Raw genomic sequence first — 114,662 nt, 5'->3', positions numbered from 1 at the left:
CCAGGGCGAAGTAGCTGTCGGGGGTGAGGCGCTGGGCGACGTCGTACATGACCTCGCGCCAGGTCCAGAAGGTGCCGGAGCCGACCTGGACGGTGCCGCGCAGGGCGCGGTGGAAGGCGTGCGAGTGGGTGTTCGCGAGGCCGGGGAGCGTGAGGCCGCGGAGGACGACGGCGCCCCGCGGGGGCGCCTCGACCCCCGTGCGTACGGCCGAGATCCGGCCGTCGGAGTCCACGTCCAGGGCCACGCCCGGCTCGACATGGGTGTCGAGCCAGGCGTGTTCCAGCCAGTACGTCGTCAGCGGCACGCCAGCTCCTCCAGTACGTCGGCGAGTGCGAGGACCCCGGCGACGCAGTCGTCCTCGGCCGCGAACTCGGCCGGGGAGTGCGAGACGCCGGTGGGGTTCCGTACGAACAGCATGGCGGTCGGGATCGATTCGGACAGGATGCCCGCGTCGTGTCCCGCGCCGGTGCCGAGGACCGGCACCTTCCCCGAGGTGCCCAGGATCCGGGAGAGCTCGTCGCGCAGGGCGTGCGAGAAGTCCACGACCGGGGTGAAGGACTCCTGGACGACCGTGAGGTCGACGCCGTGGCGGTCGGCGTAGCCGCGGGCCTCCGCCTCGATGCCGGTGACGACCTGGTCCAGGGCGCCCTGGTCGGCGGCGCGCGCGTCGAGCCAGCCGCGGACGAGGGACGGGATGGCGTTGACGCCGTTCGGTTCGACGGCGATCTTGCCGAAGGTGGCGACGGCGCCCGCGAGCTCGGCCTCACGGCGGGCGGCGAGGACCGTCTCCGCGTAGGTGAGCATCGGGTCGCGGCGGTCGACGAGCCGGGTGGTGCCGGCGTGGTTGGCCTCGCCGGCGAAGTCGTACCGCCAGCGGCCGTGCGGCCAGATGGCGGAGGCGATGCCGACGGGGTCGCCGGACAGGTCGAGGGCGCGGCCCTGCTCGACGTGGAGTTCGACGAAGGCGCCGACGCGGGCGAGCCGTTCGGGGTCGGGCCCGATCCCCGAAGGGTCGTACCCGGCGGCCTCCATGGCCTGCGGCAGGCTGATGCCGTTCGCGTCGCGGAGCTCGTACGCCCGCTCCTTCGTCAGCCGGCCCCCGGCTAGGCGGGAGCCGACGCAGGCGAGGCCGAAGCGGGCACCTTCCTCGTCGCCGAAGTTGACGATGGCGAGGGGACGCTTGAACGAGACGCCGCGGGAGCGGAGTTCGTCGAGCGCGGCGAAGGAGGAGACGACGCCGAGGGGGCCGTCGAAGGCTCCGCCGTCGGGGACGGAGTCCAGGTGGGAGCCGGTGACGACGGCGTCGCCGGCCGTCGGGTCGCCGAGCCAGGCCCACTGGTTGCCGTTGCGGTCGGTCTCGACGTCCAGGCGGCGGGCCTCGGCCTGCATCCGGAACCAGAGGCGGCAGTCGGCGTCGGCCTCGGTCCAGGCGTAGCGCCGGTAGCCGCCGGAGGCGGCACTGCGGCCGAGGGGCCGCAGCGACCGCCACATGGCGTGGAAGCTGTCGCTCACGCGGACGCCTCGTCCTGGGAGCCCTCGCGCATCGGGACGCGGACGCCCTTCTCGTCGGCGACGCGCTCGGCGATGTCGTAGCCCGCGTCGACGTGGCGGATGACGCCCATGCCGGGGTCGTTGGTGAGCACGCGGCGGATCTTCTCGCCCGCGAGGGCGGTGCCGTCCGCCACCGAGACCTGGCCGGCGTGGATGGAGCGGCCCATGCCGACGCCGCCGCCGTGGTGGATGGAGACCCAGGAGGCGCCGGAGGCGACGTTCACCATGGCGTTGAGGAGGGGCCAGTCGGCGATGGCGTCGGAGCCGTCGAGCATGGCCTCGGTCTCGCGGTACGGGGAGGCGACCGAGCCGCAGTCGAGGTGGTCGCGGCCGATGGCGAGGGGCGCGGCGAGGGTGCCGTCGCCGACCATGTCGTTGAACATGTCGCCGGCCTTGTCGCGCTCGCCCTGGCCGAGCCAGCAGATGCGGGCGGGCAGGCCCTGGAAGTGGACGCGCTCGCCGGCCATCTTGATCCAGCGGTGGAGGGACTCGTTCTCCGGGAAGAGCTCCAGGAGCGCCTTGTCCGTCTTGTGGATGTCGGAGGCCTCGCCGGAGAGGGCGGCCCAGCGGAACGGGCCCTTGCCCTCGCAGAACAGGGGGCGGATGTACGCCGGGACGAAGCCGGGGAAGGCGAACGCGCGGTCGTAGCCGGCGAGCTGGGCCTCGCCGCGGATCGAGTTGCCGTAGTCGAAGACCTCGGCGCCCGCGTCCATGAAGCCGACCATGGCCTCGACGTGCTTGGCCATCGACTCGCGGGCGCGGGTCGTGAACCCGGCCGGGTCCTTCGCCGCCGCGTCGGCCATGTCGTCGAAGGCGACGCCGATCGGGAGGTAGGCGAGCGGGTCGTGGGCGGAGGTCTGGTCCGTCACGATGTCGATCGGGGCACCCTCGGCGAGCATCCGCGGGAGCAGTTCGGCGGCGTTGCCGAGGAGGCCGATGGAGAGCGGGCGGCGGGCGTCGCGGGCCTCGGTGGCGAGCCGGAGGGCGTGGGCGAGGTCGTCGGCCCGCACGTCCAGGTAGCGGTGCTCGATGCGGCGCTCGATGGCGCGCGGGTCGACGTCGACACAGATGGCGACGCCGTCGTTCATCGTCACGGCGAGGGGCTGGGCACCGCCCATGCCGCCGAGGCCGGCGGTGAGGGTGATCGTGCCGGCGAGGGTGCCGCCGAACCTCTTGGCGGCGACGGCGGCGAAGGTCTCGTAGGTGCCCTGGAGGATGCCCTGGGTGCCGATGTAGATCCAGGACCCGGCGGTCATCTGGCCGTACATGGTGAGACCGAGGTGCTCCAGGCGCCGGAACTCCTCCCAGTTGGCCCAGTCGCCGACCAGGTTGGAGTTGGCGAGGAGGACGCGCGGGGCCCACTCGTGGGTCTGCATGACGCCGACGGGGCGGCCCGACTGGACGAGCATCGTCTCGTCCTGCTTGAGGGTGCGCAGGGTGCGGACCATGGCGTCGAAGGAGCGCCAGTCGCGGGCGGCCTTGCCGGTGCCGCCGTAGACGACGAGCTTGTCGGGGTGCTCGGCGACCTCGGGGTCGAGGTTGTTCTGGAGCATCCGGAGGGCGGCCTCCTGCTGCCATCCCAGGGCGCTCAGTTCCGTACCGCGGGCCGCACGTACGGGGCGGGGTCCTGACATGGGGGTGCCTCCTCGAATGTCGTTCGGATATTCACATCCTGGCGGCATGAATAGTTGTAGTCAACCGCTGCGGCACCACCCGTCCCGGTGATGGGATGGACCGCATGGCCTCCTCCCGTCGCGATCTCGCCGTCCGAGCCTCCGTCGATCAGGGGCTCCTCTCCCCCGCCGAACCCGTCGTCGCCCTCCTCGACACCGCCGGCATCCGCGCCTCCGCCGCCGCCCTGACCAGCGCGTTCGCCGCCGTCACCGACGCCCCCGTGCTCCACGCCTTCGCCGTCAAGGCCACCCCGCTCGTCCCCGTCCTGCGGCTGCTCCACGAGGCCGGACTCGGCGTCGAGGTCGCCAGCCCCGGCGAGCTGGCCCTCGCCCGCGCCGCCGGGATCCCACCCGCCCGGACCGTGCTCGACTCCCCCGCCAAGACCCCGGCCGAGCTGCGCCAGGCCCTCGCGCTCGGCGTCGCCGTCAACGCCGACAACCTCCAGGAGCTGGCCAGGCTCGACGCGCTCGTCGCCTCCGCGCCCACCGCCTCACCTCTCGGACTCCGGGTGAACCCGCAGGTCGGAGCGGGTTCCATCGGCGCCCTCTCGACCGCGACCGCCACCTCCAAGTTCGGCGTGGCGCTGCGCGACGAGGGCGCCCGCAAGGCCGTCGTCCAGGCCTTCCTGGAGCGCCCCTGGCTGACCCGGCTGCACACCCACACCGGCTCCCAGGGCGTACCGCTCGCCCTGATGGCCGAAGGCGTCGGGGAGGCGTACGCGCTCGCCGAGGAGATCAACAGAACGGCCGGGCGGCAGCAGGTCGACACCCTCGACATCGGCGGCGGGCTCCCGGTGAACTTCGCCTCCGACGAGGAGACGCCGACGTACGCCGAGTACGCCCGGCTGCTCGCCGACACCGTCCCCGGCCTCTTCGACGGCCGCTACGGCCTGGTGACCGAGTTCGGCCGTTCGCTCCTCGCCAAGCACGGCACGGTCCTCGCCCGGGTGGAGTACACGAAGACCTCCGGGGGCCGCCCGATCGCCGTCACCCACGCGGGCGTGCAGCTGGCCACCCGTACGGTCTACGCCCCCGAGTCCTGGCCGCTGCGGATCCTCGCGTACGACTCCGCGGGCCGCCCCCGCACCGGGGAGACCACCGTCCAGGACGTGGCGGGGCCCGCCTGCTTCGCCGGGGACCTGCTCGCCACGGGCCGCGCGCTGCCGCCGCTGCGCCAGGGCGACGTGGTGGCCGTGCCGGACACCGGCGCGTACTACTTCGCCCACCACTACGCGTACAACAGCCTGCCCCGGCCGGGCGTCCACGGCTTCACGGTGTCCGAGGACGGGGCGGTGGCCTTCACGACCGTACGGAAGCCCCAGACGGTCGCGGAGATCGTGGCGGAGTCGGGCGGGGCGCAGGCGGACGCGCTCGTCCGGCGGGGATGAGGCGGAGTGGCCATGGAGCCCCCGCGGCACGGGGCGGGACGGAGGCGTCCGGGTGGTCCGTCCGGTCGCGCGGGTCCCGGCGTCCCGCTTCGATGAAGCCATGACTGGAACCGGTACGGACACCACATCCGTCGTCGTCGAGCGCCGGGTCGACGCCTCCCCCGGGCGGGTCTGGGAGTCGATCACCGACCTGCGGGACATGCCCCGCGTCCTCTCGGGCGTCGAGAAGGTCGAGGTGCTCACCGAGGGCGGCTTCGGCGTCGGCACCCGCTGGCGCGAGACCCGGCGGATGCTCGGCAAGGAGGCCACCGAGGAGATGACGGTGACGGAGTGCGAGCCGCCCGACCGGTACGTCACGGTCGCCGACTCGCACGGCATGCACTACGTCTCCGAGCTCACCCTGGTGCCCGACGGAACGGGGGCGACCACCCTGCGGATGACGTTCTCCGCGCGGCCCGCCCACGGCCGGAAGCCGGGACTCCTCGGCCGGCTGATGACCCGCTTCGGCGCGAAGGCCGTCGCCAAGGCCCTCACGAAGGACCTGAACGACATCGCGAAGGCCGTGGAGTCCAGGGCCTGAGGCCCGGCCGCACGGACGGACCGACGGGCGGCAGCACGGACGGGCCCACGGACCGTCTCCCGCACGGGCCGGCGGGCGGCAGCACGGACGGGCCGCCGAGCGGCCTCGCGCACGGGCCCGCGGACGGCCTCGCGCACGGCGTCACGGACGGCCCGGTGGCCGACCTGACAGAGGACCACGGCGTCCGACAGGCCAAATCCCGTCAGACGCTGGCATGTTCCGATGGAAAATGCCAGAACGGCTCCCGAGGAGCGCTGCGTTCAGTAACGTCGCCGTCACTGCCGCACGTTCGCACGCCGCATCGGGAGGGGAATCCACGTGCCCGGAATCGACGAGTGCCTTCTGGAGGCCATGGCCCTGCCGGGCGCTCGCGGGGCCTCCCTGGTCGACTGGACCAGCGGGCTCGCCCTCGGGACGGCGGGTGACTCACCGGTCGGCGACCACGAGACGACGGCCGCCGAGACCGCCGAACTCGCCCGCTCGGCAGCCGAGTTCGACACCTTCGTCGCGGCCGGCGACACCCCAGGGGAGCCCGGGGCCCCACCCGTCGAGGACCTCATCGTCACCACCCGTGCCGGCTACCACGTCATCCGCTTCGTCGAGACCTCCTTCGACAGCAGCGTCTTCCTCCATCTCTGGCTCGACCGCGCTACCGGCAACCTCGCCCTGGCCCGCATACGGCTCCGCGACCTCGCCGAGAGGCTGGTCCTCGGATGAGCGCCGTCGCCGCCCCCGTCTCCCCCATGCTGGTCCGGCTCGCCGCCGAGAAGGCCACCGGAGCCCTGCTGCGCGACCACGGCACCCTCTACCTCGTCGACGGCCGGGTCGTGCACGCCGAGAGCCCCGCCTCCCCCGGCGTCGACGTCCTCCTGACCACCGGCGGACGCCTCCCCCGCGAGGGCTGGGACGAGGCCGTCGACCGGGCCGGGGCCCACCGCGCCGTCGGCCGCTTCCTCGTCGACAGCGGCCGGCTCCACGACGGCGAACTGGAGATCTGCCACCTCGGCGCCGTCTTCGACGCGGCCTTCTTCGCCCTCTCCCCCACCAGCGGACCGACCCGCTTCCGGTACGGGGTGGGGCACTGGTTCGGGACGGTGCGGCCGGTCTCCGCCGAGGCCGTCGAGCGCGAGACGGTACGCCGCCGCGAACTCCTCGACGCCGTCTGGCCGTACGCCTCCGTGGACACCGCCCCGGTCGTGCCGCGCCCCGCCGCCCCCGGTCAGACCGTGGGAGTGCGCCAGCGCGCGTTGCTCGCCGCCGCGGACGGCGAGCGGACCCCGGCGGAGCTGGCCCGGCTGCTCGGCAGGCCCGCCTTCCACACCCTCCTCGACGTCCGGCGGCTCGCCGCCGCCGGACTCGTCGAGACGCCGCTCGATCCCGCCCCCACGCCACCGCCACCCCCCTTACCGGCCCTGCCGGTGGCCGATCCCGACATCGCCCTGCTGCGCCGGCTCCGTGACGCCCTGGAGGCACACCTGTGATGAGGCGTGCCCTGCGCCTGCGCGCCGAAAGGAAACAGCTCATGACGGCAGAAGCCGAGGTCCTCGGCGAGCTCAGACGGCTACGGGCCCGGCTCCCCCAGCTCACCGGAGCCCTGGCGGCCAGCGCCGACGGGCTCGTCCTCGCCCACGACACCGTGGACGGCGAGGCGGAGAGCGTGGCCGCGCTGACGGCGGCGGCGCTCGGCGTCGGCCAGCGGCTGACGGAGTCCACCGGCCAGGGGCGCTTCCGCGAACTGCTGGTGCGGGGCGAGAGCGGCTACGTGGCGACGTACGCGGCGGGCGGCTCGGCCGTCCTCACGCTGCTCGCGGAACCCCGGATCAACGTCGGGCGACTCCACCTGGAGGCCCGCAGGTCCAGCGTCCGGATAGGCGAACTCGTCGACGGAGCGCTGGAACGCAGAGACCTGAACTGAACCCGTCCGAACAGCTCACCCGAAAAGGAAGTACGACACCATGGCGAACACCGAGACCGCCCTCAAGGAAGCCACCACGATCGACGGCGCCATCGGCGCGGCCCTCGTCGACTACACCAGCGGCATGGCGCTCGGCACGATCGGCGGCGGCAAGGAGCTCGACCTCAACGTGGCCGCGGCCGGCAACACCGACGTCGTCCGGGCCAAGGTCCGGGCGATGGAGATGCTGGGGCTCGACGACGAGATCGAGGACATCCTGATCACCCTCGGCAAGCACTACCACCTGATCCGGCTGCTCAAGGGACGCGGCACCAACGGCCTCTTCCTCTACCTGGCCCTGGACAAGAGCCGGGCGAACCTGGCGATGGCCCGCCACCAGCTGAAGAAGATCGAGACCGAGCTGGACGTCTGACCTCCCGCTCCCCCGCGCGTCGGAGGGGCCGCCGGAGCCCCGCTCGACGGGCGGGCTCCGCGCCTACTCGACGAAGAGGCCCCGCTACTCGACGAAGAGGCCCCGCGCCGCCGCCTTCGCGTCGAACTCCTCCAGCCGCGCCTGCGCGTCCGGGAGTTCGTCCGCCATGGCCTCCAGGAGGACCCGGCCGAGCATCATCGGCGCGCAGGCGGTGTCGAAAGCGAGCCCGGTGCCGACGGCGGCCGGGATGAGCAGGTCGCTGTGGGCGGCGACGGGCGCGAACGCCGACTCGGCGACGGTCACGACCGTGAGCCCGGCCGCCCGCGCGTACTCCAGGGCCTCGACGACCTCCCGCGGGTGCCGGGGCAGCGCGAAGCACAGCAGGGCCGAGGCCCCGGCCCGCACGACCGCGTCGACGCGGTCCGTGAGCATCGAGCCGGCCTCGTCGAGGAGCCGGACGTCGGGGTGCACCTTGGCGGCGAAGTAGGCGAAGCCGCGCGCCTGTGACGAGGCGGCCCGCAGTCCCAGCACGGGCAGCGGGCGGGAGCGGGCGAGCAGCCGGCCGGCCCGCTCGACGGGCGCGGGGTCGGCGAGCACTCCGGCGAGGTGCCGGAGGTTCTCGATCTCGGCGAGCACGGCCTGCTGGTACTCGTTGAGCGCCTCGCCCCCGCCCCCGCCCGCGTCGGGCTCGGAGGGCGTGACCTCGCGCAGGTGGCGGCGGAGCGCCGGGTAGCCGTCGAAACCGAGGGCGACGGCGAAGCGGGTGACGGAGGGCTGACTGACCCCGGCGAGGTCGGCGAGTTCGACGCTGGACAGGAACGGCACGTCCGCGGCGCGCCGCACCATGGAGTGCGCGATGCGCCGCTGGGTCGGGGTCAGCCGGTGCCCCTCGAAGAGCGCCTGCAGCCGGCCGGCCGCGCTGTCGCTCATGCCGCCCGCCCCCTCTCGCCTATTCATCCACACACGGGTGTGCATAAGGATATGCAGGCGGGGGCGGGGAGGACCAGTCCCGGACACGGCTCCACGACGACATCGGGCCCCCCGCCGAAGCGGGGGGCCCGATGTCGTCGTGGCGTGTGACACGCCACGAGGTGGTCTGCGCGGGGACCGCCGCACCCCCGTTTCACCGGGGGGCGGGACGACGGCGGTCCCCGCGAGGACACGGGCCCGGGTCAGGGCCGGTCGCCGCGTCCGTGGCGTCGTCAGGAGGTCCGGGAGCCGCTCCGGAGGTCCGTGACGCCGACAACCACCAATGTGCCGGACGTGTGTTAAGCCGGTGCTGCGCGAACGTGTCGCGCTCGTACCGATTGCGCGAACGCGCCCGCGCGACCCGGCCCGCCGCCGCCCGCGCGGGCGGGTGCGCGGGCTGGTGCCCGGTGCTACCTCGTGCCGCCGTTGGCCAGGAAGGCCAGCAGGTCCTGGCGGCTCACGACACCGGTCGGCTTGCCCTCGACCAGGACGATCGCCGCGTCGGCGGACTCGCCGAGGACGGACATCAGGTCGGCGACCGGCTCGCCGGAGCCGACCTGCGGCAGCGGCGCGCTCATGTGGCGCTCCAGCGGGTCCTCCAGGGAGGCCCGCTGGGTGAAGAGCGCGTCGAGGAGCTCGCGCTCGACGACCGAGCCGACGACCTCGGCGGCCATCACGTCGGGGTGGCCGGCGCCGGGCTTCACGATGGGCATCTGGGAGACGCCGTACTCGCGGAGCACCTCGATCGCCTGGCCGACGGTCTCGTCCGGGTGCATGTGGACGAGGGAGGGCATGACGCCCTCCTTGTGGCGCAGGACGTCCGCGACGGTGGCGGTGGAGGTGTCCTCCAGGAAGCCGTAGTCGGCCATCCACTCGTCGTTGAAGATCTTGGACATGTAGCCGCGGCCGGAGTCCGGCAGCAGGACGACGACGACGTCGTCGGGACCGAGCTCCTTGGCGACCTCCAGGGCCGCGACGACGGCCATGCCGCAGGAGCCGCCGACGAGGAGGCCCTCCTCCTTGGCGAGGCGGCGGGTCATCTGGAACGAGTCCTTGTCGGACACGGCGACGATCCGGTCCGTGACGTTCCGGTCGTAGGCGGTCGGCCAGAAGTCCTCACCGACGCCCTCGACGAGGTACGGGCGCCCGGAGCCGCCGGAGTAGACCGAGCCCTCCGGGTCGGCGCCGACGACCTTCACGGAGCCGTCGCTGACCTCCTTGAGGTAGTTGCCCGTGCCGGAGATGGTGCCGCCGGTGCCGACGCCCGCCACGAAGTGGGTGATCCTCCCCTCCGTCTGCTCCCAGAGCTCGGGACCGGTGGTCTCGTAGTGGGAGCGCGGGTTGTTCGGGTTGGAGTACTGGTCGGGCTTCCAGGCACCGGGCGTCTCACGGACGAGGCGGTCCGAGACGTTGTAGTACGAGTCCGGGTGCTCCGGGTCGACCGCGGTGGGGCAGACGACGACCTCGGCGCCGTACGCCCGCAGTACGTTGATCTTGTCGAGGGACACCTTGTCGGGGCAGACGAAGATGCACTTGTAGCCCTTCCGCTGGGCCACGATCGCCAGGCCGACGCCGGTGTTGCCGGACGTGGGCTCGACGATGGTGCCACCGGGCTTGAGCTCACCGCTCTGCTCGGCCGCCTCGATCATCCGCAGGGCGATCCGGTCCTTGACCGAGCCTCCGGGGTTGAAGTACTCGACCTTGGCCAGGACGGTCGCCTGAATACCCGCTGTGACGTTGTTGAGCTTCACCAGCGGGGTGTTGCCGACGAGGCTGATCATCGAGTCGTGGAATTGCACCGTAATCTCCGGGGTCTCCGTAATGGTGTGGCCAGCGTATGCGTAGTCGGAGCGGGTTACGGGGCAGTTAGACCCTGAACGGCTTGAAGGAGGTGACGGCCCCCATGTCGAGGGCGAGGGTGGCACGGCGGATCGCCGCGGGTGCGGCGTACGGCGGCGGGAGCATCGGACTGCTCGGAGTGGCGGCGGTGGGTGTCCTGCTGGCCGAGATGCAGATCGCGAAGCGGACGGTGGGCGGCGGGGCGGCTCCGCTGCCGCCGGGGGCGGACGGTCTGTACGGCCGCGCGTTCGGCGCGGACGACCCGCTGCGGCTGGCCCTTCTGGGTGATTCCACGGCGGCGGGTCAGGGGGTGCGCCGCTCCGGCCAGACTCCGGGCGCGCTGCTCGCCTCCGGGCTCGCGGCGGTGGCGGAGCGGCCGGTGGTCCTGCGGAACGTGGCCCTGTCGGGGGCGCGCTCGGACGACCTGGAGCGCCAGGTGTCGCTGCTGCTCGCCCAGCCCCTGGGGCCGCCGGACGTCTGCGTGATCATGATCGGCGCGAACGACGTGACGCACCGCCTGCCGCCCACGGAGTCGGTACGGCTCCTGGCGTCGGCGGTGCGGCGGCTGCGGACGGCCGGGGCGGAGGTGGTGGTCGGGACCTGCCCGGACCTGGGGACCATCGAGCCGGTCTACCAGCCGCTGCGCTGGCTGGCCCGGCGGGCCTCCCGGCAGCTCGCGGCGGCGCAGACGATCGTGGTGGTGGAGCAGGGCGGCCGGACGGTGTCGGTCGGCGACCTCCTCGGCCCCGAGTTCGCTGAGAACCCGCGCGAGATGTTCGGGGTGGACAACTTCCACCCGTCGGCGGAGGGGTACGCGACGGCGGCGATGGCCATGCTCCCGACGCTGTGCGCGGCGCTCGGCGTGTGGCCGGAGACCGACCGCCTGGAGCCGACGCGGCGGGAGAACATGCTGCCGGTGGCCCAGGCGGCGGCGGAGGCGGTGAAGGAGGCGGGCACCGAGGTGACGGGCGCACGGGCGCCCTGGGCCCTGCTCAAGCACCGTCGCAGGCGGCGCCTGCCGGTGCCCGCGGAAGTCGGCTCGGAGGGGGTGACCGAGGGGCCGGCGGCGTCCACGGCCCCGGCCGACCCCGCCACCAACTGAGCGTCCGCTTAGAAAAGAGGCCACCGTCACACCGTCAGGGCGGTGACCCCTGCGGTACGTACGGGTAACTTCCCTTTCAGTCCGCCCACTCCGCACCCTCATGGAGCCGTGATGCCCGAAGCCGTGATCGTCTCGACCGCCCGCTCGCCCATCGGCCGGGCCTTCAAGGGCTCCCTCAAGGACCTGCGGCCGGACGACCTCACCGCCACCATCGTCCAGGCCGCCCTGGCCAAGGTGCCGGAGCTCGACCCGCGCGACATCGACGACCTGATGCTGGGCTGCGGCCTGCCGGGCGGCGAGCAGGGCAACAACCTGGGCCGCATCGTCGCCGTGCAGATGGGCATGGACCACCTGCCGGGCTGCACGGTCACCCGCTACTGCTCCTCCTCGCTGCAGACCTCCCGCATGGCGCTGCACGCGATCAAGGCGGGCGAGGGCGACGTCTTCGTCTCGGCCGGTGTCGAGATGGTGTCCCGCTTCGTGAAGGGCAACTCGGACTCGCTGCCCGACACGCACAACCCGTTCTTCGCCGAGGCCGAGGCCCGCACCGCCGAGGTCGCCGCCTCCGAGGGCTCCACCTGGCACGACCCGCGCGAGGACGGCGTCGTCCCGGACGCGTACATCGCCATGGGCCAGACCGCCGAGAACCTGGCCCGCCTCAAGGGCATCAGCCGTCAGGAGATGGACGAGTTCGGCGTACGGTCGCAGAACCTCGCCGAGCAGGCCATCAAGAACGGCTTCTGGGAGCGCGAGATCACCCCGGTGACGCTGCCGGACGGCACCGTCGTCTCCGCGGACGACGGCCCGCGCGCCGGCGTCACCCTGGAGGGCGTGCAGGGCCTCAAGCCGGTCTTCCGCCCCGACGGCCTGGTCACGGCCGCCAACTGCTGCCCGCTCAACGACGGCGCCGCCGCGCTCGTGATCATGTCGGACACGAAGGCCCGCGAGCTCGGCCTGACCCCGCTCGCCCGCATCGTCTCCACCGGCGTCTCCGGCCTCTCCCCCGAGATCATGGGCCTCGGCCCGGTCGAGGCGTCGAAGCAGGCCCTCAAGCGCGCCGGCCTCACCATCGGCGACATCGACCTGGCCGAGATCAACGAGGCCTTCGCCGCCCAGGTCATCCCGTCCTACCAGGACCTGGGCCTGGACCTGGACAAGGTGAACGTCAACGGTGGCGCCATCGCCGTCGGCCACCCCTTCGGCATGACCGGCGCCCGGATCACCGGCACGCTGATCAACAGCCTGCAGTTCCACGACAAGCAGTTCGGCCTGGAGACGATGTGCGTCGGCGGCGGCCAGGGCATGGCCATGGTCGTCGAGCGGCTGAGCTGAGCCGCAGCGGAGGGTAGGGGTCGCCCGAGGGACGAGGGCGGCACCTGCCCGCAGCGGAGGCGAAGCGAAGCGTGAGCGAGAAGGCGAGCGCCTGAGCTGACGTAGCGGAGGGTGTCCGCGTGAACACCCGTTCTCCCCACGACCCGGGCGTCAACCGCCCCGCGTCCGAGCCGTGACCGAATCTCCCCCAGGATGTGACCTTTATCCCGGGGGAGTTCGTTTTCCCAGGTCAGAGCCGTTTCGGGACTAAACACCTGGCAGAAATACCTGTCCAATTCGTGACGTAATGCACTGACAGCGGGCCCCGGCCCAGGACAAGCTGATGTAGGAAGTCGGGGGATCGACTCGGAATCGGGAGTACGTCAGTGAGCGCCATGCCTCTTGCCCTGCTGCTGACCACGGCCGCTGCCACGGCCGTGGGCGCTGCCGCCCTGCACGCCGTCCACGGTCTCCGCAAGCAGGTCACCGCCCTGCGGAGCGAACTGGCGGCCGGGCACGGCGTCACGGTCCCCGCGGCCCGCACCGCCACGCCCGCCGCCGAGATACGGGCCGCGGTCACGGAGGCGCTGGCCGAGGAGCGCGAGCGCGAGCTCGCCGAGGCGCGGGCCTTCTGGGCCGCGCAGGAGGCCCGGGACGCGGCCGACGCCCCGTCCCTGCTCGGCGGTCTCGGCGGCCCGGCCGACGACGGCTCCTTCTTCGTCCCGCGCCAGGCCGACTTCGTGGGCCTTGAGGCGATGGCCCTGGAGGCCATGGAGGCGGAGGCGGCCGCGCTCGACGGTGCCGACGCGTTCGACGCGCTCGACCCGGTCGACGCCTTCGACGAGTACCCCGAGTACCCCGAGGACTCCGTGGAGCTGGCCGCGGCCCGCCGCCGCCACCCCTCGCACCCGGACTTCGTGCCGGTGCAGACGCCCGTCGTCACCGACCACGAGCGGACGGTGGCCCGCCTGGAGGAGCTGGCGGACACCCGCACGGCGCTGACCGACGTGCGCCCGGGCCCGCTCGGCACGCTCGACGTGTACGTCTTCGCGGACGGCACGACGCTCTGTATGACCCCGGGGCACCGCGAGACCGCGGAACGCCTCGCGGAGGCCCTGCGCGGCGGCCGCACGCCGGTACTGCTCGGCGGCTCGGGCGTCTCGGGAGCCTTCGCCCTGACCTTCTCGTACGGCGAGTCCGACGAGGAGAACGTCTACATCCTGGCGGACCGCGTCATCGCGTCCCTCTGAGCCCTTCCCGCACGGGCTAGAGACCCGAGCGCGCCGCCGCGTCACGTACCAGCCTCACGGCCTCTGCCAGTTCCCCCTCGCGGGAGTCGGCCGGGGCCGTTCGAAGGATTTCGGCCAAATCCGTGCCGGCGACGAGCAGCTGATCGGCCACGGTGAAGACGCCCGCGTCCGGCATCGTCCTCGGCTCCCGTTCCGGGTCCTCGGCGCGCTGGGCGCGCAGGGCGAGCTCGCGGGCGAGGGCGAGCCCCTCGGCCGCCGCACCGCGCTGGAGACGGCTCTGCGGGGCGGCCCGCAGCCGGTCGGCGAGGCGTTCGACGGCGGCGGTCAGTTCACTCGTATCGCGCACCCGGTGACCCTATGCGCCGCCCCGGCCCCCTGGCCAACGGGCACCGCCCCCGGCACGGCGGGCACACGGAAGGGCCCGCCCGGCGCGGAGCCGGACGGGCCCTTCCCCCGAGTCACTCGGTACGTCAGTCGTCGCCCTGCAGGATCGACAGCAGACGCAGCATCTCCAGGTAGATCCACACCAGGGTCATGGTGAGACCGAAGGCGGCCAGCCAGGCCTCCTCGCGCGGCGCGCCGTAGTTCACGCCGTCCTCGACCTGCTTGAAGTCGAGGGCGAGGAAGCAGGCGCCCAGGATGACGCCGATGACACCGAAGAGGATGCCGAGGCCGCCGCTGCGGAAGCCGAGGCCGTCACCGCCGGCGAAGACGGCGAAGAGCAGGTTCACCACCATGAGCAGCATGAAGCCCATGGCGGCGGCCATCACGAAGCCGTAGAAACGGCGGTTGACGCGGATCCAGCCCATCTTGTAGGCGATCAGGACACCGGCGAAGACCGCCATGGTGCCCAGGACCGCCTGCATGACCACGCCGTCGGCGATGTACGTCGAGACGGCGGCCGAGATCACGCCGAGGAAGACGCCCTCGAAGGCCGCGTAGCTCAGGATCAGCGCGGGGGACGGCTTGCGCTTGAAGGACTGCACCATCGCCAGGACGAAGGCGACCAGGGCGGCGCCGATGGCGATGCCGTAGGACTTGCCCAGGTTGGCCGAGTCGACCGGCAGCAGGAACCAGGACAGGACGGCGGTGAGGACGACCGTGCCGAGCGTCATGGCCGTACGGCTCACGACGTCGTCGATGGTCATCACATTGCCGCGGGCCTGCTGCGGGGCGCCGAGCTGCGTGTCCTGCGGGGCGTACGGGTTCGTCGCGTACGGGTTCGTCGTGCCCTCGGCGTACGGGGTGCCGGTGGCGTACGGGTTCGCTCCGACGGCGGGGCCCCCGGCCTGCGACTGCTGGCCGTTGAAGCCCGCGGTGCCGTTGTCGCGGCTGAACCCCCGACGCGAGAAGACCGGGTTGCTGCTCCTCATCTCACTCCTCCATGGCGTGCCGCACGTGCGCGGCCTCGCGTCAAGAGTAATGCGTAGGCAAAAGAAACTCTCTAGTGCTCGGGGAGGATCTTTTCCCGCGACTTCTCGATCGTCTTCGCCCGTCGGCGGGGGTCACCCGAGGAGTGCGGCCCGTGGCCGCGGAAGCGGCTGCCGCACCGGCGAAACCGTGGTGCCCGGAACCGGACTCGAACCGGTACGGCCCGAAGGCCAGCGAGGTTTAAGCTCGCCGTGTCTGCATTCCACCATCCGGGCGTCGCGAAGCTCCGCGTTGGCACATGAGCCTATCGGGACGCTTCCCCCGTTCAGCGGAACATCGGCCAGATGTTGTCTTATTTTATTGACGTCTGAGGGTGCGTCAGTGCAGGTGGGGGCCTTTTCGCCGAACTGTGACAGGGGTCGCAGGCGCAAAGCCGTACCCCCTGGAATGACGAAAAGTCGTCGCACGTCTGTCACGTCGGCGCGAAGCCGTCCCTCAGGGACGCCGTCATACCAAAGGAGGAGAGTCCGGGCCCCCGGTCCGACTCGAGACTGCCCCGGGAACGGGCACGTGGGCGGACGTCCCGGGCGAGAACGCTCGACACGATGGAGGGGTTCCCGCAGAAGCCCCGCAGTGACAGGAGTCCCTCGTGACCACCACCCCCACCGTGTCCCGCGCCACCGCGGTGGCCGCCCGCGCCTCGGACCTCTCGAAGGTCTACGGCCACGGCGAGACCCAGGTGGTCGCGCTCGACCACGTCACCGTGGACTTCCGCCAGGGCGAGTTCACCGCGATCATGGGCCCCTCCGGCTCCGGCAAGTCGACGCTCATGCACTGCGTCGCCGGCCTGGACTCCTTCTCCTCCGGCTCGGTCCGGATCGGCGAGACGGAGCTCTCCACCCTGAAGGACAAGCAGCTCACCCAGCTCCGCCGGGACAAGATCGGCTTCATCTTCCAGGCCTTCAACCTGCTGCCGACCCTGACGGCCCTGGAGAACATCACGCTGCCGATGGACATCGCCGGCCGCAAGCCCGACAAGCAGTGGGTCCAGCAGGTCATCGACATGCTCGGCCTCTCCGCCCGGCTCAGCCACCGTCCCACCGAGCTCTCCGGCGGCCAGCAGCAGCGCGTGGCCGTGGCCCGCGCCCTCGCCTCCCGCCCCGAGATCATCTTCGGTGACGAGCCGACCGGAAACCTGGACTCCCGCTCCGGCGCCGAGGTCCTCGGCTTCCTCCGCAACTCGGTCCGCGAGCTGGGCCAGACCGTCGTCATGGTCACCCACGACCCGGTGGCCGCCTCCTACGCGGACCGCGTGATCTTCCTCGCCGACGGCCGGATCGTCGACGAGATGCCGCACCCGACGGCGGACGGCGTGCTCGACCGCATGAAGGCCTTCGACGCCAAGGGCCGTACGAGCTGACGCGACGGCGCCGGAACCGGACCCGAACCGGTACGGCCCGCCCCGCCTGCCCCGACCTCCGTCCGCCCCCCCTTTCCTCAGGACACACCCATGCTCCGTACCGCCCTGCGCAACGTCCTCGCGCACAAGGCGAGACTGCTGATGACCGTCCTCGCCGTGATGCTCGGCGTGGCCTTCGTCTCCGGCACCCTCGTCTTCACCGACACCCTCGGCCAGGCCTTCCGCAACCAGTCGGCCAAGAGCTACGACGACGTCGCCGTCGCCGTCGAGATGTACCCGAACCCCGAGGAGGCCCGGAAGACCCCCGGCCTCTCCCAGAAGGACGTCGACACGGTCGCGAAGCTCGACGGGGTCGCCTCCGTCACCCCGCGCGTCGAGGGCTTCGCGGGCGTGCCCGACAGGAACGGCAAGCTGATCGGCGTCGGCTGGTCCAACAAGGGCACCAACTTCGCCCCCGGCGAGAACGGCAAGGACCGCGCGTACACCTTCGCCACGGGTACGGGACCGGTCGAGGACCGGCAGGTCGCACTCGACAAGGACACCGCGGACAAGGGCGGCTACAAGGTCGGCGACACCGTCCGCGTCGCGACCACGGGGCCGGTGAAGGAGTACGAGCTCTCCGGCGTCTTCACCACCGAGGACGGCGCCGTCAACGCCGGCGGCAGCCTCGTCGTCTTCGACTCCTCCGTCGCGCAGAAGCTCTACCTGAAGCCCGGCTACTTCCAGAGCCTGACGGTGGGCGCCGCCCCCGGCGCCACCGACGAGAAGCTCCTCGACGAGGTCCTGAAGGTCGTCCCGAAGGCGGCCACCGCGCAGACCGGCGAGGCCCTCGCCGAGCAGCAGGCCAAGGACATCGAGGCCGGTCTCGGCGCCCTCAACCAGGTGCTCCTCGGCTTCGCGGGCATCGCGCTCTTCGTCGGGATCTTCCTGATCTCCAACACCTTCACCATGCTGGTCGCGCAGCGCACCAAGGAACTCGCCCTGATGCGCGCCGTCGGCGCCTCGCGCAAGCAGATCACCCGCTCCGTCCTCGCCGAGGCCGGTCTGGTCGGCCTGGTCGCCTCCGCCGTGGGCTACCTGCTCGGCATCGGCCTGGCCGTCGGACTCCGCTCGGCCATGAGCGCCTTCGAGATGAAGGTCCCGGGCGGCGACCTGGTCCTCACCGCCACCCCGGCCGTCAGCGCGTTCGCCGTCGGCGTCCTCATCACGATGCTCGCCGCCTGGTTGCCCGGCCGCCGCGCCGCGAAGATCCCGCCGGTCGCCGCCATGAGCAGCGTCCACGCCACCGCGAGCACCAAGTCGCTCGTCGTCCGGAACTCCATCGGCGCGGCGCTCACCGCGCTCGGCGCGGTCCTGATCGTGCTCGGCGCGGGCCAGGGCGGCGACGAGGGCCGCATGCTCATCGCGGGCGGCGCGTTCCTCACCCTCATGGGTGTGATCGTGCTGATCCCGTTCCTGTCCCGGCCCGTGATCGCCGTGATCCGTCCGCTGTTCGTGGGCCTCTTCGGGGTCTCCGGCAAGCTCGCCGGCCTCAACGCGGTCCGCAACCCGCGCCGCACCGGCGCCACCGCCTCCGCACTCGCCATCGGCCTGACCCTCGTGACCGGTCTCTCGGTGCTCGGCGCCACGGTCGGCACGGCCCTCGACAAGGCGACGACCGACCAGATCAAGGCCGACTACATGGTCTCGATGGCCAGCGGCAACAGCCTGAGCGAGGAGGCGCTGACCGCCCTGGAGAAGGCTCCGGGCGTCACCGCGATCTCCCCGCAGCAGGCGGGCGCCCTGGAGATCAAGGGCTCGTACGTCTCGGCCTCCGGTGTCACCCCCGGTGACGTCGAGAAGGTCCTCAAGCTCACCGTCGTGGACGGCTCGCTGTCCTCGCTCGGCAAGGGCGCGATCGCCGTCGACGAGAAGACCGCCACGAAGCGCGGTCTGAAGGTCGGCGACACCGTCCCGGTCGAGTTCCTCGACAAGCGGAAGGACGAGCTGACCGTCGGCGCGGTCTTCGAGCCCAGCGAGTTCGTCTCGCCGGTCCTGATCGACCACAAGCTGGTCACCGCGCACGAGGAGCGGGCGGAGATCCGTCAGATCTTCGTCTCGACCGAGGGCGGCGCGAGCGCGGCCAACGAGCGGGCCCTGGCGAAGGCCATGGGCGACAACCCCGACATCACGGTGATGGACCACAAGGGCATCCGCGACTCCTTCGGCGGCCCGATCAACCTGATGCTGAACATCATGTACGGCCTGCTCGGCATGGCCCTGATCATCGCGGTCCTCGGCGTCGTCAACACCCTCGCGATGTCCGTCTTCGAGCGCCAGCAGGAGATCGGCATGCTGCGGGCGATCGGCCTCGACCGGCGCCGGGTGAAGCGGATGGTCCGTCTGGAGGCCGTGGTCATCTCGGTGTTCGGCGCGGTCGTCGGCATCGGCCTCGGCTCGTTCCTCGGCTGGGCGATCGGCGAGACCATCAAGGACCAGATCCCGGGCTACGCCCTGGTCCTGCCCTGGGACCGGATCGGGATCTTCCTGGTCCTGGCCGCCCTGGTCGGCGTCCTCGCCTCCCTGTGGCCGGCCCGGAGCGCGGCGAAGCTGAACATGCTCTCCGCCATCAAGGCCGCGTAGTCCCCCGACGCCACGAGGGCCGGCCTCCCACCCGGGAGGCCGGCCCTTCGGCGTACCGTCAGCCGGTCCTCTCGTTCCACACGCGCGGTCGCAGCGCCGTCCCGCTCTTCCCCGAGACCGGGGTCTTCACGGCGAGGAACTGGTTCACGCCGATCCGGTTGCGCTCGAAGGAGACGGCGGAGGCCGCCATGTAGAGCCGCCAGATCCGGGCCCGGCCCGGTGAGGTGAGCCGGACCGCCCGGTCCCACTCCCGCTCCAGGTTCGCCACCCAGCGGCGCAGGGTGAGCGCGTAGTGCTCGCGGATCGCCTCGACGTCCCTCACCTCGAAGCCGGCGTCCTCCAGGGTGCTCAGCGTGCGGCCCATGGGGGCGAGTTCGCCGTCGGGGAAGACGTACGCGTCGATGAAGGCGTCGACCTCGTACGCCTCCTCGTCGGGCTCGGGGCGCCGGGAGATCTGGTGGTTGAGCAGCCGTCCGCCGGGCTTGAGGAGCCCGTACAGGGTGTCGGCGTACTCCCGGTACCGGACGGCGCCCACGTGCTCGGCCATGCCGATCGAGGAGATCGCGTCGTACGGGCCGTCCGTGACGTCCCGGTAGTCCTGGACGCGGATCTCGATCCGGTCGGTCAGGCCCTCCTCGGCGATCCGCTTGCGGGCGTACGCGGCCTGCTCGCGGGAGAGGGTGATGCCGACGACCCTGGCCCCGTACTCGCGGGCGGCGTGGAGGGCCATGGAGCCCCAGCCGCAGCCCACGTCGAGGAGCCGGTCGCCCTCCTTGAGGTTCAGCTTGCGGGCGATGAGGTCCAGCTTGTCGCGCTGGGCGTCCTCCAGGGTGCTGTCGGGGCCGTCGGAGGCCCAGTACGCGCACGAGTAGACCATCGACGGGCCGAGGACCAGCTCGTAGAAGTCGTTGCCCACGTCGTAGTGGTGGCTGATCGCCTGCTTGTCGCGGCGGCGGGTGTGCCGGCCGCCGCTGCGGCCGCGCATCTCCTCGGCCGGGGGCTGCGGCGGCGGCAGCGGCCCGGCGAGCCGCAGCAGGGCGCCGGCGGCGGCGCGCAGTCTGGGGTCGCGCGCGGAGGCGAGCAGCCCCCTGGTGTCCTCGACACGGTCCCAGAGCAGGCCCGAAAGCCCGTCCAGGAGTTCGTACAGGTCTCCCTCGACGTCGAGTTCTCCGGCCACCCAGGCGCGGGCCATGCCCAGTTCACCGGGCTTCCAGATCATCCTCCGCAGGGCGCGGCGGTCGCGGACGACCAGGACGGGGCCTCCGGTGGGACCGGCCTCGCTGCCGTCCCAGGCCCGCAGGCGGACCGGGAGCGGTCCTCCGAGGAGTTCCTCGGCGAGGGTCGTCAGCCGCGACGCGGCGTCGGCCATGGTGCACACCTCCGTGATCTCGTGCCCCAGAAATGCTCGTCACCAAGGGAACACCGTCCGTAGGCGTTTACAGTCCCGCCGCAGCGCAATCAGTCGGCAAAACACGCGAAGGGCCGTCCGCACCACGGATGGCGGACGGCCCTTTTACGGCCTTGCGTGTACTGCGGGTGCGCTAGGAGGCCTTGGCCTTCTCCTGCGCCGGGGCGGCCGGTGCGGCCGCCGCGGGGGCGGGCTTGGCCGCCTCGTAGAACTCCTCGCGCGGCGTCTCCATGGCACCCAGGGAGACGACCTCACGCTTGAGGAACATCGCAAGGGTCCAGTCGGCGAAGACGCGGATCTTGCGGTTCCAGGTCGGCATCGCCATGCCGTGGTAGCCACGGTGCATGTACCAGGCGAGACGGCCCTTGAGCTTGATCTTCACCTTGCCCATGACGATCATCGCGACGCCCTTGTGCAGACCGAGTCCGGCCACGGCGCCCTTGTTGGCGTGGCTGTACTCCTTCTGCGGGAAGCCGCGCATGCCGGCCACCACGTTGTCGCCGAGGACCTTGGCCTGGCGCAGGGCGTGCTGGGCGTTCGGCGGGCACCAGGCGTTCGGGTTGCCCGCCTTGCGGCCGACCAGGTCCGGGACCTGGGCGTTGTCGCCCGCGGCCCAGGCGTAGTCGAGGCCGTTGATCTGGAGCTTCTCGTTGCAGTCCACGTGGCCGCGGGGGCCGAGCGGCAGACCGAAGCGGGAGAGCGCCGGGTTCGGCTTCACGCCGGCGGTCCACACGATCGTGTTGGAGTCGACCTCGAGGCCGTTCTTCAGCACGACGTGGCCGTCGACGCAGGAGTCCATGGAGGTCTCGAGGTAGATCTCGATCCCGCGGCTCTCCAGGTGCTCCTTGCCGTACTGGCCGAGCTTGGGGCCGACCTCGGGGAGGATCTTGTCCGCCGCGTCGACGAGGACGAAGCGCATGTCCTCGCGCGACACGTTCTGGTAGTACTTCGAGGCGTCGCGGGCCAGGTCCTCGACCTCACCGATGGTCTCCGCGCCGGCGAAGCCGCCGCCCACGAAGACGAAGGTCAGCGCCTTGCGGCGGACCTCCTCGTCGGTGGTCGAGTCGGCCTTGTCGAGCTGCTCGAGGACGTGGTTGCGCAGGCCGATGGCCTCCTCGATGCCCTTCATGCCGATGCCCTGCTCGGCGAGGCCGGGGATCGGGAAGGTACGGGAGACGGCGCCCATCGCGATGACGAGGTAGTCGAAAGGCAGCTCGTACGCCTCGCCGACGAGCGGCGCGATCGTGGCGACCTTGCGGTCCTGGTCGATGGTGGTGACCCGGCCGGTGAGCACCTCGGCTCCGCGGACGACGCGTCGCAGCGGGACGACGACGTGGCGCGGCGAGATGCTGCCGGCGGCGGCTTCGGGGAGGAAGGGCTGGTAGGTCATGTACGACCGCGGGTCGACGACCGTGACGGTCGCCTCCGCGTAGCGCATCTTCTTGAGGATGCGCCGAGCTGCGTACAGGCCTACGTACCCGCCGCCTACTACGAGGATCCTGGGACGCTCCGTGGTGCTCATGCCATCGAGTATCCACCCCGTCCGAGGGGGGTGCTCGTGCGCCCCTTCACAAGGTCTCCGGGTACCTCTGCTACACTCCGCCGCCCACGTGATCCATGTCATGGTGCTGCAAAGGAACCGGGGTGCGGGGGCGAACGTTGTTCACCCCTTGTGAACTGGCCCGGAGAGCCCCCGTTAACGCTGAACCACGGGGGGCGTTCACGCGAAGGAAACATCGAGCGAATCAGCCCCCGCGCCTGCGAAAGGGCCCCGGGACGCCCCTCGAAGGGCCCAAAGGCCCCCCTCGGGCGCCATCGGGGCCCTTTTCCTTGTGAAGAACTTCACGAACTTTCCCGACGGCACGTCGCCGGAGGGCTCGATAGGTGCCCGCTATGCCACGGATAGGGCGATCCCATCGAGGATGTCGTGCTCGCTGACGACGACCTCGTGGGCTCCGACCCGCTCGACGATCTCCCTCAGGACGATCGCTCCGGCGATGATCACGTCGACCCGGCCGGGGTGGATGACCGGGATCGCGGCCCGCTCCGCGTGGGTGGAGGCGAGCAGCCGGTCGGTGACCTCGGCGATCCGCGCGGCGGAGATCCGGGCGTGGTGGATCTTCTCGGAGTCGTACTCCGGGAGTCCGAGGGCGATCGCGGCGACCGTGGTGACCGAGCCGGCGAGCCCGACGAGGGTCCCGGCGGTGTCGATCGGCACGGTCTCGGCGGCCAGGTCGAGCGCGGCCCGGACGTCGGCGCGGATCGCGTCGGCCTCCTCGGCGGTCGGCGGGTCGTTCCTGACGTGCCGCTCGGTGAGCCGGACGCAGCCGATGTCGACGGACCGGGCGGCCTCGACGTGCCTGTTGCCGGTGACGAACTCGGTGGAGCCGCCGCCGATGTCCACGACGAGGTAGGTCTCCGGGCCGTGCAGTTCGCCGGTGGCGCCGGTGAAGGAGAACGCGGCCTCCTGGTCGCCGGTGATCACCTCGGGTTCGACACCGAGGATCTCCACGACCCCGTTCACGAAGTCGTCGCGGTTCTCGGCGTCGCGGGAGGCGGAGGTGGCGACGAAGCGGAGCCTCTCGGCGCCCAGCTCCTTGATGACCCCGGCGTACTCGCGGCAGGCGGCGAAGGTCCGCTCCAGTGCCTCGGGGGCGAGCCGGCCCGTCCGGTCGACGCCCTGCCCGAGCCGGACGATCGTCATCCGCCGGTCCAGCTCGACCAGCTCGCCCGTCTCCGGGTGGACGTCGGCGACGAGGAGGCGGATGGAGTTCGTACCGCAGTCGATTCCGGCGACCCGGGTCACTTCGTCTCCTCGTCCTTGTCCGCGCACGGCGTCACGCAGGCGCCCTTGGCCCACCACTCGGGCAGCATCGCGAGGGCCTCGTCGCCGAACGGGTTCACGCCCGGACCGGCGACCAGCGAGTGACCGACCAGGACGTGCAGGCACTTGACCCGGTCCGGCATGCCGCCGGCGCTCGGGAAGCCCTCCAGGACCTCGATGGCGTCACGGCGCGCGAGGTAGTCCTCGTGCGCGGCCCGGTAGGCGGCGGCGAGCTCCGGGTCGGTGGCGAGCCGGGCCTGCATCTCCTTCATGACCCCGTTGGCCTCCAGGGTCCCGATGGCCGAGGCCGCCCGGGGGCAGGTCAGGTAGTACGTGGTCGGGAACGGGGTGCCGTCGGGGAGCCGGGGCGCGGTCTCGACGACGTCCGGGTTGCCGCACGGGCAGCGGTGCGCGATGGCGCGCAGGCCGCGGGGCGGCCGGCCGAGCTGGAGCTCGAAGGCGGCGATGTCCGTCCCGGTCGGCTCGGTGCGTTCGGTCTGCGGAGGAGGCGTGTGCATGTCTGCCTTGATCGTGTGTCGTGTCGCGTACGAGGGTCAGGGGCGGTCGGCGTGGTCGACGCCGTCCCAGAGGTTGTCGTACCAGGGGCGGTCCGCCGCGCCCTGGTCGGCGCGGGGCCTTTGCTCCGCGTCGGGGTCGTTCACCGTGAACCCGGTCTCGCCGGGGAGCAGGTAGTGCAGGTGCTCGCGGGCGAGGCGGCGGACGTAGGCCGGGTCCTGGAGGCGGGCCTTCTCGTCCTTGAGCTCCTCGACCCGCCGGGCGGCGTCGGCGGCCTTGCGCTCCTGCTCGGCGATCTCGCCCTGCTGGGAGACGTAGCTGCGCATGGGATAGGCCAGCGCCACGACGAGGGAGCAGACGACCAGGGCGAGGAAGGCCGCGCGGCCGGTGAGCCGGGAGCGGCGGGCCTGGCGGCGGGTCTGGGAGCGGTAGACACGGGCGGCGGTCTGCTCTCCGAGCAGCCTGATCCGGGTCGCGGTCGAGAACCGGTCCCGGTCCTTCGCGGCCATGTCGTGTCGCCTCCCCTGTTCACGCGGACGTCCCCGCACACGGTACGGGACCGAGTGCGGGGACGGACGGAACTGCCGGGTGCGACGCTGTCAGCCCTTGAAGCGCGGGAAGGCGCTGCGGCCGGCGTAGACCGCGGCGTCGTCGAGGATCTCCTCGATGCGCAGCAGCTGGTTGTACTTGGCGACGCGGTCCGAGCGGGCCGGGGCGCCGGTCTTGATCTGACCGCAGTTCACCGCGACCGCGAGGTCGGCGATGGTGACGTCCTCGGTCTCGCCGGAGCGGTGGGACATCATGCACTTGAAGCCGTTGCGCTGGGCCAGCTCGACGGCGTCGAGGGTCTCGGTCAGCGAGCCGATCTGGTTGACCTTGACCAGGAGGGCGTTGGCCGCGCCCTCCTCGATGCCGCGGGCGAGGCGCTCCGGGTTGGTGACGAAGAGGTCGTCGCCGACGATCTGGACCTTGGCGCCCAGCTTGTCGGTGAGGACCTTCCAGCCGGCCCAGTCGTCCTCGTACAGCGGGTCCTCGATGGAGACCATCGGGTACGCGGAGACGAGCTCCTCGTAGTACTCGGTCATCTCGGCGGCCGAGCGGGACTTGCCCTCGAACTCGTACACGCCGTCCTTGTAGAACTCGGACGCCGCCACGTCGAGCGCGAGCGCGACGTCGGTGCCCGGCGTGTAGCCGGCCTCCTTGATGGCCTCGAGGATGAGGTCGAGGGCGGCGCGGTTCGACTCCAGGTTCGGGGCGAAGCCGCCCTCGTCGCCGAGGCCGGTGGAGAGGCCCTTGCGCTTCAGCACGCCCTTGAGCGTGTGGTAGATCTCGGCACCCCAGCGAAGGGCCTCGGAGAAGGACTCCGCGCCGATCGGGGCGATCATGAACTCCTGGATGTCCACGTTGGAGTCGGCGTGCGACCCACCGTTGAGGATGTTCATCATCGGAACGGGCAGCAGGTGCGCGTTCGGGCCGCCGAGGTAGCGGAAGAGGGGGAGGTCCGAGGCCTCGGAGGCGGCGTGCGCGACGGCGAGCGAGACGCCGAGGATGGCGTTGGCGCCGAGCGAGCCCTTGTTCTCGGTGGCGTCCAGGTCGAACATGGCCTGGTCGATCAGGCGCTGCTCGGTGGCGTCGTAGCCGACGAGCTCCGGGCCGATCTGCTCGATGACGGCGAGGACGGCCTTCTCGACACCCTTGCCCAGGTAGCGGTTCGGGTCACCGTCGCGAAGCTCGATGGCCTCGAACGCACCGGTGGAGGCGCCGGACGGAACAGCAGCACGGCCGGTGCTGCCGTCGTCGAGGCCGACCTCGACCTCGACCGTGGGGTTGCCTCGGGAGTCCAGGATTTCCCGGGCTACGACGACGTCGATGGACGGCACGAGCATCTCCTTTTTGGGATGTGACGCTGGATGTGACGCAGGACCGGTGCAGGGTCGCTCGGCCTTGCGACAAGAGCCTAACCGGCTCGGGGGCTCCGGCCAGCCGGGCGCCCGCCCCCTGGGACGAAAAAGGACCCAAGGGCATGCATCTGGGGACGAAGGACCCCGAATCTACTGGGCGGTAACCGTCAGGTCCTCCCGAAACGGGGGAACCCCGGCCCGGCGCGCACGGGGAAGGGCGCGCCGGGTCGGGGTGGTCACCGCGGGAGGGTCGTGGGGTCCTCGTGAGCCGCCGGACTCACGCGGACCGCCGGGCTCACTTCAGGTGGAGCTGCTGGCCCGGGTAGATGAGGTCGGCGTTCTCGACGACGTCCTTGTTCAGCTCGAAGAGCTTGGCCCAGCCGCCCTTCACGCCCTGCGTCTGAGCGATCTTGCTGAGGGTGTCGCCGGTGGTGACCTTGTACTCGCCGTCACCCTTCTTGACCGTCTTGCCGGTCGGCGTGGTGACGGTCTTCTTGGCGGCGGCCTTCGGCGCGGCCTGCTGCTGCGTCGCCTTCTTCGGGGCCTGGCGCTGCTCGCTGCGGGTGGTCGGCTGCTCGGCCTTCCGCTCCTGCTGCGGCTGCTGGGTGTTCTGCTGCGGCGCGCTCTCGGCGGCGCCGCCGTCGTACGAGGCGCCGGAGAGGCCCACGCCGCAGCTCGGCCACGCGCCCTTGCCCTGGCCCGCGAGGACCTTCTCGGCGATGGCGATCTGCTGGGACTTCGACGCCTGGTTGGCGGTCGAGGCGTAGGCGGTGCCGCCGTACGCGGCCCAGGTGGAGGCCGAGAACTGCAGGCCGCCGTAGTAGCCGTTGCCCGTGTTGATGGACCAGTTGCCGCCGGACTCGCACTGGGCGACGCGGTCCCACTCGGAGGCCGTGGCGGCCGAGGCGGTGCCCGCGGTCATCAGCGGGGCGGCGACGGCGACACCGGTGACGCCGACGAGCGTGACGACCTGGGTGGCCTTGGAGGGACGGCGGTGTTTGCCCTTACCGGAAAACAGCATGGAGATTCTCCTCACCGACGCCTGTGAGGTGAGCTGTCGGGTTCGGGCCGGAAGAGTTGCCCGGCCGCGTGTCCTAGCACGCGGCTTCACCCCAAGCCGATCGTCGGCCGTCTGTCTCAACGGCCGGGACCGGCACTTACCTTGGGTCCCCCACTCCTGCCTTCGGCGCTTACGCGACGACTGTTCCCATCGGCCGACGGCAGGATTCGGCGTTTCGGTCGACGGGGCCCGCGGTGGCGAGCGGTGATGACCGTAGACACAGACCCACCGGAAGTTCAAAGAGGCGCATTGCGGAAATATCGCCCCTCCTTGCCTTCCGGTGGGGAGTGTTTGCGCAGGTGAGAGGTGACGGGAGCAAACTTCGCGGACGCGACACGCCAGTTGGGGCGAAGAGACCCATGTCTCACTTACCCAGAACCGGACATTTGACCCCTAATCATACCGCCGGCGCGGGCGAACCGTTCGTCAGATCGAGGCTCTGACCAGGCAGGATGAGGTCCGGATCGATGCCCACGGTCCGCCGGTTGGCGTCATAGAGGGCGGTCCAGCCTCCGGGGAGTTCGTTCTCCTGTGCAATGTCGGACAGGCTGTCGCCCGGCCGCACGGTGTACGCGTCCGAAGTGCCCTGACTGTCCGTTGCGTCCCTGTTGGTCGCTTCGTCGGTCACGGGGGCCACCTCGGACTCTTCGGCCGGCTTGTCCTTGCTCGAGGCATGTCTACCGGATTCGGCGGCACTGCCCTTCTTGTCGGTTTCATCCGGAGCCGCGTCGCCCCGGTGCTTGCCGGTGCCGGGCGAGGCCGACGTCTCGTCACCTTCCGGCGTACCGGGCGTAACGGACGTATCGGGCGTGCTCGGGGTGGTCGGCGCGGAGGGGCCTGCCGAGTCCGCCGGAGCGGTGGGGCTCACCGGCGCGGTCGGCGTGACGGGCACGGTCGGCGGGACGGACGTGGCGGGCGCCGTGGGCGACACGGGCGCGGTCGGCGAGACCGGCCCGGTGGCCTTCCGCGGGGACTCGGCGGCCTTGCCGGCCCCCGTGGAGCCCTTGGTGGCCGTGGAGGCCTCGGGGAGTCCCGTGTTCCAGCTCGACTCCGGGACGGCGGCCGGGGTCGTCGGGACGGACGTGGGTCCAGGGTTCACCCCGGTGGCCTTTCCGTCGTTCGTCAGGCCGGCGATCGGCGCGCAGGTGGCCCACTCGGTGCTGCCCTTGGCGAGGGCCTTCTCGGCCACGGCGATCTGCTGGCCGCGGCTGGCCAGGTCGGGGCTGGGCGCGTAGGCGAGGCCGCCGTTGCGCTCCCAGCTGTCCTGGGTGAACTGGAGGCCGCCGTACATGCCGTTGCCGAAGTTGGCACTCCACTGACCGCCGGACTCGCACTCGGCGACCCGGTCCCAGGTGGCCGCGTCCGCGGCGGACGCGGATCCGGTGGCGAGCAGAGGCAGCGCCATGGCGGATCCGGTCACGCCCGCGGCGACGACGATGGCGGGGGCCTGACGGGGGCGACGGTGTCGTCCGTTCCCGGAACGCATAGATGCGCCTTTCGCGTGACGGATGTGACTCGTGACGGCTGAGACTGCGGCGAAACGTAGCCGCATTCGAACACTCATCACAAGTCGATGGACCCGCGATCACGCGAAGATCACAGTTCTGACGCCACGTCAGTTCAGTGGACCCGTACGGAAGGGGAGAACTCCACCGGAAGCGTGCGCAATCCCCGCATGATGAGCCCGCCACGCCAGCGCAGTTCGGCCGGATCGGCGGCAAGTCGCAGGTCCGGCAGGCGAGTCAGCAGGGTGGCGAGCGCGGTCTGCCCCTCCAGGCGGGCGAGCGGTGCGCCCAGGCAGTAGTGGATGCCGTGCCCGTACCCGAGGTGCTGGTTGTCGCGCCGCGCGAGCTCGAGGGTGTCCGGCCCGTCGAACCGCTCCGGGTCCCGGTCGGCGGCGGCGAGCACCACGAGCACCGGGTCCCCCGCCGGGATCTCCTGCCCGCCGATGGTCAACGGCTGCGTGGCGTACCGCCAGGTGGCCATCTCCACGGGCCCGTCGTACCGCAGCAGCTCCTCGATCCCGGTCTCCAGGAGCCCGGTCTCCCCCGCCGCGATCGAGCCCTGCAGCAGCTCGCGCTGTCCGGGGTGGCGCAGCAGCTGGTACATGCCGTTGCCGATGAGGTTGACGGTCGTCTCGAAGCCCGCGAAGAGCAGGATGAAGGCCATGGCGGCGGCCTCGTTCTCGGTGAGGTGCTCGCCGTGGTCGGAGGCCTTGATGAGCCCCGAGATGAGGTCGTCCCCGGGTTCCTCGCGCTTGCGGTGGATCAGCTCGGCGAGGTAGCCGCGCATCTTCTTGACCGACCGGGCGACCCCGCCGCGCGGCCCCCCGCCGTGCCGGATCATCATCCCGGCCCAGTCGCGGAAGTCGTCCTGGTCCTCCTCGGGGACGCCGAGCAGGTCGCAGATGGCGTAGATGGGCAGCGGGAAGGCGAACTCGTGGATGAGGTCGGCGCTCCCCTTCTCCACGAACGCGTCGATGAGCCGGTCGGTCAGCTCCTGCACGCGCGGGGTGAACTCGGCGACCCGGCGCGGGGTGAAGGCCTTCGACACGAGCCGCCGCAGCCGGGTGTGGTCGGGCGGGTCGATGTTGAGCAGATGCGTCATCAGCTCGGCCTTGCGCTCGCCCGGGATGCCCGTCTTGCCCCTGGCGTGCGGGGACTCGTCGTGGTGCGCCGGGTTCTTGGAGAGCCGTTGGTCGGCGAGGGCCTGCCGGGCGTCCGCGTACCGCGTCACGAGCCAGGCCTCGACCCCGCTCGGCAGCGTCGTCCGGTGCACCGGCGCGTGCTCCCGCAGCCACGCGTACGCGGGGTACGGATCAGTGGCGAACTCCCAGGTGAAGAGCGGAGGAGCGGGCGAAGGGGCGGCGTCCGGGACGGAGGAGGGACCGGCGTCCGGGACGGGGTCGGGAAGGGGGTCCGGGGCGGGGCCGGTGCCGGGGGCTGTGCTCACCCCCCGACCGTACAGGGCGGTCCGGAGGCCACTTCGAAGGTGAGGTGTGTGGAGATCCTGTGATCACGGAGCGGGGTGGTGCCCTAGATTCTTGCCGGTGGATCCTCAGATGCTCAGAAGCACGTTCGCGGTCGTCGAGAGGCGGGCCGAACACGCCGTCACCTTCTTCTACTCGCATCTCTTCTGGAACAACCCGGCCGTGCGCGAGCTGTTCCCCGAGGACCTGCGGCCCCAGCGGGACCGGCTCTTCGCCGCGCTCACGCACGTGGTGACCCATCTGGAGGATCCGGGGCTCGCCGTCTACCTGGGGCAGCTGGGCCGCGACCACCGCAAGTTCCTCGCCTCCCCCGCGCTGTACGCGGCCGTGGGGGCGAGCCTGCTCGCCGCCTTCGCGCACGCCTCCGGCTCCGCCTGGAACCTGGAGGCGGAGAAGGCCTGGACCAAGGCGTACGGGCACGTCGCCGATCTGATGCTGGCGGGCGCCGAGGAGGCCTCCGGGGCCGGGGAGCCGGCCTGGTGGGACGCGGACGTCGTCCGCCACGAGAGGTTCGGCGGGGACCTGGCCGTCCTCACCCTGCGGCCCCGGCAGCCCTTCCATTTCCTCCCTGGCCAGTACGTCAGCGTCAGCTCGCTGCGCGTCCCCCGCGTCTGGCGCACCTACTCCCTCGCCGACGCGCCCCGCCCGGACGGCACGGTCGAGCTGCACGTGAGCCGGATCCCGGGCGGGGCGATGAGCACGGCGCTCGTCGAGGAGACGGGACCGGGCGAGACCCTGCGGCTCAGCGCCCCCGGCGGCGCCCTCACCGCGCGCACGGAGCCGGGCGGACTCCGTACCTATGTCTGCGCGGGCACGGGATGGGCCCCGGTGCGGGCCCTCCTCACGGAGGCGGCGGAGGCCGAGCCGGAGCTGACGGGCCGGCTGTTCGTCGTGGCGCGCGCGAAGGAGTACCTGTACGGGCGGCGGGACGCCGAGGCGCTGAGGGAACGGATCCCGGGCCTGAGCGTCACCTACATCACGTCCGCGCCCGGGCATCGCAGGGACCAGGCGACCGAGCGGCTCCTGCAGGCGCTGCGGGCCTGCGTCCACTGGGCCTCGCACGACGTGTACCTCGCCGGCCCGCCCGGCTTCCTGACGGAGGTCACCGAGGCGCTGGTGGAGCTCGGCACCGATCCGGACCGGATCCTCCACGACACCCTGCAGCCCGTGGGCCGCTTCACCGTCCGCCCGAACACCGCGGCCGAACGCCTCCTGGGCCCGCCCGCCCCGCTCTGGCACAACCCGGGGGCCCGCGCGCCGCGCGAGCGGTGACCGCGCGTCCCCGCCCGCGCGCCGCCCGAGCGGTGAGAACGCGCCCCCGTCAGACCGTCACGCCCTCCGCCGAGCGGATCGCGTCCCGGTACGTCCGGGCCGCCGCGCGCAGCGCCGCCTCCGGGTCCACGCCCTCCGCCTCCGCCCGTACGGCGAGGCCGAGCAGCTCGTACCCGATGCCCTCACCGGCCGGCAGGGGCACGGCGAGCCCCTCCGCCCGGACCCGGCCGCCCAGCTTCGCGGCGAGCGCGAGACCCGGCTGGCCGAGCGGCACGCCGTCGGTGACGGACTCCCGCCGCTTCTCGATCGCCTTGGTCCGCGACCAGTGCGCCCTGACCTCTTCGGGCGTCTCGGCGGTCGCGTCCCCGAAGACGTGCGGGTGGCGGTGGATCAGCTTCTCGACGAGGGTCCCCGCGACGTCGTCCACGGAGAACGGGTCCTCCGGGTCCTCCTCGGCGATCCGGGCGTGGAAGACGACCTGCAGAAGGACGTCCCCGAGCTCCTCGCGCAGCGCGTCCCGGTCACCGTCCTCGATCGCCTCGACGAGTTCGTACGCCTCCTCGACGCCGTACTTCACGAGCGCCTCGTGGGTCTGCCGCGAGGACCACGGGCACTCGCGCCGGATGCGGTCCATGATCTGCACGAGGTCGAGGAGCCGGGCGCCGGGCAGGTCGTACGAGCCGGGCAGCAGCTCCAGGTCGGGCATGGTGAGGCGGCCGGAGCCGGCGAGCCGGGCGAGGCCGTCGGTCAGCGCGCGGTCGCCCTCGCCGGAGGGGAGCAGCAGCACGGTCCGGCCCCCGGCGCAGGCCTCGACGAGCTCCTCTGCGGTGGGCCGGAGGTGCTCGACGGCGACCCCGGCCTCGGCCAGGTAGGGCAGTTGGGGGTGGTGCTCGTCGGGGCAGAGCACCCGGTCCGCGCCGTGCAGCGCCTGCCAGGCGGGCCAGGACAGCAGTCCGGGCGCCACGCGGTGGCTGGCGGTGAGCAGGACGATGCGGCCGGGGCTCTCAGATGTCACCCCTCGAACCTACCTCGCGTCAGGCACCGGCCGGGACGGCGGCGGGGTCCCGTGTGACCTGCCGCAGCCAGGGCGCGGTGGTGTCGCCGAGCCGGACCTGGGCGTCGTCCCAGGAGCCGTAGCGGGGGTTCACGTCGATGGCGAGGTCCTTGGAGGCGGCGGAGAAGACCTCGGTCAGCTTCTTCTGGCCCTCGGGGGTGTCCGTGACGCCCAGCTTCTCGGCGATCTTGTTCATGAGGACGTTGCGGCGGACGACGTCGTCGATCTGGCCCGGGGCCACGCCCTGCTCCTGGAGGAGGGCGGTGGCGAGCCGGTCCTCGCCGCCGCTCTCGCGGACGAAGGCGGTCCTCGTCTGCTGGAGCTCGGCGCGGGAGACGGTGACGCCGTTGTCCGCGGCGACCTTGTCGACGACCCGGTCGAAGATCATGACGTTGAGCTTGCGACGGGGGAGGTCGCCGGTGGCCTGGACGAGCTGGGCGGCCTGCGGGGAGCGCTCCTGTGCGGCGCGGACGTCCTCGACCTGTGCCTGCAGGCTGGAGACGTCGATCCGCTCGCCGCCGACGACGGCCGCCGCTCCTGGGTGGGCGTCACTGCCGCAGGCGGTGAGCAACGGGGCCGCGGCGAGGAGTGCGGCGGAGACGGTGAGCGCAGTGCGGCGGTGCAAAGGAGCCTCCCGGGCTGGTCGTGCGTCAGTTGAACGACCTTGCGGTGATCGATGGTAGGGAGTCGCCGGGGCCGGAGCCACTACTTCGGTGCGACTGTTTCCCACAACGACTCACCCGCACGCCGGGTGTCGGCCCGCAGCACGCCTGTCTCGGGCCTCTCCGGCCCCTCGCGCATCTCCGCGTACGTTCCTCCGCGTGTCCCCTCGTACGTCCCCTCGTGGGTCTCCTTCACCAGGTAGTGGGGGCGCCGCTTGACCTCGTAGTAGATGCGCCCGACGTACTCGCCGATCAGTCCGACCATCACCATCTGCACGCCGGCGAGGGCGGTGACGGCGACGAGGAGGGTGACGTATCCGGGGGTGTCGACGCCGTTGACCAGGGCGTCGACGACGATCCAGGCCGCGTAGCCGAGGGCGACGAGGACGAGGAGGAAGCCGAGGTGGACGGCGGCCCGCAGCGGCTTGTTGTTGAAGGAGAGGAGTCCGTCGAGGCCGTAGTTGAGGAGCTTGCCGAAGGTCCACTTGGAGCGGCCCTGCTCGCGGACGGCGTTCTCGTAGGAGAACGTCGTGGTGCGGAAACCGACCCAGGAGAAGAGGCCCTTGGAGAAACGGTTGTACTCGCCGAGGCCGAGGACCGCGTCGACGGTACGACGGGACAGGAGGCGGAAGTCCCCGACGCCGTCGACGAGCTCGACGTCCACGAACCGGTTGATCGCCCGGTAGTAGAGGCGGGCGGTGAGGGTCCGGGTGACGCGGTCGCCCTCGCGGGTCCGGCGGGCGACGACCTGGTCGTACCCCTCGGCGTGCAGCGCGACCATGCGGTGCACCAGCTCGGGCGGATGCTGGAGGTCGGCGTCCATGATCACGACGGCGTCGCCGGCGGCGTTGCGGAGACCGGCCAGCATCGCCGCCTCCTTGCCGAAGTTGCGGCTGAAGGAGACGTAACGGACGTGGCGGGAGTCGCGCGCGGCGAGCTCCTGGAGGAGCGGGAGCGTCCCGTCCCGGCTTCCGTCGTCCACGTAGACGATCTCGAACTCGCCGTCCAGCTTGGCCAGTTCTTCGGTCACGTGGTCGTGGAAACGGGCGAGGACGTCCTCCTCGTTGAAGCACGGGACGACGATCGAGAGCAGCACGCCGTCCACGACAACGGAGCGCGGTGACCCGGCCGGTCCGCGCGGATGGCCTTGAGACGACCATTGTGTGAACGGGGCCGCCGGGCCCGGATTTCCCCTCCCCGGCGAGGCATATTCGACCCGTCATGCAGAACGCACACCGCTCCCCCCTCCTCGCCGCGCTGCTCACCGCGGTCGCCGTCTGCGGCGGGGACGCCGTCGCCCGGGTCTTCCCCTTCGGGCCGCGCCACCGGGCCGTCAACGACCTCGCGAACCAGTTCGTGCCGTTCCACGCGCACCTGTGGGACCTGCTGCGCGGCCGGGCGGACGGCGGTCTCCTCCTCGACTGGCGGGCCGGCTGGGGCACCGGCTTCCTCCCCGACTACGGCACCTACCTGTCGAGCCCCTTCGCCCCGCTGGTCGCCCTCTTCCCGCGCGGGGACATCGAGTACGCCGTGTACGCGATCACCGTCCTGAAGACGGCGGTCGCCGCGGCGGCCATGACCTTCCTGCTGCGCCGCCTCGGTCCCGGCGCCTGGTGGTGGGCGTCGGTCCTGGGCGCCTCGTACGCGCTCTGCGGCTGGTCGCTCGCGGAGGGCACGTACAACCCGATGTGGCTGGACGGCCTGATCGCCTTCCCGCTGCTCTGCCTGGTGGGCGAGTGGGTACGGGAGGGCCGGCGGCCGCTCCTCGGCCCGCTGGTGGTGGCGGTCTGCTGGGTCGCCAACTTCTACACGGCGTACATGGCGACCCTGGGCGCGGCCCTCGTCCTCCTCGTACGGCTGGCGGTGACCGACTCCCCGCGCCCGCGCGCGGTGCTGCGGGCGGCGGTGACCACCGGCACCGGGATCGCCCTCGCCGCCCCGGTCCTCGTCCCCGTCTACCTCGGCTCGCGCCACGCCCACCCGGGCCTGGTCAGGGAGTTCGACCCGGCGCCCGCCACGGACGTCCTGGCCCGGCTGCTCCCGGTGACGTACAGCTTCGCGACCCCGGCGGCCTTCGTCTGCACGGCGGTGCCGCTGCTCGTGGGCGCGCTGCTGTTCCGCCGGGATGTCCCCGGACGGGAGCGGTGGCTGTGGGCGGGCCTGTGCGTGGCGGTCGCGGCCTCGATGCAGTGGGGGCCGACGCACCTGCTGTGGCACGCGTTCGCGACGCCGAACGGCAGCCCGTACCGGCAGACCTTCGTCCTCTCCGGCGTCCTCGTCCTGGCCGCCTGGACGGGCTTCGCCCACGGCCTCCCGGACCGCCGGGCGCTGCTCGGCGGTACGGCGGTCGTCCTGGCCCTGACGGCCGGGGCCCTCGCGAGCCCCTTCCTCACCCCCTGGGCGCTGCTCCTCACGGGCGCGGGCCTCGTGGCGGTGACGGGCGCGCTGCTCCTGCCCCGGCGGGGTCGGTACGGGGTGCTCGCCGCGCTCCTGGCCGGCGGCACCCTCCTCGGCCAGGCGGCGGCGACGACGGCGTACGCGGACCGGGAGCGGCTCGTCCGGCTCGACGACTACCCGCCGTGGGGCGCGGAGCAGGAGCGGCGGGCGGCGGCGCTCGCGGCGGCCGACGGCTGGCCGGAGTACCGCACGGACCCCGGGCTGCCCCGGGTCGCGGGCAACGATCCGCTGCTCCTCGGCGGCCAGGGCGCCGCCTACTACAGCAGCCACACCCCGGCGGTCCTGACGGAGACGCTGACCGCGCTCGGCGGCGGCTGGACCTCGCGGGGCCGGAACCTGCTGAGCCTGGACAACCCGGTGACGGACGCGGTGTTCGGGGTGGGGGCGCGGTGGCGGGACGGCCGGGTGGTCCGCGCGGAGTCGCTGCCGCTCGTGACGGTACGTCCGCCGGGCACGGCCCCGGTGTACGGCCCGTCCCCCTTCCGCAACCAGGAACTCCTCCTCGGCGCGCGGGTGTACGAGGCTCCCGGGGCGGACGGGGCGTGCCGCGTCGGTACGGAGGTCTTCCTCTGGGCCCCGGACGCGACGGGCACGGCCCGTCTGGGCCCGCGCGAGACCCACCTCCTGGGCGGACAGCCGAAGCGGCGGGCGGCGATGGTGTCGCTGGGCGTCCAGTCGGAGCCGGGGGCGAGGGTCCGGCTGCCGGAGGGCACGCCGGGGTCCGGGTCCGGGCCCGGGCCGGCCGCTGGGCCGGGCCCTGGCTCCGGCCCTGGCCCTGGCTCCCGCTCCGGCTCCGGCTCCGGCTCCGGCTCCGGCGAGGTGGCCTGCCTGGACCGGGAGCGCCTCCGGTCGGCGGTGACGGCCCTCCGCGCCCGCGCGGCCACGTCGATCGAGGTCACCTCCACGGGCCTGACGGCCACGCTGCCGCCCGGCACGCGGGGCACGGCGGTCGTGGCGGCCCCGGGGATCGAGGGCTGGCGGTGCGCGAACACGGCGGATCCGGGGGCGGATCCGGACCCGGAGTCGTACGGCGGCCTGCTCGCGGTCCCGGTCGAGGACGGCCGGAACGAGATCTCCTGCGCCTTCACCCCACCGGGCCTCCGGGCGGGACTCGCGGCCGGGGCGGCGGGGGCACTGGCCCTGATCCTGCGCGCAGGGCTCGGCGCCCGGAGCCGCCGGGACCGGTCCGGTCCCGTCTCACCGGCCGGGGAGCGTCCTCTCCCAGCGGATCTCGCCGTCCCGCACCCGGTCCGTGGGGGTGAGCCCGGCCGCGCGGGCCACCGACTGTGAGGCCGGGTGGGCCGGGTGGACGTGGGCCACGACCGTCCGTACGCCTCGCTCGGCCAGCAGGGCGACCAAGGCCCCGGCCGCCTCACCCGCGAGCCCGCGCCCCTGCCACTCCACGCCGATCACCCAGGCGACCTCCGCGACCCGGCCGCCCTCCGTGACCGTCGCCTGGACGGTGCCGGCGAGCCGGTCCTCGGCCCGGAGCCGTACCACCCAGTTGCACCAGACCGTCGCGGGGTCCGGCGAGCCGGCGGTCAACCGTTCGTAACGGGCCCGGAGTTCGGGCGGGGTGAGCGGGGCGCCGCCGATGAAGGCGTGCAGGGCCGGGTCGGCGAGGACCCCGGCCATCTCGTCGGCGTGCGCGACGGCGAGCGGCACGAGGTCGAGGCGGGGGGTCCGTACGGCATCCGGTTCACACACGGGGGCATGCTCGCACGCCCCGCCGTCTCCCCCTCAGGCCCCCGCGCCCCCTCAGGTCCCCCGCCCCAGCAGGTCCCCGCGCGCCCTCAGGTCCCCGCGCGCCTGATCCCCGCCAGCAGCCCGTCCAGCGCGTCCACCGTCAGCTCCAGGGCCTCCGGCGTACCGCTCCTCGCCAGCCACAGCGCGGCCTCGTTCATCGCGCCCGACAGCAGGCGCGTCAGCGGTTCGACCGGCCGGGGGGCGATGGTCCCCGTCTCCATCAGGCCTTCCAGGGCCTCCGTCAGGTGCCGGGCCGAGGACTCCTCGTCCAGGGCCCGCCACTCCTCCCACCCCAGCACCGTCGGCGCGTCGACCAGCACGATCCGCCGTACGGCCGGGTCGGCGCCGGCCGCCAGGAAGGCCCGGCATCCGGCGCGCAGCTGCTCCCAGGGATCGGTCTCCCGTTCCGCCGCCGCCGCGACCCGCTCGCCCAACTCCCCCTGGACCTCGGTGACGACGGCCCGGAAGAGCCCCGCCTTGCTGTCGAAGTGGTGGTAGGCCGCGCCCTTGGTGACTCCCACGGCCCGGGCCACCTCCGCGAGGACCACCCCGTGGTAGCCGTCCTCGGCGAAGCGTCGCCGTCCCTCCGCGAGGAGCGCCCGCCGGGTCGCGGCCCGCTGCTCCGCCCGACCGCCCGTCGCCCGTTCGTCCGTCACCGCCGCGCACCACCCTTCCTGTTTCACATACCCGAGGTATGCTAGCCGCCCAACCCACATACCCTCGGTATGTGAAATCGGGCGGAGGCGACCCCGTACCGTCACGGAACCGCGCCGCCGACGACGAGGAGTCATGCCATGACCAGCGAACTCACCGGCTTCTACCCGGTGATCTGCACCCGCGACATCGCCTCCGCACGGGACTTCTACACCCGCCACCTCGGCTTCGCCACGACCTTCGAGTCCGACTGGTACGTGAGCCTGCACCGCCCCGACGCGCCGCAGTACGAGCTCGCGCTGCTCGACCCCACCCACCCGACCCTCCCCGAGGGCCACCGCGCCCCCGCCCAGGGCGGCCTGCTGCTCAACTTCGAGGTCGCCGACGTCGACGCGGAGCACCGCCGCCTGATCGACGAGGCCGGCCTCACCGAGCTCCTCCCGCTCCGCACGGAGGACTTCGGCCAGCGGCACTTCATCCTCGCCGCGCCCGACGGCGTGCTCGTCGACGTCATCACCACGACCCCGCCCACGGAGGAGTACGCGGCCCAGTACACGGCGACGGCCTCGCTCTAGCCCGGAACGCACCCGGCCCCTCCCGTGGACCGGCCTCCCCGTCCCGGCTTCCCGCCGCCGCCCCCGTACCCGCGCGCGGGTCAGCGCAGCGCGCCCACCGCGTACACCGCGCCGAGCCCGGCCGCCAGGGTGCCGAGGAGGAGACGGAGGAGGGTCTCCGGCAGGTGCCGCTGGAGGCGGGCGCCGAGATAGCCGCCGATGAGGCCGCCCAGACCGCAGGACAGGCCCAGGAACCAGTCGGGCGCGATGCTGCCGGTCTCCGCCAGGGACAACAGGGCGTAGGTGGAGGCGCCGACCAGGGAGGTCGCGAAGGTGGAGGCGAGCGCGGCCGGGGCGACCCGGGCGACGGGGAGCCCGCGGCCGACGAGGACGGGGCCGAGGATCGAGCCGCCGCCGATGCCGTAGACCCCGCCCACGACTCCCACGGCCAGGGCGAGCCCGGCGATCGTCCGGGGCCGGGGCGCGGGGCGGGCGGCGCTCTTCGGGGTGGGGCGCAGCGTGCGGGCGACCAGCCAGACGCCCAGGGGCAGCATCAGGGCGGCGACCAGCAGCCGGAAGACGTACGGGCCGGGAAGGGCGAAGACCCGGACCACCGCGCCGACGACGACACCCGGCAGGGTGCCGAGCACCATCAGGCGGACGAGGGGGCCGCGCAGCGCTCCGGAGCGCCGGTGGCGCAGGAGGGCTCCGGGTCCGGCCACCACGTTGTAGAGCAGGTTGGTGGGGGTGACCGCCGGGTTGGGCACCGCGAACACACTGAGCTGCACCGGCAGCAGGAACACCGCCCCGGACACCCCGACGGGGGTGGTCACCACAGCGATCAGCAGCCCGACCGCGAGGCCGGCCAGCCCCAGTTCCCACTCCACCCGGTCCCCCGCACGCGGCGCCACCCGGCCGGACCCCCCGACCTCCCCGGAGCCTAGGCGGTGTCCACGACCGGTCCGCCGGGCGGGTCCTGCGCGACGTCCACGACCGGTCCGCCCGGGCGCCGGTCTCCGGCACCGCCCAGGACCTGCTGCTCCTCGCGTACGGGCGGAGGCGTCCGGCCGGACGACTGCGGGGCGGGCCCGCCGGCCGGTTCGAGGCGACCCCGTCCCCCACGCGCCGAGGACCCGGTGGAAAGTTTCCCGGCCGCGGTCGCAACCCCGGGGGGTGACGCACGTCTGGTGGGGTGAAGGCGCCCTTCAGACCGTGTCCGTCCTTTTCACTTCCTCGGGAGAGCCCATGTCCAGTCACCTCAAGCGGAAGCTCCGCGCCCGTCCCCGGGTCCTGGGTGTCGTCCTGACCGGTGCCGCGCTGCTCCTCGGCGGCGGTTTCGCCGCGCAGGCCATCGCCGACTCCGGTCCGAAGCCCGCCCCGGCCGCGCCGAAGGTCGCGGCCCCGGACGCGGCCCCGGCGGACGCCCCGGCCCCGGCCCCGGCCGTCGTCACCCCGAAGGCGCCGGCGCCCAAGCCCGTGACCGAGCCCGTCGCCGCCCCGGCCTCGGCCGTCCCCACCCCCGCCCCGGCCCCCGCCGTCGCCACCCCGAAGACGCCGGCGCCCAAGCCCGCGCCGGCCGTCACGCCCGCCCCGGCTCCCGCCCCGGCCGAGGACGCGCCCCGGGTGGTCTCGCCCGGCACCGGTGTCGGGAAGTAACCACCGGCGGTAGCGCCACGGAGCGGGTGGCCGGGCCGGGCCCGCGCGGGCCCGGCCCGGCCACCCCTTCCCTCCCGCAACGGATCGAGGACCGTGCAGTGTCGTACGCCATACCCGCCACCGTGCCGTCGTGGTGGTCCGTTCAAGCGGCCCGCCTGCTCGCCCGTGTGTCCAGGACCGGGCACGCGCCGGTACGGGGGAGACATCCGCGCGCGCTCGACACCCCGTACGACCGAGGGCGGATCCAGGCCCGGGACCACGTCCCCGAGCCGCCGCCCACGCTCACCGAGCTGTACCGGGCCCGGCGGCTCGACATGGTGCGGCTCGCGCTCTTCCTCGTGGACGACCTGCACACCGCCGAGGACGTGGTCCAGGACGCGTTCGCCGCCGTCTGCCGGACGTACGGCACCTCCCTCCACGGGCTCCAGGACCCGGGCGCGTACCTGCACACCGCCGTGCTCAACGCGGCGCGCTCCGTGCTGCGCAGGCGCCGCACCGCGCGCGCCTACACGCCGCCGCACCCGGGAGCGGAAGCGCCCGTCGACGAGGGGCTGCTCCTCGCCGAGGAACACCGGCACGTGCTCGACGCGCTCGCGCTGCTGACCCGGCGCCAGCGCGAGGTCCTCGTCCTCCGCTACTGGTCGGAGCTGACCGAGGCGCAGATCGCGCAGACACTCGGGCTCTCGCGCGGCACCGTGAAGTCCACCGCGAGCCGCGCGCTCGACGCCCTGGAGAAGAAGCTGGAGGCGGGCCGATGAGACCGCGTACCGAAACGCCCCACACCCCCACGGAGGAGCGGTTGCGCGCCGCGTTCGCCGCCCGCGCCGCCCTCGTGACCCACCGGGACCTGCGGCGCGACGCTCCGCCGCGGGGGCGGAGCTGGGGGACGCGCCGGGTCCGCGGGGCCGCCTTCGCCGCGCTCGGCGCGGCCGCCGCCGTGGCCGCCGCGTACCTGCTCGTCCTGGCGTCCGTCGGGCCGGTGGCCCCGGCTCCGGCGCCGCCCGCCCGCCCGCCGGGCTCCAGCGAGCCCCCGGTCCGGCCCACCCCGTCCCCGCCCCCGGCCCCGGCCACGCCCTCGCCCTCCGTGGCTGGCCCGGGCCAGGGGCAGCCGAAGCCCGTCGGGGAGCCGTAGCGCCGGGCCCGTCAGGCACGCGAGCCGACTCCGTCAGGGACGCGGGCCGAGCTGGCGCTGGTGGGTGAGCACGCGCCGCAGCTCCACCGGGAGCGGGTGGTACGGGCCGTACGCCCGCTCCGCGTCGAACAGCAGCCGCTGGAGCTGGTCCTGACCGGCCAGGTGCTCGCCCGTCGCCACGAGGAGCAGCCCGATCCGCTGCCGGATGTCGAAGGCGCGGGCCGGATCCCGCTCGTAGTACGGCAGCACCGCGCGGAACTCCGTGAGCGCCGCCGCCGTCTCCCCCAGCTGCTCCAGGCACAGCGCCATGTCGTGACGGAACTGCAGGGCCTGCGGATCCGCCGGTCCCGCCTCCGCGTCGCGGTCCGCCGCGAGGCGGCGCAGCTCCGGCAGCGCGCGCCGGTACTGGCCGTCGTCCATCAGCGTCGACGCGTACTGCTTGCGCAGGATCCGGACGACGGGCGACCGTTCGCCGTGCTCGGCCGCGGCGGCGGGCAGGATGCCGCCGAGGATGTCCACGGCCTGGGTGAGCGAGCCCTCCGCGAGCAGCCGCTTGACCTCGTCGACGGCGGCGGCGATGTCGGGACGGGCCGGGGGCGAGGACGGGGCCGGCAACGGGACCGGCGGGTACGACCCCCTCGGGTCGGTCCGGGGCGCGGTGGGCGGCATGGGCGGAACCTGCGCCGGAACGGCCGGAGCGACCGGACCCGCGGGAGCCGCGGGCCAGGACGGCGCGACGGCCGGTACGGCAGCCGCCGGGCGGTCGGGCCAGGGCGCGTGCGGGCGGAGGAACGGCCGCGTCGGGTCCATCGGTCCCGACGGGGCGCCGCGCGCGGGGAGCAGCGGCAGCAGGTGCTCGTACACCTCGTGCGCGTCCGAGGGCCGCTCGCGCGGGTCCTTGGCGAGCAGCCGGAGGACGAGTGCTTCGAGGACCTCGGGCACCTCGGGCCGCTGCCGGCGGAGCGGTACGGGGGGCTCGTACAGGTGCCGGTGGAGGACGCCGAGCGCCGTGGACCCGGAGAACGGCACGTCGCCGCTGAGGAGTTCGTGGAGCACCACGCCGAGCGCGTACAGGTCGGTGGACGGGCCGACGGCACCGCCCATGGCCTGCTCGGGCGCCATGTAGGCCGGGCTGCCGATGGGCGAACCGGTCTGGGTGAGGCGGGTGGTGTCGGTGTCGAGGACGGAGGCGACGCCGAGGTCGAGGACGACCATCGAGCCGTCGGGGCGGACCATCACGTTGCGCGGCTTGAGGTCGCGGTGCACGATCGGCACCGCGTGGACGGCGGCGAGCACCGCGCACAGTTGCGCGGCCACACAGACCGCCCACTCCCACGGGTACGGCTCGTGCTCGGCGAGGTGGTCGGCGAGGTCCGCGCCCTCCACGTGCTGCATGACGAGATACAGGTCGTCGCCGTCGCTGCCCGCGTCGTGGACGGTGACGAGACCGGGGTGGTCGACGTGCGCGGTCACCCGGCACTCCCGGACGAAGCGGCGGCGCAGCTCCTCGGCGGCGGTGGCCGGACCGGTCATGGTCGCGGGACGCAGCAGTTTCACCGCGACCCGGCGGTCGAGCCGTCCGTCGTACGCCGTCCACACCTGGCCCATGCCGCCCTGGCCGATGACGGTGGCGAGCTCGTAACGCCCGCCGATGACACGCCCGTTCACCGGCCGCCTTCACCTTCCCGGGGCTCCTTGCGCAGCAGGTCGCTCAGCTCGTCCAGCTCGGCGCGGACCTGGTCGAGCCGGGGAGCGCCGGGGCCCGGGACCACCGGGGGCTCGGTGGCGTACGGATTCCGGGGCGGGAGCCCGCTGGGCGTCGTGACGGCGGTGGCGTACCCGTACCCGAGGGGCTGCTGCGGCGGCAGCGTGCGCAGCCGCTCGAAGTGACGGATCTCCGCGACCAGGTAGTACGTGATCGGGCCCGCCACCAGGAGCAGGATCAGGCCGACCCCGATGAAGGACTCCGCGGTCCCGGTCTCCTCGTCGCCGGTGGCCGCCGCGTACGCGAAGAGCCCCGCGGAGGCGAGGAAGACCAGGCCGAACAGCACCCAGTCCCGCGTCCGCCGGGTGACGACCGCGAGCCGAAGCAGCGGCGCCCAGCCGAGGAAACCGCAGCTGAGCAGGGCGAGGGCGGACAGGAGCACCCGCAGCGCGATCAGCCCGCCGGAGGCGGGGCTCTTCGGCGGCTGCGGAACCTGCGGGGCCTGCGGAGGGCCGTACATCCTGCTGCTCCTGCGTCGGACGGAACGGGTCGGAGCACGAGCGTATACACGGATTCGGACAACGGTTCCGGGATACCCGGAACCGTTGTCCAACGGAGCGGTGGAAGGGGCGAGGGCAGGAGGGGCGGAGGGGGGCGGACGGGGCGGACCCGGGGGCGCGGCCGACGGTGACCCCGAGGGATCGACCGGTTGGGGTCAGGGCGCCACCGTGCCGTCCGCGAGGCCGTCGTAGAGACCCTGGACCAGCTGGTCGCCCAGGCGGGAGGTCTGGCGCAAGGACTCCTCGAAGGCGGCCAGGGCGCGGAACCGCTCGCCGAAGCGGCGCTGCTCGGCCAGCGGGAGGCGCGGGATCTGGAGACGGCGGACGTCCAGCCGGGTCGCCGTGGAGGCGTAGCTGCTGGCCCGGCGGTTGTTGGCGGTGGCCCGGAGGAAACCCGCGAGGAACCAGGGGTCGAGGGCCGCCGGATCGGGCCGGAGGAGCTGGAGGTTACGGCCGAGCGCGGCACCCTGGGCCGACGCGTCGACGACCCGGACCGCCGCACCGCCGCCCAGGACCGGGACGACCACGTCACCGGCGGCCAGGAGCACCGGCTCCTCGGGCGGACCGTCGGGCAGCGAGCCCGACGGCGGCTGCGCGGCGAGCACGTCGTGGTCGGTGAGGACGGCGAGCGGGGCGTCGGCCGGGGTGGTGCCCGCGCCGCCCGCGCGCAGCGACAGGGCCCCGGCGCGAGCCAGTTCGCCGACGGTCGTGGTGGGCCGGCCGGCGCCGACGCCGCCCTCCGGGTCGGTCACCGGCGGCGGGGTCAGCTCCCGCGTACGGCGCAGGGTCTCCGTCAGGCGCTCCCTCACCCCCGCCAACTGGGCCGCGCCCTCGGCGGCGGCGGGCGGCGGCAGGTGCCGGGCCGGGGCCAGGTCGACATCGTCGTCCAGCAGCTCGATGACGGGAACGGAGCGGCTCGCGCCCTGCGTCCCGGCCGCGGCCCCGTCCCGGTCGAACGGCGTCCAGGCCTCCAGTACGGCGGCGCGGACGGCCGACCAGTCGAGCCGGTCACGGCCCTGGCCGTCCCTGCCCTGCCCGTCCCTGCCCTGCCCTTCCCTGCCCTGGCCGGTGCGCTCGGACGCGGTGTCGACGAGGAGGAGTTCGCCGGCGGGGCGCTCGCCCTGGACCGGCCTGCGCAGCACCCACAGGTGCAGCGGGACGCCGTACGGGGGCGCGGCACCGGCCGGCAGGGCGACGACCGCCCGCAGGGCGCCCCTGCGGAGCAGATCGGCCCGGATCCGGCGGCCCGAACGGCGGGACGCGGCGGCCGGCGGCATCAGGAGGACGGCGGTCCCGCCGGGGCGGAGCCGTGCCAGGGCGTGCTGGACCCAGGCGAGTTCGGACTCGGTGCGCGCCGGGAAGCCGTACTCCCAGCGCGGGTCGTAGGCCAGTTCGTCGTGGCCCCAGTTGCGCTCGTTGAACGGCGGGTGGCAGAGGACCACGTCGGCGGCGAGCGCCGGGAAGGCGTCGGCGCGCAGGCTGTCCCCGGACCGGACCCGGATGTCGGAGTCGGTGGAGAGCGCCAGGCGCAGGGCGGTCAGGGCGGCGAGGTCGGGGTCGGCGTCCTGTCCGCAGACGGCGCCGGGCCGCCCGACCGCGCTCAGCAGGCCACCGGTGCCGGAGGCGGGGTCGAGGACCGTGAGGGGAGCGGGGGGGTCGACGGGACCGGGCGCGCTCGCGGCTCCGTCGCCGCCCGCGCCGACGGCCTCGCCGGCGGCGGTTCCTTCGGCTCCGGTGGGGGCTCCGGCTCCGGCCAGTGCCGCCATGAGGGCCGCCGGGCCGGGCGGAGTCAGCGTGTACTGGCGCGGGTTGGCGTCGAGGTGCCGGCCGAGGAGGAACTCGAAGGTCTCGCGGACACCCGTCTCCGCCGCGAGGTCGGCGGTTCCCCGCAGCAGCGGCAGGGAGGGCGTCAGGGCGGCCGCGGTGGGGGTGAGGACGGCCCGCTCCGGGCCGAGGCGCTCGGTGAGCGTCTCCTCCAGGGCGACCGGCAGGACCTCCACGAACCGCGCGTCCGGAAGCTCGGCCAGGGACGGCCAGGCCGCCGTCCGGTCCCTGACGAGGAGGAGCGCGCACCCCGCGTGCACGAGGGCGGTGACCGCGCCGGCCGGATGGCCCGCGATCTGCTGCCAGACGCGCTCGCGGAGCGGGACCTCGGCCAGCTTGCCCTGGTCGCGGAGCCACCGCTCGACCTCGGCGAGGGCGAAGGACGGACTGGTCTCCGTACCGCCCACGGGCTTGGGGAAGTCGGGATGGCGGCGGCGCCAGTTGCTGACGGCGGCCCGGCCGACCCCGGCCAGCCGGGCGATCCCGGCGGCGGTCACCTCCGCCGCGCCCGGCTCCGCACCGCCCGGCTCCGCACCGCCCGGCCCGGCCCCGGTGGAACCACCTGCGGCACTCTGCCCTGCTGCGCTCTCCGGCACCTGACCCAACTCCCCTGGCTCACCCGCTGACGCGTCCTCGTGTGACTCCGATCTTACTGACGAACACACACGGCACCACTTCACAGCGTGAGTCGATCTGTTTTTCATGCACCGTGTTGACTCGGTTCACAGCCTCTGCTGTGATTGACCCATCGCGCCAGACATCGTCTCTGTCCGGGAGGACACACCCATGTCGTACGACACCCAGGTCCCGCCCACCGCGGCCCCGCTCACCCCGATGCGCAACGGGCTCGGCACGGCGGCCCTGATCCTCGGCATCATCGGCACGCTCTCCGGCCTGATCCCGCTCCTCTTCTGGCTGGCCGGCATCCTCGGTCTGATCGCCCTGATCCTGGGCCTGGTCGGCAAGGGCCGTGTGAAGCGGGGCGAGGCGAACAACAAGGGAGTGACGCTCACCGGCGCGATCCTGGGCCTCGCGGCCCTGGTCCTCTCGGTCGTCGGCATGGTCATCACGTTCACGGCCGTCAGCGACGCGGTCGACGAGATCGACAAGGCCATCAAGGACTCGGCCCCGAAGGACCCGTCGGCCAAGGCCCCCGCGGACTCCTCCAAGGCCCCGGCCGCGGAGAAGGGCACGTCACTGGCGGACGGCGACACCTCGGTCTACGACGACGACCTCCAGGTCACGGTCTCGGACCCGAAGCCGTACACCCCCGGTGAGTACGCGGTCGGCCACACCAAGGGCAACAAGGCCTACCAGGTGACCGTCGTGATCGAGAACGCCGGCAAGGAGAAGTTCGACACCGCTCTCGCCAACGTGAGCGCGCGGGCCGGGAAGAACAGCGTCACGGCCGAGCAGGTCTTCGACGGCAAGACCGGCGCCGGCTTCGAGGGAACCGTCCTGCCCGGCAAGAAGGCCACGGCGATCTTCGTCTTCGACGCCCCGAAGGACGCCGGGAACCTGACCGTCGAGGTCAACCCGGGCTGGGACTACAACGCCTCGCAGTGGGAGCTGAAGATCGGCTGACCGGGCACACCCGCCCACCCCGCACCACTCACCCCACCCGCATCCCCCGCACTCCCCCGCACCTGATTCCCGGATCCCTCGGAGACACCACCACCATGCGCGCCCACACCCTCCCCCTGACCCCCCGGACCCTCCGCACCGCCGCCGCCGCGCTGCTGGGCGCCGCCGTGGCCGTCGGCGCCGCCGCCTGCGGACCGTCCGGCGGCGAGGACACGAAGCCGAAGGCCGAGGCGAAGGCGAAGGGCCCCTTCGGGGAGCTGACCGGCCCGCAGATCCTCGACAAGGCGATCGGGGCGACGAAGTCGGCGAAGTCCCTGACCGTGGACGTGGACGTGACGTCCGAGGGCGAGCCGCTGAAGGCCTACCTCTCGCTCGACACGCGGGGGAACTGCGTCGGCACGCTGACCGTCGGCGCGACGGGAACGGCCGAACTGATCAAGGCCGACGACAAGAACGCCTACCTCCGGCTCGACGAGGCTCTCCTGCGCGAGGAGCTCAAGGGTGAGACGCCGGAGACGCAGAAGGCGGTGCTGAAGCAGCTCAAGGGCCGCTGGACGAAGTCGCCCCTGTCCGACCCCGACACCAAGGACATGGTGGCGCTCTGTGACCTGAAGGCGATGCTCGCCGACTTCGAGCAGGGCGCGGCCGGCACCGTGAAGGGCGAGGAGACCACCGTCGGCAAGCAGAAGGCGCTGAAGCTGACGGAGTCGGGCGGTGGCGAGACGAACACCGCCTACGTGGCCACGGAGGGGACCCCGTACCTCCTGAAGATCGTCACGACCGGCGGCGACGAGCCGGGGACGGTCACCTTCTCCCGGTACGACAAGCCGGTCGACGCGAAGATCCCGGCGAAGAAGGACATCGTGGACCTGGGCTGATCACCCGGGGGGCACGGCAGAGGGCGGGGCCGCCACGGGGGAGCGGCCCCGCCCTCCCGCGCGTGCTCCCGGCGCGGGTCAGACGCGGTGACGGACCCACACATTGGGCTCGACGTAGACCGCGTAGCCGCGTGTGGCCTCGCAGTGGACGGGGACGAGCGCGCCCTCGACCTCGACCGGGCCGTCGGTGTCGAAGGGGAGGCCGGTCCACTTCCGCCACTGCTCGACGGAGCCGGACACGGTCATCGAGGCCGGGGCCACCGCCTCGATGACGCCGCCCGCGCGGACGTGGACGCGGAGCCACGCGTCGTGCGGCAGCCCGTCGGCCTCGCGGGTACGGAAGGCGTACTCGTGGATGGAGGCCCCGGCCTCCAGGTGCTTGCCGTTGGGGCGGACCGGGGCGACGAGTTCGGAGAACCCGCGCCGGGCGGCGTTGTCCCGCATGGCGGCCAGCATGCGGTGCGAGAGGCCCTGCCCCAGGGCGCTCGTGTCGACGGTGATCTCGATGGCGCTGACGGTGTCGGCCTCCCGGCCGTGCTTCAGGTCGGAGAACGCCCAGAGCAGCACCTCGTCCCAGCCCCGGGCGGGCAGTTCGCGGCGGCCGTCCACGTCCAGGCGGAAGGGGACGCTGAAGCCACGGGCGACGACCTTGCCTCCGGCGTCGGTGGCGACCAGGACGTACTCCGGGAGCTCGCGCACGATCCGGCCGATGTTCGCCCAGCCCACCGGGTCGTACATCATGAACTCGGGCCAGAGGTCCCGCATGCCCCACATCGGCCCTTCCAGTTCGGGGCGTTCGGCAAGGGTCGATATGTTCAGTTCCATGCGGGCAGGATAAAGATCGTTTTCCGTTCGGCCCACCGGTTTTCCACCGGCCCCGGCCCTCCGCTACGGAAGTCTCTGCTGCGGGCAGCTGGCGAGGACCCGCTTCATCGCGTCCCGCTCCCCGGCCGTCACCCACACCGCGTACTTCTTCTTCACCGCGATCTGCCGGGCCACGTACGTGCAGCGGTACGCCTTGTTCGGCGGCAGCCAGGTCGCCGCGTCGCCGTCGGACTTGCGGCGGTTGGTGGACGAGTCGACGGCGAGCAGGTTGAGCGGGTCGTTGGCGAAACGGCGCCGGGTCCCCGCGTCCCACTTCTGCGCGCCCTTCTGCCAGGCGTCGGAGAGCGCGACGACGTGGTCGATGTCGACCTTGCTGCGGCCCCGGACGTAACCGACGGTGGTACCGGTGTACGGGTCGTCGGTGAGGGTGCCGGAGGCGACCTTGCAGTGGCCGTCGGTGAACCGGACGCCGGTCAGGTCGCGCTTGAGGATGTCGTCACGGGTGCCGCAGCCGTTGCCGTCGACGTCCACCCAGGCGCGGCCGAACTTCTCCCGCTCGTAACCGGTCTTCGGGGCGCGGCCCTTGACCGTGAGCGTGTCCACGGCGGCGAGGGCGGTCCCGCGCGCGGCGGCCTTCCCGGCGCCGCCGCCGCCGGAGCCCGGGGCGTCGGATCCGGGCGAGCAGGCGGTGGTTATGAGTGCGGCGACGGCGAGCGCCGAGGCGGTCAGGGTCCTTCGATGCGTCAACACCCTGAAATCCTAGGCCCGACGGCGGCGGGACTTTTGTCCTCTTGGTTCCGAATCAGGTGGTTCGTAGGCCCCGCACCTCTTCGTCGCGTCAGACCCTGCCGATGCCGAGGGTGTCCTCGGAGGGCAGCAGGCCGGAGCCGAGGGCGGCGAGCCGGGGCGGCGGGAATAGCCCGTGTCAGTCGGCAATTGACGGACGACATGAGATCTTCGAACACCGCGCGTCGCACCACCGTCGCCCTGCTCACCACGGCCGCCCTGGCCTTAGGACCGTCCGCCCTCGCCACCGCCGGCCACACCGGGCCGGTGTCCTCGGCCGCGTCCGCCTGGCGCGGCGCCTGGGCCGCGTCGCCGCAGGCGGCGACCGCTCCCTTCACCCCCAACTGGTCGCCGGCGGGCTTCGACAACCACACCGTGCGGCAGTCCGTCCGCGTCACGGCCTCCGGCTCCCGGGCCCGGATCGAGCTGAGCAACCGTTACGGCACCTCGCCCCTGCGCATCACCGGCGCGACCGTCGCCCGCACGGCCGAGGGCGGCGCGGTGCGGCCCGGCTCGGTCCGCACCCTGCGCTTCGACGGCCGCCCGTCCACGACGATCCCGGTCGGCGGCACCCTCCTCAGCGACGGCGCCGCGTTCCCGGTCAAGGCCTTCGAGTCGCTGACCGTCACCCTCTACCTGGCGGGCGGGACCGGCCCCGCCACCTTCCACCACGTCGCCTCGGCGACCAGCTACCGGGCCGACGGCGACCACCGGGCCGACGTGTCCGGCGCGGCCTTCGACGAGACCAGCACCTCCTGGTACTTCCTCTCCGGCGTCGAGGTCACCGGCGGCCGCGAGACGGCCCGCCGCGACGGCGTCGTCACCTTCGGCGACTCGATCACCGACGGCACGGGCGCCACGACGGACGCGGACAACCGCTACCCGGACGAACTCGCCGAGCGCCTGGCCGCGGCCGGCCGTCCGCGCGCGGTCCTCAACCACGGGATCGCCGGCAACCAGGTCGTCAACGACACCACGTGGGCGGGCGAGAAGGCCTTGACCCGCTTCCGCGAGGACGTCCTGAACGAGCCCGGTGTCCGTACGGTGATCATCCTCGAAGGCATCAACGACATCGGCGGCAGCACGGTGACGTTCCCCGCCGCCCCCACCCCCGAGGTCTCGGCGGCCGAACTGATCAAGGGCCACCGCACCCTCATCCGCCAGGCCCACGCGAAGGGCCTGAAAGTCATCGGCGCGACCCTCACCCCGGTGAAGGGCTCCTTCTACGCGTCCCCGGCCAACGAGGCCAAGCGGGACGCCGTCAACCACTGGATCCGCACCTCGGGCGCGTACGACGCGGTAGTCGACCTCGACCGCGCGGTCGCCGACCCGGCGGACCCGGACCGCATCCTCCCCGCGTACGACTCGGGCGACGGCCTCCACCCGAACGACGCGGGCTACCGCGCGATGGCGGAGGCGCTGGACCTGGACCAGCTCTGATCTGAGCCGGCTCCGACCGGCCCGGAGAACCGACGCCGGGACGCGAACGGTCCGAGAACCGGCCCCGGGTCGCGAACGGTCCGAGAACCGGTCGCGACCCGGCGACCTCACGACCCGGCGACCTCGCGACCCGGCGGCTACCGACCCGGCGGCCTCACGACCCCAGGATCGTCGTCAGGAACTCCCCGGTCCACGCGAGCAGTTCGCGGCCGACCACGGGCTTGCCGCCGATCTTGCCGCTCGTCGGGCGCGGCACCAGGATCTGGTGCACCGTCGGCTTGATGACCGTGCGCGGGTAGAGCCGCTTCAGGCGCAGCTCCTGCGACTCGCGCAACTCCACCGGGGCGAAGCGGATGTTGGGGCCCTGGAGGACGATCTCGCCGACCCCGCACGCGCGGGCCAGCATCCGCAGACCCGCCACGAGGAGGAGGTTCTCGACCGGCTCCGGCAGCTTGCCGTACCGGTCGGTGAGCTCTTCCCGTACGGCCCTGATGTCCTCCTCCGAGTTCGCCGAGGCGATCGAGCGGTAGGCCTGGAGGCGGAGCCGCTCGCCGGGCGCGTAGTCGTGCGGCATGTGGGCGTCGACCGGCAGCTCGATCTTGACCTCCAGGGGCGCCTCCTCCTCGGCGCCGCCCTCCATCTGCGCCCGGTAGTCCGCGACCGCCTCGCCGACCATCCGGACGTACAGGTCGAAGCCGACGCCCGCGATGTGCCCGGACTGCTCGCCGCCGAGCAGGTTGCCCGCGCCGCGGATCTCCAGGTCCTTCATCGCCACGTACATGCCGGCGCCCATCTCGGTGTGCTGGGCGATCGTGGCGAGCCGCTCGTGCGCGGTCTCCGTCAGCGGCTTCTCCGGCGGGTACAGGAAGTACGCGTATCCCCGCTCGCGGCCACGGCCGACCCGGCCGCGCAGCTGGTGGAGCTGCGAGAGACCGAAGTTGTCGCCGCGCTCGACGATGAGGGTGTTGGCGTTGGAGATGTCGATGCCGGACTCGACGATGGTCGTGGAGACGAGGACGTCGAACCTCTTCTCCCAGAAGTCGACGACGACCTGCTCCAGGGCGCTCTCGCCCATCTGGCCGTGGGCCGTCGCGATCCGCGCCTCCGGCACGATCTCCCGCAGCCTGGCCGCCGCCCGGTCGATCGAGTCGACCCGGTTGTGGATGTAGAAGACCTGTCCCTCGCGCAGGAGTTCACGCCGGATCGCGGCGCCGATCTGCTTCTCCTCGTACGGTCCGACGAAGGTGAGGACCGGGTGGCGCTCCTCCGGCGGGGTGGTGATCGTCGACATCTCGCGGATGCCGGTGACCGCCATCTCGAGCGTACGGGGGATGGGGGTGGCCGACATGGTGAGGACGTCGACGTTGGCACGGAGCTTCTTCAGCTGCTCCTTGTGCTCGACGCCGAACCGCTGCTCCTCGTCGACGATGACCAGGCCCAGGTCCTTGAACCTGGTCTCGGAGGAGAAGAGGCGGTGGGTGCCGATGACGATGTCGACGGAGCCGTCGCGCAGCCCCTCCAGGGTCGCCTTGGACTCGGTGTCGGTCTGGAAGCGGGACAGCGCCCGCACCTTCACGGGGAACTGCGAATAGCGCTCGCTGAACGTCCCGAAGTGCTGCTGCACGAGGAGTGTCGTCGGGACGAGGACCGCGACCTGCTTGCCGTCCTGGACCGCCTTGAAGGCCGCCCGCACCGCGATCTCCGTCTTGCCGTACCCGACGTCGCCGCAGATCAGACGGTCCATGGGAACCGTCTTCTCCATGTCCTCCTTCACCTCGGCGATCGTGGAGAGCTGGTCGGGCGTCTCCACGTACGGGAAGGCGTCCTCCAGCTCCCGCTGCCACGGGGTGTCCGGGCCGAAGGCGTGGCCGGGGGCCGCCATCCGCGCCGAGTACAGCTTGATCAGGTCGGCCGCGATCTCCTTGACGGCCTTCTTCGCGCGCGCCTTCGTCTTCGTCCAGTCCGCGCCGCCGAGCCGGTGCAGGGTCGGCGCCTCGCCGCCCACGTACTTGGTGACCTGCTCCAGCTGGTCGGTCGGGATGTACAGCCGGTCGCCGGGCTGGCCGCGCTTGGCGGGGGCGTACTCGACGAGGAGGTACTCGCGGGTGGCGCCCTGCACGGTCCGCTGGACCATCTCCACGTACCGGCCGACACCGTGCTGCTCGTGCACGATGTAGTCGCCGACCTCCAGGGTCAGCGGGTCGATCGTCTTCCGGCGCTTGGCCGGCATCCGCTGGCCGTCCTTGCCGGCCGCCTTCTGGCCGGACAGGTCGGTCTCGGTCAGCACGGCGAGCTTCAGCGCCGCGTCGACGAAGCCGTAGTCGATGGAGCCGCAGGCGACGTGCACGACCGACGGGGTGATCTCGGCGAGGTCCGCGTCGAGCCGGGCGGCGATGCCCTCGCCGCCGAGCACCTCGACCGTACGGGAGGCGGGGCCGTGGGCCTCCGTCACGTAGACCGTGCGCCAGCCCTCGGCCAGCCACCCCTTGGTGTCGGCGAGCGCGCGGGCCGTGTCGCCCCGGTACGACTCGGGGGCGCGCATCCCGAGGGTGAGGGTGTCCGCGCCGGAGTCGTCGGCGGTGGCGTCCGCCGCGAACGGCGACACCGACCACCAGGCCATGCCCAGCTCACGCGCCCGGTCCCGGACGTCCGCGATCCCCCACAGGGAGGCCGCGCCCACGTCGATCGGGGCCTCGCCGCCACCGGCCGTGGCCGCCCACGAGGCCTGGAGGAACTCCTGGCTCGTGGCGACGAGGTCCGAGGCCCGGGTCCGCACCCGCTCCGGGTCGCAGACCACCGCCATCGCGCCCTTCGGCAGCACGTCGAGCAGCAGCTCCATGTCGTCGACGAGGACCGGCGCGAGGGACTCCATGCCCTCGACGGCGATGCCCTCCGCGATCTTCCCGAGCAGCTCGCCGAGCTCCGGGTGCTCCTCGGCGAGGGCCGCCGCCCGCTCCCGTACGGAGTCGGTGAGCAGCAGCTCGCGGCAGGGCGGCGCCCACAGTCCGTGCTCCGCGACCTCGAGGGACCGCTGGTCGGCGACCTTGAAGTAGCGGATCTCCTCGACGTCGTCGCCCCAGAACTCGATGCGGAGCGGGTGCTCCTCGGTCGGCGGGAAGACGTCGAGGATGCCGCCGCGGACGGCGAACTCGCCGCGCTTCTCGACCAGCTCCACGCGTGCGTACGCGGCGGCCGCCAGGCCCTCCACGATCTCGTTCAGGTCGGCCGTCTGGCCGGAGCGCAGCGCCACGGGCTCCAGGTCGCCGAGGCCCTTGACCTGCGGCTGGAGCACGGAGCGCACGGGTGCGACGACCACGCTGACCGGTCCGGCCGCCGGGTCGTCGTCCCTCGGGTGCGCGAGGCGGCGCAGTACGGCGAGACGGCGGCCGACGGTGTCGGAGCGGGGGGAGAGCCGCTCGTGCGGCAGCGTCTCCCAGGAGGGGTACTCGACGACCCGGTCCGGGTCGAGCAGGGACCGCAGCGCGGCGGCGAGGTCCTCGGCCTCCCGCCCGGTCGCGGTCACCGCGAGCACCGGCCGCCCCGAGTCGCGGGCGAGCGCGGCGACGGCGAAGGGCCGGGCGGCGGCGGGGCCGACCAGGTCCACGTGCGGGCGGTTCCCGTCGGAGGCGGCCTTCACCGCCTCGGCGAGGGTCGCGTCCTTCACGACGACATCGAGCAGACCGTGCAGGCTCATGGAGCTTTCCATCCCGGTGGGTGGCGGGGGCGGGGGCGGGCAACGCGAACAGCCCGACACGTGACACGGGCCGGGTGGTCCCGGGCGCGTACGGCCGCCCGGTGCGCCCCCAGCCTACGACGTGCCGCTGTCACTCGCCCGAAGGAAGGGGGCCACTCGGGAGGGTGACGGAGCTGGCTGCCGGGCCGCTTGTACGACTACGCTTAGTCCTGCACTTAGTCCACCTTGCTCCACCTAGCTGTGAGAGGCCGCGATGGAAGCAGCCCGGCAGTACAACGTCCACGAGGCGAAGACCCACTTCTCCAAGATCCTGGAGGCGGTCGCGACGGGCGAGGAGGTGATCATCAGCAAGTCCGGCGAACCGGTCGCAAAGGTGATCCCCCTGCGGGGGAAGGTCCGACGCACGGCCCGGGGGTCCCTCACCGCGCCTGTCGTCTTCCACGACGACTTCGACGACCTCTCCGACGACCCCGGCTTCGCCGAGGCCTTCGGGCTCGGCGAGGAAGGCCCCGGGGAGTGAAACTCCTCATCGACACACACGTCGTCATCTGGTGGCTGCTCGACTCCCCGCAGCTCTCCGGCGACGTCAAGGATCTGCTCGACACGGAAGAGCACGCGTACGTCAGCGCCGTCACGCCATGGGAACTCTCCGTCAAGCAAGCCCTCGGCAAGCTCGACGGACCGGCCGACCTGCCCGAGCTGGCACGCGACTGCCAGCTCAAACCCCTGCCGATCGTCGCGGAGCACGGCATCCGCGCCGGACGGCTCCCGCCCCACCACCGCGACCCCTTCGACCGGATACTGATCGCCCAGGCGCAGACCGAGGGGCTCACGCTCGTGACCCGGGACAAGCACATCCCCCGCTACGACGTGCCCGTGCTGACCGTCTGAGCGGCCGTGCGGGCGCCGGGTGGCCGTGCGGCGGCGGCGGGCAGCCGTGCGGCCCCGGCGGACCTGTGTGGTCCGCCGGGGCCGCACTCCCCCGTCGCTCCCCCGTTCCCCCGTTCCCTCACGCGACCGCTAGGCGATCACTCGCTCGCGATCGCGTTCAGGACGTTAATGCGGCCCGCCCGGAACGCCGGGACCAGGGCGGCGAAGAGGCCCACGAAGGCCGAGCCGACGAAGACCGTCAGGATCGTCGGCCAGGGGATCTCCAGGACGCCGAGACCTTCCAGGGCGAGCAGTTTCTGCGCGGCGGTGCCCCAGCCCATGCCCAGGCCGAGGCCGAGCAGGGCGCCGAAGAGGGCGATGACCACCGACTCCAGGCGGATCATGCGGCGCAGCTGGCGGCGGGAGAGACCGATGGCGCGCATGAGGCCGATCTCCCGGGTCCGCTCGACCACCGACAGGGCCAGGGTGTTCACGACGCCCAGGATGGCGACGACGATCGCCAGGGCGAGGAGCCCGTACACGATGTTGAGCAGCTGGCCGACCTGGTCCTTGAGCTGTTCCTTGTAGTCGGCCTGGTTGCTCACCTTGTACTGCGGGTACGGCGCGAGCGCCTCCTTGAGGGCCTCGTAGACCTGGGTCTCCTGGCCGTCCTTGGCGGAGGCGAGGAGGAGCAGGCTCTGCGGCATCCGCTCGGCGGGGACGTGCTCGGCGACGGTGGTGACGTGGGTGTACATCGCGCCGTTGTCGACCTGCCCGGTGTCCGCGGTGATCGCCGCGACCTTCAGCTTCGCCGTCTCGCCGCCCTTGAAGGCGACGGTGAGGACGTCGCCGACCTTCACGCCGTGCTCGGTGGCGTAGTCGCTGCCGACCGACATCGCGCCCTTGCCGTAGGCGTCGGCGAGGGTGCCGGCGGTGACCTCGCGGCGCAGGTCCTCGATGTACGTCGGTTCGGTGGCGGCCAGGTCGGCCGTCGTGGTCTTCCCGCTCGGGTCGGTGACGGTGGCGTCGACCCACCGGTACTCGGTGACGTGGTCCAGGCCCGGGGTCTTCTCCAGGGCGGCCTGGGCCTGCGGCACGATCGGCTGCCCGGTGCCGGACTGCACGATGTAGTCGGCGCCGACGGACCGGTCGAGCTCGTCGGTGGCCGAGGCGACCATCGAGGAGCCGACCACCGAGAGGCAGGCGACGAGCGCGAGGCCGATCATCAGGGCGGCGGCGGTGGCGCCGGTGCGGCGCGGGTTGCGCAGCGCGTTCCGCTCGGCCATCCGCCCGACCGGGCCGAAGATCCGCAGGACGACGACGCCCAGGGCGCGGACGACTCCGCCCGCGAGGAGCGGGCCGACGACGACGAAGCCGAGCAGGGTGAGGACGACGCCGAGACCGAGCCACAGGGAGCCGGGTGCGGCCTCCTCGGCGCGGGAGGCCGCCACGAGGGCGCCCGCTCCGGCGGCGGTGAGGACGAGGCCGATCACACCGCGCACCCGGCCGGCCCTGCCGTCGGCGGGGGTGCCCGCGTCGCGGAGGGCGGCCATCGGGGAGACCTTCCCGGCGCGGCGGGCCGGGATGTAGGCGGCGAGGACGGTGACGACGATGCCGAGGGCGAGGCCGACGGCCGGGGTCGTCCACTTGACGGTGAGGTCGCGGGTGGAGAGTTCCATGCCCACGGCGGACATGAGCTTCATGAGGCCGACGGCGAGGCCGACGCCCGCGGCGACACCGGCGATGGAGCCGAAGAGGCCCAGGAGCAGCGCCTCGACGAGGACGGAGCGGTTGACCTGCTTGCGGCTGGAGCCGATGGCCCGCAGGAGACCGATCTCGCGGGTGCGCTGGGCGACCAGCATCGAGAAGGTGTTGACGATGAGGAAGATGCCGACGAGGAAGGCGATGAAGGCGAAGCCGAGCATCGCGTACTTCATGACGTCGAGGAAGCCCGCGACGTCCTCGCGGCCGGCGTCGGCGGCCTCGGCGGCGGTCTGGAGCTTGTAGTCGGCGCCGATCGAGGCGGCGATGTTCCCCTTCAGGGCGTCGTCGCTGACCCCGTCCTCGGCGTCGACCATGATCTGACTGAACAGGGCTTCCTTGCCGAGGAGTTCGCGCTGGGCGGTCGCGGTGTCGAAGTAGACGATGGTGGCGCCCGGGTTGGTGACCTTGAACTCGACCGTGCCGGAGATCTTCGCGGTGAAGTCGCCGGTGACGGAGATCGTGCGGAGTTCGTCGCCGATCTTCAGGCCGTGCTTCTCGGCGGTGTCGCCGTCGACGACGACCTCGGTGGGGCCGCGCGGCTCGTGGCCGGAGGCGATGTCCACCGAACGCAGCTCGTTGGGGCTCCAGTTGACGGCGATCGTCGGGGCGCCGCTGGTGGGTCCGACGTTCTTGTTCCTCGCGTCGACGACGGTGACGCCGGTGGAGACGACCGCGCCCTGCGCGGCCTGGACGCCCTCGGTCTTCCGGACCCGGTCGACCAGCGAGGCGGGGAAGGCCTCGGGGCGGCCGGTCTGGGGCGCGTCGCCGGGGTCGGTGTCCTTCGGGCTGACGGTGACGTCGGAGGCGGTCGACGCGAAGAGCTTGTCGAACGTCGTGTTCATGGTGTCGGTGAAGACGAGCGTCCCACTGACGAAGGCGACGGAGAGGAGGACGGCGACGGCGGAGAGCGCCATCCGGCCCTTGTGCGCGAAGAAGTTGCGCAGCGAGGTCTTCAGGACGCTCATGACGTCCGCCCGCGCGCGTCGAAGTCCTTCATGCGGTCGAGGACGGCGTCGGCGGTGGGCCGGAGCATCTCGTCCACGATCCGCCCGTCGGCGAGGTAGAGGACCCGGTCCGCGTAGGAGGCGGCGACCGGGTCGTGGGTGACCATGACGATCGTCTGGCCCAGCTCGTCGACCGAGGTGCGGAGGAAGCCGAGGACCTCGGCGCCCGCGCGGGAGTCCAGGTTTCCGGTCGGCTCGTCACCGAAGATGATCTCGGGCCGGGCGGCGAGCGCGCGGGCCACGGCCACACGCTGCTGCTGGCCGCCGGAGAGCTCGTTCGGCCGGTGCTTGAGGCGCTCGGAGAGGCCGACGGTGTCGACGACCCGGCGCAGCCACTCGGCGTCCGGCTTGCGGCCCGCGATGTCCATGGGGAGCGTGATGTTCTCGATCGCGCTCAGGGTGGGCAGCAGGTTGAACGCCTGGAAGATGAAGCCGATCCGGTCCCGGCGCAGCTGGGTGAGCTTCTTGTCCTTGAGGCGGGTGATCTCCGTCTCGTCGAGGAAGATCTCCCCGCTGGTGACGGTGTCGAGCCCGGCGAGGCAGTGCATCAGGGTCGACTTGCCGGAACCCGAGGGTCCCATGATCGCGGTGAACTGACCGCGGGCGATGTCGACGTCGACGGAGTCCAGCGCGACGACCCGGGTCTCCCCGGAGCCGTACGCCTTGACGACCTGACGCGCCCGCGCCACCACGGCCGTACGCCCTCCAGTACCCCCGTGCCTGGGGATGGTCACAGCCGTGGTCACGGTTTTCTCCTCGGAGCAGTGGGTGGGTTTGTAAGTTCAAGTTAAGGACCGGGCGCGGCCGTTCTCCTCCTCCGCCGGGACGAACAACCCCTGGCCCCTATGGGGGAGGCGCCCCTAGGGGTTCCTCCACCCCTGGTCGGGGTGGGACCCTGACCCCGCACATTTAGGTGTACGAAGAAAGGAATGACGGGGTGACCGAGCCGCACGTGAAGGGGGTCGCGAAGCCGGGCCGGAGCACCGGGCCCGACCGCCGCCGCCCCGTGGTCCTCGCGCTCATGCTCGGCATGGGACTCGCCGCCGTCGACGGCACCATCGTGTCCACCGCCGTCCCCCAGATCGTCGGCGACCTCGGCGGACTCGCCGTCTTCTCCTGGCTGTTCAGCGGCTACCTGCTCGCCGTCACCGTCACCCTGCCCGTGTACGGCAAACTCAGCGACACCTTCGGCCGGAGACCCGTCCTCATCGCCGGCGTCGTCCTCTTTCTCATCGGCTCCCTGCTCTGCGCGGCCGCCTGGAACATGGCCAGCCTCATCGCCTTCCGCGTCGTCCAGGGCCTCGGCGGCGGCGCCCTCCAGGGCACCATCCAGACCATCGCCGCCGACCTGTACCCCCTGAAGGAACGCCCCAGGATCCAGGCGAGGCTCTCCTCCGTCTGGGCCGCCTCCTCCGTCGCGGGCCCGGCGGCCGGTGGCCTCCTCGCGGGGTACGCCGACTGGCGCTGGATCTTCCTCATCAACCTGCCGATCGGCCTCGTCGCCCTCTGGCTGATCTGGCGCCACCTGGTCGAACCGGCCCGCACCACGCCCCGCCCGCCCGTGCGCATCGACTGGGCGGGAGCCCTCGCGATCTTCACGACGGGCGCGCTGCTCCTCACCGCGCTCGTCCAGGGCGGCGTCGCCTGGCCCTGGCTCTCGGCCCCGTCCCTGGGCCTCCTCGCCGGAGCGGCCGTCCTCGGCGCGACGACGGTCGCCATCGAACGGCGCGCGGCGGAACCGATCATCCCCGGCTGGGTCTGGCGCCGCCGCACCATCTCCGCCGTCAACCTCGCCCTCGGCGCGCTCGGCCTGCTCATGATCGCGCCGACCGTCTTCCTGCCGACGTACGCCCAGTCCGTCCTGGGCCTCGGACCGATCGCCGCCGGGTTCGTGCTCTCGGTGATGACCCTGAGCTGGCCGATCAGCGCGGCGCTCTCGAACCGGGTGTACGCGAGGATCGGCTTCCGCCTCACCGCCGTCATCGGCATCTCGCTCGCCCTACTCCTGCTGCTCGCCTTCCCGTTCCTGCCGTTCCCCGGCGAACCCTGGCAACCCGCGCTCCTGATGCTCCTCCTGGGCGCGGCCCTCGGCCTCTTCCAACTGCCGCTGATCGTCGGCGTCCAGTCGACCGTCCCGTACGAGGAGAGGGGCACGACCACCGCGTCCGTACTGTTCTGCCGCCAGGTCGGCCAGAGCGTGGGCGCGGCGGTCTTCGGCGCCGTGGCCAACGGCGTCCTCGCCGCCCGCCTCGGCGGCAGCGGCGACCTGGACGCCCTGGCCCGCTCCCTGGACTCCCCCGGCTCCCTCACGGCGGAGGCCACGGACCACCTGCGGCGGGCGGTCGACACGGCGGTCGACTACGTCTTCATGGGCGCGGCGGGAGCGGCGGCGCTGGCCCTCCTGGTCCTGCTCACCCTCGCGCCCCGCCGCTTCCCGGTCCTGGAGGAGGGGGAACGGCGGGGCGCGGAGGGCTGACCGCGTACAAGCGACGGCTGTACTACTCCGCCGACGCGAGCCCGACGAACCCGGCCCACGCGTCGCGCGAGACCCGGAGGGCCGGCCGGGCCACGTCCTTGGAGTCCCGGACGTGCACGACTCCCGCGGCGGCGGCGACCTCGACGCAGTCGCCGCCTTCGGTGCCGCTGTAGCTGCTCTTGAACCAGGCGAACGCGACCTCGACGCAGTCGCCGCCGTCGCCGCCGCTGTAACTACTCTTGAACCAGGCGAGGGGCTCGGCGATGTTCATAGCTCTCCCAACAGTTTCTCGATCAACTCCAGTGACTCTCGCGGGCTGAGAGCCTGCGACCGGATGATCCCATAGCGGGCCGCAGCGAGAACGGTCTGTTCCGGGTCGGTCGCCAGTGAGCTGGTGTTCTGAGCTTCGACGTAGAGAAACTTCTTCCCGTCCTTGCGGGTCACGACCGTGAACGGGCCGTTCACGCCCGCGTTGTCCTCGCAGTCGGTCGGCATGACCTGCAGCTCAACGTTCCGCCGTTGGCCGATCAGGAGCAGGTGTTCCAACTGCCCCCGAAGGACGCCCTTCCCTCCGTACCGGTGCCGCAGTACGGACTCGTCCATGACGAAGCTCAGCAGAGGTGCGGGGCGCCGGTCGAAGATGTCCTGCCGCGCCAATCGGGCCGTCACTCGCTGCTCGATCGTCTCGTCGTCCAGCGGCGGCCGCCTCATGGCCAGGAGTGCCCTCATGTACTCCTCGGTCTGGAGCAACCCCTTAATCACCATCGTGTCGTACGCCAGCAGCTCTATCGCCTGCTTCTCCAGCTGCGCCATCCCCTGGAAGAACGCCGGGTACTGCGCCCGCTCCAGCTGGTCCTTCCAGACCTTCAGCAGTCCGCCCGCGTCCAGCACCTCGTCCGACCGGTCGATCGCGCGCGGGGGCGGGATCCTCCGGCCCTGTTCGAACGAGGCGATGGTCGACGCCGAGTAGCCCAGCCGCTTGCCGAACTCATCCCGTTCCATCCCCGCCCGCGTCCGCAGCGTCTTGAGGCTCTGCCCGAAGGCCGCCACGACGCCCTGTCCGGACTTGTCCGCCGTCTGGCCCGCGTCCACCTCGGGTCCCGACTCCGGCGCCTCGACCGGCTGCTCCTCCGCCATCGCACCCCACCTCTCGTACCTGCGCCGACGCACCACGTACAAGGCCACCGCGTCAGCGCGTCACCACTGGTCACGCTACGCCACCAAGAGGAGCTTGGAGGGCATGACGAGTGACAACCTCAGCCCCACGGACACCACCCAACTCAGGTGTGTCTCGCCTTACTTGGACCGGCGGGTCTTCACCCTCCGCTTCACCTCGACCGCCCGGGGTGCCCGGCTCGCGCGGCGGCTCGTCGCCGTCCGGCTGGACGAGTGGGGCGTCCCGTACGGGAGTGCGGCGCACGAGACCGTCGTCCTGGTCGCGGCCGAGCTGGCGACGAACGCGGTGCGGCACGGGCACGTGCCGGGTCGGGACTTCCGGCTGCTCCTGCGGGTCACGGACGCGCCCCGGCGCCTCACGCGGATCGAGGTTAGCGACAGCCGGGCCGAGCGCGTACCTCCCCGGCCCGGCCGGCTCACCGGGCCCGGGCGGGAACCGGCGGACGGAGGACGGGGGTTGCTGCTCGTCGAGTCGCTCGCCGACCGCTGGGGATGGTGCCCGAGGCCGGGGGCACCAGGCAAGACGGTGTGGGCGGAGTGGGACCCTTTCCCGAATGCCGAGTTCGCCCCTTGACCACGGCCCCGAACCTAGGACACCGAGACCGATGAGAACCACACCCCTGCTGTACGCGAGCGCCGCCTTACCCCTGTTGGCCGCATCCCTGGCGCTGCCGGCCTCCACCGCCCAGGCGGCGCCCGAGGCGCCCGCCCCGCTGCTGTACGGCGAACTCGCCCCGGAGGGTGCCTTCGCCACCGCGCCACCGGCCGGCGTCTGGTGGTCCTCCACGGGAAGCGCTCCCGACTACACGGGCGGCACCCTCAAGGCCTCCGTCAAGGCCGGAACGGTCAACCGGTGGGACGCGCAGGTGGGGCGCAACGGCGTCGCGTTGCGCGCGGGGGCGCTCTACACGCTCTCCTTCGACGCCCGTTCCTCGGTCGCGGCCTCCGTCCGGGCGACCGTGCAGCAGTCCGGCGGCGCGTACGAGGCGCCCCTCGCGCGGGACGTCACCCTGGACCCCGTGAGCAAGCGGTACCAGTGGACCTTCCGTTCCACGATCGACACGGTGGCCGGTGCGAGCGCCCAGATCACCTTCCAGCTCGGCGGGCAGAAGGCCGCCACGGACTTCACCTTCGACGACGTCTCGCTGACGACGTCGACGGCGCGCGAGGGCTTTTTCGTCGACCCCGGCTCCAACGCGCGCCAGTGGGCGGACGCCCACCCCGGCGACGGCCGCACCGGGAAGATCCGGGACCAGATCGCCGACCGGACCACGGTCAAGTGGTTCGGCGGCTGGAACACCGACGTGCAGAAGGACGTCGACAGCTACATCGACAAGGCCACGGCGGCGGGCCAGCTGCCGACGCTCGTCGCCTACAACATCCCCGGCCGTGACTGCGGCGGCGCCTCCGGTGGCGGCGCGGCCGACGCCGAGGCGTACAAGAAGTGGATGGACGGCTTCGTCGCGGGCATCGCCGGGCGGCCGGCGCTCGTCGTCCTGGAGCCGGACGCGGTGGCCCAGGCCGACGTGGAGGGCAACTGCCTGACGCCGGAGAAGCGGGAGGCCCGCTTCGACATGCTCTGGTACGCCAACCAGCACCTCGACGCGCAGGGCCCGTACGTGAAGACGTACATCGACGCGGGCAACGCGACCTGGACGCTCGGCGCGCGCCGTGAGGACGACCCGGCGGACAAGGGGATCGGTCTGAGCGACATGGCCGACATGCTGGGCCGCTCCGGGATCCACCTCGCCGACGGCGTCGCGGTGAACGTGGCCAACTACCACTCCACCGACATCTCCGACGACTACGGCCGCCGGCTGGCCGCACGGGTCGAGGAGCGGCTGGGCGTCGACACGACCTGGGTCGTGGACACCTCCCGCAACGGCAACGGCGCCTACAAGATCCCCGGCGACGCCGACAGCGGGCAGGTCGGCTTCTGCAACCCGCCGCAGCGCAAGCTGGGTTCGGCGTCCCAGGTCGGCGAGAACGGTGCCGCGTACTACCTGTGGATCAAGAACCCCGGCGACTCGGACGGCCGGCACGCGGACGACGCGCGCTGCCCGGCGGAGGGCCCGCAGTACAAGGCCGGTGACTTCTCGCCGGAATTCGCGGTACGGCTCGTCGACGGCGCCTGAGACCGACGCCGGTCCTCGTCCGGGGCGGCGCCGGGTCCCGGCACCGCCCCCTCCGGGCTCCGGCTCCCGTCAGGAGCCGGGGTCCTGGTCCCTCTCCGGGGCCTCGTCCGGCTGCGGGCCCGGACCCCGCCCCGTCAGCGCCGCCAGGGCGTCGCGGATGTGGTCCACGTGCGCGTGGATCTCCTCCCGCGCCTCCTCGTGCTCCCGCAGGACGCGCTCCGTCTCACGTTCGACCCGCTCCGCCTTCATCCGGGCCTCCGCGAGAAGGGCGGACGCGCGTGCCTCCGCGTCCTCCTGGCCGTGGCGGGCCTCCTCCTCCGTCCTGGCCAGGGCGCGCCGGGCGTCCGCGAGCCGCGCGTCGGCGGCGGACGTCAGTTCCTCGTGGCGGGCGTCCAGCTCCGCCGCCTCACCCGCGGCCAGGCGCTCCGCCTCGTCCCGTACCGCCGCCTGCTCGGCGCGCTGCCCCGCCAGGAGCTCCGCCGCGCGCCGCTCGGTCTCCTCGAAGACCTCCCGCGCCGCGGAGAGCCGTTCCCCGGCCTCGCGGCCGGCCTCCGTCGTCAGCTCCTCGGCCCGCCCGCGCGCCGCCTCCAGGGTCGCCCGGGCCGCCGCCTCCGCCGCCGTCCGCACCCCCTCCGCGTACGCCCGCGCCGCCTCGGCGGCCTCCCGGCCCGCCGACTCGGCCGCCTCCGCGAGGGACTGCGCCTCGGCCTCGGCGGCCCGGACGAGCGCCTCGTCCTCCTCCTCGGCCAGCTCCAGGATCTTCCGCGCCCGGTCGCCGAGGGACTCGTACCGCTGCGGGGCGAGCGCCTCGACGGCCGCCCGCAGCCGGACCGCCTCGGCCTCCATCTCCTTCACCAGGACGGTGAGCCGCGCGGCCCGCTCCCAGGCACCGTCGCGGTCCCCGGAGAGTGCGGCCAGGTGGCGGTCGACCTGCTCGGGCCGGTACCCGCGCCCCCGTCCGACAGCGAAACTCATCTCTGGCGCCCCTTCCCTCTGACCCGAACGTCCAGGATGCTCCATCAGAACGGACAAAAGGCGCCCAACGTGCATACACGTCGAGCGCCCTTCATCACATTCCGTTCAACGCATTCTGTCCACCGGCGTCGACGGGAAACCCGGCCCCTACAGCAGGCCGTCCCACATCTGCTCCAGGAGCACCGACCACCAGTTCTCCGGCGACGCAAGCGCCGCCGGGTCCAGCATCGCCAGCTGCGCCTGGAAATCGACCGTCCAGCGACCCGCCTGCTCCGGGTTGAGCCCGAACCGCAGCCGCCACATCCGGCCCAGCAGCGCCATCGAGCGCGTGAACTCCGGCAGCCCGGTGTTCACGAACTGCGGCGGCACCGACTGCCCGCCGGGACCGGCCTCCACCGGCACCGCCACGATGTGCGCGGTCCCGTACTGGACACAGATCGCCCGGCCGAAGTCCGAACCGAGCACCAGGTACGAACTCGCGTCCGGCGCCCCCGCGACCTGCCGCTGCGCCGCCAGCTCCGCCAGCGTCGGCACCACGGGCACCGCGGGCTGCGCCCAGAAGAACGGCCCGAAGTCCGCCGGAAGACCCGCCCACACCAGCGTGCGCGCCACCAGCTCGGGCACACCCTGCCGCGACACCGCGCGCTGGTCGAAACGGAGCACGCCCGGACCGAACGCCCCGGCCAGCTCCTGCGCGATCGCCTCCGGCGGGACCGGCGGCGCGGGCTGCACCTGCGGCAGCGGAGCCCGTACCGGCGCGGGCCGCGCGGGACCGTCCGCGACCTGGTGCAACTCACCCTGATGCGTCAGGAGCTGCCGCATGCCCTGCTGCCGGCCCATGTGATCGCGGCCGTACGGGGCGATGCTCGTGATCCGCGCCTGCGGCCAGGTCTCCCGGATCATCCGCGCGCAGTACCCGCCCGGCAGCTCGCAGGACTCCAGCTCCGTGTGCAGTTCGAGGACCTGCTGCGGCGGCACGTTCATCGCCCGCAGCTCGTGCAGGATCTGCCACTCCGGATGCGGGGTGCCCGGCGCCGAACGCCGGATGATCTGCGCCTCGGAACCGTCGGGCGCCCGATAGCGCAGCACCGCCTGGTAGCCGGGACCGACCGTCGGCTGACCCGTCGGCTGCTGCGGATAGCCGTACGCCGGAGGTACGGGCGCGGGCGGCGGCGTGTGCCCCCCGCGCAGCGGCGGCGGCGGCCCCGGAGGCTGCGGCGCCGTCGGACCGGACGGACCCGGGTGCGCCAGCATCGTCGCGGCGTGCTCGACACCGCCCCCGGGCCCACGGGGCACACCCGGCGGCGGCGGGGGCGGCGGAGGCACGCCCGGACCGCTCGGGCCCGGCTGCGCCAGCATCGTCGCGGCGTGGTGCACGGGCTGCGGCGGCGTCGGCGGACCGGGCGGGGCCGGAGCGGGCGGCGGACCGGGCGGCCGGGGCCCCTCGGGCCCGAGCTGCGACACCAGCTGCGTGGGCAGGTAGCCGGCGGCACCGCCGCTCGACCCACCGGGGACCCCTGGGGCGCCCGGCGGCGGAGGCGGCGTCGCGGGACCTCGCCCGCTCTTCGGCGGCACCGCGGCCTTGCTGGTCGCGGCGTCCGCGAGGTCACCGGCACCCGGCGCCATGGGCGCGGGCGACGGGGGCGGCGGCACACCCGGACCGGACGGCCCGGACGGACCGGCCTGCGCAGGCACCGGAGCGGAGGGAGCGGACGGGGCCGCCGGGCCACCGCCCGGGGCCGGCGCGGCCGGGTCGAGCCGGGGCGCGATCGCCGTCGACGGCAGCGCGCTGCCGCCCTGCATCAAAGCGGTCGGCGCGTCGGCACCCACCAGCGGCGGCGGGGCGTCCTCGTCGTCCGTCCCCGACAGCGGCGGCGCGAAGACCGTCGCCGGCAGCGGCACGGCCCCGTCGGCACCACCGGAACTCGCGTTGGCGTCCGCCCACGGACTGGGCGCGGGCGGCGGCGTCGGCGCGGCCGGAGCGACGGGCGGGGCGACGGGCGGGGCGACGGGCGGCGTCACCGCCGGCGGAGCCGGAGGCACGACCGGGGCCGAAGCCTCCGGAGCGGCCGGAGCCGCCGGAGCCACCGGGGCCACCGGGACCGCCGGGACCGCCGGGACCGCCGGGACCGAAGCCGCCGGCGTCTCCGCCGGTACGCCGTCCATCGCCGTCGGCTCGTACGCCACGGAACCCGCCACACCCACCGAGGCGCCCGCCTCCGACGAGGCCGAGGAAGCGACCGACGCCGACGAGGCCACCGACGCCGAGGACCCCGCCGCCACCGGCTCCGACACGTCGTCCACCGACGCCGACGAACTCACGCTCTCCTGCGACACGTTCGGCTGCTTCGGCAGCCCGATCCTGTCCGCCGCCTCCTGCAACCACTCCGGCGGACTCAACAGGAACGACGTCTGGTTCAGATCGATCCGGGCCGCCGGAACGGCCGCCTGCGCCGGAACGTCCTCCGCGGCCCCGTACTCCTCCTCGTACCGGCGGATCACCTCACCCACCGGCAGCCCCGGCCACAGCGTCGCCTCACCGCTGTCCCGCGCGATCACCAGACGCTGGCGCCCGCCGTCCGAGGTCGGACCACCCTCGCGGTCCTCCGCCCACACCACGAACCCCAGCTCGAACTCCCGCACCCGCACCTCACGGTGCTGATACGACGGCAGGTCGCCGTTGATCCATTCCTCGGCGCGCTCCTGCGCCTGCGCGAACGTCACCACAGCCCACTCACTCCCCCACCGGGACCACGGGCACCGCACGCGCGAAGCCGCCGTCCACCATCAGGTTCGCCACCGTCTCCAGCTCCGGGGGATTGCCCGCGAGACGCTGGAGGAACGCGTCGAAATCCGCACCACAGGGCAGCAGCAGGCGCTCCACCCGCTCACCCACCGTCCACCCGGCCGCCACCTCGCCGGAGTCCCGCGCGTCGTCGTACGCGCAGAACCACACCGAACCGACCGCCTCACCCCGCACCTTCAGCGCGACCAGACCACCCTGGACGAACGCGACACCCAGATAATCCTTGGTCAGATGGTCACGAAGACACTTGTTCACATAGACGAGGTCGTTGACCCCCGCCTCCTCCCGCACCGTGAAGAACGGCTGGTCCACCAGAAGCCCCAGCTCCGCGTCGAGCGCCGCACCCACCGGAGCACACCCACCCGCCGCCCTCAGGAACGAGCGATACGCCCCCGGCAGCCGGTAGCCGAGGTCCTCCTCCACACCCTGAAGCTGCTGCTCCGACACCGACACCAGCCCCTTCGGCAGCCCGAAGTGCGCCGGCCGGGTCTCCTGCAAGGGGCGCGTACCCCGCTTCGCATGGTCCACGGCAGCCGTCGCCACCCCGCCGTGATGCCGCAGCAGAGCCTTCACCTCGACCGGGACCAGCTCCATCCGACGACTGCGCGCCACGTGGTGCCAGGTCCAGCCATGCGGCGTCGCCACCGCCGGAATCGTGTCCCACAGCTCATGGCCCGTCGCCGCCATCGCCGCGTTCGCCGACACGTAGTCCGTGAGCCGCAGCTCATCGACGCCGAAACCCTCCGGCGGGTCGGCGATCTCCGCCGCCGCACGCGCGTACGGCGAGAAGTCCGGATGCCCGAACTCGTCCACCCGCACCCCCCTCGGGTGACGGGAAGCCCGGACCGGATCCGGGAAGTGCACGACCTGCCCGGCGTAGGCCGCGTTCGGTGGCGCGGTGTCCTGCCCGAGCCGACCTGTCGTCATTGCGGTTGCCCCCTGCACTGGCGTCGCTGACTGCTACTACCCGCAGCCACTGGCTGCTCCTGACTGATGCCGCACAGCCTATGCGCTGCCACAAGAGGCCGAACCGGCCCGATCCGACGGTGACCAACTGTCACGACGCCATGACAGGTACACCATGATTCCGACACACCGAAGCCGCGTTTCGGCGCCCCAGCTTCCCCATATGGCTCCCTATTTGGCAGGCTGTCCACGCAACTCGGGGGATTGCAGGAGGGGAAGACCAGCACCATGCACGCAGCACCCACACCCACACAGGGTGACCCACGCCTCAACTGGAGCAGCAGCGCCGACACCACACGCGCGCCCTTACTGCTACAGCGCCGCGACGGAATCCTCCCCACCGTCGGGGCCGCCCTCTCCGTGCGCGGCGAGACCCTCACGTGCACCGCGGGCCGCGGCGACCGGCCGCCCACCCTGCACGCCCTCGTCCAGGACTTCCTGGACACCCTCACCAGCGGGCAGCGAGAACGCTTCACCGGACGATGTCCCGAAGCGATCCTCCTCTCCCGGCACCTGACCGCCACCGAGAACGGACGCTCCAAACGCGCCCAGCGCAAACCACTCACCCACGGCGAGGCCCGCCGCTCCCTCAAGCACGCCAAACTCACCGCCCGGCGCATCCGCGAGGACGGCGACCCGCTGCACGGCAGCTACGCCGCACCCTGCCGCTCCTGCACCGCGATGCTCGCCCACTTCGGAGTACGCGCGGTCGACCCCACCACGCCTGTCGAGAACGGCTGACCGCACCCCCATGCCCGACCACCTCAGCACCACCCGCTTCCCGGTCAACGTCGACGCCGCCCTCCGCGAGGCCGGCTGGCAGCCCGGCCGCTGGGACATCAAGCTCGCCGAAGAATGGGCCGACACCCTGCGCGCCCACCTCTCCCCCGCCGGCCACCGGCACAGCGTGTTCCCCGCCGCCGTCGAGGCCTGGGCCGAATTCGGCGGTCTGCGGATCACCGCACCCGGCCACGGGCGACAGATAGCGCCCGCGGCCGTACGCTTCGACCCGCTCGCCGGCCTCCACCTCTCCCGCAGCCTCGCCGACCTCGGACGAGCCCTGGAGACGGAACTCGCCCCGCTCGGCGAAGAGGGCGACCACCAGGCGATCCTCGCCATGGACATCGAAGGACGGGTCTACAGCCTCGACCACGCGGGCGACTGGTACCTCGGCAAGGACATCGACACGGCCCTCTCGACCCTGATCACGGGCGCCCAGCCGCCCCGCCTCACAGCGGGGTAGCGCCACCCGCCGGGCCGCGCGGCCGGCACCACCCCGGAGGTCAGCCGGCCGCCCTCGCCACCACCACGGGCCCCACCGGACAGGTCAGCCGACCGCCACCGTCGGCAGCACCGCCGACACCTTGAACCCGCCCGCCTCGGTCGCCCCCGACACGAACACGCCCCCGAGCCGCAGCACCCGCTCCCGCATCCCCACCAGCCCGTTCCCGCCACTCGGCAGGCACACGGCGACCGCACCGGAATCCGACGGACACGGGCCGTTCTCCACCTGCATCGCGACCTCGGCCTCCCGGTGCGCCAGCCGCACCACGACCGCGGCACCCGCCGCGTGCTTGTGGACGTTGGTCAACGCCTCCTGCACCACCCGGTACGCCGTCCGCTCCACCTCCGGCGGATACGCGCGCGCCTCCCCCACCACCACGAACTCCACGACCGTCCCCGCCAGCCGCGACTGCTCGCACAGAGCCTCCAGGGCGTCCAGACAGGGCCCGTCCTCCGCGGCGGCCTCCGCCGCGGCGGCCGCGGCCCGCCCCACGGCGGCCAACGGAACCGGCGCCGGAGCCACCGGAGCCGCCCCCTCCCGGAGCACGCCCAGCATCTCCCGCAGCTCGGTCAGCGCCTGCCGGCCCATGTCACCGACGAGCGCCGCGTTCCGCACGGCCTTCTGCGGATCCTTCAACGCCACCGCCTGCAACGCCGCCGCGTGCACCACCATCAACGACACCCGGTGCGCCACCACGTCGTGCATCTCCCGCGCGATCCGCGTGCGCTCCTCCTGCCGCGCCCACTGCGCCCCCTGCTCCGCCCGGTCGGCGAGCAGCGACAGCTCCTGCTCCAGGCTGTCGGCCCGTTCCCGCAGGCTCTCCATGAGCCGGCGCCTGGCCCCTATGTAGAGGCCGAAGAGAAGGGGAGGCGCGTTGAGCCCGAGCGTCATGAAGAGCGCCACGACCGTCACGTACCAGCCGCCGGGGTCGATGTCCTGCGAGCCGTCGTCGACCTGGGCGACGTCCTGCCGCATCCGCACCACGGTGACGACGAAGACGGCGACGGTCGACATCCCGGCGAGCACGGCGGTGATCCGCCGGGGCACCTCGGAGGCGGCGAGCGAGTAGAGCCCGACGATCCCCATGAGGAAGCCCATCTCGGCGGGCGTGACGGCGATCGACACGAGCACGACCGCGATGGGCCACCGCCGCCGTACGAGCAGCACGGACCCGACGACGAGCCCGAACAGCACCCCGACGGGCACGGGAAGCGAGGCCTGGTCGGCGAACGCGATCCCTTCGAGCCCGCACTCCAGCGCGGACACCAGGGCGAGCCCCACGTCGAGGACGACACTCCGCCGTCTCCCCCACCACCACCAGCTCTCCGCGTGGACGCCCCCGGCGTCCCGATCCGCCCCCGTTGTGGTCATACCCACCACCCTACGGGCGAGCCCCGGCGAGGGGCGCCCGCCGTCAACACTCCGGACACCAGTCCCTCGAACTGTTGAATCGCCAGAGTTTTCGACCCGGATGTCCGCATTCCGGACGATGGTGTTCGTATGACATCCGAGGTGAGCCGGTACGCCGACTTCGAGGCCCTCCAGAAACAGGCCGTCGCCCTCCGCCGCGAGGGCCTCAGCCTCCGCCAGATCCGCGACCGCCTGCAGGTCTACAACAACGACCTCCTCCACCGCCTGGTGAAGGGCGAGCCACCACCTTCCTGGACGAAGCGCCCGAACGCCAGGGACGACCTCCGCGACCGAGCCCGCGAGCTGCGCCTCCAGGGCATGACCTACGACCAGATCCAGGTGGAACTGGGCTGCTCGAAGAGCTCGATCTCGCTGTGGGCGAGGGATCTGCCGAAACCGGAGCGACGCGATCCCGCCGAGCAGGCGAAACTCGCGGCACGGAAGAGGTGGGACCACGAGCTCAGCATGCGGGACGCCACGCGTCGGCGGACCAAGGACGAGGCGGCCCTTGAGGTCGGAACGCTGTCCGACCGGGAGCTGTTCCTCCTGGGAGTCGGCCTGTACTGGGCTGAAGGCGCCAAGGACAAGCCGTACTCCCGCCGAGAGAAAGTGATCTTCGTGAACAGCGACACAGACGTGATCCGCACGTACCTGGCCTGGCTCGATCTGCTGGGGGTCACGCGCGAGCGTCTGCGATTCCGCGTCATGATCCACGAGTCGGCGGACGTGACCGCCGCGGAGCGGTACTGGGCGGACGTCGCAGGCATCGATACGACGCTGCTCAGCAAGACGACGCTCAAGAAACACAACCCCAAGACCGTCCGCAAGAACGTCGGCGAGACCTACCGAGGCTGCCTGGTCATCTCCGTCCTGCAATGCGCCGAGCTGTACCGGCGGATCGAAGGATGGTGGCGGGGAATCGCGTCCGACGCGCTGGTCCGGCTCAGGTAAGGTCTCGCGTAGATCCGCCGTGGGGTAGCGGCATCCCGCAGGCCTTTGGAGCCTTGAGACGCTGGTTCGAATCCAGCCGGCGGAGCACATCCGGGTCCTGACCGTGACGGTCAGGACCCGCGCTCATGTCCGCCGCCCGGCCCCCCGGTATCCTTCGTGCGTCCACCACCCAAAGCCGAAGGGCATTCCCGTGAGCGCCAACCGCCCGGCAGCCGTCGTCGTCCTCGCAGCGGGTGAGGGCACCCGCATGAAGTCGAAGACCCCCAAGGTCCTCCACGAGATCGCCGGGCGCTCGCTCGTCGGGCATGTCGTGTCCGCCGCCCGGGAGTTGGAGCCCGAGCACCTCGTCGTGGTCGTCGGGCACGCCCGGGAGCAGGTGCGGGGGCACCTGGAGGAGCACTACGCCGGGACCCGTACCGCCGTCCAGGAGGAGCAGAACGGCACCGGGCACGCGGTGCGGATGGCCCTGGAGGAGCTCGGGCGGGCGCCCGAGGGGACCGTGGTCGTCGTCTGCGGCGACACCCCGCTGCTCTCCGGCGAGACCCTGCGGGCGCTGTCCGCCGCGCACGCCGCCGATGGCAACGCGGTCACCGTGCTGAGCGCCGAGGTGCCGGACTCCACCGGTTACGGGCGGATCGTGCGGGACCCGGCGACGGGCGCGGTGACGGAGATCGTCGAGCACAAGGACGCCTCCGACGAGCAGCGCGCGATCAAGGAGATCAACTCCGGTGTGTTCGCGTTCGACGGGCAGCTGCTCGCGGACGCGCTCGGCAAGGTCCGGACGGACAACAGTCAGGGCGAGGAGTACCTCACCGACGTGCTGTCGATCCTGCGTGAGGCCGGTCACCGGGTCGGCGCCTCGGTGGCGGCCGACCACCGCGAGATCCTCGGCATCAACAACCGCGTGCAGCTCGCCGAGGCCCGTGGCCTGCTGAACGGGCGGCTGATCGAGCGGGCGATGCTCGCGGGCGTGACGGTCGTCGACCCGGCGAGTGTGTTCGTGGACGTCTCCGTGACCTTCGAGCCGGACGCGGTGATCCTGCCGGGTACGCAGTTGCTCGGCGGGACGCACATCGGCGAGGACGCCGTGGTCGGTCCGAACACGCGCCTGAAGGACACCCGCGTGGGCAGGGGTGCCCGGGTGGACAACACGGTCGCGGACTCCGCCGTGATCGGTGACAGCGCCTCCGTGGGTCCGTTCGCGTACCTCCGGCCCGGGACCGACCTGGGCAGGAAGGCCAAGGCCGGCTCGTACGTCGAGATGAAGAACGCGAAGATCGGTGAGGGCACCAAGGTCCCCCATCTGTCGTACGTGGGCGACGCCACGATCGGCGAGTACACGAACATCGGCGCCGCGAGCGTCTTCGTGAACTACGACGGCGAGACCAAGCACCACACCACGATCGGTTCCCACTGCCGGACCGGGTCGGACAACATGTTTGTGGCTCCCATCACGATCGGGGACGGCGCCTACACCGCCGCCGGGTCCGTGATCACGAAGGACGTGCCGGCCGGCTCGCTCGCCGTGGCGCGCGGTCAGCAGCGGAATATCGAGGGTTGGGTGGCTCGGAAGCGGCCCGGCAGCGCTGCCGCGCAGGCCGCTCAGGCCACATCGGAGGGATCCGCCGGCGAAAGCTGACCGGAAACAGGTGCGTCGAACTCGGCGTACCGTGATACGTGCACACAAATTCGGCTGGCTCGCACACGCGCACGACAGCTCGTGGATCGCGACCAGACAACACGTCTGAGGAGACAGTGCTGTGACCGGGATCAAGACGACCGGCGAGAAGAAGCTGATGCTCTTCTCCGGCCGCGCCCACCCCGAGCTGGCCGAGGAGGTCGCGCACCAGCTGGGTGTCGGCCTCGTTCCGACCAAGGCGTTCGACTTCGCCAACGGCGAGATCTACGTCCGCTTCCAGGAGTCGGCCCGTGGCGCGGACTGCTTCCTGATCCAGAGCCACACGGCTCCGATCAACAAGTGGATCATGGAGCAGCTGATCATGATCGATGCTCTGAAGCGGGCCTCGGCCCGGAGCATCACCGTGATCATCCCGTCGTACGGCTACGCCCGTCAGGACAAGAAGCACCGCGGCCGTGAGCCGATCTCGGCGCGTCTGGTGGCGGACCTGCTGAAGACGGCGGGCGCGCACCGCATCCTGACGGTGGACCTCCACACGGACCAGATCCAGGGCTTCTTCGACGGTCCGGTGGATCATCTGTCGGCGCTGCCGGTGCTGGCGGACTACGTGGGTGCGAAGGTCGACCGTTCGAAGCTGACGATCGTGTCCCCGGACGCGGGCCGCGTGCGGGTGGCCGACCGCTGGTGCGACCGTCTGGACGCTCCGCTGGCGATCGTGCACAAGCGTCGTGACAAGGACGTCGCGAACCAGGTCACCGTGCACGAGGTCGTGGGTGACGTGAAGGGCCGCGTCTGTGTCCTGGTGGACGACATGGTCGACACCGGTGGCACGATCTGCGCCGCCGCGGACGCGTTGTTCGCGCACGGTGCGGAGGACGTCATCGTGACGGCGACGCACGGCATCCTGTCGGGTCCGGCCGCGGACCGGTTGAAGAACTCCAAGGTGAGCGAGTTCGTGTTCACGGACACGCTGCCGGTGCCGGGTGCGCTGGAGCTGGACAAGATCACCGTGCTGTCGATCGCGCCGACCATCGCGCGCGCGGTGCGCGAGGTGTTCGAGGACGGTTCGGTGACGAGCCTCTTCGAGGAGCACTGAGTCCTGGCGGCACCTTAGGTGTGAGGGCCGTTCCCCGTTCGGGGGAGCGGCCCTTCGTCGTGTTCGGGGGGTTTCGGTGATCGGATTGGGTGGTATGGCGGTGGGCCGGTAGACTGCCGTAGTTGCTCGGCGAGGGAGGCCGTGCCCGTACGGATGTACAGGGTGCCGGCGGTCCGTTATCGACGCGCTCTTCGTAGCAGGCCATCGCCAGTCGTGGCCGGGTGACCACTTTTTTCGTCACCTTTCCACGAGGAGCGCACCATGTCCGAGATCAAGATCGCCGCTACCGTCCGTTCCGAGTTCGGCAAGGGCGCCGCGCGTGCGATCCGTCGTGACGGCCAGGTTCCCGCCGTCGTCTACGGCCACGGCTCGGAGTCGGCGCACGTGACGCTCCCGGCCCACGACCTGGCTCTCGCCCTGCGTACGCCGAACGTCCTGCTCGCCCTGGACGTGGACGGCAAGTCCCAGCTGGCGATCCCGAAGGCCGTCCAGCGCGACGCCATCAAGGGCTTCCTGATCCACGTCGACCTCATCCTCGTCCGGCAGGGCGAGAAGGTCACGGTGGAGATCCCGGTGCAGGCCGAGGGTGAGCTCGCCGCCGGTGGCAACCTGCTGGAGCACGTGCTCGGCACCCTCTCCATCGAGGCCGAGGCCACCCACCTGCCCGAGTCCGTCACGGTCTCCGTGGAGGGCCTGGAGGCCGGTGCCTCCATCCTCGCGAAGGACATCGTCCTCCCGAAGGGCTCCACGCTGGTGACCGACGCCGACGCCGTGGTCCTCCAGGTCCTCTCGGCGCAGGCCGAGGAGCCCTCCGCCGAGGCCGAGGCCACCGAGGGTGACGCGGCCTGAGCCGTAGGCTCTGTCTGACGTGACGGGGTGACGGGCCACGCGGCCTGTCACCCCGTTCTCTGTTCTCCGCTGTTCTCTTTCCCGGTTCCGGTACGTATACGAGGAGACCTGACGCACATGACGGACGACGCGAACGCCCCCTGGCTGATCGTCGGCCTCGGCAATCCGGGGCCGGAGTACGCGGCCAACCGCCACAATGTGGGCTTCATGGTCGTGGATCTGCTCGCGGACCGGATGCGCGGCTCCTTCAAGCGGGCGCAGAAGGCGCAGGCGCAGGTCGTCGAGGGCCGGTTGGGTCCGCCGGGGCCGGGGAGCCGCCGGGTGGTGCTCGCGAAGCCGATGTCGTACATGAACCTGTCGGGTGGCCCGGTGACGGCGCTGCGTGACTTCTACAAGGTGCCGACGGCGAACATCGTGGCGGTCCACGACGAGCTGGACATCGACTACGGCGTGCTGCGGTTGAAGATCGGCGGCGGTGACAACGGGCACAACGGTCTGAAGTCGATGACGAAGGCGATGGGCGCGGAGTACCACCGGGTGCGGTGCGGGATCGGGCGTCCGCCGGGCCGGATGCAGGTGGCGGACTTCGTCCTGAAGGACTTCTCCTCGGCGGAGCGCAAGGATCTGGACTGGTTCGTGGACCGGGCGGCGGACTCGGTGGAGTGTCTGGTGGCGGAGGGGCTGGAGCGGGCCCAGTCGGCGTACAACACGTAGTCCTCTGGCGGTCGGAGCGTACGACTGTACGATCGCGGGTCATGACGCACGTCCGTAACGCCGCCATGGCCCTGGTCGCCCTCCTTCTCGTCGTCGCGGGCGCCTGGGCGTCCTGGAACTCGGCCCAGCACGTCCTGCTCGCCAAGGGGCGGGAGCACGGCACGTTGTCGGTGACCGGCTGTACGGAGGAGACCTGCACCGGCCGCTTCGCCCCGGAGGACCCTTCTTCGACGCGCCGCACGTTGACGGTGGCGCGGTCGGTCGCGGCGGAGCCGGGGGCGACGATACCGGTGGTGGTGAAGCCGGGTACGGACGAGGGTGTGCGCACGGGTTGGGGCGGTGGTCTGCACGCCTGGCTGCCGCTGGGCGGTGCGCTGCTGCTCGCGGCGCCGCTGATCGGCGGTGGTCTGCGGCTGCCGAGGACGGCCTGGTCGGCGGCGGGTGCGGGCGGTGCGCTGCTGGTGGCGGCGTTCTTCGCGCTCTGACCGGCGCCCACCCAGGCTTGGCCGCTTTTCACCTTTCGCCGGCTCAATCGTTATGAGACATCGCGTTAAAGGTCACATAAAGCTACGGATAGGCTGCCTGCCTGCCACCCCCCACGGCATCCCTCATTTCGTAGATGGACGACTGCACATGCGACGTTCCCTCCTTCCCGCCGCGCTCGTCGCGGCGATGGCAGGCTCCCTTGTCCTGGCCCCGGTGGCCTCCGCGGCGGACGGCCCCAAGCCGCTTCCCCTGCACCAGATCAAGGACCTTCCGCTGACCGCGGAGGAGTTCGGCGGCGACGGCGACTGCCCGCCCGTGCCGAACGACAAGGACGGCTGGCACTTCGTGCTGCCGGGCAGCGGTAAGGGTGAGTCCGCCGTCTTCACCAAGCTGACGGTCGAGTTCCAGCCGGGTGGTCTCCAGACCATCACGACCTTCGGACCCCCGAGCGACAAGCACGCCTACGCGACGTCCGAGCCGGGGGCGAAGCTGATCTCCGCGACGGCCGAGGTCGACGGGGTCGTCAAGCAGGGCTGGTTCAACCTGTCCCACACGTGCGCTGCCACCGAGACCGGCGGCAGCACGGGCGAGACCACCACGGGCGGCTCCACCACCGGCGAGACCACCACGGGCGGCTCCACCACCGGCGAGACCACCACGGGCGGCTCCACCACCGGCGAGACCACCACGGGCGGCTCCACCACCGGCGAGACCACCACCGGTGAGACCACCACGGGCGAGACCACCACCGGCGGCACCACCACCGGTGAGACCACCACCGGCGGCACCACCACCGGTGAGACCACCACCGGCGGCACCACCACCGGCGAGACCACCACCGGCGGCACCACCGCGGGCAGCACCAGCACCGGTGAGACCACCACGGGTGAGACCACCACCGGCGGCTCCACCACCGGTGGGGCCGGTGGCGACCTGGCCGAGACCGGTTCCGGCGCGCCCGTCGGCGTCCTCGCCGCCGTCGCCGTGGCCCTCGCGGGTGCCGGCGCCTTTCTGGTGACCCGTCGTCGCACGGTCGGCCGACAGGGCTGACGCACCCCCTCACGACGGTGCCCCCGAGGAGAATCTCCACGGGGGCACCTGCGTATCCGGCGGGCTGCGCCAGCCGGGTGGGTGTCAGCCGGTGTTGCGGAGGCCCGCCGCCACGCCGTTGACGGTGAGGAGGAGGGCCCGTGCGAGCAGGGGGTCCGGGTCCTCGCCGCGTTCGGCGGCGCCGCGCTGGCGGGCGAGGAGGGCGACCTGGAGGTAGGAGATCGGGTCCAGGTAGGCGTCGCGGATGGCGAAGGTCTGCTGGAGGACGGGGTTGGAGTCCAGGAGCTTCTCGCCGCCGGTGATCTTGAGGACTTCGGCGACGGTCAGTGCGTGCTCGGTCTCGATGGTGTCGAAGACGTGCTTGAGGTCGTCGGGGACCAGGGTGTCGACGTAGTGGCGGGCGATGCGCAGGTCGGTCTTGGCGAGCGTCATCTCGACGTTGGAGAGGAAGTTGCGGAAGAAGTGCCAGTGCTCGTACATCTCGCCGAGGACCGGGTCGAGGCCCGCTTCGCGCAGCGCCTTGAGGCCGGAGCCGACGCCGAACCAGCCGGGCACGATCTGGCGGGACTGGGTCCAGCCGAACACCCAGGGGATGGCGCGGAGTCCGTCGAGGGAGACGCCTGAGCCGGGGCGGCGGGAGGGGCGTGAGCCCAGGTGCAGGTCGGCGAGCTGGTCGACGGGGGTGGAGGCGAGGAAGTACGCCGGCAGGCCGGGGTCCTCGACGAGCCGGCGGTACGCGGTGTGGGCGGCGTCCGAGACGGTGTCCATGGCCGCGTCCCAGCGGGCGAGGGCGTCGTCGGACTGGCGGGGCGCGGTGTGCAGGGCGGAGGCCTGGAGCGTGGCGGCGACCGTCAGCTCCAGGTTCTCCCGTGCGAGCGACGGGATGAGGTACTTGTCGGAGATGACCTCGCCCTGCTCGGTCACCTTGATCTCGCCTTCCAGGGTGCCCCAGGGCTGGGCGAGGATCGCGTCGTGGGAGGGGCCGCCGCCGCGGCCGACGGTGCCGCCGCGGCCGTGGAACAGGCGGAGCCGGACCCCGTAGCGGTGGGCGACGTCCCTGAGTCTCCGCTGGGCGCGGTGGATCTCCCACTGGGAGGTGGTGATGCCGCCGAACTTGGAGGAGTCCGAGTAGCCGAGCATGACCTCCTGGACGTCGCCGCGGAGCGAGACGAGGCGGCGGTAGGAGGGGTCGGCGAGCATCCCGTCGAGGATGACGTCGGCGGCCTTGAGTTCGTCGGTGGTCTCCAGGAGCGGCACGATGCCGATCTTGGCCCAGCCGCCGTGGAGGTCGATCAGTCCGGCTTCGCGGGCGAGGACGGCGGCGGCGAAGACGTCGTCGGCGCCCTGGCACATCGAGATGATGTAGGACTCGATGACCTCGGGGCCGAAGCGCTCGAAGGCTTCCTTGATGGTGTGGAAGACGCCGAGGGTCTTCTCGCCGGCGGCGTCGAGCGGGGCCGGGGTCGGGGCGAGCGGGCGGCGCGAGCGGAGCTCCTTGGCGAGGAGCTTCTGCCGGTAGTCGCGCGGCATGTCGGCGTACCGCCAGGACTCCTCGCCGAGGCGGTCGAAGAGCTGCCCGAGGGCGTGGTGGTGGGCGTCGGCGTGTTCGCGGACGTCCATGGTGGCGAGCTGGAGGCCGAAGGCGGAGAGGGTGCGGATGGTGCGGTCCATCCGGCCGTCGGCGAAGAGGGCGCCGCGGTGTTCGCGGAGCGAGGTCTGGATGAGGGTGAGGTCGTGGACGAGCTCGGCGGTGCCGAGGTAGTCGCGACCGTCCTGGTGGGGGGTGCCGGAGGCGAGGCGCTCGCGGGTGTTGACGAGCTTCTGCCGGATGCAGGTGGCCTTGAGCCGGTAGGGCTCCTCGGCGTTGAGGCGCTTGTAGCGGGGGCTGATCTCCGGGAGGAGTTCCAGGTCGCGCTGGAGGGAGTCCAGGAGTTCCTGGGTGGCTCCGGTGTAGCGGATGGAGTTGGAGAGGAGTCCGCGCAGGAAGTCGACGAGTTCGAGGGCGTCGGTGATGCCGTGCTCGTGCTGGAGGATGAGGACGTCCCAGGTCACCTGGGGGGTGACGTTGGGGTTGCCGTCGCGGTCGCCGCCGATCCAGGTGCCGAAGGTGAGGGGGCGGGTGCCGGAGGGCAGTTCGACGCCGACGCGCTCCAGTTCGGCGGCGAGGTCCTCCAGGACGTCGCCGACGGCGCCCGCGTGCAGCTCGTCGAGGTAGTAGATCGCGTTGCGGGCCTCGTCGGCGGGCTCGGGGCGGACGACCCGGAGTTCGTCGGTCTGCCAGATGAGGTCGATGTTCTCGGCGAGGCGGAGGTCGTGGCGGCGCCGGTCGGCCTCGATGACCGGGGTCTCCAGGAGGGCGGCGATCCGGCGCAGCTTGTTGAGGACGGAGCGGCGGGCGGCTTCGGTGGGGTGCGCGGTGAAGACGGGCCGTACGTTGAGGTTCTTGACCGTCTCGCGGACGTGCTCGGGGTCGCCGTCCTTGAGCATGTCGGCGGTGCGGGCGAGGAGGCTGCCCTCGGCGGCGCGCTTCTCGCGCAGTTCGCGGCCTCGGTGAACCTGCTCGGTGACATTCGCGAGGTGGAAGTAGGTGGAGAAGGCGCGCACCAGCTTGGCGGCCGTCTCCAGCTCGACGCCTCGGAGCAGCTCGGCGGCTGCCTCGCCGTCCTCGCGGGTGAGGCTGCGGACGCGCTCGACGAGGTCGAGGAGGTCGTGGCCCTCCTGGCGGACGAGGGTCTCGCCGAGGAGATCGCCCAGTCGGCGGATGTCGGCGCGCAGCTCGGTGCTGGCGGTGGGGGTCTGGTCGGCACTGCTCACAGGTGCGGCTCCTTGCAGTGTTTGGGCACGTCTGGAGAGGTTCTGGAGGCTTGCGGACCGCGCTGTCCGACGCGTCCAGGATATGTGTCCATCCCTCGGACAGCGGCCAGGGTCCTCTCGTGCCCTCTTGCCGCGTGCCACGTCGCTGCCATACTTACGACGCCGTAGGTTACGGAGGCGTAGCCACGGCCGCGTTTTCTCGCACTTTCCCTCACCCTCACCCTCCAGGGGACTCCTATGACCACCAGCCCCGAGGTGACCTCGGCGCCCGAGGCGTCGTCCGGTGCCACGGCTCTGCCCCCCGCCACGCTGGGCGGGGACAGCAAGGGTTCGATCGAGCAGGTCGCGTTGCTGTTCTTCATCGTGGTGCCGTTCGTGGCGCTGCTCGCGGCGGTGCCGCTGTCCTGGGGCTGGGGGGTGAGCTGGCTGGATCTGGGGCTGATGGTCGCGATGTACTTCATCGGCTGTCACGGGATCACGATCGGTTTCCACCGGTATTTCACGCACGGTTCCTTCAAGGCGAAGCGGCCGTTGCGGATCGCTCTCGCGGTCATGGGGTCGCTGGCCGTCGAGGGTCCGCTGGTGCGCTGGGTGGCGGATCACCGCAAGCACCACAGGTTCTCGGACGCGGAGGGTGACCCGCACTCGCCGTGGCGGTTCGGCGAGACGCTTCCGGCGCTGATGAAGGGCCTGTGGTGGGCGCACATCGGCTGGATGTTCGACGAGGAGCGGACCCCTCAGCACAAGTACGCGCCCGATCTGATCAGGGACCCGGCGATCCGGGCGATCTCGCGCCAGTTCCTGTGGTGGACGATCCTGTCGCTGGCGATCCCGCCGCTGGTGGGTGGTCTGGTGACGATGTCGTGGTGGGGCGCGTTCACGGCGTTCTTCTGGGGTTCGCTGGTGCGCGTGGCGCTGCTGCACCATGTCACGTGGTCGATCAACTCCATCTGCCACGCGGTGGGCAAGCGTCCGTTCAAGTCGCGGGACCGTTCGGGCAACGTGTGGTGGCTGGCGGTGCTGTCGTGCGGCGAGTCCTGGCACAACCTGCACCACGCGGAGCCGACGTCGGCCCGGCACGGGGTGCTGCGCGGCCAGGTCGACTCCAGTGCGCGGCTGATCCGCTGGTTCGAGCGGGCGGGCTGGGCGTACGACGTGCGTTGGCCGGCGAAGGAGCGCATCGAAGCCCGCCGCCAGAGCGCGTCCGCAGAAGCGGCATGATGGAGGACGTGGCGATCGACGGCGGGACCGGCAGCACCGGCAGTGGCGAGCAGAAGCCCCGGCGGGGGCGCCGGGTGCGGATGACGGGCGCGGAGCGGCGGGAGCAGCTGCTCGACATCGGCCGCACGCTCTTCGCGGAGAAGGGTTTCGAGGGCACGTCGGTGGAGGAGATCGCGGCGAAGGCCGGGGTCTCCAAGCCGGTGGTGTACGAGCACTTCGGCGGCAAGGAGGGGCTGTACGCGGTCGTGGTCGACCGGGAGATGCGTCAGCTTCTGGACGGGGTGACGGGCGCGCTGACGGCCGGGCATCCGCGGGAGCTTCTGGAGCAGGCGGCGTTCGCGCTGTTGGACTACATCGAGAACTACACGGACGGTTTCCGGATTCTCGTACGGGACTCCCCGGTGGCGCAGTCGACGGGGACGTTCGCGTCGTTGATCAGCGACATCGCCACGCAGGTGGAGGACATCCTGGGTCTGGAGTTCAAGGCCCGTGGTTTCGATCCGAAGCTGGCGCCGCTGTACGCGCAGGCCCTGGTGGGCAGTGTGGCGCTGACGGGGCAGTGGTGGCTGGACGTCCGGAAGCCGAAGAAGGCGGAGGTCGCGGCGCATCTGGTGAACCTGGCGTGGCACGGTCTGGACGGTCTGGAGCCGAAGCCGCGGTTGATAGGGCATCGGAAGAGCTGACCGGAGGGTCGGATTCCCGGTAAAGCTCTGGAGTATGGTGCGGGCGCGAGTAGACTCGCGTTCAACATCCGGGGGGGTGTTCCGGCCGTTTCGAGGTCGTCTCCGCGTGCCTTCTGTCGTGCGCTGACGCCGTTCTGCCCTGTGCGACCCTCCCTGGCTGGTTCTGTCGAACCTCTGATTCCCTGGGGGGGATCTTCTTGTTCTTCCCGCATTCCAAGCGTGCGCGCCGGGTCGCCGGCTGCACCGCTCTCGCCCTCTCCGCGGGCATGCTCCTGGCGGGCCCCGCGTCCGCCGACTCGCCGGCGCCGCGCCCGTCCGTGGAGAAGCCCGCCGCGGTCTCCACCGTTCCGTCGGGGCGGTTCCTGCCGCAGGACGGTGCCCGGTCCGCCGGGGCCGCGGGCGCCACGGCGACCCTGCCGTCGCGTGCGGACTTCGACGGCGACGGCCGTACCGACCTCGTCTTCCGTACGGGCGACGGCAAGGTCTGGACGTCGACGACCACGGGCAACGGCTCGGAGTTCGTCTCGACCGACGAGTTCGTCAAGGACATCGTGCCGATCGGCGACCAGGACGCGAACGGCGGCCGTCCCGAGGTCCTGACGCTGACCAAGTTCGGTCGTCTGTCGGTCTACGGGGACGCGTCCCCGTCCTACGCCGGTCTCCGCTGGTCCGGGGCCGGCTGGGAGATCTACAACAAGATCTTCTCGCCCGGTGACCTCAGCGGTGACGGCCGTGCGGACGTGCTGGCCCGTACGCCCGCCGGCGAGCTGTACGTGTACGTCTCGACGGGCGTGTACAACGCCCCGTTCCACGCCCGCAAGCTGGTCGGCAAGGGCTGGACGGCCTACGACCAGCTGGTCGGTCTCGGCGACAGCGACGGTGACGGCCGGGGTGACTTCCTCGCCCGTACGCCCTCCGGCGCCCTGTACTACTACGGCAGCACCGGCAACCCGCAGACGGTGAAGGGGCGCAAGCAGGTCGGCCACGGCTGGCAGGAGTACAACCAGATCGTCGGCATCGACGACGACAACGGCAACGGTGTCGCCGACCTCGTCGCGCGCGGCTCGGACGGCACGCTGTGGATCTACTACGGCACGGGCGGGGGCAACTTCACGGCCCGCAAGCAGGCCAGCGACGGCGGGGGCTGGGCGGGCGCGGCCCAGCTGGGCGGCGCGGGCAACGTGCCGACGCACGGCAAGGAGGGTCTGCTGGCCCGCGACAAGGCCGGCACGCTCTTCTGGTACAGCCCGACGGGCACGGGCAAGCTGACCCCCCGCCAGCAGGTCAGCAGCGACGGCGGCTGGGCCGGGGCGAACATCTTCGAGGTCAACTCGCTGGGCCGCGACAACGTCTCCGACACCCTGGAGATCTACGACGGTCGTCTCCACGGCGGCGACACGGACTTCGGCGGCGGCTGGGGTGCCGTCAACCTCATCGCGGGTCCGGGCGACCTGAACGGTGACGGCACCGGTGACTTCGTCGCCCGGGACCGTTCCGGCGTCCTGTGGCTGTACCGGAGCAACTACGACGGCACGGCGCTGCACGCGCGCGTCAAGGTCGGCTCCGGCTGGGGCGCGTACGACCGGATCGTCGGTTCGGGCGACCTGAGCGGCGACGGTCTGAACGACCTGGTGGCCCGTGCCAAGGACGGCACGCTCTACCTGTACCAGGGCACCGGCCAGGCCGGTTCCGCGTTCAAGCCCCGCGTCCGGATCGGCGGCGGCTGGAACGCGTACCCGAAGCTGGTGGCGCCCGGTGACATCACGGGTGACGGCAAGGCCGACCTGCTCGCGGTGAACGCGGGCGGCGAGCTGTTCCGCTACTCGGGCCAGGGTGAGGCGGGCCAGGTCTTCAAGCCGCGCGTCTCGATCGGCCGTGGCTACCAGATCTACAACGGTCTGTACTAGTCGTTCCGAGCACCACGGCATCACGGCATCACGGGGAACGCCCCGCACCGGAACTCCGGTGCGGGGCGTTCCGCGTCGGTCAGAAGCTCTTGCGGGCGACGGCGAAGACGCGGCGGAAGGGGAAGACCGTGCCGTGCGGGCCCGGCGGGTAGGCCTCGCGGAGCAGGGCGCGGTACTGGCCGAGGAAGGCGTCGACCGCCTCCCGGTCGTCGCCCAGGGTGGTGAGGACGGGCCGCAGGGCCGTGCCCTTGACCCAGTCGAGTACGGGGTCCTCGCCCTGGAGCAGCTGGCAGTACGTGGTCTCCCAGACATCCGTCTCGCAGCCGAGGTCGGTGAGGCGGGTGAGGTAGTCGGCGGTGTCGAGGATGTGGACGAAGCGCCGGCCCTGTTCGCCGAGGCGCTCGCGCCACTCGGGGGTGTCGCAGAGTTCGCCGAGCAGGGCGTGGCTGGGCGAGGTGAAGTTTCCGGGGACCTGGAAGGCGAGGGTGCCGCCGGGGTGGAGTCCGTCGATCCAGGCGGCGAAGGACTCGGGGTGGTTGGGCACCCACTGGAGGGCGGCGTTGGAGACGATCAGGTCGTAGGGCTCCTCGGGGGTCCAGTGCGCGGCGTCGGCGGTCCTGAAGTCGATCCAGCCGCCGCCCCGGGTGGTCCCCGACCACTCCTTCTCGGCGGTCTCCAGCATGGCGGGCGAGAGGTCGAACCCGGTGATGTGCGCGTCGGCCCACCGGTCGGCGAGGAGGGCCGTCACGTTGCCGGGTCCGCAGCCGAGGTCGGCGATGCGGGCGGGGCGGTCCTGGGCGGGGAGGTGGGGTATTCGGGCGAGGAGGTCGAGGAAGGGCCGGGTGCGGTGGCCGGAGTGTCGGAGGTACTGCTGCGGATCCCACGTGGGTGCGGATTCCACGGAATGCATGTGCGAAGCCCCCTTGCTGGCACGAGTTGCCGAAGCGGAACGGCGTTCCGGCCGGGTCCCTTCCCCATAGTCCAGAGAAATATTTCTTGATATCAAGATACTCTACATCGAGAGACTCGACATCAAGAGACTTTATGTCAACAGACCCTTTACACTGATCGTCATGGAGGACGAGGTCGACCGACTGGTCGCAGCATGGCGCCGCGAGCGCCCCGACCTCGACGTGGAACCGCTCGAGGTGCTCAGCCGCGTCTCGCGGCTCGCCCGGCACCTCGACCGCGCCCGTCGGCTCGCCTTCTCCGAGCACCAGCTGGAGCCCTGGGAGTTCGACGTCCTCACCTCCCTGCGCCGGGCCGGAGCGCCCTACCAGCTCTCCCCCGGCCAGCTCCTGACCCAGACCCTGGTCACCTCCGGCACCATGACCAACCGCATCGACCGGCTCACCAAGAAGGGCCTCGTCGAGCGGCTCCCCGACCCCAGCGACCGCCGCGGGGTCCTGGTCCGGCTCACGCCGGAGGGACGCGACCGCGCCGACGAGGCGCTCGCCGGCCTCCTCGCCCAGGAGCGCGCCATCCTGGCGCAGCTCTCCCGCGCCCAGCGCGGCGAACTGGCCGCGCTGCTACGCCAGCTGACCGCCCCGTTCGACAACGTCCCCGGCTAGCCGCGCCAGCGGCACCTCGCCCAGCTGGGCCGGTCCCACGCCCGCCCGGCGCGCCAGGGCCACCGCGGCCAGCGTCGAGTGCACGCCCAGCTTCCCCAGCACGTTCTGCATGTGGGTGCGGACGGTGTGCGGGGAGAGGAAGAGGCGCTCGGCGACCGCCTTGCGGCCCAGGCCCGCGACCATGCAGCGCAGCACCTCCCGCTCGCGCGGGGTCAGCGACTCCACGAGCCGCTCGCTGTCCGTCCGGTGCTTGCGGGCCGCCGTCAACTCCCGCAGCACGCCGGTGAGCAGCGCGGGCGGCAGATGCGTCTCGTCCCGCAGCACCCCCCGGACCACGGCGAGCAGCCGCTGGAGGGAGCAGTCCTTCGCCACCCAGCCGCAGGCCCCGGCCTGGAGGGCGAGCGCCGCCCGGTGCGGATCGTCCCTCTCGGCGAGGACCACCGTGCGGACCGCGGGCTGGACCCTGCGCACCCCCGCCACCAGGGAGATCCCGTCGACGGCGCCCTCGGCGTCGTCCGGCACGGCGCGGGCCACGGCCGTCCCCGGGAGGGCCACGCCGAGGTCGGCGTCGACGAGCAGCACGTCGAACCTGCGTCCCTCGGCCGCGGCGCGGTCCAGGCAGCGCAGGGCGGCCGGGCCGCTGCCGGCGGCGGCGACGTCGACATCGGGCTCGGCCGCGAGTGCGGCGGCCAGCGATTCGGCGAAGACGCGGTGGTCGTCCACCACGAGGACACGGATACGTGCCACGGACACTCCCAAGTGTCGAGGAACGGACCCGACGCGGGTACGGCGCCGGGGGCGGGTCCGTCGTTCGCGCGGCCGCCGCCGTGCGTTGACTGTTACCCCGCTTCCGGCGCCGTACCCGAGCGGGTCTCGACCCCTGAACAGCACCGGCCCCCACCGGCGCTGCCCCTCAGAGTAGGGGCGGGGCGTCGCGGTGGGGGCCGATTCGCGGAACTGTCCGAAGTCGTACCGGCGTACGCGGGATCTCGGGGGCGTGGCGCGGAGGTGCCGGGGCGCGGGGGCGGGAGGCTCAGAGGCGGCGCGCGCCCGCCGAGGGGACGGCCGGGAAGATCCCGGGAGTGGCGTATCCGGCCTCGGCGAACGCCTTCCCGACGGCGGCGGCGACCGTGTCCGCCCGGTCGGTGTCGACGAGGACGAGGGCCGAGCCGCCGAAGCCGCCGCCGGTCATCCGGGCGCCGAGCGCCCCGGCGGCGTTCGCCGCCTCGACGACGAGGTCCAGTTCGGGGCAGGAGACGCGCAGGTCGTCCCGGAGGGAGGCGTGGCCCTCGGTGAGGACGGGGCCGACGGCCCGGGTGTCCCCGGCGTCGAGGAGTGCGAGCGTCCGTTCCACGCGCGCGTTGTCGGTGACGACGTGCCGTACGTAGCTCCGCACCCTCGCGTCGTCCAGGAGTGCGAGGGATGTGGGGAGAAGCACGGCGCTGACGTCGCGCAGGGTCTCGACTCCGAGCGCCCGCGCACCGGCTTCACACCCGGCGCGCCTTTCCGCGTACGCGCCGTCCCCGAGCGCGTGCTTCACGCGGGTGTCGACGACGAGCAGCCGCAGCCCCTCGCGGGCGAGGTCGAAGGGGACCTGACGGTAGGAGAGGTCCCGGGTGTCCAGATGGAGGGCGTGGCCCTCCTCGGCGCAGGCGGAGGCCATCTGGTCCATGACCCCGCACGGCACGCCGACGAAGGCGTTCTCGGCGCGCTGCGCGAGCTGGGCGAGCTCGGGCCGGGAGAGCCCGAGCGCGAACAGGTCGTTCAGGGCGAGCGCCGTGACGACCTCCAGGGCCGCCGAGGAGGAGAGCCCGGCGCCGGTCGGCACGGTCGAGGTGAGGTGGACGTCCGCGCCCGTCACCGGGTGTCCGGCCTCCCGCAGCGCCCAGACGACCCCGGCGGGGTAGGCCGCCCAGCCGCCGCCGGAGAGCGGTTCGAGGGCGTCCGCCTCCAGCTGGACGATCCCGCCGTCGATGTCGGCGGAGTGCAGGCGCAGGACTCCGTCGTCACGGCGGGAGACGGCGGCGACGGTGGTGTGCGGCAGCGCGAGCGGCAGTACGAAGCCGTCGTTGAAGTCGGTGTACTCGCCGATGAGGTTGACCCGCCCGGGGGCGGCCCAGACCCCGTCGGGGGCGGCGCCGTACAGCGCCTCGAAAGCGGCCACGACGCTCATCCGCGTCCTTCCGTGTCCTGTCGGCGGGCGAAGGCCCAGGCGTCGGCGACGACATCGGCCAGGTCCGGGCGGGACGGCGTCCAGCCGAGCCGCTCGCGGGCGGCGTCGGCGGAGGCGACGAGGACCGCCGGGTCTCCGGCGCGGCGCGGGGCGGTGATCTCCGGGACCGGGTGCCCGGTGACCCGCCGTACGGTCTCGACGACCTCGCGGACGGAGAAGCCGTTGCCGTTGCCCAGGTTGCAGATCAGGTGCTCGCCCGGGGTCATGGCGTCGAGCGCCAGGAGGTGGGCCTCGGCGAGGTCGGCGACGTGGATGTAGTCGCGGACGCAGGTGCCGTCCGGGGTCGGGTAGTCCTCGCCGTACACGGAGATCGCGTCGCGCCGGCCGAGGGCGACCTGGAGGACGAGCGGGATCAGGTGCGACTCGGGCGCGTGCCGCTCGCCGAGCGAGCCGTACGCCCCGGCGACGTTGAAGTAGCGCAGGGAGACGGCGGCCAGGCCGTGGGCGGTGCACTCCCCGCCGATCATGTGGTCGACGGCGAGCTTGCTCGCCCCGTAGGGGCTGGTGGGGGCGGTCGGCGCGGTCTCGGTGACCGGCACGGTGGCCGGCTCGCCGTAGGTGGCGGCGGTGGAGGAGAAGACCAGCCTGCGGACCCCGGCGGAGCGCATGGCGGCGAGCAGCGCGACGGTGCCGCCGACGTTGTTCTCCCAGTACTTCTCGGGGTGGACGACGGACTCGCCGACCTGGGAGAAGGCGGCGAAGTGCAGGACGCCGTCGTAGGTGCCGTCGAGCCACTTCCCGGCGTCCTGGATCCGTCCCTCGACGAACTCGGCCCCCTCGGGGACGGCTTCGGCGAAGCCGGTGGAGAGGTCGTCGAGGACGGTGACCCGGTGGCCCCGCTCCAGGAGGTGGGCGGCGACCACGCTGCCCACGTATCCCGCCCCGCCCGTCACCAGATACCGCCGCGTCATGCGCCTGCCACCTCTCGGAGTCGTCGGGCCGCGTCTTCCGGCCTCACGTCGTTCATGAACGCCCCCATGCCGGACTCGGTGCCCGCGAGGAACTTCAGTCTGCCGGGGGCCCGCCGGACGGTGAAGAGCTCCAGGTGCAGGCCGAAGTCCTCGCGCCGCGGGTCCGTGAACGGCGCCTGGTGCCAGGCGGCGATGTAGGGCGTCGGCGGTTCGTCCGGACCGAAGATCCGGTCGAACCGCCCCAAGAGTTCCAGGTAGACCTGTGCGCACTCTGTGCGGGCGGCCCCGGCGAGGGCGAGGAGGTCGGGCACCCGCCGCTTGGGGTGGAGGTGCACCTCGTACGGCCAGTGGGCGGCGTACGGCACGAAGGCGATCCAGTGCTCGGTCTCCAGGACCACCCGCTCCGCGTCGGCGCGCTCCCGTTCGACGACGTCGTCGAAGAGGTTCCGGCCGGTCTCGGCGCGGTGCTCGTCGATCCGGCGGCGCATGGCGGCCGTCCGGGGGGCGACGTAGGGGAAGGCGTAGATCTGGCCGTGCGCGTGGGGCAGGGTGACGCCGATCTCCGCGCCGCGGTTCTCGAAGCAGTAGACCTGCTCGATGCCGGGGAGCGCGGAGAGCGTCGCGGTGCGGTCGGTCCAGGCGTCGAGGACGAGGGAGACCCGTTCCTCGGTGAGGTCGGCGAAGGAGAGCGTGTGGTCGTCGGTGAAGCAGACGACCTCGCAGCGGCCGACGCCGCCGGAGAGGGAGGGGAAGCGGTTCTCGAAGACCGCCACCTCGTAGCTCTCCTCGGGGATCTCGCTCTCGCGTCCGCCCCGGGCGGGGCAGAGCGGGCAGGCGTCGGCCGGCGGGTGGTAGGTGCGGGCCTGCCGGTGCGAGGCGACGGCGACGGGGTCGCCCGTGAGCGCGTCGTACCGGATCTCGGAGCGGGAGACGACGGGGGTGAGGGGGCGCGGGTCCACGGCACCGCGGACGGTGTCGTCACGCGTGTCGTAGTAGATGAGCTCGCGTCCGTCGGCGAGCGTGGTGGCGGTCTTCTTCACGGGGGTGCCCTTCGGCAAATCCAACACAACCACGCACAAGAAACCATATTCCAACACGCCCGTCAATGACGAGGCCCGGCCCCGCACCGAACGGGACCGGGCTTCGGCACACCTCGGTCAGAGGGACCCGCGCGGCGCCGGCAGCGCGCGGTCGAGCAGCCCCGTACGGGCCGCGAGGGCCGCCGCCTCCAGGCGCGACCCCACCCCCAGCTTCATCAGGACCCGCTGCACATGCGTCCGCGCGGTGCTCGGCGCGATCCCCATCCCGGCCGCGATCAGCCGGGTGTCCTCCCCCTCCGCGACCCGGACGAGGACCTCCACCTCGCGCTGCGTCAGGAGCCGCAGCAGCCGCTGCCCCTCGTCGTCGGGCTGCGCCGAGGGGTGCAGCAGCTCCGCGAAGGCCGACTGGAGCAGCTGCGGCGCCACCGCCGACTCCCCCGCCCTGGCCTTCACCAGGGCCCGCTCGACGCCCTCGATGCGCTCGTCGTGCCGGACGTACCCCGAGGCCCCGGCCGCGAACGCCGCCGCGATCCCGCGCGGCGACGGCACCGGACCCAGCACCACCACCGCCACCTGCGGCCGCTCCCGCTTGATCCGTACGACCACGTCGAAGGCGCCCGGCTCGGCCGGAGCGGCCGTGCCCAGGAGACAGACCTCCGGCGCCCGGCTCACCACGAGCTCCGCGGCCCCCGCCACCGGCGCCGCCGCCGCGAGCACCCGGTGCCCGCGCAGCTTCAGCGCCGAGGCGAGCGCCTCCGCGAGCAGGCGGTGGTCGTCCACCACCACGAGCCGTACGCCCATCCCGGTCATCCCCCATCCTCCGCACCGCCGGAGGCCCCGGCACGCCTGACCCGGCAAACTACACGCTCCCCCGCCCCGCACCGCCCCAACCGCGGAAAGCGCGCGGGCCCCTCCGGAGAACCGGAGGGGCCCGCGCACGGGGTGGTGGCCGTCAGCCCGTGGTGCTGAAGGAGACGACCAGGTACTCCTTGTCGTACGTGGACGTGGACTCGCGCGTCTTGCTCACGAGCGTCTCCGCGATGAAGAACCGTCCCGCCTCGAAACGGAATTCGGCCCCGTTCAGGCTGAAGCTCGTCTCGGCGCTCCGGATCGACTTGTCCCCCGGGTTCTCCAGGAGCAGCGTCTCCTTCATCGTGCCGCCGTCCAGCGACACGATCTGGCCGCCCTTGTCGTACGGCGGGACCTTGTACGCGATGAGGTTGCCGCCGTCCATGCGGAGCGGGACCAGGGTGTACTTGTCACCCGCGTCGGCCTTCTCCGGCACCATCCGCCCGTTGGCCAGTTCGAAGGCGATGACCTCGTTGGTCTCGTCGCCGTACTCGCCGGTGCTGCCCTCGTGCTCCTCGGTGGGCACGTAGAGGCGTCCGTTGCCGACGACCGCCTGGGAGCAGGACTCGACCTTCGTCGAACGGCAGCGGGCCGCGTACTGGTCGGCGTCCGCCGTGATCTTCGCCTTCAGCTTCCCGGTCTTCTCGTCGATCGAGAAGAAGTCCGAGATGCCGCTGCCGTCGCCGGCGGTCTCGCCGACGTCGGCCGCGACGACCAGCGGCTTGGTGGAGACCACCGACGCGTACTTCACACCGGCCGGCATCTTGTACTGCGAGAGGGGGGCGCCCGTCATCGGGTCCAGGTTCTGGACCATCACGTACTGGGCGTCGTACGAACCGCACTTGCGGACCGCGACGAGCCCCTCGCCGCCGCCGTACCCCAGGTCGTAGCAGTTCTCGTCGTTGGCCTGCGGCTTCCAGCGCGCGTTGCCGTTGGCGGCGTCGAAGGCCGCGCCGCCGTCGGTGCCGCCGGCCGCGACGGTCTTCCCGCTGAGCGTGATCTCGCCGAAGCGGGCCTTCTCGTCGCCGGCGGTGCCGCCCGTGACCGAGGTCGACCACAGCAGCTTGCCGGTGTTCAGGTCGACCATGCCGACCTCGGTGCACTGCTGGTAGTAGCGGGGCGCGACCCGCTTCTTGGCCTCGAAGAGGATCGGCACCTTGTTGTCGGCGGACTTGTGGCGCGAGGCGCCGCAGACCTGGCCGGTCAGCGGCAGGGTCCACAGGGGCGTGCCCTTGTCCAGGTCGTAGGCGACGACCGAGTTGACGCCGGGCTTCACGAACGCCTTGTCGGTGACCCAGGAGCCGGAGACGTCGGTGACGTCCGGGACCTTCGGCTGGGGCAGCTGGAACGCCACCTTCGCCTTGGTGTTCGCGGGCGCCTTCTCCTTGCCGCCACCGCCGAGGCCCTTGGTGTCACCGGACCCGCCGGTACCGTTCGCGCCCTGCGAGGTGCCGGCCGTTCCCTTGGCCTCGTCGCCCTTGCCCTCGCCGCCGCCGGAGTTGGCGTACCAGACGCCCGCGCCGACGATCAGGACGACCGCGACGACCGCCGCGATGACGATCTGCGTCTGGGCCGACAGCTTCCTGCCGCCGGGCGCGGGGGCCGGGGCGGGCTGCTGGTAGCCGCCGTAGGTCTGCTGCGGCTGCGCCGGGTAGCCGTACGGGGGCTGCGCCGGCTGCTGGTGGCCGCCCCCGTAGGGCTGCTGCGGCTGGGTGGGCGGCTGGCCCGGGTAGCCGTACGGCTGCTGCGGAGGCGCCGCGGGCGGCTGCTGCTGCTGCGGATACCCGTAGCCGGGGTCAGGCTGCTGCTGCGGGTAGCCGTAGCCCTGATCGGGCTGCTGCGGGTATCCGTACCCCTGGTCCGGCTGCTGCTGCTGCTGCTGCTGCTGCGGATAGCCGTAGCCCGGGTCCGGCTGCTGCGGCGGGGGCGTCGGCGCGCCGAAGCCACCCTGCGGGTCCGGGGGCTGGTTCGGTGGGGGTGGCTGGGTCATCGGTCCGTGCACCTCACTTGCTGAACGCCATCATCGTCTTGACCTGCTTCTCTTCCTTGTCGTTCGACGCGGAGACGCGACCGCTCGCCACGACGAAGGTGCCGGCGCCGTAGGCGTAGCCCGCGCTGTAGAAGCTGTTCTCGATCTGGGCCGTCGACACCGGGTGCTGGAGCAGGATCTTCGGCGCACCGCCGGCCGGGGCGAGGGTGGCGACCGCGCCGCCCTTGTCGTACGCCGGGTCCACGTACAGCAGGACCTCGGAACCCTCCATGCCCAGCGGCATCATGGACTGCTCACCGGGCGCCTTGGAGCGCCACTTGGCCTTGCCGTTCCTCAGGTCGAAGGCGACGACCTCGTTGGGGGTGCCGTACGAGGTCTCGGTGGCCATGTAGAAGGTGTTCGCGTCGGCGGCGACACCCGTGCAGCCCTGGAGGTTCTTGCCGAAGATGACGAAGCCGCCGCCGCACGACGGGGCGAACTTGTCCTTGCCGCCCTGGATCTGCGAGCGGAGCGAACCGTTCGCGTTGAGCGCGAAGACGGTCCACTTCTTCTGCTCGCGCTGGGTGGCGGAGACGACCAGCGGGTCGATCGAGTAGACCCGGTCCACCTCCCAGTTGGCCTCCAGCTTGAAGGTCCACTTGGCCTTGCCCGTGTTCGGGTCGACCTGGCTGACGCCCTGGATCTTCTTGGTGGTGCTGCCCGACGGGCAGTCCACGGCGGCGATCAGCTTGGTGCCGCCCGCGTACGCGAAGGGCTTGCAGCCGGTGGTGGCGCCGGTGAACAGCTGCCTGCCGTCGGTGAGGGAGAAGCCGTACGAGCTGCTCGTGCCGGCGACGGTGACCGTGTTGCCGCTGATGGACAGGGTGTTGTCCGAGAAGGCGAAGAGGCCCTTGGGCTTGGGCACGGCCTTCTTCCAGCCCGTCTTGCCCGTCTTCAGGTCGACCTGGAGCAGCGAGGTGCACTTGGCGCCGTCCTTGGCGCTCTCGGCGTAGGCGAAGACCATGAGCCCGCTCGGCGAGGGCGCGGACGGCGCCGCGCACAGCTCGAACGGCACGTCGACGTGCCACTTCGTGGCGCCGTCGGCCAGGCCGTAGCCGTCGATGCTCTTGTACATGGCCTTGACGGCGGTGTCGCCGACGATCCACGGGCCGAGGACGTCGGCGCCGTTGCGCGGCAGGTCGACGTTGTTCTTGAGCAGCCAGTTCACCTTGGCCTCGCCGTCCTTGCGGCCGGCGTTGAGGTTGTCCTCGCCCTTGTCGCCGTCACCCGTGCCGTCGCCCTTGTCCACCGACTCGGTGGGCTTGGGGAGGCCCGAGGAGGGCGTGGCGGAGGTGGTCGGCCCGGCGATCGGCTTGTCGTCGTCGCCACCGCCGACGAAGGCCCAGGTGGTGACGGCGGCCACCAGGACGGCCGCGACGGCCACGCCCGCGACGACTCCGGTGCGGCCCTTGAAGGGACCGCCGCCGGACGGCGGCGGGGTGGGGGCGCCGGGGTACATCGGCTGGGTCGGGTAGCCGCCGTAGGGGTTCTGCTGCTGCTGGCCGTACGGGCCCGGCTGCTGCTGGCCGTAACCCGGCTGCGGCTGCTGCTGCTGCGGGTAGCCGTACGGGGGCTGCTGGCCGTACGGTCCCGGCTGGCCCTGCTGCGGGTAGCCGTAACCGGGCTGCGGCTGCTGACCGTACGGTCCGGGCGCGGTCGGCGGAGCGGTGGGCGGTCCGGCCGGCGGCGGGGTCTGAGGCGCCTGCGGCGGGACGGGCGGCACCGGCGGGACCTGGTTCGGGTCCTGGGGAGCTCCGAAGCCCCCCGGCGGCTGGTTGCTGGGCGGCTGGGTCATCAGCGGTTCCCCCTTGACGTGAGCGGGTTTTCTTTCTACCACTCACGCCCTGGCGCAAAAGCGACCGGTCCGCCCCTTGTACCCAAGGGAGGACCGGCCTGTGATGCCCTCGTTATGCGTCCTCGGCCAGTTCGAGCCAGCGCATCTCCAATTCCTCGCGCTCACCGACGAGTTCCCGGAGCTCGGCGTCGAGCTTCGCGACCTTCTCGAAATCGGTGGCGTTGTCGGCGATCTGCGTGTGCAGCTTCGCCTCCTTCTGGGAGACCTTGTCGAGCTGCCGCTCGACCTTCTGCAGCTCCTTCTTGGCGGCGCGGGCGTCCGCGGCCGAGACGCCCGGCTTCGTCTGCGCGGGCGCGGCGGCGGGCGTCGGGACGGCCGCGTCGATCATCTTCCGGCGCCGCTCCAGGTACTCGTCGATGCCGCGCGGCAGCATCCGCAGGGCCCGGTCGCCGAGGAGCGCGAGCGTCTTGTCCGTGGTGCGCTCGATGAAGAACCGGTCGTGGGAGATGACGACCATGGAGCCCGGCCAGCCGTCGAGGAGGTCCTCCAGCTGGGTCAGCGTCTCGATGTCGAGGTCGTTGGTGGGCTCGTCGAGGAAGAGGACGTTCGGTTCGTCCATCAGCAGCCGGAGCAGCTGGAGGCGGCGGCGCTCACCGCCGGAGAGGTCGCCGACGGGCGTCCACTGCTTCTCCTTGGTGAAGCCGAACTGCTCGCAGAGCTGTCCGGCCGTCATCTCGCGGCCCTTGCCGAGGTCGACGCGGTCGCGGATCTGCTGGACGGCCTCCAGGACCCGCAGGGAGCCGGGGAGCTCGGTGACGTCCTGGGAGAGGTAGGCGAGCCGGACGGTCTTGCCGACGGTGACGCTGCCGGCCGCGGGCTGGATCTCGCCCTGGCTGACGGCGGCGTCGGCGAGGGCGCGCAGGAGTGAGGTCTTGCCCGCGCCGTTGACGCCGACGAGACCGATGCGGTCGCCGGGGCCGAGCTGCCAGGTGAGGTGCTCCAGGAGGGTCTTGGGACCGGCGGTGACGGTCACGTCCTCCAGGTCGAAGACCGTCTTGCCGAGCCGGGCGTTGGCGAACTTCATCAGCTCGGAGGTGTCGCGCGGCGGCGGCACGTCGGCGATCAGCTCGTTGGCGGCCTCGATGCGGTAGCGCGGCTTGGAGGTACGGGCGGGGGCGCCGCGCCGCAGCCAGGCCAGCTCCTTGCGCATCAGGTTCTGCCGCTTGGTCTCCTCGGTGGCGGCGATGCGCTCGCGCTCGGCGCGGGCGAAGACGTAGTCGGAGTAGCCGCCCTCGTACTCGTGCACGTCACCGCGCTGCACGTCCCACATGCGGGTGCAGACCTGGTCGAGGAACCAGCGGTCGTGGGTGACGCAGACGAGCGCGGAGCGGCGTTCCTGGAGGTGCTTGGCGAGCCAGGAGATGCCCTCGACGTCGAGGTGGTTGGTGGGCTCGTCGAGGACGATCAGGTCCTGGTCGTCGATGAGGAGCTTGGCCAGCGCGATCCGGCGGCGCTCGCCACCGGAGAGCGGGCCGATGACGGTGTCGAGGCCGTTCTCGAAGCCGGGCAGGTCCAGGCCGCCGAAGAGCCCGGTGAGGACGTCGCGGATCTTGGCGCTGCCGGCCCACTCGTGGTCGGCCATCACGCCGATGACCTCGTGCCGGACGGTGGCCTTCGGGTCGAGGGAGTCGTGCTGGGTGAGCACGCCGAGGCGCAGCCCGCCGCTGTGCGTGACCCGGCCGGTGTCGGCCTCCTCCAGCTTGGCGAGCATGCGGATGAGGGTGGTCTTGCCGTCGCCGTTGCGGCCCACGACCCCGATCCGGTCCCCCTCGGAGACACCGAGCGAGACCCCGTCGAGGAGGGCACGGGTGCCGTAGACCTTGCTGACGGTCTCGACATTGACCAGGTTGACGGCCACGTTGACTCCTGTACGGGGTGATCGATCGACGTCCCAGGGTACGTCGCCGCGCGGACGGACCCGGGCGCCCGCTCTCGGGCCCCGGGCCGCCGGGGGTCAGGGCCGGGGGCGCCGGGCGGGCGGCGGCCCGGCGTGCCTTCCCGCCCGCTCCACCAGGAGCCAGCCCGCCAGGGCCAGGGCCACCGCCGCCGGGGCGGTGACCGGGACGGCGATCAGGGTGGCCGCGTGGCCGGTCAGGAGGCCGCCGAAGCCCGTCAGGGAGAGGCCCAGGACCCCGAACAGGGCGAGGGTGATGCCGAGGGCGGCGACCGGGCCGCCGGAGTCGGTGGCCGGGGCGGCCGGGACCGGGGCCTCGAAGCGGCGGAAGACCGCGACGAGCAGAGCGGTGAGCACGCCCGCCGCCGCGAACCGGAGCGGGACCTGGGCCCACCAGGCGCCGGTGGCGGGGGCGGGCAGGCCGGGGCCGAGACCGAGCATCGCGCCGTACACGCCGAGCATGGCCGTCAGGTGCCAGAGGAAGGCCGTCATCGCGATCCCGTTGGCGGCGACCACCGCGCGCCACACCCCGGCGCGGGCGACGAGCCGGGCCCCGGGGCCCCGGAGCAGCTCGACCGCGCCGACCAGCCACAGCCCGTGGCAGAGCAGGGCGAGGGTCGGCGGAGCCATGTTGGAGACCGCCTCACCGGGCATTCCCACCATGGACAGCGGGTACGGGCCGAGGGCGACCAGCGCGGTCGCGCCGAGGAGCCCCGCGCCGGCGAGCGCGGCGGGGCGGCGGATCATGCCGTCGGCGCGCAGGAAGCCGAGCTGGTGGACGGCGAGCCAGACGAACGCGAAGTTGAGGAACCCGACGAACGGGACGTCCGCCGCGAACCGCAGGACGTCGACGGCGACCGCGCCGCCCGCGAGCGCGCCGAACGCGCCCCACCCCCACCGCTCGTGGAGCCGCAGCAGCGGCGGGGTGAACGCGACCATCGCCAGATAGATCCCGATGAACCAGAGCGGCTGGGTGACGAGCCGCAGCGCGACCCCGGTGAGGCCGCCGTCCGCCCCTGACAGCTGGAGCGCGAGCGCGGCGGCGCCCCACACCCCGACGAAGACCATCGTCGGCCGCAGCAGCCGCTGGAGCCGGGCCCGCAGGAAGGCCGCGTACCGCGGCCGCGAGCGGTGGGCGAGGGCGTGCGAGAAGCCGCCGACGAAGAAGAACACCGGCATCACCTGGAACACCCAGGTGGCCACCTGGAGCTCCGGCACGACGGCGAGCAGGTTCCCGACCTGCCCGTCGGCGGTGACGGCGGCCATCAGCCAGTGGCCGAGGACGACGACCGCGAGCGAGGCGACCCTGAGGAGGTCGACGTACCGGTCCCGGCCCGCCGGGGTGGCGGCGGCGAGGTCACGCGCGCTGAGGCGGCTGTTGCTTCCCATGCGGGTACGGTCCCGCGACCGGCCGGGGCCCGACAGGGCGCGGATACTCAGTCCCGTACCCGAGTACCTACCGAAGGCGGGCGCCCGGCGCGGGGGATGTGGCCACGCGGGCCGTGCGGCAGGTGCCGGAGGCGGCCAGGGCGGCGGCGACCGTCTCCGCGGCCTCCACGTCCTTCACCAGGAACGCCGTCGTCGGGCCCGAGCCGGAAACCAGCGCGGCCAGCGCGCCCGCGTCCGTGCCCGTCGTCAGGGTCGCGGCGAGCGAGGGGCGCAGGGAGAGCGCCGCCGCCTGGAGGTCGTTGGCGAGGGTGCCCGCGAGCGCGGTCGTGTCACCGGCGCGCAGGGCGTCGAGCAGCGCCGGGGAGGCGGTCGGCGCGGGGACGTCGACGCCCTCGGTGAGCCGGTCGAACTCGCCGAAGACCACCGGGGTGGAGAGCCCGCCGTCGGCGACGGCGAACACCCAGTGGAAGTCCCCGCCCACCGGGAGCTCCGTCAGCTTCTCACCCCGCCCGGTGCCGAGCGCCGCCCCGCCGACGAGGCTGAACGGCACGTCGCTGCCGAGCTCGGCGCAGATCTCCAGGAGTTCCTCGCGGGAGGAGTCCAGGCCCCACAGCGCGTCGCAGGCGAGCAGGGCGCCCGCGCCGTCCGCGCTGCCGCCCGCCATGCCGCCGGCGACGGGGATGTCCTTGGCGATGTGCAGGTGGACGTCCGGGGAGATGCCGTGCCGGGCGGCGAGCAGCTCGGCGGCCCGGGCGGCCAGGTTCGTGCGGTCGAGCGGCACCTTGTCGGCGTCGGGGCCCTCGCAGGTGACCGTCAGCTCGGCGGCGGGCGTCGCGGTGACCTCGTCGAAGAGGGAGACGGCGAGGAAGACGTTGGCCAGGTCGTGGAAACCGTCGGGGCGGGCGGCGCCGACCGCGAGCTGGACGTTGACCTTGGCGGGGACGCGGACGGTGACGGAGGCCCGGGGGGTCCGCGTACCCGCGCTCACGCCTTCGCCTCCGCGATCCGGGCGAACTCCTCCACCGTCAGCGCCTCGCCGCGCGCCTGCGGCGAGATGCCCGCCTTCACCAGGGCCTCCTCGGCCGCGGCGGGGGAGCCCGCCCAGGTCGCGAGGGCCGCGCGCAGCGTCTTGCGGCGCTGGGCGAAGGCCGCGTCGACGACGGCGAAGACCTCCTGGCGGGTGGCGGTGGTCGCGAGCGGCTCGGTGCGGCGGACCAGGGCGACGAGGCCGGAGTCGACGTTCGGCGCGGGCCAGAAGACGTTGCGGCCGATGGACCCGGCCCGCTTGACCTCCGCGTACCAGTTGGCCTTCACCGACGGCACGCCGTAGACCTTGTTGCCGGGCTTGGCGGCGAGCCGGTCGGCGACCTCCGCCTGGACCATGACGAGGGTCCGCTCGATGCTGGGGAAGCGCTCCAGCATGTGCAGCAGGACCGGCACAGCGACGTTGTACGGCAGGTTGGCGACGAGCGCGGTCGGCGCCGGGCCCGGGAGCTCCCGTACCTGCATCGCGTCGGAGTGCACGAGCGCGAAGCGGTCGGCGCGCGCGGGCATGCGGGCGGTGATCGTCGCGGGCAGCGCGGCGGCGAGCACGTCGTCGATCTCGACGGCCGTCACCCGGTCCGCGGCCTCCAGGAGGGCCAGGGTGAGGGAGCCGAGGCCGGGCCCCACCTCCACGACCACGTCGTCGGGCCGTACCCCGGCCGTGCGGACGATCCGCCGGACGGTGTTGGCGTCGATGACGAAGTTCTGGCCCTTCTGCTTCGTGGGGCGCACGCCGAGGACGGCGGCCAGCTCACGGATGTCGGCGGGGCCGAGGAGGGCGTCGGGGCTTTCGGGGCCGGTGGTGGTGCTCACCGGTACAGCCTACGGCTCACGGGCACCGCCCACGGCGCGCGGGCACGGCCCGCGCACCGCTCACCCGTGCAGTCGGCGGCCGCAGTGGGGCCACGGGCTCGCCCCCCGCTGCACGTAGAGCTTCTTCGCCCGGAACGTCTGCTCGGCGGCGGGGGCGTTCTGGGCGGTGCCGCTGCCGCCGAGGGAGCGCCACGTGCCGGGGTCGAACTGGTAGAGCCCGCCGTACGTCCCCGAGGGGTCGACGGCGTTCGGGCGTCCGCCGGACTCGCAGGCGGCGAGCGCGCCCCAGTCGAGGCCGTCGGCTCCGGCGACGGAGGCGGGCGGCCGCCGGGTGCCGACCCGCACGACGCGGGTGACGGGTTCGCGGACGATCTCCTCACCGGTCCTGCGGGGCCGCTGCCTGACGCCGTTGACCGTGCGCAGGCTGTACGTGACGCGGCGGACGCCGGTGACGCCCTGCCGTTCGACGACCTCGGTGCCCGCGAAGAGCTCCGGGTCCCGGACCCTCTCGACCGCGTACGGGATCGCCTCCTCCCGCACCTGCCGGGAGCCGGTGATCCGCAGCACGTTCACCGTCTGGCCGTCGCGGGGGAAGGAGTCGGCGGCGACGGAGGTGGTGTCCTGACCGGAGAGCGTGATCCCGGCCTCGGCGAGCGCCTCGCGGACGCTGGCGGCGTTCGTGCGGACGGTCCGCTCGCGCCCGTCCGCGAGGAAGGTGATCGTCCGCTCGGTCCGTACGTCGAGGGCGAGGCCCTGCCGGGAGATGGGGGCGCCCCGCGAGACCGAGAGGTGGGCGCCCTCCGCGCGGACCCCGAGCTGGCGCAGCGCCCCCTCGACGGTCCGGGCGGTCGTCCAGACCTGGCGGCGCTGCCCGTCGAGCGTGAGGGCGACCGGCCGGCCGTACCGGACGACGATCTCGTCGCCGCTGCTCAACGCCTCGGCGGGGGCGGGCGCGACGATGTCGTGCGCGCCGACCGTGACGCCCTCGTCGGCGAGGAGTTCCTCGACGTCGTCGGCGAAGGTGTGGAAGGTGCGCGGGACGCCGTCGACGGAGAGCCGGACGGCCTTGTCGTCGGCGACGAAGGCGCTGGTGCCGCCTGCCAGGAAGGCGACGACGAGGGCTTGCGGGACGAGTCTGCGCAGGCCCTCCCCGGCGGGTCCGGAGGCCTTGCGGCGGCGGGCGGACCGCCGGGCGCCGGTGCGGGAGCCCTGGCCGGGGACGGTTCCGGCGGCGGGTCCCGTGGCAGGGGGCACGAGGGGTGCCGTCTGCGTCGGCTGCTCGTGCACGGGCAGGGTCGCGCTCGCGCCCCGCCGTCCCGCTCGGTGACTGCCCTGGGAAGTGCTCACGAGGCCGGGACCCTAGCGCCGACTCCGGTCACGACCCGCGACGACCCGACCACGAAACGTAATCGTTATGGATCGATTCCGCCGTACCCCGGTCGTGGCCTCAGTAGTCGAAGGCGCGGGCGGTGTTCACGGCGATCGCCTCCGCCATCGTCTCCTCCCCGATCCCCCGCACCTCCGCCATCGCCCGGAGGGTGACGGGGATCAGGTAGGGGGCGTTCGGGCGGCCCCGGTAGGGCGCCGGGGTGAGGAAGGGGGCGTCGGTCTCGACGAGGACGAGTTCGAGCGGGGCGACGGCGAGCGCGTCCCGCAGGTGCTGGGCATTCTTGAAGGTGACGTTGCCGGCGAAGGACATGTAGTAGCCCTTGGCGGCGCAGATCTCGGCCATGGCGGCGTCGCCGGAGTAGCAGTGGAAGACGGTCCGCTCGGGGGCGCCCTCCTCGTCGAGGACGCGGAGCACGTCGGCGTGGGCCTCGCGGTCGTGGATGACGAGGGCCTTGCCGTGCCGCTTGGCGATCTCGATGTGGGCGCGGAAGGAACGCTCCTGCGCGGCGATGCCCTCGGGGCCCGTACGGAAGAAGTCGAGGCCGGTCTCGCCCACGCCGCGGACGTACGGCAGGGCGGCGAGCCGGTCGATCTCGGTGAGCGCGTCGTCGAGTGCCGCGTCGCCGCCGCCCTCACGCGCCCCCTGCCGGGACCCGCCTCCCCCAGGGTCGCCGAGGACGATCCGGGGTGCTTCGTTGGGGTGCAGGGCGACGGCCGCGTGGACGTGCTCGTGGGCGGCGGCGGTCTCCGCGGCCCACTGGGAGCCCTTCACGTCGCAGCCGACCTGCACGACCGTGGTCACCCCGACGGCGGCGGCCTTGACGAGGGCCTCCTCGACGGTCCCGGACTGCAGGTCCAGGTGGGTGTGCGAGTCCGCGACCTCCACGAGGAGGGGTTCGGGCAGCGGCGGAGGGGCGTCCTTGGCACTCATGGCCCCGATCGTACGAGGCTCATGAGTGCCGGCGCACGGGGTGTCCCGGGCGCTCGACCGGGCCCGGGGGTGCTGTCAGTGGTTGCGGCGGAAGGGGTGCAGAAGGTCCGACAGGTGCCAGTGGTGCGGTACCGGCGGCTCGTCGGGGCCCTCGGTCAGTTCCTGCCCGATGGGGCCGGCCGGCCCGATCGGCTTGGTCTCCTTGGATCCGCGCCGGTGCTGCTCCGTCGCGGCGATCAGGTCGAGCACGGACGACACCTGCCCCGCGCGCATGATCCTGACGACGTGACCGCCGCAGTTCATGCAGGTGGGCTTGGACAGCGGGGACGGGACCCGCTCCCCGTCGGCCTTGTAGACGACGTACGCGTGGCCGGCGGCGTCGACGTGGTGCTCGATGTCGTACGCCTGCTCCCAGCCGTATCCACAGCGCATGCAGGCGAAGGCGTACGCCTCATGGGCGACGGATATGCCGGTGCCGGTGATCTCGCTCATGCCAGCTCCTCTCCACTGATCAGTGGACGCCTTTTCGGGCCGGAGCGCATCAGCGCGGGGCGAACCATGGAAGGCTTTTGGCTCTTCCCTTGCCTGGGGCCCTGGGAAATGTCCCGGCGCCGGGTTCGGCTTTACCTTTCAGAGTAATTCAGCGGGGGAATCCACGGCGGCGAAGCCCGACGGCCCCCGCCCGGTACGGGGCGGGGGCCCTCGGGCCAGGTCTGCGGGTCGGGTTAGGCGATGGTGTTGAACGCCGTGCCCTCGCCCGCGTACAGCGACGTCGTCCGACGGGTGAAGGGGGCCGTGGCGGAGCCCGTCGAGGTGTAGACGTACGTGCCGCCCGCCCCGTACGCGATCAGGTCCGGCCGGCCGTCGCTGTCGACGTCACCGGCGCCGGCGAGCTGGGTGAAGGCGTTCCAGCCGCCGCCGATCCGCACGCGGGGGGCGACTCCGCCGGTGCCGTCGCCCTGGTACAGCCAGAGGACACCGGAGGTGTCGCGGGCGACGAGGTCCCCGGCGGCGGTGCCGGTGATGTTCCCGACGGAGGTGACCTGGTTGTAGATGCCCCAGCCGCCGCCGACGCGCGCGCGGGCGGCGAAGGGGGCGGTCGCGGAGCCCGTGCCCTTGTAGAGCCACAGGACGCCGGATGTGTCCGTGGCGAGGAGGTCGGCGCGGCCGTCGCCGTTGAGGTCCGAGCCGCCGGTGAGCTTGTCGTAGACGCCCCAGCCGCCGCCGATCCGGACCCGCGGGGCGAACGTGCCGTCGCCCTTGCCGAGGTAGTGCCAGAGCACGCCGGAGGCGTCGGCGGCGACCACGTCGCCGACCGCGTCGCCCGCGATGTCGCCGACGGCCTCGACCTGCTTGTAGATCTGCCAGCCCCAGCCGGCCTGGGTGCGCCGGGCGGAGGTGATCGTGCCGTCCACGGGCCGGTCCCGCAGGTCGTCGCGCCACAGCCCGCCCGCGGCGTCCCGGGCGAGGACGTCGGTGGAGCCGTTGTCGGTGAAGTCGTGCGGGTTGGCCGCGCGGACCACCTTCATGAGCCAGCCCTGGTAGACCGGCTCGCCGGTGCCGTCGAGCGGCGTCGCCTCGGCCTCCACCCCGTACGAGCCGTTCGGCGCGTCCACGCCGTCGATGGTCCCGTCCCAGGTGAAGGAGAAGCGGGTGCCCTCGGCGGGGGCGTTCACGCGCGTGCGGAACTCCTTGCCCGTGGCGGTGTGCGTGAGCGTGACGTCCAGGGAGGCGTCACGCTGCGAGAGCGTCCAGCCCAGCGTCGCCGTGCCGCCGGTCCGGTCGAGGTCGACCGTGTCGGGGACGTGGACCTCCTCGATCTTCAGCTCGGGCAGCGGGCCGTCGACGGCGACCTGGGTGACGCTCGGCGTGCCGTCCTGCGCGGTCCCGATCCGGAACAGGCCCTTGCCGTCGGAGGCCCGCGCACCCCGTACCACCGCGGTGCCGTCGCTCGCGGACGCCGCGGCGGAGCCGGAGTCCAGGAGGTCGCGGATCTCGCCGGTGGTCAGGGAGACGGCCCGGACCCGGGTGGTGGGGTTGCCGTAGATCAGCCAGTCGCCCATGAGGGCGGTGTACCACTCGGCGGTGTGGGCGCCCAGGACGGTCCGCTTCACCTCGCGCGTCCTGCGGTCGACGGAGCGGATGATCCCGCCGGTGCCGGCCTCGTACTCGTACCAGGTGACGTGGGAGGCGGAGAACTCCAGGGTCCGGTAGTCGTACCAGGACTCGGTGGCGGAGTACGTCTCGGTCACCGTCCCGGCCGCGAGGTCGATCACGGCCCGGCCGCCGGTCCGCCGGTCCTCCGGCCCCGTGGCGTAGCCGACGACGGCGAAGCCGTCGCGGGCCGTGGGGCCGAAGTAGTCCTTGGCGTCGGCGGGCAGGCCCTCGATCCTGCGGGTGGTCGTCGTGGAGCCGTTCTTGGTCACGACGTGCAGTTCGGACGTGCCGTCGTCCTTGTTGAGCTGAGCGAGCACGCTCGTCGGGCCCAGCACGGTCACGTGGTCGGCGTTCAGCGCGCCGAGGTCGATCTCGACGACCGGGGCGGCCGGGGCGGCCATGTTCCGCAGCCCGATCCGGCGCGTCTCGCCGGAGTGGCGGACGGCGATGTCGCTGCCCTGCGCGTACCAGTCGCCCTCGTCGGACTCCTGGAGCGGGATCGGGGCACCGCCGTCGTACGGCGTCCAGAGCAGCCGCTTGGTGGTGTCGTGGCCGAAGTAGTAGGTCAGGAAACCGGAGGTGCCCACGCCCGCGAGGTCGGTGCCCTCCGGGTAGACGGGCAGGCCGTCGGCCTGCTGGGCCGGGGTCGCGGCCGCGGCCGGGGCGGGGCCGGCGGCGAGGGCGGCCGGGGCGGTGGCCAGCGTGCCGGCGCCGAGGGCCGTGGCGGCGAGGACGGCGGTGACGGCCAGGGCGAGCCGGGTGGAGCGGAACTGCAAGGTGAACCCCCACGAGAAGGACGGACACGGGGAGTGCCGTATCCATCCGGACTCATGATCGGGTCGAGTGGTTGTACGGAAGTTACGGGAGTTTCGACGAACCGTTCGACGGGGTTCGGTTCGTCACCGTACGTCCGGTCCGGCCGCGTTCTTCGCCGCCACGACCGCGTCGAACACCTCTCGCTTGGGAAGTCCCGCGTCGGCCGCGACGGCGGCGATCGCCTCCTTGCGCCGCTCCCCCGCCTCCTCGCGCACCCGCACCCTGCGGACCAGCTCCTCGGCGTCGAGTTCGGCCGGCCCGGTCTCCGGGGCGCCCTCGACGACGACGGTGATCTCGCCGCGTACGCCCTCGGCCGCCCAGGTGGCGAGCTCGGCCAGCGGGCCGCGCTTGACCTCCTCGTACGTCTTGGTCAGCTCGCGGCAGACGGCGGCCCGGCGGTCGGCGCCGAAGACCTCGGCCATCGCCGCGAGCGTGTCGTCGAGCCGGTGCGGGGCCTCGAAGTAGACGAGGGTGCGCCGCTCGCCGGCGACCTCGCGCAGCCGGCCGAGCCGCTCACCGGCCTTCCTCGGCAGGAAACCCTCGAAGCAGAAGCGGTCCACGGGCAGCCCGGAGAGGGCGAGCGCGGTGAGCACGGCGGACGGGCCGGGCACGGCCGTCACCTTGATGTCCTGCTCGACGGCGGCGGCGACGAGCCGGTAGCCGGGGTCCGAGACGGACGGCATGCCCGCGTCGGTCACCAGCAGCACCCGGGCGCCGCCGACCAGGGCCTCCACCAGCTCCGGCGTACGGGCGGACTCGTTGCCCTCGAAGTACGAGACGACCCGGCCCGAGGTGTGGATTCCGAGCGCACGGGTGAGTCCCCGCAGCCTCCGGGTGTCCTCGGCGGCCACGATGTCCGCGTTCTGCAGCTCGGTGGCGAGCCGGGGCGGAGCGTCCGCGATGTCACCGATGGGGGTCCCTGCGAGTACCAGCGTTCCTGTCACACGGACCATCCTCCCAGCCCGGACGGACGACGCGCACAGGCGCGTTCCCTACGATGGCGCGGTGACCAGTACCGCACCCGAGACCCTGGAGGGCCGGCACGCCGTGGCAGAGCCCTCTTCGTGGCAGCAGCGGCTCCGACGGTTCGGCTACGCGCCGCCCGCCGGAAGCGCCGCACCCATCGGGCTGCGGGAGCGGCTCGTCCCCCCGTACACCCGGCCCTCCGAGCGCGTCATGTCGCTCCTCGGCCTCGGCCCCGACCGGGCCGAACGGCTGTGGCGGCTGATGGCCTGGGGCGGTCCGCTCCTGGTCACGGCGGTCGCGGGGCTGCTCAGGTTCTGGAACCTGGGCAAGCCGCGCGCGGTGATATTCGACGAGACGTACTACGCCAAGGACTCCTGGGCCCTGATCAACCAGGGGTACGAGGGGGCGTGGCCGAAGGACATCGACAAGACGATCCTGAGCGACCCGGGCTCGGTGCTGATCCCCACCGACCCCGGCTATGTCGTCCACCCGCCGATGGGCAAGTGGATGATCGGCGTCGGCGAGAAGCTGTTCGGCTTCGAGCCGTTCGGCTGGCGCTTCATGGTGGCGCTGCTCGGCACGCTGTCGGTCCTGATGCTGTGCCGGATCGGCCGGCGCCTCTTCCGGTCGACGTTCCTGGGCTGTCTGGCGGGTCTGCTGCTCGCCGTCGACGGACTGCATTTCGTGATGAGCCGTACCGCGCTCCTCGACCAGGTGCTGATGTTCTTCGTCCTGGCCTCCTTCGGCTGCCTCGTCCTCGACCGCGACCGGACCAGGAAGCGGCTCGCGGACGCGCTGCCCGAGGACGAGGAAGGGGTGCTGCGGCCCGACGCGGAGATCGCGGAGACCGTACGCCTGGGGTGGCGGCCGTGGCGGATCGCGGCCGGCGTGGCGCTGGGCCTGGCGGCGGCGACCAAGTGGAACGGCCTGTACGTGATGGTGGGCTTCGGCCTGATGACGGTCCTGTGGGACGTGGCCGGCCGCCGCACGGCCGGCGCGGTCCGCCCGCACCTCGCGGTGATCAGGAAGGACCTGGTGCCGGCGTTCGTGTCGGTGGTGCCGGTGGCCGTCGGCACGTACCTGGTGACCTGGACCGGCTGGATCGTCAGCGACAAGGGCTACTTCCGCGACTGGGCCGCCAAGCAGGACAAGACGTACGGCGAGGGCACCTGGAGCTGGCTGCCGGAGTGGCTGCGCAGCCTCTGGCACTACGAGTCCGAGGTCTACTCCTTCCACGTGGGCCTGACCTCACCGCACACGTACGAGTCGAACCCCTGGTCCTGGATCGTCCTCGGCCGCCCGGTCTCCTACTTCTACGAGTCCCCCGCCCCCGGCACCGCCGGCTGCCCGGCGACCGCGAAGGAGAAGTGCGCCCAGGAGGTCCTGGCCCTCGGCACCCCGCTCCTGTGGTGGGCCGCCTGCTTCGCGATCCTGTACGTGCTGTGGCGCTGGGCCTTCCGCCGCGACTGGCGCGCGGGCGCGATCGCCTGCGGCATCGCGGCCGGCTGGGTCCCCTGGTTCCTCTACCAGGAACGCACCATCTTCCTTTTCTACGCGGTCGTCTTCGTTCCGTTCCTGTGCCTGGCGGTGGCGATGATGCTGGGGGCGATCGTCGGCCCCGCGGGTTCGTCGGAAAGACGCCGCACCTTCGGCGCGGTGGCGGCGGGCTGTGTCGTCCTGCTCATCGTCTGGAATTTCATCTATTTCTGGCCCATCTACACCGGGACCCCCATTCCGCTCGACCAATGGCGGAACCGGATGTGGCTCGACACCTGGGTGTAGCGGGGGAGTTCCGAACGGGAGGGCGCGGCCGGCGACGGCCGCGCCCTCCCGTGGTGAAGGTCTGACGTATGTGACGGAAGTTGCTCGACACACCTACTCCGTGGCTGCTTCACTCGTGGGTCCACCTGGGGAGGGGAACCGCAGTCATGCGCAGTGGAGCCAAGGTCGCGATCGTCGGGGGCGTGTTCGCCGTAGTGGCGGGAGGCGTCGGATACGGGGGCTACAACCTCTGGAACGGCGTCACCGGCGGCGAGAAGACCGTGAACTCCCGGTCCGAGGACGCGCCCCGGTCGGGCCCCGTCACGGCCGAGGAGATCACCGCCACCTCACGCGACTTCCTGGCGGCCTGGGCGGCCGGGGAGTCGGACCGCGCGGCGCAGCTGACGAACGACCCGGTCACGGCGGGGCCCGCCGTCCTCTCGTTCAAGGAGGGCGCGAAGGTCACCAGGGCGGTCATCACGCCGGGGGCGGCGGTCGGACCGAAGGTGCCGTTCACCGTCCGGGCGACGATCTCGTACGAGGGCGTGAGCAAGGATCTCTCGTACGCCTCCGAACTGACCGTGGTGCGCGGCCTGACCACCGGCCGCGCGCTCGTGCAGTGGAAGCCGACCGTGCTCCACCCCAAGCTCACGGCGGACGGCACGCTGCGCACGGGCGAGGCGACGTCCGCGTCCGTGAAGGCGGTCGACCGCGACGGCGACGAGCTGTCGGCGGAGAAGTACCCCTCGCTCGGTCCGGTCATCGCCGAACTGCGCACGCGGTACGGAGCGAAGGTGGGCGGCTCGGCCGGCGTCGAGACCTGGATCGACTCGGGCAGCGAGACCGCCCCCGACACCCCGCTCCTGGTCCTGTCCAAGGGCAAGGAGGCCGTCCTGAGGACCACCATCGACGCGGACGTCCAGGCGGCGGCGGAGAAGGCGGTCAAGGGGTACGAGAAGGCCGCGGTGGCCGCGATAGAACCGTCCACGGGCGCGATACGGGCGGTCGCCAACAGCCCGGCCGACGGCTTCAACACGGCGTTCAACGGGAAGCAGGCCCCCGGCTCGACGATGAAGATCGTCACGGCGGCGATGATGATGCAGCAGGGCGTGGCCACGCCCGGCGGCCGCGTCGAGTGTCCGCCCACCGTGCAGTGGGACGGCTACACCTTCCACAACCTGGACGACTTCAAGATCGACAACGGCACCCTCACCGATTCCTTCCGCCGCTCGTGCAACACCGCCTTCATCAAGGCGATCACTCCGCTCAAGGCGAAGGGCATCCACAACACCGCCCTCGGTGACACCGCTCGCCGCTCCTTCGGCATCGGCCTCAACTGGCAGGTCGGCGTCCCGGCGGCGGACGGCAGCGTCCCCGCGTCGGAGTCGGTGGAGACGGCCGCCTCCTACATCGGCCAGGGCAAGATCACGATGAGCGCCCTGAACGTCGCCTCGCTCTCCGCGACCGTGAAGAACGGCGGTTTCCTCCAGCCGTACCTGGTGGCGCGGGAGCTCGACGACCGGGAGTTCGCCAAGGCCGAACCGCTCTCCCCCGAGGTCGCCTCGGGGCTGCTCCGCATGATGAACGCGGCGACGCGTCCGAACGGCACCGCGGCGAAGGCCATGGCCGGGGTCCCCTCCCCCAAGGGCGCGAAGACCGGCTCGGCCGAGGTCGGCGACCAGGCCACCTCCAACAGCTGGTTCACCGGCTACTCGGGCAACCTCGCGGCGGCGTCCGTCGTGCAGTCGGGCGGCCACGGCGGCGACGCGGCGGGCCCGGTGGTGGCGCAGGTCCTCAAGGCCGGCTGAGGCTTCGGGGGACGGCCGCCCAAGGGGCGGAAGCGGGTCGCGTGCGCCGTACACGGACCGTTAGCGTGCGCCCCATGACGACTGAGCACACGGAGACCCCCGAGAACACCGGCCAGGCCGCCCCCTCCCCCGCCCACCCCCAGTTCGCCGCGGCTCTCGCCGAGTTGGGTCTCGACGTCGAGGTCCGCCGCTTTCCGGACGAGACGCGGACCGCGCAACAGGCCGCCGAGGCGATCGGCTGCGAGGTCTCGGAGATCGTGAAGTCGCTGATCTTCGCGGCCGACGGGGTGCCGGTGCTCGTCCTGATGGACGGGGCGTCGCGGGTGGACGTCGAGCGGGTGCGGGAGGAGCTGGGCGCGGCGAAGGTGACCCGGGCGGACGCGAAGGTGGTCCGGGAGACGACGGGGTACGCGATCGGGGGCGTCCCGCCGTTCGGCCACCGCACCCGGACCCGCGTCCTCGCCGACCGGGGGCTGCTCGACCACGCGCTGGTGTGGGCGGCGGCGGGCACCCCGCACACGGTCTTCGCCCTCGACCCGACGTCACTGGTGGCACACGCGGGCGCGACCCTGGCGGACGTCCGCGAGCCCTCGGCGTGACCCCGCTGGTCACCGTCGCCGTCCTGATCGCCGCCGTCACGCACGCGAGCTGGAACGCGATCGCGCACGCCATCAAGGACCAGCTGCTCTCGTTCACCCTGATCTCGGGCGGCGGGGCTCTGATCGGCCTGGTGACGGCGGTGTTCGTGCCGCTTCCGGCAGCGGGGGCCTGGCCGTACCTGGTGGTGTCGGCGCTGCTGCACGTGGGCTACATGGCGCTGCTCATGCGCTCGTTCACGCTCGGCGACTTCGGCCAGATGTACCCGATCGCACGCGGTACGGCCCCGCTGATCGTGACCGCCCTCGCGGCCGTCCTCGTCGACGAGGTGCCGGACGGGTGGCAGTTGCTGGGGGTCGCGGTGGCGTGCGCGGGCCTGACGGGCCTGGCGATCTGGGGCATCCGGGGCAAGGGCGCGCGACCGCACTGGCCGGCGCTGCTCGCGGCGGGCGCGACGGGCCTGTCGATCGCGCTGTACACGGTGGTGGACGGCGTGGGCGTCCGCGCCTCGGGCACCGCGCTCGGCTACGTCGCGTGGCTGATGGTCCTGGAGGGCCTGGCGATCCCGGCGTACGCCCTCTGGACCCGCCGCGCGGCCCTCCTCCCCCAGCTCCGCCCGTACGCGGCCCGGGGCCTCCTGGGCGCGGCCCTCTCGGTCAGCGCGTACGCCCTGGTCCTCTGGGCCCAGACGAAGGCGCCACTGGCCCCGATCGCGGCCCTCCGCGAGTCCTCGATCATCGTGGGCGCGGCCATAGGAGCCCTCTTCTTCAAGGAACGCTTCGGCACCCCGAGAATCGCGGCGGCGGGCCTGATGGCGGCGGGCATCGGCCTGATGCTGCACGCGGGGTGAGCGGGGCAGGCCAGCCCGGCGGTGCGTGGCCGCCGGGCCCGCGGCTCAGTCCAGCGACGCCGGCGCGGCCGCGACGAGAGCACGTGCCGCGGCGCCTCGTGCGGCGCGGGAGGACTGTGGACGGTCGAAGGCCCAGTGCCGTCCCCCGTCGCGTGCTGCTCAGGCCGGCACTCTTCCGGGTGACGGACGTACAGATCCGCTGAGGGCTGGTCAGTCGCGGCGGTACACCAGGTGGCACGAGAGACCATCACGTCGATCCGGAGGTCCACGTGCACTTTCAGCGATTCGCTGTACGGCGAACCATCGCCGCGGTCATCGCGTCGGGGCTGGCGCTCCTGGCACCCGCGCCTGTCACGGCCGCCCCGCCTCCGCCGAAGCCGCAGCCGCAGCCGCAGGTCTACGCCTACGTCACCAGCCTGGACGGCCACGTGTACGTGATCGACACGAGGACCAACAAGGTCCTGGCGCTCGGGACCACCGCGGTCGGCGGTGGTCCCGAGCGGGTGGCGGTCACCCCTGACGGCGCCAGGCTCTATGTGACCAACGCCTTCAAGTACGTGTCGGCGGTCAACATCGCCAAGAAGAGCGTCACGAACATCCCCTACGACAAGAGCGAACTCTCTCCCGACCTCCTCTACGGGGAAGCGATCGCCCCCGACGGCAAGCACGCTTACGTGGCCGTCCAGAACCCCTTCCACGGGGACAAGGTGTCGGTGATCGACACCGCGACCAACCAGGTCTCCGCCAGCATCGATGTCGACAGGCCCGACGAGGTGGTGATCAATCCCGGCGGCAAGCGCCTCTACGTGTCCGACAGCAAAGGCAGCCTGTCCGTGATCAATACCACCGACAACCAGGTCATCACCACCATCCGTCTCAACGAACCGGCCAACGGCATGGCGGTCACCCCCAACGGCAAGCGCCTCTACATCACCGGGAACAGCGGCACGGTCTCGGTCGTCAATCTCGCGAAGCGGAAAATCGTCCGCACCATCCCCGGCGTCGGCACGGGCGGGCTGACGATCAGCCCCAACGGCAACCGGGCCTACGTGGTCGGAGTCGACAACAAGAAGAGGCAGGGGAAGGTGTCCGTGGTGAACCTGAAGACGGACACGGTCACCAAGACCATCCCCATCGGCGACACTCCGCCGGACACCGGGTCAGGCAGGTACTTCCTCCCCTCTGAGGTGGCCCTCACCCCCAACGGAGAGAGCGCCTATGTGGTCGGCTCCTACGGTCACGCCACACCCCAGGGCACGGTGTTCGCGATCAACACCGCGACCGACGCGGTAACCCCCATCACCGTCGGCGCCGGCGACACCATGGGGGTGGCCGTCGGCCGACTGTGACGGCGACACGGGGGTTCACCAGCAGGGCCGTCGGACCCTGGGCCGACGGCGGCCGCTCACTCCGCCTCCCCCAGCACCTCCCCGAAGTGGGTGTTCACCGCCAGCAGGCCTCCGTCCACGCGGAGGACCGTGCCGGTGATCCAGGAGGCGTCCGGTGAGGCCAGGAAGGCGACCGCCGCCGCCACGTCCTCCGGGGTGCCCACGCGGGCCAGGGGGTAGACGCGGTCCGCCAGGGCGGTCAGTTGGGGGCGGCGGTCCTGCCAGGACGTCGTCGCGATCGTGCCCGGGTTGATCTGGTTCACGCGGACCCCGCGCGGCGCCGCGTCGCCCGCCAGTGTGCGGGTGAGGGACGCGAGGCCCGCCTTCGCCGCGCTGTAGGCGTGGCCGCCGAAGTCCGCCTCCGCGTTGACCGATCCGATGGTGACGATCGCCCCGCGTCCGCCGGCCGCCGCCAGGTGCGGCAGGGCCGCGCGGGAGCAGCGGACGGCCCCCATGAACGTGATGTCGTGCTGGGTGGTCCAGATCCCGTCCGGCTCGTCCTCGAAGCGGTCCCGGTCGGGGACGACGGGGCCGTAGGCGTTGTTGACGAGGACGTCCAGGCCGCCGAAGGTCCGTACGGCGTGGGCGACCGCCGCGTCCACCGAGGGCTGGGAGGCCACGTCGCAGGGGTGGGCCTCCGCCCCGGGGATGTCCGCCGCCGTCCTCCGCGCCTCGTCCTCGTCGATGTCCGTGACGAGGACCCTCGCTCCCTCCGCCGCGAGCCGTCGCGCGGTGGCCGCGCCGATCCCGCGTGCCGCGCCCGTGATCAGTACCGCGTACCCGCCGAAGCGTTCCCTGAGGTCCATGGGGTTCATGGGTCGATCTCAGCATCCGGCTCCGCTCCCGCGCCAGCCGCCCGCAACACTCCGTTCACGAATTTCCCGGGAGAAAGGCGAAGAGAAAGCCTGCACACGGCGATTCGGCCAGGGCCGAAAGGCTTTGACACACCCCTGGCGCTAATACCACGATTACTGCGCCGTCGAACACTTGGACCACAGGGGGAAATCATGTCTTCGTCGTCTTCGCTGACCTTGTCGAATCCGGCGTACCAGGCCGGTGTCGAGGAAATTGCCGAGTCCCTTTCCTCCCGGAGCTACGACCTGATCTCCGGCGAGAAGGTGAAGCAGCTCCTCCTCCACCGGTCCGAGTCCGCGCTGGACGACCTGGAGTCCTTCCGCGAGAGCTGGGCCCGGATGCCGCTCGACAGCTACATGGCGGACGGCGGCCGTTACCGCCGTCGTCGGCACGCCACGCTGAGCGCGCCCCGGTCGAGCGTCGACTACCGCGTGGAGGAGCACCAGCCGCACTACCAGGGGCTCGACTACAACACCCTCAACGGTGGCGTGGCCCGTCACTACGAGCCGTTCGAGGAGCAGAGCCTGCGCGGCCGCACGATGGACGGCCTGCTCACGCTCGGCCTCGACGTCTTCGGCCGGCTCGCCCCGTACTCGGGCTGGCACATCGAGGCGCACCAGTTCCGCATCGAGGTCGACGGCGAGGAGGTCGGCCT

Annotated in this window: 99 protein-coding genes, 2 tRNA genes and 1 riboswitch (2 of these 102 only partly in view); of the genes, 45 read left to right on the top strand and 56 right to left on the bottom strand. The window is 72.4% G+C overall.

Annotated elements, in window-relative coordinates; translation table 11 throughout:
- The 3 genes in view from ACRRSS_RS03375 to hutU are tightly spaced (at most 17 nt apart) and all read right to left on the bottom strand, a layout consistent with a single transcriptional unit that may run on beyond the window.
- Positions 1-304, bottom strand: the start of a protein-coding gene (locus ACRRSS_RS03375; RefSeq protein WP_435969729.1) for a formimidoylglutamate deiminase. 1,037 nt of this gene lie to the left of the window's left edge; 304 of the gene's 1,341 nt are visible here — the first part of the coding sequence; the start codon lies at positions 302-304; the stop codon falls past the left edge of the window.
- Positions 295-1,491, bottom strand: coding sequence for an allantoate amidohydrolase (locus ACRRSS_RS03370; RefSeq protein WP_435975238.1), 1,197 nt, complete (start codon positions 1,489-1,491; stop codon positions 295-297). Before ACRRSS_RS03370 ends, ACRRSS_RS03375 begins: the two co-directional genes overlap by 10 nt.
- Before the next feature lie 17 nt (positions 1,492-1,508).
- On the bottom strand, positions 1,509-3,185 hold the full coding sequence (gene hutU, locus ACRRSS_RS03365) for a urocanate hydratase (protein WP_435969728.1): 1,677 nt from the start codon (positions 3,183-3,185) through the stop codon (positions 1,509-1,511).
- Positions 3,186-3,280: 95 nt separating this feature from the next.
- Here hutU and ACRRSS_RS03360 point away from each other — a divergent pair, with 95 nt between their 5' ends.
- The 6 genes from ACRRSS_RS03360 (at position 3,281) to ACRRSS_RS03335 (ending at position 7,519) form a co-directional block, all read left to right on the top strand.
- Positions 3,281-4,612, top strand: coding sequence for a diaminopimelate decarboxylase (locus tag ACRRSS_RS03360; protein WP_435969727.1), 1,332 nt, complete (start codon positions 3,281-3,283; stop codon positions 4,610-4,612).
- Positions 4,613-4,712: 100 nt separating this feature from the next.
- Complete coding sequence (locus ACRRSS_RS03355) at positions 4,713-5,192, top strand: SRPBCC family protein (RefSeq protein ID WP_435969726.1); 480 nt, start codon at positions 4,713-4,715, stop codon at positions 5,190-5,192.
- A gap of 318 nt (positions 5,193-5,510) precedes the next feature.
- Complete coding sequence (locus tag ACRRSS_RS03350) at positions 5,511-5,909, top strand: hypothetical protein (RefSeq protein WP_351908627.1); 399 nt, start codon at positions 5,511-5,513, stop codon at positions 5,907-5,909.
- On the top strand, positions 5,906-6,673 hold the full coding sequence (locus tag ACRRSS_RS03345; protein ID WP_435969725.1) for a transcriptional regulator: 768 nt from the start codon (positions 5,906-5,908) through the stop codon (positions 6,671-6,673). The genes ACRRSS_RS03350 and ACRRSS_RS03345 overlap by 4 nt, the downstream gene beginning before the upstream one ends.
- Before the next feature lie 41 nt (positions 6,674-6,714).
- The gene (locus ACRRSS_RS03340) at positions 6,715-7,107 is read left to right on the top strand and encodes a roadblock/LC7 domain-containing protein (protein ID WP_435969724.1); all 393 of its coding nucleotides are present in this window, start codon (positions 6,715-6,717) and stop codon (positions 7,105-7,107) included.
- 40 nt (positions 7,108-7,147) lie between these two features.
- Positions 7,148-7,519, top strand: a complete 372-nt coding sequence (locus tag ACRRSS_RS03335; RefSeq protein ID WP_435969723.1) for a hypothetical protein — start codon at positions 7,148-7,150, stop codon at positions 7,517-7,519.
- 84 nt (positions 7,520-7,603) lie between these two features.
- Here the strand turns inward: ACRRSS_RS03335 and ACRRSS_RS03330 are convergent, their stop codons facing one another.
- The gene (locus ACRRSS_RS03330; RefSeq protein ID WP_435969722.1) at positions 7,604-8,449 is read right to left on the bottom strand and encodes a MurR/RpiR family transcriptional regulator; all 846 of its coding nucleotides are present in this window, start codon (positions 8,447-8,449) and stop codon (positions 7,604-7,606) included.
- Between the two features lie 449 nt (positions 8,450-8,898).
- Entirely contained in the window at positions 8,899-10,287 is a 1,389-nt protein-coding gene (locus ACRRSS_RS03325) for a cystathionine beta-synthase (protein WP_435969721.1), read from the bottom strand.
- Between the two features lie 104 nt (positions 10,288-10,391).
- On the opposite strand from ACRRSS_RS03325, the gene ACRRSS_RS03320 reads away from it, so the two are divergent.
- From ACRRSS_RS03320 to ACRRSS_RS03310, 3 genes are all read left to right on the top strand, one after another.
- Positions 10,392-11,429, top strand: coding sequence for an SGNH/GDSL hydrolase family protein (locus ACRRSS_RS03320; RefSeq protein WP_435969720.1), 1,038 nt, complete (start codon positions 10,392-10,394; stop codon positions 11,427-11,429).
- A 111-nt stretch (positions 11,430-11,540) separates the two neighbouring features.
- On the top strand, positions 11,541-12,761 hold the full coding sequence (locus ACRRSS_RS03315) for an acetyl-CoA C-acetyltransferase (protein ID WP_435969719.1): 1,221 nt from the start codon (positions 11,541-11,543) through the stop codon (positions 12,759-12,761).
- A 374-nt stretch (positions 12,762-13,135) separates the two neighbouring features.
- Positions 13,136-13,990, top strand: a complete 855-nt coding sequence (locus ACRRSS_RS03310; RefSeq protein ID WP_435969718.1) for a hypothetical protein — start codon at positions 13,136-13,138, stop codon at positions 13,988-13,990.
- A 16-nt stretch (positions 13,991-14,006) separates the two neighbouring features.
- On the opposite strand, the gene ACRRSS_RS03305 is transcribed toward ACRRSS_RS03310, so the two are convergent.
- From ACRRSS_RS03305 to ACRRSS_RS03295, 3 genes are all read right to left on the bottom strand, one after another.
- On the bottom strand, positions 14,007-14,336 hold the full coding sequence (locus tag ACRRSS_RS03305) for a hypothetical protein (protein WP_435969717.1): 330 nt from the start codon (positions 14,334-14,336) through the stop codon (positions 14,007-14,009).
- A gap of 124 nt (positions 14,337-14,460) precedes the next feature.
- Positions 14,461-15,363: a Bax inhibitor-1/YccA family protein gene (locus tag ACRRSS_RS03300; protein WP_435969716.1), complete on the bottom strand. Its 903-nt coding sequence runs from the start codon at positions 15,361-15,363 to the stop codon at positions 14,461-14,463.
- Between the two features lie 188 nt (positions 15,364-15,551).
- Positions 15,552-15,636: transfer RNA gene (locus ACRRSS_RS03295), tRNA-Leu, on the bottom strand.
- A 374-nt stretch (positions 15,637-16,010) separates the two neighbouring features.
- Between ACRRSS_RS03295 and ACRRSS_RS03290 the strand changes: the two genes are divergently transcribed.
- Both ACRRSS_RS03290 and ACRRSS_RS03285 read left to right on the top strand, forming a co-directional pair.
- The gene (locus ACRRSS_RS03290; protein ID WP_435969715.1) at positions 16,011-16,781 is read left to right on the top strand and encodes an ABC transporter ATP-binding protein; all 771 of its coding nucleotides are present in this window, start codon (positions 16,011-16,013) and stop codon (positions 16,779-16,781) included.
- 90 nt (positions 16,782-16,871) lie between these two features.
- The gene (locus tag ACRRSS_RS03285; RefSeq protein WP_435969714.1) at positions 16,872-19,403 is read left to right on the top strand and encodes an ABC transporter permease; all 2,532 of its coding nucleotides are present in this window, start codon (positions 16,872-16,874) and stop codon (positions 19,401-19,403) included.
- A gap of 58 nt (positions 19,404-19,461) precedes the next feature.
- On the opposite strand, the gene ACRRSS_RS03280 is transcribed toward ACRRSS_RS03285, so the two are convergent.
- From ACRRSS_RS03280 to ACRRSS_RS03240, 9 genes are all read right to left on the bottom strand, one after another.
- Positions 19,462-20,772, bottom strand: a complete 1,311-nt coding sequence (locus ACRRSS_RS03280) for a class I SAM-dependent methyltransferase (RefSeq protein ID WP_435969713.1) — start codon at positions 20,770-20,772, stop codon at positions 19,462-19,464.
- A 172-nt stretch (positions 20,773-20,944) separates the two neighbouring features.
- Positions 20,945-22,333: an NAD(P)/FAD-dependent oxidoreductase gene (locus tag ACRRSS_RS03275; protein WP_435969712.1), complete on the bottom strand. Its 1,389-nt coding sequence runs from the start codon at positions 22,331-22,333 to the stop codon at positions 20,945-20,947.
- 369 nt (positions 22,334-22,702) lie between these two features.
- The gene (locus ACRRSS_RS03270; RefSeq protein WP_435969711.1) at positions 22,703-23,617 is read right to left on the bottom strand and encodes a Ppx/GppA phosphatase family protein; all 915 of its coding nucleotides are present in this window, start codon (positions 23,615-23,617) and stop codon (positions 22,703-22,705) included.
- Positions 23,614-24,153, bottom strand: coding sequence for a DUF501 domain-containing protein (locus ACRRSS_RS03265; protein WP_351908659.1), 540 nt, complete (start codon positions 24,151-24,153; stop codon positions 23,614-23,616). The genes ACRRSS_RS03270 and ACRRSS_RS03265 overlap by 4 nt, the downstream gene beginning before the upstream one ends.
- A gap of 36 nt (positions 24,154-24,189) precedes the next feature.
- On the bottom strand, positions 24,190-24,660 hold the full coding sequence (locus tag ACRRSS_RS03260; RefSeq protein WP_435969710.1) for an FtsB family cell division protein: 471 nt from the start codon (positions 24,658-24,660) through the stop codon (positions 24,190-24,192).
- Positions 24,661-24,750: 90 nt separating this feature from the next.
- Positions 24,751-26,037: a phosphopyruvate hydratase gene (eno, locus tag ACRRSS_RS03255; protein ID WP_435969709.1), complete on the bottom strand. Its 1,287-nt coding sequence runs from the start codon at positions 26,035-26,037 to the stop codon at positions 24,751-24,753.
- 310 nt (positions 26,038-26,347) lie between these two features.
- Positions 26,348-27,073, bottom strand: a complete 726-nt coding sequence (locus tag ACRRSS_RS03250; RefSeq protein WP_435969708.1) for a transglycosylase family protein — start codon at positions 27,071-27,073, stop codon at positions 26,348-26,350.
- 3 nt (positions 27,074-27,076) lie between these two features.
- A riboswitch (cyclic di-AMP (ydaO/yuaA leader) is annotated at positions 27,077-27,251 on the bottom strand.
- A 258-nt stretch (positions 27,252-27,509) separates the two neighbouring features.
- On the bottom strand, positions 27,510-28,598 hold the full coding sequence (locus tag ACRRSS_RS03245) for a transglycosylase family protein (RefSeq protein WP_435969707.1): 1,089 nt from the start codon (positions 28,596-28,598) through the stop codon (positions 27,510-27,512).
- A gap of 134 nt (positions 28,599-28,732) precedes the next feature.
- Positions 28,733-30,064 (bottom strand): cytochrome P450 family protein, encoded by a 1,332-nt coding sequence (locus ACRRSS_RS03240; protein ID WP_435969706.1) that lies wholly within the window; start codon positions 30,062-30,064, stop codon positions 28,733-28,735.
- Between the two features lie 109 nt (positions 30,065-30,173).
- Here ACRRSS_RS03240 and ACRRSS_RS03235 point away from each other — a divergent pair, with 109 nt between their 5' ends.
- Positions 30,174-31,373 carry a globin domain-containing protein gene (locus ACRRSS_RS03235; protein WP_435969705.1) on the top strand — a complete coding sequence of 400 codons (1,200 nt, stop codon included), beginning with the start codon at positions 30,174-30,176 and terminating at the stop codon, positions 31,371-31,373.
- 49 nt (positions 31,374-31,422) lie between these two features.
- Here ACRRSS_RS03235 and ACRRSS_RS03230 read toward each other — a convergent pair whose 3' ends face one another.
- The 3 genes from ACRRSS_RS03230 to ACRRSS_RS03220 all read right to left on the bottom strand — a co-directional run bounded on the left by ACRRSS_RS03230 (position 31,423) and on the right by ACRRSS_RS03220 (position 34,185).
- Positions 31,423-32,388, bottom strand: coding sequence for a nucleoside triphosphate pyrophosphohydrolase (locus ACRRSS_RS03230; RefSeq protein ID WP_435969704.1), 966 nt, complete (start codon positions 32,386-32,388; stop codon positions 31,423-31,425).
- Positions 32,389-32,407: 19 nt separating this feature from the next.
- Entirely contained in the window at positions 32,408-33,052 is a 645-nt protein-coding gene (locus ACRRSS_RS03225; RefSeq protein WP_435969703.1) for a SurA N-terminal domain-containing protein, read from the bottom strand.
- An 80-nt stretch (positions 33,053-33,132) separates the two neighbouring features.
- Complete coding sequence (locus ACRRSS_RS03220) at positions 33,133-34,185, bottom strand: glycosyltransferase family 2 protein (RefSeq protein ID WP_435969702.1); 1,053 nt, start codon at positions 34,183-34,185, stop codon at positions 33,133-33,135.
- A gap of 125 nt (positions 34,186-34,310) precedes the next feature.
- On the opposite strand from ACRRSS_RS03220, the gene ACRRSS_RS03215 reads away from it, so the two are divergent.
- Complete coding sequence (locus ACRRSS_RS03215) at positions 34,311-36,836, top strand: YfhO family protein (protein ID WP_435969701.1); 2,526 nt, start codon at positions 34,311-34,313, stop codon at positions 36,834-36,836.
- Here ACRRSS_RS03215 and ACRRSS_RS03210 read toward each other — a convergent pair.
- A complete protein-coding gene (locus ACRRSS_RS03210) occupies positions 36,744-37,253 on the bottom strand; it encodes a GNAT family N-acetyltransferase (protein WP_435969700.1) in 510 nt (169 codons plus the stop codon). The two genes, ACRRSS_RS03215 and ACRRSS_RS03210, sit on opposite strands and share 93 nt — an antisense overlap.
- Before the next feature lie 86 nt (positions 37,254-37,339).
- Positions 37,340-37,975: a TetR/AcrR family transcriptional regulator gene (locus ACRRSS_RS03205; protein WP_435969699.1), complete on the bottom strand. Its 636-nt coding sequence runs from the start codon at positions 37,973-37,975 to the stop codon at positions 37,340-37,342.
- A gap of 111 nt (positions 37,976-38,086) precedes the next feature.
- Here ACRRSS_RS03205 and ACRRSS_RS03200 point away from each other — a divergent pair, with 111 nt between their 5' ends.
- Positions 38,087-38,521, top strand: coding sequence for a VOC family protein (locus ACRRSS_RS03200; protein WP_435969698.1), 435 nt, complete (start codon positions 38,087-38,089; stop codon positions 38,519-38,521).
- An 80-nt stretch (positions 38,522-38,601) separates the two neighbouring features.
- Here the strand turns inward: ACRRSS_RS03200 and ACRRSS_RS03195 are convergent, their stop codons facing one another.
- The gene (locus ACRRSS_RS03195) at positions 38,602-39,387 is read right to left on the bottom strand and encodes a TSUP family transporter (RefSeq protein WP_435969697.1); all 786 of its coding nucleotides are present in this window, start codon (positions 39,385-39,387) and stop codon (positions 38,602-38,604) included.
- 358 nt (positions 39,388-39,745) lie between these two features.
- On the opposite strand from ACRRSS_RS03195, the gene ACRRSS_RS03190 reads away from it, so the two are divergent.
- From ACRRSS_RS03190 to ACRRSS_RS03180, 3 genes are all read left to right on the top strand, one after another.
- Entirely contained in the window at positions 39,746-40,156 is a 411-nt protein-coding gene (locus tag ACRRSS_RS03190) for a hypothetical protein (RefSeq protein ID WP_435969696.1), read from the top strand.
- 98 nt (positions 40,157-40,254) lie between these two features.
- Positions 40,255-40,914, top strand: coding sequence for an RNA polymerase sigma factor (locus ACRRSS_RS03185; protein WP_435969695.1), 660 nt, complete (start codon positions 40,255-40,257; stop codon positions 40,912-40,914).
- Positions 40,911-41,288 carry a hypothetical protein gene (locus tag ACRRSS_RS03180; protein ID WP_435969694.1) on the top strand — a complete coding sequence of 126 codons (378 nt, stop codon included), beginning with the start codon at positions 40,911-40,913 and terminating at the stop codon, positions 41,286-41,288. The genes ACRRSS_RS03185 and ACRRSS_RS03180 overlap by 4 nt, the downstream gene beginning before the upstream one ends.
- Before the next feature lie 33 nt (positions 41,289-41,321).
- Here ACRRSS_RS03180 and ACRRSS_RS03175 read toward each other — a convergent pair whose 3' ends face one another.
- The 3 genes from ACRRSS_RS03175 to ACRRSS_RS03165 all read right to left on the bottom strand — a co-directional run bounded on the left by ACRRSS_RS03175 (position 41,322) and on the right by ACRRSS_RS03165 (position 45,874).
- The gene (locus tag ACRRSS_RS03175; RefSeq protein ID WP_435969693.1) at positions 41,322-42,956 is read right to left on the bottom strand and encodes a protein kinase domain-containing protein; all 1,635 of its coding nucleotides are present in this window, start codon (positions 42,954-42,956) and stop codon (positions 41,322-41,324) included.
- A complete protein-coding gene (locus ACRRSS_RS03170; RefSeq protein WP_435969692.1) occupies positions 42,953-43,513 on the bottom strand; it encodes a hypothetical protein in 561 nt (186 codons plus the stop codon). Before ACRRSS_RS03170 ends, ACRRSS_RS03175 begins: the two co-directional genes overlap by 4 nt.
- 195 nt (positions 43,514-43,708) lie before the next feature.
- On the bottom strand, positions 43,709-45,874 hold the full coding sequence (locus ACRRSS_RS03165; protein ID WP_435975237.1) for an N-6 DNA methylase: 2,166 nt from the start codon (positions 45,872-45,874) through the stop codon (positions 43,709-43,711).
- A 289-nt stretch (positions 45,875-46,163) separates the two neighbouring features.
- Here ACRRSS_RS03165 and ACRRSS_RS03160 point away from each other — a divergent pair, with 289 nt between their 5' ends.
- Positions 46,164-46,961, top strand: coding sequence for a DUF4352 domain-containing protein (locus ACRRSS_RS03160; protein ID WP_435969691.1), 798 nt, complete (start codon positions 46,164-46,166; stop codon positions 46,959-46,961).
- 95 nt (positions 46,962-47,056) lie between these two features.
- The gene (locus tag ACRRSS_RS03155; RefSeq protein WP_435969690.1) at positions 47,057-47,839 is read left to right on the top strand and encodes a hypothetical protein; all 783 of its coding nucleotides are present in this window, start codon (positions 47,057-47,059) and stop codon (positions 47,837-47,839) included.
- Between the two features lie 78 nt (positions 47,840-47,917).
- On the opposite strand, the gene ACRRSS_RS03150 is transcribed toward ACRRSS_RS03155, so the two are convergent.
- Together ACRRSS_RS03150 and ACRRSS_RS03145 are read right to left on the bottom strand one after the other, a co-directional pair.
- Complete coding sequence (locus ACRRSS_RS03150) at positions 47,918-48,664, bottom strand: N-acetyltransferase (protein ID WP_435969689.1); 747 nt, start codon at positions 48,662-48,664, stop codon at positions 47,918-47,920.
- Positions 48,665-48,727: 63 nt separating this feature from the next.
- On the bottom strand, positions 48,728-49,414 hold the full coding sequence (locus tag ACRRSS_RS03145) for an HNH endonuclease family protein (RefSeq protein ID WP_435969688.1): 687 nt from the start codon (positions 49,412-49,414) through the stop codon (positions 48,728-48,730).
- A 198-nt stretch (positions 49,415-49,612) separates the two neighbouring features.
- Between ACRRSS_RS03145 and ACRRSS_RS03140 the strand changes: the two genes are divergently transcribed.
- Positions 49,613-50,890, top strand: a complete 1,278-nt coding sequence (locus ACRRSS_RS03140; protein ID WP_435969687.1) for an SGNH/GDSL hydrolase family protein — start codon at positions 49,613-49,615, stop codon at positions 50,888-50,890.
- A gap of 154 nt (positions 50,891-51,044) precedes the next feature.
- On the opposite strand, the gene mfd is transcribed toward ACRRSS_RS03140, so the two are convergent.
- Positions 51,045-54,584, bottom strand: coding sequence for a transcription-repair coupling factor (mfd, locus tag ACRRSS_RS03135; RefSeq protein ID WP_435969686.1), 3,540 nt, complete (start codon positions 54,582-54,584; stop codon positions 51,045-51,047).
- A 253-nt stretch (positions 54,585-54,837) separates the two neighbouring features.
- Between mfd and ACRRSS_RS03130 the strand changes: the two genes are divergently transcribed.
- Complete coding sequence (locus tag ACRRSS_RS03130; RefSeq protein WP_435969685.1) at positions 54,838-55,104, top strand: type II toxin-antitoxin system Phd/YefM family antitoxin; 267 nt, start codon at positions 54,838-54,840, stop codon at positions 55,102-55,104.
- A complete protein-coding gene (locus tag ACRRSS_RS03125) occupies positions 55,101-55,475 on the top strand; it encodes a type II toxin-antitoxin system VapC family toxin (protein WP_435969684.1) in 375 nt (124 codons plus the stop codon). The genes ACRRSS_RS03130 and ACRRSS_RS03125 overlap by 4 nt, the downstream gene beginning before the upstream one ends.
- Positions 55,476-55,612: 137 nt before the next feature.
- Here the strand turns inward: ACRRSS_RS03125 and ACRRSS_RS03120 are convergent, their stop codons facing one another.
- Both ACRRSS_RS03120 and ACRRSS_RS03115 read right to left on the bottom strand, forming a co-directional pair.
- On the bottom strand, positions 55,613-58,183 hold the full coding sequence (locus ACRRSS_RS03120) for an ABC transporter permease (RefSeq protein WP_435969683.1): 2,571 nt from the start codon (positions 58,181-58,183) through the stop codon (positions 55,613-55,615).
- Positions 58,180-58,968: an ABC transporter ATP-binding protein gene (locus tag ACRRSS_RS03115; RefSeq protein ID WP_435969682.1), complete on the bottom strand. Its 789-nt coding sequence runs from the start codon at positions 58,966-58,968 to the stop codon at positions 58,180-58,182. The genes ACRRSS_RS03120 and ACRRSS_RS03115 overlap by 4 nt, the downstream gene beginning before the upstream one ends.
- A gap of 191 nt (positions 58,969-59,159) precedes the next feature.
- Here ACRRSS_RS03115 and ACRRSS_RS03110 point away from each other — a divergent pair, with 191 nt between their 5' ends.
- Positions 59,160-60,698, top strand: a complete 1,539-nt coding sequence (locus ACRRSS_RS03110; RefSeq protein WP_435969681.1) for an MFS transporter — start codon at positions 59,160-59,162, stop codon at positions 60,696-60,698.
- A 22-nt stretch (positions 60,699-60,720) separates the two neighbouring features.
- On the opposite strand, the gene ACRRSS_RS03105 is transcribed toward ACRRSS_RS03110, so the two are convergent.
- The gene (locus ACRRSS_RS03105; RefSeq protein WP_435969680.1) at positions 60,721-60,969 is read right to left on the bottom strand and encodes a DUF397 domain-containing protein; all 249 of its coding nucleotides are present in this window, start codon (positions 60,967-60,969) and stop codon (positions 60,721-60,723) included.
- Positions 60,966-61,835, bottom strand: coding sequence for a helix-turn-helix domain-containing protein (locus ACRRSS_RS03100; RefSeq protein WP_435969679.1), 870 nt, complete (start codon positions 61,833-61,835; stop codon positions 60,966-60,968). Before ACRRSS_RS03100 ends, ACRRSS_RS03105 begins: the two co-directional genes overlap by 4 nt.
- Before the next feature lie 103 nt (positions 61,836-61,938).
- On the opposite strand from ACRRSS_RS03100, the gene ACRRSS_RS03095 reads away from it, so the two are divergent.
- Both ACRRSS_RS03095 and ACRRSS_RS03090 read left to right on the top strand, forming a co-directional pair.
- Positions 61,939-62,448 (top strand): ATP-binding protein, encoded by a 510-nt coding sequence (locus ACRRSS_RS03095; RefSeq protein ID WP_435969678.1) that lies wholly within the window; start codon positions 61,939-61,941, stop codon positions 62,446-62,448.
- Between the two features lie 31 nt (positions 62,449-62,479).
- Entirely contained in the window at positions 62,480-64,009 is a 1,530-nt protein-coding gene (locus tag ACRRSS_RS03090; protein ID WP_435969677.1) for a glycoside hydrolase family 6 protein, read from the top strand.
- 69 nt (positions 64,010-64,078) lie between these two features.
- On the opposite strand, the gene ACRRSS_RS03085 is transcribed toward ACRRSS_RS03090, so the two are convergent.
- From ACRRSS_RS03085 to ACRRSS_RS03075, 3 genes are all read right to left on the bottom strand, one after another.
- Complete coding sequence (locus ACRRSS_RS03085) at positions 64,079-64,984, bottom strand: cellulose-binding protein (protein ID WP_435969676.1); 906 nt, start codon at positions 64,982-64,984, stop codon at positions 64,079-64,081.
- A 147-nt stretch (positions 64,985-65,131) separates the two neighbouring features.
- Positions 65,132-67,711, bottom strand: coding sequence for an SUKH-4 family immunity protein (locus ACRRSS_RS03080; protein ID WP_435969675.1), 2,580 nt, complete (start codon positions 67,709-67,711; stop codon positions 65,132-65,134).
- Between the two features lie 7 nt (positions 67,712-67,718).
- The gene (locus tag ACRRSS_RS03075; RefSeq protein WP_435975236.1) at positions 67,719-68,717 is read right to left on the bottom strand and encodes an SMI1/KNR4 family protein; all 999 of its coding nucleotides are present in this window, start codon (positions 68,715-68,717) and stop codon (positions 67,719-67,721) included.
- A gap of 267 nt (positions 68,718-68,984) precedes the next feature.
- Between ACRRSS_RS03075 and ACRRSS_RS03070 the strand changes: the two genes are divergently transcribed.
- Positions 68,985-69,497: a YwqJ-related putative deaminase gene (locus ACRRSS_RS03070; RefSeq protein ID WP_351897529.1), complete on the top strand. Its 513-nt coding sequence runs from the start codon at positions 68,985-68,987 to the stop codon at positions 69,495-69,497.
- A gap of 10 nt (positions 69,498-69,507) precedes the next feature.
- The gene (locus ACRRSS_RS03065; RefSeq protein ID WP_435969674.1) at positions 69,508-69,999 is read left to right on the top strand and encodes an SUKH-3 domain-containing protein; all 492 of its coding nucleotides are present in this window, start codon (positions 69,508-69,510) and stop codon (positions 69,997-69,999) included.
- Between the two features lie 84 nt (positions 70,000-70,083).
- Here ACRRSS_RS03065 and ACRRSS_RS03060 read toward each other — a convergent pair whose 3' ends face one another.
- Positions 70,084-71,412 (bottom strand): sensor histidine kinase, encoded by a 1,329-nt coding sequence (locus ACRRSS_RS03060; RefSeq protein WP_435969673.1) that lies wholly within the window; start codon positions 71,410-71,412, stop codon positions 70,084-70,086.
- Positions 71,413-71,541: 129 nt separating this feature from the next.
- Between ACRRSS_RS03060 and ACRRSS_RS03055 the strand changes: the two genes are divergently transcribed.
- The 8 genes from ACRRSS_RS03055 to ACRRSS_RS03020 all read left to right on the top strand — a co-directional run bounded on the left by ACRRSS_RS03055 (position 71,542) and on the right by ACRRSS_RS03020 (position 78,236).
- A complete protein-coding gene (locus ACRRSS_RS03055) occupies positions 71,542-72,402 on the top strand; it encodes a hypothetical protein (RefSeq protein WP_435969672.1) in 861 nt (286 codons plus the stop codon).
- 13 nt (positions 72,403-72,415) lie between these two features.
- A tRNA-Gln gene (locus tag ACRRSS_RS03050) sits at positions 72,416-72,487 on the top strand.
- A 105-nt stretch (positions 72,488-72,592) separates the two neighbouring features.
- Positions 72,593-74,041 (top strand): bifunctional UDP-N-acetylglucosamine diphosphorylase/glucosamine-1-phosphate N-acetyltransferase GlmU, encoded by a 1,449-nt coding sequence (gene glmU, locus ACRRSS_RS03045; protein ID WP_435969671.1) that lies wholly within the window; start codon positions 72,593-72,595, stop codon positions 74,039-74,041.
- A gap of 121 nt (positions 74,042-74,162) precedes the next feature.
- A complete protein-coding gene (locus ACRRSS_RS03040) occupies positions 74,163-75,137 on the top strand; it encodes a ribose-phosphate diphosphokinase (RefSeq protein WP_030216703.1) in 975 nt (324 codons plus the stop codon).
- A gap of 261 nt (positions 75,138-75,398) precedes the next feature.
- The gene (locus tag ACRRSS_RS03035) at positions 75,399-75,986 is read left to right on the top strand and encodes a 50S ribosomal protein L25/general stress protein Ctc (RefSeq protein WP_435969670.1); all 588 of its coding nucleotides are present in this window, start codon (positions 75,399-75,401) and stop codon (positions 75,984-75,986) included.
- A 117-nt stretch (positions 75,987-76,103) separates the two neighbouring features.
- The gene (gene pth, locus ACRRSS_RS03030) at positions 76,104-76,700 is read left to right on the top strand and encodes an aminoacyl-tRNA hydrolase (RefSeq protein ID WP_435969669.1); all 597 of its coding nucleotides are present in this window, start codon (positions 76,104-76,106) and stop codon (positions 76,698-76,700) included.
- Between the two features lie 41 nt (positions 76,701-76,741).
- The gene (locus ACRRSS_RS03025) at positions 76,742-77,185 is read left to right on the top strand and encodes a hypothetical protein (protein WP_435969668.1); all 444 of its coding nucleotides are present in this window, start codon (positions 76,742-76,744) and stop codon (positions 77,183-77,185) included.
- A 148-nt stretch (positions 77,186-77,333) separates the two neighbouring features.
- The gene (locus ACRRSS_RS03020) at positions 77,334-78,236 is read left to right on the top strand and encodes an LPXTG cell wall anchor domain-containing protein (protein WP_435969667.1); all 903 of its coding nucleotides are present in this window, start codon (positions 77,334-77,336) and stop codon (positions 78,234-78,236) included.
- 84 nt (positions 78,237-78,320) lie between these two features.
- Here the strand turns inward: ACRRSS_RS03020 and ppc are convergent, their stop codons facing one another.
- Positions 78,321-81,050, bottom strand: a complete 2,730-nt coding sequence (gene ppc, locus ACRRSS_RS03015) for a phosphoenolpyruvate carboxylase (RefSeq protein WP_435969666.1) — start codon at positions 81,048-81,050, stop codon at positions 78,321-78,323.
- A 237-nt stretch (positions 81,051-81,287) separates the two neighbouring features.
- Here ppc and ACRRSS_RS03010 point away from each other — a divergent pair, with 237 nt between their 5' ends.
- The 3 genes from ACRRSS_RS03010 (at position 81,288) to ACRRSS_RS03000 (ending at position 84,861) form a co-directional block, all read left to right on the top strand.
- Positions 81,288-82,271 (top strand): acyl-CoA desaturase, encoded by a 984-nt coding sequence (locus tag ACRRSS_RS03010; RefSeq protein ID WP_435969665.1) that lies wholly within the window; start codon positions 81,288-81,290, stop codon positions 82,269-82,271.
- Positions 82,268-82,954: a TetR/AcrR family transcriptional regulator gene (locus ACRRSS_RS03005; protein ID WP_435969664.1), complete on the top strand. Its 687-nt coding sequence runs from the start codon at positions 82,268-82,270 to the stop codon at positions 82,952-82,954. The genes ACRRSS_RS03010 and ACRRSS_RS03005 overlap by 4 nt, the downstream gene beginning before the upstream one ends.
- Positions 82,955-83,151: 197 nt before the next feature.
- Positions 83,152-84,861, top strand: coding sequence for an FG-GAP repeat domain-containing protein (locus ACRRSS_RS03000; RefSeq protein ID WP_435969663.1), 1,710 nt, complete (start codon positions 83,152-83,154; stop codon positions 84,859-84,861).
- 79 nt (positions 84,862-84,940) lie between these two features.
- On the opposite strand, the gene ACRRSS_RS02995 is transcribed toward ACRRSS_RS03000, so the two are convergent.
- Entirely contained in the window at positions 84,941-85,771 is an 831-nt protein-coding gene (locus ACRRSS_RS02995) for a trans-aconitate 2-methyltransferase (RefSeq protein ID WP_435969662.1), read from the bottom strand.
- Positions 85,772-85,934: 163 nt separating this feature from the next.
- Between ACRRSS_RS02995 and ACRRSS_RS02990 the strand changes: the two genes are divergently transcribed.
- Complete coding sequence (locus ACRRSS_RS02990) at positions 85,935-86,432, top strand: MarR family winged helix-turn-helix transcriptional regulator (RefSeq protein WP_351897504.1); 498 nt, start codon at positions 85,935-85,937, stop codon at positions 86,430-86,432.
- Here the strand turns inward: ACRRSS_RS02990 and ACRRSS_RS02985 are convergent.
- From ACRRSS_RS02985 to rsmI, 16 genes are all read right to left on the bottom strand, one after another.
- Positions 86,391-87,191, bottom strand: coding sequence for a LuxR C-terminal-related transcriptional regulator (locus ACRRSS_RS02985; protein ID WP_435969661.1), 801 nt, complete (start codon positions 87,189-87,191; stop codon positions 86,391-86,393). The two genes, ACRRSS_RS02990 and ACRRSS_RS02985, sit on opposite strands and share 42 nt — an antisense overlap.
- 274 nt (positions 87,192-87,465) lie before the next feature.
- Positions 87,466-88,605 carry a galactokinase gene (gene galK, locus ACRRSS_RS02980; RefSeq protein ID WP_435969660.1) on the bottom strand — a complete coding sequence of 380 codons (1,140 nt, stop codon included), beginning with the start codon at positions 88,603-88,605 and terminating at the stop codon, positions 87,466-87,468.
- Positions 88,602-89,576: a UDP-glucose 4-epimerase GalE gene (galE, locus tag ACRRSS_RS02975; RefSeq protein WP_435969659.1), complete on the bottom strand. Its 975-nt coding sequence runs from the start codon at positions 89,574-89,576 to the stop codon at positions 88,602-88,604. The genes galK and galE overlap by 4 nt, the downstream gene beginning before the upstream one ends.
- Positions 89,573-90,616: a galactose-1-phosphate uridylyltransferase gene (galT, locus tag ACRRSS_RS02970; RefSeq protein WP_435969658.1), complete on the bottom strand. Its 1,044-nt coding sequence runs from the start codon at positions 90,614-90,616 to the stop codon at positions 89,573-89,575. The genes galE and galT overlap by 4 nt, the downstream gene beginning before the upstream one ends.
- Before the next feature lie 117 nt (positions 90,617-90,733).
- Complete coding sequence (locus ACRRSS_RS02965; RefSeq protein ID WP_435975235.1) at positions 90,734-91,417, bottom strand: response regulator transcription factor; 684 nt, start codon at positions 91,415-91,417, stop codon at positions 90,734-90,736.
- A gap of 151 nt (positions 91,418-91,568) precedes the next feature.
- Positions 91,569-93,455: an outer membrane protein assembly factor BamB family protein gene (locus ACRRSS_RS02960; RefSeq protein WP_435969657.1), complete on the bottom strand. Its 1,887-nt coding sequence runs from the start codon at positions 93,453-93,455 to the stop codon at positions 91,569-91,571.
- Between the two features lie 13 nt (positions 93,456-93,468).
- Positions 93,469-95,289 (bottom strand): outer membrane protein assembly factor BamB family protein, encoded by a 1,821-nt coding sequence (locus tag ACRRSS_RS02955; protein ID WP_435969656.1) that lies wholly within the window; start codon positions 95,287-95,289, stop codon positions 93,469-93,471.
- Between the two features lie 112 nt (positions 95,290-95,401).
- Complete coding sequence (locus tag ACRRSS_RS02950; RefSeq protein ID WP_435969655.1) at positions 95,402-97,207, bottom strand: ABC-F family ATP-binding cassette domain-containing protein; 1,806 nt, start codon at positions 97,205-97,207, stop codon at positions 95,402-95,404.
- 96 nt (positions 97,208-97,303) lie between these two features.
- The gene (locus ACRRSS_RS02945; protein WP_435969654.1) at positions 97,304-98,632 is read right to left on the bottom strand and encodes an acyltransferase family protein; all 1,329 of its coding nucleotides are present in this window, start codon (positions 98,630-98,632) and stop codon (positions 97,304-97,306) included.
- Positions 98,633-98,699: 67 nt separating this feature from the next.
- A complete protein-coding gene (locus ACRRSS_RS02940) occupies positions 98,700-99,620 on the bottom strand; it encodes a 4-(cytidine 5'-diphospho)-2-C-methyl-D-erythritol kinase (RefSeq protein ID WP_435969653.1) in 921 nt (306 codons plus the stop codon).
- A complete protein-coding gene (gene rsmA, locus ACRRSS_RS02935) occupies positions 99,617-100,489 on the bottom strand; it encodes a 16S rRNA (adenine(1518)-N(6)/adenine(1519)-N(6))-dimethyltransferase RsmA (RefSeq protein ID WP_435969652.1) in 873 nt (290 codons plus the stop codon). Before rsmA ends, ACRRSS_RS02940 begins: the two co-directional genes overlap by 4 nt.
- 60 nt (positions 100,490-100,549) lie before the next feature.
- Complete coding sequence (locus ACRRSS_RS02930; RefSeq protein ID WP_435969651.1) at positions 100,550-101,836, bottom strand: ubiquitin-like domain-containing protein; 1,287 nt, start codon at positions 101,834-101,836, stop codon at positions 100,550-100,552.
- A gap of 100 nt (positions 101,837-101,936) precedes the next feature.
- The gene (locus ACRRSS_RS02925) at positions 101,937-102,809 is read right to left on the bottom strand and encodes a TatD family hydrolase (RefSeq protein WP_435969650.1); all 873 of its coding nucleotides are present in this window, start codon (positions 102,807-102,809) and stop codon (positions 101,937-101,939) included.
- A gap of 75 nt (positions 102,810-102,884) precedes the next feature.
- Positions 102,885-103,301 carry a hypothetical protein gene (locus ACRRSS_RS02920; RefSeq protein ID WP_435969649.1) on the bottom strand — a complete coding sequence of 139 codons (417 nt, stop codon included), beginning with the start codon at positions 103,299-103,301 and terminating at the stop codon, positions 102,885-102,887.
- Positions 103,302-103,534: 233 nt separating this feature from the next.
- A complete protein-coding gene (locus ACRRSS_RS02915; RefSeq protein WP_435969648.1) occupies positions 103,535-105,742 on the bottom strand; it encodes an FG-GAP repeat domain-containing protein in 2,208 nt (735 codons plus the stop codon).
- Positions 105,743-105,865: 123 nt separating this feature from the next.
- Complete coding sequence (gene rsmI, locus ACRRSS_RS02910; RefSeq protein ID WP_435969647.1) at positions 105,866-106,726, bottom strand: 16S rRNA (cytidine(1402)-2'-O)-methyltransferase; 861 nt, start codon at positions 106,724-106,726, stop codon at positions 105,866-105,868.
- 61 nt (positions 106,727-106,787) lie between these two features.
- Between rsmI and ACRRSS_RS02905 the strand changes: the two genes are divergently transcribed.
- From ACRRSS_RS02905 to ACRRSS_RS02885, 5 genes are all read left to right on the top strand, one after another.
- Complete coding sequence (locus ACRRSS_RS02905) at positions 106,788-108,530, top strand: dolichyl-phosphate-mannose--protein mannosyltransferase (RefSeq protein ID WP_435969646.1); 1,743 nt, start codon at positions 106,788-106,790, stop codon at positions 108,528-108,530.
- 146 nt (positions 108,531-108,676) lie between these two features.
- Positions 108,677-110,317 (top strand): penicillin-binding transpeptidase domain-containing protein, encoded by a 1,641-nt coding sequence (locus tag ACRRSS_RS02900; protein WP_435969645.1) that lies wholly within the window; start codon positions 108,677-108,679, stop codon positions 110,315-110,317.
- Between the two features lie 74 nt (positions 110,318-110,391).
- On the top strand, positions 110,392-110,916 hold the full coding sequence (locus ACRRSS_RS02895; protein WP_435969644.1) for a YbaK/EbsC family protein: 525 nt from the start codon (positions 110,392-110,394) through the stop codon (positions 110,914-110,916).
- Positions 110,913-111,764: an EamA family transporter gene (locus ACRRSS_RS02890; RefSeq protein WP_435969643.1), complete on the top strand. Its 852-nt coding sequence runs from the start codon at positions 110,913-110,915 to the stop codon at positions 111,762-111,764. Before ACRRSS_RS02895 ends, ACRRSS_RS02890 begins: the two co-directional genes overlap by 4 nt.
- Before the next feature lie 269 nt (positions 111,765-112,033).
- The gene (locus ACRRSS_RS02885) at positions 112,034-113,113 is read left to right on the top strand and encodes a YncE family protein (protein ID WP_435969642.1); all 1,080 of its coding nucleotides are present in this window, start codon (positions 112,034-112,036) and stop codon (positions 113,111-113,113) included.
- A gap of 56 nt (positions 113,114-113,169) precedes the next feature.
- Here the strand turns inward: ACRRSS_RS02885 and ACRRSS_RS02880 are convergent, their stop codons facing one another.
- Positions 113,170-113,958: an SDR family NAD(P)-dependent oxidoreductase gene (locus tag ACRRSS_RS02880; RefSeq protein ID WP_435975234.1), complete on the bottom strand. Its 789-nt coding sequence runs from the start codon at positions 113,956-113,958 to the stop codon at positions 113,170-113,172.
- Positions 113,959-114,159: 201 nt separating this feature from the next.
- Between ACRRSS_RS02880 and ACRRSS_RS02875 the strand changes: the two genes are divergently transcribed.
- Positions 114,160-114,662 carry the 5' portion of a 2OG-Fe dioxygenase family protein gene (locus ACRRSS_RS02875; protein WP_435969641.1) on the top strand. The gene runs 265 nt beyond the window's last position, so 503 of the gene's 768 nt are visible here — the first part of the coding sequence; its start codon is at positions 114,160-114,162; the stop codon falls past the right edge of the window.

This window comes from Streptomyces sp. Qhu_M48, assembly GCF_051305195.1.
Classification (GTDB): Bacteria; Actinomycetota; Actinomycetes; order Streptomycetales; family Streptomycetaceae; genus Streptomyces.
This window is presented reverse-complemented; position numbering and strand designations above follow the sequence as displayed.

Coding starts and splice junctions, on each gene's coding strand:
- ACRRSS_RS03370 (WP_435975238.1), bottom strand. CDS start 1,491: ATGTGGCGGTCGCTGCGGCCCCTCGGCCGCAGTGCCGCCTCCGGCGGC.
- hutU (WP_435969728.1), bottom strand. CDS start 3,185: ATGTCAGGACCCCGCCCCGTACGTGCGGCCCGCGGTACGGAACTGAGC.
- ACRRSS_RS03360 (WP_435969727.1), top strand. CDS start 3,281: ATGGACCGCATGGCCTCCTCCCGTCGCGATCTCGCCGTCCGAGCCTCC.
- ACRRSS_RS03355 (WP_435969726.1), top strand. CDS start 4,713: ATGACTGGAACCGGTACGGACACCACATCCGTCGTCGTCGAGCGCCGG.
- ACRRSS_RS03345 (WP_435969725.1), top strand. CDS start 5,906: ATGAGCGCCGTCGCCGCCCCCGTCTCCCCCATGCTGGTCCGGCTCGCC.
- ACRRSS_RS03340 (WP_435969724.1), top strand. CDS start 6,715: ATGACGGCAGAAGCCGAGGTCCTCGGCGAGCTCAGACGGCTACGGGCC.
- ACRRSS_RS03335 (WP_435969723.1), top strand. CDS start 7,148: ATGGCGAACACCGAGACCGCCCTCAAGGAAGCCACCACGATCGACGGC.
- ACRRSS_RS03330 (WP_435969722.1), bottom strand. CDS start 8,449: ATGAGCGACAGCGCGGCCGGCCGGCTGCAGGCGCTCTTCGAGGGGCAC.
- ACRRSS_RS03320 (WP_435969720.1), top strand. CDS start 10,392: ATGTCGAGGGCGAGGGTGGCACGGCGGATCGCCGCGGGTGCGGCGTAC.
- ACRRSS_RS03315 (WP_435969719.1), top strand. CDS start 11,541: ATGCCCGAAGCCGTGATCGTCTCGACCGCCCGCTCGCCCATCGGCCGG.
- ACRRSS_RS03310 (WP_435969718.1), top strand. CDS start 13,136: ATGCCTCTTGCCCTGCTGCTGACCACGGCCGCTGCCACGGCCGTGGGC.
- ACRRSS_RS03300 (WP_435969716.1), bottom strand. CDS start 15,363: ATGAGGAGCAGCAACCCGGTCTTCTCGCGTCGGGGGTTCAGCCGCGAC.
- ACRRSS_RS03285 (WP_435969714.1), top strand. CDS start 16,872: ATGCTCCGTACCGCCCTGCGCAACGTCCTCGCGCACAAGGCGAGACTG.
- ACRRSS_RS03280 (WP_435969713.1), bottom strand. CDS start 20,772: ATGGCCGACGCCGCGTCGCGGCTGACGACCCTCGCCGAGGAACTCCTC.
- ACRRSS_RS03275 (WP_435969712.1), bottom strand. CDS start 22,333: ATGAGCACCACGGAGCGTCCCAGGATCCTCGTAGTAGGCGGCGGGTAC.
- ACRRSS_RS03265 (WP_351908659.1), bottom strand. CDS start 24,153: ATGCACACGCCTCCTCCGCAGACCGAACGCACCGAGCCGACCGGGACG.
- ACRRSS_RS03260 (WP_435969710.1), bottom strand. CDS start 24,660: ATGGCCGCGAAGGACCGGGACCGGTTCTCGACCGCGACCCGGATCAGG.
- eno (WP_435969709.1), bottom strand. CDS start 26,037: ATGCTCGTGCCGTCCATCGACGTCGTCGTAGCCCGGGAAATCCTGGAC.
- ACRRSS_RS03250 (WP_435969708.1), bottom strand. CDS start 27,073: ATGCTGTTTTCCGGTAAGGGCAAACACCGCCGTCCCTCCAAGGCCACC.
- ACRRSS_RS03245 (WP_435969707.1), bottom strand. CDS start 28,598: ATGCGTTCCGGGAACGGACGACACCGTCGCCCCCGTCAGGCCCCCGCC.
- ACRRSS_RS03235 (WP_435969705.1), top strand. CDS start 30,174: ATGCTCAGAAGCACGTTCGCGGTCGTCGAGAGGCGGGCCGAACACGCC.
- ACRRSS_RS03215 (WP_435969701.1), top strand. CDS start 34,311: ATGCAGAACGCACACCGCTCCCCCCTCCTCGCCGCGCTGCTCACCGCG.
- ACRRSS_RS03200 (WP_435969698.1), top strand. CDS start 38,087: ATGACCAGCGAACTCACCGGCTTCTACCCGGTGATCTGCACCCGCGAC.
- ACRRSS_RS03190 (WP_435969696.1), top strand. CDS start 39,746: ATGTCCAGTCACCTCAAGCGGAAGCTCCGCGCCCGTCCCCGGGTCCTG.
- ACRRSS_RS03180 (WP_435969694.1), top strand. CDS start 40,911: ATGAGACCGCGTACCGAAACGCCCCACACCCCCACGGAGGAGCGGTTG.
- ACRRSS_RS03170 (WP_435969692.1), bottom strand. CDS start 43,513: ATGTACGGCCCTCCGCAGGCCCCGCAGGTTCCGCAGCCGCCGAAGAGC.
- ACRRSS_RS03160 (WP_435969691.1), top strand. CDS start 46,164: ATGTCGTACGACACCCAGGTCCCGCCCACCGCGGCCCCGCTCACCCCG.
- ACRRSS_RS03155 (WP_435969690.1), top strand. CDS start 47,057: ATGCGCGCCCACACCCTCCCCCTGACCCCCCGGACCCTCCGCACCGCC.
- ACRRSS_RS03150 (WP_435969689.1), bottom strand. CDS start 48,664: ATGGAACTGAACATATCGACCCTTGCCGAACGCCCCGAACTGGAAGGG.
- ACRRSS_RS03140 (WP_435969687.1), top strand. CDS start 49,613: ATGAGATCTTCGAACACCGCGCGTCGCACCACCGTCGCCCTGCTCACC.
- mfd (WP_435969686.1), bottom strand. CDS start 54,584: ATGAGCCTGCACGGTCTGCTCGATGTCGTCGTGAAGGACGCGACCCTC.
- ACRRSS_RS03130 (WP_435969685.1), top strand. CDS start 54,838: ATGGAAGCAGCCCGGCAGTACAACGTCCACGAGGCGAAGACCCACTTC.
- ACRRSS_RS03120 (WP_435969683.1), bottom strand. CDS start 58,183: ATGAGCGTCCTGAAGACCTCGCTGCGCAACTTCTTCGCGCACAAGGGC.
- ACRRSS_RS03105 (WP_435969680.1), bottom strand. CDS start 60,969: ATGAACATCGCCGAGCCCCTCGCCTGGTTCAAGAGTAGTTACAGCGGC.
- ACRRSS_RS03100 (WP_435969679.1), bottom strand. CDS start 61,835: ATGGCGGAGGAGCAGCCGGTCGAGGCGCCGGAGTCGGGACCCGAGGTG.
- ACRRSS_RS03095 (WP_435969678.1), top strand. CDS start 61,939: ATGACGAGTGACAACCTCAGCCCCACGGACACCACCCAACTCAGGTGT.
- ACRRSS_RS03090 (WP_435969677.1), top strand. CDS start 62,480: ATGAGAACCACACCCCTGCTGTACGCGAGCGCCGCCTTACCCCTGTTG.
- ACRRSS_RS03085 (WP_435969676.1), bottom strand. CDS start 64,984: ATGAGTTTCGCTGTCGGACGGGGGCGCGGGTACCGGCCCGAGCAGGTC.
- ACRRSS_RS03075 (WP_435975236.1), bottom strand. CDS start 68,717: ATGACGACAGGTCGGCTCGGGCAGGACACCGCGCCACCGAACGCGGCC.
- ACRRSS_RS03070 (WP_351897529.1), top strand. CDS start 68,985: ATGCACGCAGCACCCACACCCACACAGGGTGACCCACGCCTCAACTGG.
- ACRRSS_RS03065 (WP_435969674.1), top strand. CDS start 69,508: ATGCCCGACCACCTCAGCACCACCCGCTTCCCGGTCAACGTCGACGCC.
- ACRRSS_RS03060 (WP_435969673.1), bottom strand. CDS start 71,412: ATGACCACAACGGGGGCGGATCGGGACGCCGGGGGCGTCCACGCGGAG.
- ACRRSS_RS03055 (WP_435969672.1), top strand. CDS start 71,542: ATGACATCCGAGGTGAGCCGGTACGCCGACTTCGAGGCCCTCCAGAAA.
- ACRRSS_RS03035 (WP_435969670.1), top strand. CDS start 75,399: ATGTCCGAGATCAAGATCGCCGCTACCGTCCGTTCCGAGTTCGGCAAG.
- pth (WP_435969669.1), top strand. CDS start 76,104: ATGACGGACGACGCGAACGCCCCCTGGCTGATCGTCGGCCTCGGCAAT.
- ACRRSS_RS03025 (WP_435969668.1), top strand. CDS start 76,742: ATGACGCACGTCCGTAACGCCGCCATGGCCCTGGTCGCCCTCCTTCTC.
- ACRRSS_RS03020 (WP_435969667.1), top strand. CDS start 77,334: ATGCGACGTTCCCTCCTTCCCGCCGCGCTCGTCGCGGCGATGGCAGGC.
- ACRRSS_RS03010 (WP_435969665.1), top strand. CDS start 81,288: ATGACCACCAGCCCCGAGGTGACCTCGGCGCCCGAGGCGTCGTCCGGT.
- ACRRSS_RS03005 (WP_435969664.1), top strand. CDS start 82,268: ATGATGGAGGACGTGGCGATCGACGGCGGGACCGGCAGCACCGGCAGT.
- ACRRSS_RS02995 (WP_435969662.1), bottom strand. CDS start 85,771: ATGCATTCCGTGGAATCCGCACCCACGTGGGATCCGCAGCAGTACCTC.
- ACRRSS_RS02990 (WP_351897504.1), top strand. CDS start 85,935: ATGGAGGACGAGGTCGACCGACTGGTCGCAGCATGGCGCCGCGAGCGC.
- galK (WP_435969660.1), bottom strand. CDS start 88,605: ATGAGCGTCGTGGCCGCTTTCGAGGCGCTGTACGGCGCCGCCCCCGAC.
- galE (WP_435969659.1), bottom strand. CDS start 89,576: ATGACGCGGCGGTATCTGGTGACGGGCGGGGCGGGATACGTGGGCAGC.
- ACRRSS_RS02965 (WP_435975235.1), bottom strand. CDS start 91,417: ATGGGCGTACGGCTCGTGGTGGTGGACGACCACCGCCTGCTCGCGGAG.
- ACRRSS_RS02960 (WP_435969657.1), bottom strand. CDS start 93,455: ATGACCCAGCCACCCCCACCGAACCAGCCCCCGGACCCGCAGGGTGGC.
- ACRRSS_RS02955 (WP_435969656.1), bottom strand. CDS start 95,289: ATGACCCAGCCGCCCAGCAACCAGCCGCCGGGGGGCTTCGGAGCTCCC.
- ACRRSS_RS02945 (WP_435969654.1), bottom strand. CDS start 98,632: ATGGGAAGCAACAGCCGCCTCAGCGCGCGTGACCTCGCCGCCGCCACC.
- ACRRSS_RS02925 (WP_435969650.1), bottom strand. CDS start 102,809: ATGAGTGCCAAGGACGCCCCTCCGCCGCTGCCCGAACCCCTCCTCGTG.
- ACRRSS_RS02920 (WP_435969649.1), bottom strand. CDS start 103,301: ATGAGCGAGATCACCGGCACCGGCATATCCGTCGCCCATGAGGCGTAC.
- ACRRSS_RS02900 (WP_435969645.1), top strand. CDS start 108,677: ATGCGCAGTGGAGCCAAGGTCGCGATCGTCGGGGGCGTGTTCGCCGTA.
- ACRRSS_RS02895 (WP_435969644.1), top strand. CDS start 110,392: ATGACGACTGAGCACACGGAGACCCCCGAGAACACCGGCCAGGCCGCC.
- ACRRSS_RS02880 (WP_435975234.1), bottom strand. CDS start 113,958: ATGGACCTCAGGGAACGCTTCGGCGGGTACGCGGTACTGATCACGGGC.